Source organism: Pseudotabrizicola algicola (assembly GCF_010915705.1).
In the GTDB taxonomy this organism is placed as follows: Bacteria; Pseudomonadota; Alphaproteobacteria; order Rhodobacterales; family Rhodobacteraceae; genus Pseudotabrizicola; species Pseudotabrizicola algicola.
In genome coordinates, this window is sequence record NZ_JAAIKE010000001.1 from 507061 (window position 1) to 621849 (window position 114789).

Genomic DNA, 114789 nt, shown 5'->3' on the forward strand with positions numbered 1-114789 from the left:
GTGGATCTCGCCATGTCACCCCCTGTCTGGCCCATCCCGAAGATGGTCTGCTGCCGCTGTTCCGCGACTTTGATCAAAACTTAGTCACATGCGCCCGAGACTGGCAAGGCCCGATCTGGCCCGTCACAAACCCCGCCACGAAAAAAGCCGGGCACCCGGCCCGGCTTCGCCCAAAATCGCGGCAGGCCTTGCTCAGCCCGCCACGCGTTCAATCGCGATGGCGCGCTTTTTCAACTCGTCATACAGCGATGGCACCACCCGCACCGACCCGACCGCCGCCCGCAAGGCATCGGAAAGCCGCGCCTCGGTCGCCGAGCCGGAGACGCGCCACACCATGCGCCGCGCCACGCCATCATCATAAACAATCTCTGTCGCTCCGGCACGTCTGCGGTAGCCCAGAAAATCAGCCCCGCCATGCGGAGCATGGAAAGTGGTCTGTTGTCCCATCGGAATGGTCCTGTCTTATTCTTTGCATGTCGTTGCATGCACTGCTCTTTATACCCCGAAACTGGGGCAGGCCCTGCCACCCGTCAAGCATCCCGCGCGCGCGGGCGGCAGAGCGTGCCGATTTTTCCGGCAAGGCGGGCGATTGTGCAACAGCCGCCCCGCCCGCGCCTTGTGCGCACCACAATGCCGCCACAATCCTGCCACGATTGATCTTGTATCGATGTGCGGGCGTCGCCGTCAGACCATCAACTCGGCGGGCGGCTCTGCAAGCAGCCGCGCCAGCCGCCTGATTCCGTCCTGAAAGCGCTCCATCGAGACATTGCCCGACAGCGCCACGCGCACCGCATTGGGCGCGCGCCCGTGAATCAGCGCATATTCGTCGGCCGACCGCACCATCACCCCCGCCGCCTCGGCATGGCTGCAAAAACTGCTGGCGCGCCAACCCGACGGCAGGCGCAGAAAGATGAACTGCAACCCCGCCTGCCAGCTCAAATCGAACGCGCCCAAGGCGTTGACGGCAAATTGCAGCCGCTTGTCCAACTCCTCCTGCACCAGCCCGCGCAGGCGCACCGCTTCGCCCGATTGCAACAAATGCAATACAATCGCCTCGATCGGGCGTGACAGCGCGAAAAACTGGTGCTGCGCGGTCAGCCGCCCCGTCTGGCCCATCCCCGTGGGGGCCACCAGATAGCCAAAGCGCAGGCCCGCCGAGATGGTTTTCGACAGGCTGCCCACATGCCAGACCCGCTCCGGCGCAAGCGCGCGCATCGACGGCAGGGTCGTGGTGGCGACAGAGTAACAATCATCATCAATGATCTGAAGGTCATAGCGGCGCGCAATCGCTACAATTGCCTGCCGCCGCTCCAGCCCCATACGCCCCGTGGTCGGGTTCTGCGCCTCGGTGGTCAGGCACAGAACCTGCGCCCCGTGGCGGCGGCAGGCTTGTTCCAATGCCTCCGGCACAATCCCTTCTGCGTCAATCTCGACCGCAACCACCTCGGCACGGCTCAACCGTGCGGCATGGCGAAAACCGGGGTAGGCCAGTTCCTCGGTCAGCACCACCGGACGGTCCCCGCGCAAACAGCACATGAAAACCAGATTGATCGCGTTCTGCCCGCCATGCGCCAGAACAATGTCATCTGCCGAAATCGGCCCCAGCACGCGCTCTGAAACCCAGTCACAGACCGCCGCACGCAAGGGCAGTTCGGCCTGCTGGCTGGGATAGTCGATCCAGTCCGTCTCGCCATCCTCGCCCAAGGCGCGCAAAGCCGCTGCAATTGCAATGCCTTGCCCGACGTCGGGCAAGATCGGCGCGCGCAGGTCGACCTTGCCGCTGACGCGCGCAGGCTCGCGGTCTACAAACAGCGCCTGTGTCGGGCCAAGGCGCGGCGCGTTCGCCGCAACAAAGGTGCCGCGCCCCACCGTCGCCGCCAGCATCCCCTCTTGCGTCGCCAGACTATAGGCCCGCGCCACGGTGCCGGGCGTCACCTTCAACTGCCACGCCAGTTCCCGCACCGTCGGCAACTGCGCCCCTGTCTCCAACTCGCCAGAGCGGATCGCCTCGCGCAGCGCCCGCGTCAGCGCCAGATATTTCGGGCCATCCTCATCCGACAGTTTGGGAAGCCATATTGTATCAGCCACAATGTTCCTCTGGCGATTCATTGATCGGTTTTGTATCTCTTGTATATGGCCAAGCAGGCCATTGTATCAACACAAATCATTCGTGAATAGGAACCCGACATGTCTCCCGCCGAAACGCTGGTTTTCCGCCCCGCCTCCCTGCCTCCGCTGTCGCGGCTGGTGCTGGCCGCCGCGGTCCGCGTCGTCACCTGGGAGGCACGTCAACGCACCCGAAAGGGCTTGCAGCGGCTTGATGCCCACCTGCTGCGCGACGTCGGGATCGACCCGATGACCGCCGAGGCAGAGGCCAACCGCCGCTTCTGGGAGGCATAAGCGCCCCCGCCTTCAGATATTTGCTCCCCTGACTGGGCCGGCTTGTTCCGGCCCTTTTTTTTGCGTGCCGCCGTGTCAGCCGCGCCCGCGCCGCAGATCGCGGAACAGCGAGATGCCCGCCCCCAGCACGAGGGCCGGCACAATCGACACCAGCCCGACCGAGGCCGCCCCCATCTCGCAGCCGCCCGAACTGCCCGCCCCGCAGCCCCCCGCCAGATGCGCAAGCCCCAGCAGCCCGAACATCAGCGCCGCGGGCAGCACAAGCGCCGCCACCAGCCCGAAGCCCAACGCCCGCAAGGCAAGGCGCGGCCATGATGGTCTGCTCCCGCTCATCGCGCATGTCCCCCCATTTGTGCGGTGCCGCGCCCATAAGGCCAGAAACCGCGGGCAACACCAAGCACCTTCTCGCCGGGCCTGCTGGCGCGGAGAAGGTGAATAGTTCGTTAAGGTGCGGGGGTTAACCGGTTGATTTCGATGGATATTGCCCCCTGTAACACAGGCGGGCGTGCAAAAGAAAAGGCCCGCCAGAGGGCGGGCCTTTCCAGAAAAAAGATCGAAAGATCAGCGCTTCGAGAACTGGAAGGACTTGCGGGCCTTGGCCTTGCCATACTTCTTCCGTTCCACCACGCGGCTGTCACGGGTCAGGAAGCCGGCAGCCTTCAGCGCGCCGCGCAGGCCGGGTTCATACAGCTGCAGGGCCTTGGAAATGCCGTGCTTCACAGCGCCCGCCTGCCCCGACAGACCGCCTCCCACCACGGTGGCCATCACGTCGAACTGGCCCTCCACGTTTGCCACGGTAAAGGGCTGCTTGAGGATCATCTGCAGAACCGGACGGGCGAAGTAGGCCGCCATTTCCTTGCCGTTCACCGTCACCTTGCCGGTGCCGGGCTTGACCCAGACGCGGGCCACGGCGTTCTTCCGCTTGCCGGTCGCATAGGACCGACCCAGCGCGTCGCGCACTGCCACACGCGGGGCCGCAGCAGGAGCTGCCACATCAGCCGAGGTGCCGGAAACGGCCGATTTCAGATCGTCGAGGGATTTGATGTCAGCCATGATCACGCGCTCCGGGTGTTCTTGGGGTTCAGCGCCGCGACGTCGAGAACGGTCGGCTGCTGAGCTTCATGCGGATGCGCCGCACCGGCATAGACGCGCAGGTTCGTCATCTGCTGACGGCCCAGACGGTTGCGGGTGATCATGCGCTCGACGGCCTTGATCACGACACGCTCGGGATGCGCGCCTTCCAGCACCTGACGTGCGGTGCGCTGCTTGATCCCGCCCGGATGGCCGGTGTGCCAGTAATAGACCTTGTCGGCACGCTTGTTGCCGGTCATCTGGATCTTGTCCGCGTTGATCACGATGACATTGTCACCCATGTCCATGTGCGGGGTGAAGGTCGGCTTGTTCTTGCCGCGCAGGATGTTGGCGACGATCGTGGCAAGGCGGCCCAGAACGATACCTTCGGCATCGATCAGGATCCACTTTTTCTCGATGTCCGCCGGAGTAGCGGTAAACGTTTTCATCGGTGGTGTCCCATAGAGGATAGGCAGGGGTTGCCCCCCGGTAACTCGGATGGCGGCTTATCGCGTATCATGGATGCACCGTCAAGCGGCTCTATGAATATAAAACTCAGTAAAATCAATGTCTTGAAAAAGTGGTATCTGGATACCCCACCGGCTAGGCCGCCAGCAGACGCAAGGCCCGTGCGCGCGCGGGGGGGATTGCGGCGATTTCAACCCCTGTCAGCACATGCAGTGTGTCCATCTCGCGGTCGATGACGGCATGGTCGCTCACCCAGCCGCCCATCGACAGATAGGTGCGCAGCAAGGGGGGTAAGGCCGCTTCCGAAGCTGCGGACTGCGCGGCAAGGTCGGCCAGCGTCACCCGTTCCGGTGCAAGCGGACCGGGGCGCCACAGATCGGGCGCCAACCGGGGCGCGAGTGCGGCAAGGGCCTTGGCGTGAAGACCGGTATCGGCACCGGCAAAGCTGGAGCAACCAAAGAGCAGCGCGATCCCACGCTCATCGACCATCCGCGTCAGCCCCGCCCAAGCCAGCCGCAAGATATCGGGGTCGTGCCGCGCCGGGTCCAGACAAAAGCGGCCCAGTTCCAGCATCGGACCGGGAAAGCAGGCCAATCTGGCCAGATCATAGAATTGCGCCGAATAGGAGCGCGCCACCGTCTCGCCACGAAACTCTTGCACCCGAAAGCAGGCAACAGGGTCGGCGCGGGCCTGATCGAAAACCAGCACATGGCTGGCCGTGTCGTCATAGGCATCGGCATCTTGACCGCTGGCGCGGGCCTTGCCGCGGGCCGCCAGAAAGGCGCTGTGGCGCAGGCGCTGCGCCGCGCCAATCTCTGCCGCAGTCTGGGCAAGACGTACCTCGTAACGCCCGCGCGACAATGGCTTCATGCGGCCCCCATGACCCTTGGCACCCGACCCCTCCCCCCCTAGATACTTCAATGACAGCGCGGCGCGCCGCGACCGTCAGCCGAACAGAACCACAGGAGATGCGTATGGACAAGGTCGTGAAATCAGAGTCCGAATGGCAGGCGATGCTGTCGGACCTCGCCTACAAGGTCACGCGCAAGCATGGCACCGAGCGGGCCTTTACACATGACAATTTTCCCAAGGTGCCGGGGACTTATCGCTGCGTCTGCTGCGATGCGCCGCTGTTCGACCAATCGACAAAGTTCGACTCCGGCACCGGCTGGCCCAGCTTTTATGCGCCGATCAGTGAAGAGACGGTGGGCGAATCCGAGGATCGGAGTTGGTTCATGCGGCGCACGGAAGTGCATTGCAACCGGTGTGATGCGCATCTTGGCCATGTGTTCAACGACGGCCCTGCCCCGACGGGCCTGCGCTATTGCATGAACGGTGTGGCGCTGAAATTCGAAGCGGCAGATGAGTGATCGCGCGGCGGTCTTCCGGACTATTCGCCCAGAACCTGCCCCGCGCTCAGACGGCCGAAACTTGCGAAAAGCTGGGCCAAGACGCTTTGGCCTTTAACGCTGCTTTCGGTGACACGGCGCGACAAGGGCACGATCTGGCCGCGCTCGATCCCGAAACGCTCGACATTCTGCAAGACCCCGGCTTGGCTAAAGGTCAGCGCGACAACCTGACGGTCCACCTCTTTGGGCGCCAGGGCGCCGCGCTGTTCCCAGCGGCTTTGCACGTAGAACCAGCCGGTATCGTTCAGCAGGCCCGAGGTCGACGGGCGCCCCACTTTGGGCGCGGCAGTGACCCGCGTATCCTGACCGACGACGAGCGTTGCCAGATCCTCTTCGGCCGGAACATAGCCGTGATTGCGGTAGATGGGCGCGCAGGCGGTCAGCGCTAAGGCAAGGCCAAGGGCGATGCAGGCGCGCCGGATGCGGCGGGGCGATAAAGCTGCCGGCTTTGGGTCGCGCTGCGCTCTCGTCGATGCCATCGATTGTCTTCCCTACCCAGCGTTGCCGCATGTCAGGGTCTTGCTTTCACCTCTGGACTTGCCAAGCGAAGTGTCGCCGCTTAGGTGCCACAGGACCAAGACCCGCCTCTTGATGCAAAGGCTTACAGAAGGATGCAGGCCGGTTCAAGAATGGAACGCGCGCAACCGTTACGCCCCTCGGCGCTCTGCGCGGCGGGCCGCCACCAGTGCCGGACTCGGCCATATGACACAAAGGTGATTGCCCGATGAAGAAATCCACCCCCGCACCCGAAGAGATCGTGCCGGAACGTCCACCCGCGCTCAGCCATCCCTTCCGCTCGGGCGCGCTGTCGATGCGCAAGCCGACACGGTTCGACCTGGAGCCCGACGCGGCAACCCGCGCCGCAATCGCCCAGGATCTCGGCCTGCTGTCGGTGGTCTCGTTTTCCTTCAAGGGCGAAATCCGCCCGGCGGCCAGCCGCGATTTCCTGCTCGAGGCGCAACTGGCTGCGGTGGTGGATCAGCCCTGCGTGCTGACGCTTGCGCCGGTGCGCAGCGAAATCCGTGAAACGGTTGTCCGGCGTTACCTGTCCGATTGGGTGGAGCCAACCGGGGACGAGGTGGAAATGCCCGAAGATGACAGCGCGGAAGCGATTCCGGAGGTGATCGATGTGGGCGGCGTGGCGCTGGAGGCGCTGGTGCTGTCCTTGCCGCTTTATCCCCGTGCGTCGGGGGCAGAACTGGGCGATGTGGCCGCAACCCCGCCGGGGGCCGAACCGCTGCGTGATAGCGATCTGAAACCCTTTGCCTCGCTCGCGGCGCTGAAAGACAAATTGAATGGCAGTTCCGAGGCTTGATCTGGACCATGATGCGGAAATGGGCAGAATGGGGGTTGCGCCGCGCCCAGATAAATGTATGTTCCGCGCCTCATTCGGGGTGTGGAAACGCGCCTCCGGCGGCGTTATCCGCTAGAAGAATCGTCAAGTAAAACAGGGGCATGTCCCCACTACCCAAAGGTTGCGACATGGCTGTCCCGCAGAACCGAGTCACCAAATCCCGCCGTAACATGCGCCGTGCACACGACGCCCTCGTTGCTGGCAACCCCGCAGATTGCCCGAACTGTGGCGAACTGAAGCGCCCGCACCACGTTTGCGGCGCATGCGGCCACTACGACGCCCGTGAAGTCGTGGCGACCAGCAAAGACGTCGATCTGGACGAGGACGCGGCGTAAGCCGCGGCCCGACGGCCCCCCTGCCCATGGCAAGCGGACTGCAACATCCGGCGACGGACGCGCAAGATGGCGGGGCAGTGACGGTTATTTCGGTTGACGCCATGGGCGGCGACCGGGGGCCGGCGGCTGTTGTCGCCGGTCTTGGCCTGTCTGCCGCCAAGCATGCCGATGTGCGCTTTATCCTGCACGGCGACCGGGCCATCCTGACCCCGCTTCTGGCGGCCCAGACCGGACTCGCCGATCGGGTCACGCTGGTCCATGCCGAGCGTGTGGTCACCATGAACGACAAGCCCAGTCAGGTGATGCGTCACGGGGATGGCACTTCGATGTGGTCCGCGATTGATGCGGTCAAAACCGGGGCAGCCCAGGCGGCTGTGTCTTGCGGCAATACCGGCGCGCTCATGGCAGTGTCGATGGTGCGCCTTCGCAAGATCCCGGGCGTGAACCGTCCTGCCATTGCCTGCCTCTGGCCCAGCCGGAACCCCGGCGGGTTCAATGTCATGCTCGATGTGGGCGCAGGCGTCGAGGCCGAGGCGGAAGACCTTCTGCAATTTGCCGCGATGGGTGCCTCTTATGCGCGCAATGGCCTTGCCTTGGCGCGGCCCCGCGTGGGCTTGCTGAACGTCGGCACCGAAGAACACAAGGGACGTGCCGAACTGAAGGTCGCGCATGAGCGGATGGAGGAGGCTGCCGAGGCCGGTGGCTTTGAATTCGTCGGCTTTGTCGAAGGCGGCGATATTCCGGGTAACCGCGTCGATGTGATCGTCACCGATGGCTTTACCGGCAATATCGCCCTGAAAACCGGCGAAGGCACCGCCAAGCTTATCTCGGATTTCCTGCGCGAGGTGTTTGGCAGCGGGCTGTTGTCCAAGCTTGCGGCCCTGCTCGCGCTGCGGTCGTTGAAGACATTGCAGCGCCGGATCGATCCGCGCCGGGTCAATGGCGGTGTGTTTCTGGGTCTGAATGGTACCGTGGTAAAATCGCATGGCTCTGCCGACGAAACCGGGGTGGCCGCGGCCATCGGCCTTGCGATCCAACTGGCGCGCAGCGGGTTTGTAGATCGTCTGGCGGCCCGTGTGGCCTCGACGGTGAAGAAGTCGGCAGATGATCCTGTCGGGGAAGTCGGGGCAAAATCATGACTATTCGCGCCGTTGTCGCGGGCGTGGGCCATTACTTGCCCGCACGTGTTGTGGAAAACGCGGATCTTGAAGCTCTGGTCGAAACCAGTGACGAGTGGATCAGGTCTCGTTCCGGGATCGAGCGGCGTCACTTTGCGGCCGAGGGCGAGATGACCTCGCATCTTGCGGCCCATGCCGCGCGTGCGGCGCTTGCCGATGCGGGCCTCGGTGCCGACGATATCGATGCCATCATTCTGGCCACCTCTACCCCCGATCTGACATTTCCGTCGGTTGCCACGATGGTGCAGTCCGAACTTAGGATGACGCGCGGCTTTGCTTTTGACGTGCAGGCTGTCTGCGCAGGCTTCGTCTTTGCGCTGACCACCGCGAATGCGCTGATCCTGTCGGGTCAGGCCAAGAGGGTGCTGGTGATCGGGGCGGAAACCTTCAGCCGCCTGATGGATTGGAACGATCGCACAACCTGTGTCCTGTTCGGTGACGGTGCGGGCGCTCTGGTGCTTGAGGCCCAAAGCGGCACCGGCGCAGGCAATGATCGCGGGATCTTGGCAAGCGATCTTCATTCCGACGGCAGGTTCAAGGACATCTTGTTCGTCGACGGCGGCACCAGCACCGGAACCACCGGCCATTTGCGGATGGCAGGCAAGGAAGTCTTTCGCCATGCCATTGAAAAGCTGGCAGAAACCGCCCACGCAAGCCTTGAAAAGGCGGGCCTGACCAGCGGCGATGTCGACTGGATCGTGCCGCATCAGGCAAATATCCGCATCATCGAAGGCACCGCCAAAAAGATGCAGCTTCCGATGGAGCAGGTGGTGGTGACCGTGCAGGACCATGGCAACACCTCGGCGGCATCGATCCCGCTTGCCCTGTCTGTTGGCAAAGAGCGTGGCCAGATCAAGCAGGGTGACCTGATCGTCACCGAAGCCATTGGCGGTGGCCTGGCATGGGGCTCGGTGGTTCTCCGCTGGTAGTCGCGTTTTAACAACGCCCTTCAAGTGTCTGATATTGACTCGCAAATCCTGTCAGCGCATCCTTTGCCCATAAGTCCGGGGGGATTTGCTTATGAGCGAGAAAACACTAACCCGAATGGACCTGTCGGAAGCCGTCTTCCGCGAGGTTGGATTAAGCAGGAATGAATCGGCCCAACTGGTCGAAGCGGTTCTGCAGCACATGTCCGATGCCCTCGCCTCGGGCGAGCAAGTGAAGATTTCGTCTTTCGGAACCTTCTCGGTGCGGGACAAATCGGCCCGCGTGGGCCGCAACCCCAAGACCGGGGATGAAGTGCCGATCAGCCCGCGCCGTGTGCTGACCTTTCGCCCGTCGCATCTGATGCGCGACCGCGTGGCCGCCGGCAAGAAGAAGTAACCGCATGATCGAAGGAGAGCGCGGCGCATGAACAAATCGCCCGACGCCTTCCGCACCATTTCGGAAGTCGCTGAATTTCTTGAAACGCCAGCCCATGTGCTGCGCTTTTGGGAGAGCCGGTTTCCGCAGATCCGCCCCGTCAAGCGCGCGGGCGGTCGTCGCTACTACCGCCCGTCCGATGTGGCTTTGCTGACCGGCATCAAGCGCTTGCTGCATGATGAGGGCATGACGATCCGTGGCGTGCAGAAAATCTTGCGTGAACAAGGGGTTCGCCATGTGTCCGGTGTCGCGGATGATGGTGATGATGACACAGATGCCGATGATCTGGCTGCCGCGCTTGCGCAGGCGACAGGCGGGACGGAGCCAGAGGCGATCCTGCCGCCCGCTGAGGCCGAAACGGCACAGGTGATCGCGCTGCAAGCCGCTTTGCGCAGCCCCGGGGCCGATGCTGCGCCGCGCGATGTCGCGGCAGAGCCGGAGCGAGCGCCGGAGGAGGGTGTGGTGGTGCCGTGGCAGGATGACCCTGCGCCCGAAGAAGGTTTGGACGAGACGCAGCCCGAAGACAGCGCCCCGGATGTCACGCCGCCGCCCGCACCCGTGGTTGCCTTGCGCCCTGCGCCCGTGGTCGCCGATCTTTTTTCGCAAGTGCCGCCCCTGCCCGCCCCTGCGCCGCCCGACCCTGTGGTCGAGGCACCGATGGCAGTCTGGGCCGAGGAGCCCGAACCTGATGCGCCGGCCAGCGCGGATGAGGGCGAGTCTGCACGTCCTTCGCCCCTGCTGAAGATAACCCGGATCGGTGGTGCGGCGACGCCGCCCCCTCTGCCGCCACGCGTTCCGCCAGCCCCGCCTGTGGCATCGCCCGAACCTGCGCTTGCGGGCCCCACCTTGGCGCAGCGTCTGCGCGCGGTTTCGCCCGATGCGCTGACGGAGCCGGAACGGCAGCAGCTTGCCGCCCTGCGCGATCGGGCCAATGCGCTGCGACGGCGGCTGGCAGGCCCGAACCGTTTTCCGGCATGACGCCTTCGCTTTGTGGTCAGATTGCGTGCTTTCCCGCTTGTGCCGCCCGCGAATATCAGTATGTATCCCGCCATGTTCGGGCCGTAGCGCAGCCTGGTTAGCGCGTCCGTCTGGGGGGCGGAAGGTCGAGAGTTCGAATCTCTCCGGCCCGACCATTCCAAAGCCGCCCGCTTGGCCTTGTGCCTTGCGGGCGGTTTTTATTTTGAACCCCATGAAGGGTGCGCCATGACAAAGACCGGGGTTCTTGCCGCCCAAAATCTGCGCGATCTGATTGCCCGAGGGGCCATCACCGCAGCCCCCGCGATTTTGCCCGAACAGGTGCAGCCCGCCAGTCTCGACCTGCGCCTTGGCCCCATAGCCTATCGGGTGCGCGCGTCATTTCTGGCCGGCAAAGGCCGCCCCGTGTCGGAGCGCTTGGCCGAGTTCGAGATGCACCGGATGGATCTGACCGAGGGGGCAGTGCTCGAAAAGGGCTGTGTCTATGTGATTCCCCTGATGGAGGGTCTGGCGCTGCCGCCGGGACTGGCGGCGGTGGCGAATGCGAAATCCTCTACCGGCCGGCTTGATCTGCTGACCCGCACCATCACCGATGGCGGCACCGAATTCGACCGGATTCCCGACGGTTACCACGGCCCGCTTTATGCCGAGGTCTGCCCGCGCTCCTTCTCCGTGCTGGTGCGCGCGGGACAACGGCTGAACCAGATTCGCTTCCGGCACGGTCAGGCGGTGCTGTCTGATGCCGAGCTCGCGGGCCTGCATCAGGCAGAGCCTTTGGTGGATGGCACCCCTGTGATCTCGGAAGGTCTGGGCTTTTCGGTCGATCTGCGCCCCGGATCGGGCGATCTTGTGGGCTACCGCGCCAAGCCGCATACGGGTGTTGTCGATCTGGATCGCATCGGCCATTATCCGGCGGCGGAGTTCTGGGAAGAAATCCGCACCACCGAGGGCCGCATCATTCTTGACCCCGGCGCCTTCTATATTCTGGTCAGCCGCGAGGCGGTGACGATTCCCCCCGATTATGCCGCCGAAATGGCCCCCTACCTTGCGATGGTGGGGGAATTCCGCGTGCATTATGCCGGCTTCTTTGATCCCGGTTTTGGCCATGCGCTTGCAGGCGGCGCGGGGTCTCGCGGGGTGCTGGAAGTGCGCTGCCACGAAGCGCCCTTTGTGCTGGAACATGGGCAGGTCGTGGGCCGTCTGGTCTACGAGCGCATGGCCGAGCGGCCCGATGCGCTTTACGGAACCAAGATCGCCAGCAATTATCAGGGTCAGGGCCTGAAGTTGGCCAAGCAGTTCCGCTAATACCAGGCATCCGGCACGCCTTCCTTGGCGCGCGCGATGTAGTCGCGCAGCCCGTCGCGGATGCCTGCATCCAGCGGCGGGGCCTCATACTCTGCCAGCCGCTTTTTCCACGCCCGGTTTGCCCGTGTCGCGGCATCAAGCCCGCCTGCCGCTTCCCATTTCTCGAATGGCTCGTTGTCGGCCAGACCGGAATCCCAAAACGCCGTCTGGTAATTGGCCATCGTGTGACTGCATCCGAAAAAGTGGTTGCCCGGCCCCACTTCGGCAAAGGCATCAACCGCAAGCTGGTTGTCGTCGATCTGCACGCCGTCCAGATAGCTGTGCAAGGCGCCGCACAGATCGTCGTCTAGCATGAATTTCTCGTAGCTCATGCTCAAAAGCCCATCGAGGAACCCGGCTGCGTGCAGAATGAAATTCGCCCCGCAGTGAATTGCGGCCAGCATGCTCATGGTGCCTTCCGTCATGGCTTGCGCATCGGGCAGCTTCGAAGTGGTGAAGTTGCCCGAACAGCGCAAGGGCAGCCCCAGCCGCCGCGCAAGCTGGCCGATCACCATGCTGCCAATCGCGGGCTCTGGCGTGCCAAAGGTCGGACTGCCCGAGCGCAGCGACATCGACGACAGGAAGTTGCCGAAAATCACCGGCGCACCTGGCCGCTCTAGCTGGGTCAGAGCACAGCCCGCCATCGTTTCGGCAAGGCTTTGCGCGATGGCGCCGGCATTGGTGACAGGCCCCATCGCACCGCCAAGGATGAAAGGCACCACCACCGCCGCCTGATTTGCCCGCGCATAGGCGCGCAGGCTGCGGGTCATCGTGCCATCCCAGACCAGCGGCGAGTTGACGTTGACATTGCCAAGGATCACGCAGTTGCGGTCGGTAAACTCTGCCCCGAACAGGATGCGCGCCATCTCGATACTGTCTTCCGACCGCTCTTCTGCGGTGACCGAACCCATGAAGGGGCGGTCGGACAGCTCGATATGCGCCATGACCATATCCAGATGCCGCTTGTTCACCGGAATGTCGGTCGGCTCGCAAATGGTGCCGCCCGAATGGTGAAAGTTCGGGCTGGCCTGAGCAAGCTTGATGAAGGCGCGAAAATCTTCCAGCGTGCCAAAGCGCCGCCCCCTGTCTAGGTCCATAACGAAAGGGCTGCCATAGGCGGGTGAAAACACCACATTGCGCCCGCCGATGCGCACCGAATTGGCTGGATTGCGGGAGTGCTGGGTGAATTCGGCGGGGGCGCTTCGCAGCACCTCGCGCAAGAGCCCCGGCGGAAACCTGACGCGCACGCCCTCTACCTCGGCCCCCGCGCGCCGCCAATGGTCCAGCGCTGCCGGATCATCCCGAAACTCTATCCCCGTTTCGGCTAGAATGCGGTCAGCCGCCGCCTCGATGCGGAGGAGGTTTTCCTCGGACAGAATGTCATAGGTCGGAATATTGCGGTGGATATAGGGGCGGCCGATCGCCACCGGCCTGCCCACCCGCTCCGCCTGCCGCGCCTGTCGTCCGGACCGTATCCGTTGCTGTGTCATCCCTCGCCCCCTTGCAGACTTCGGGACCATGACACGCCCCGCGCCCGCCAAAGTCCAAGACAGTGACGACGCTGGCAGGTCGGATTTCACCCTCATGCCGGTGCGCAGGCGGAAAGATGAGGTTCCGGCGGGAGTATTCCAGACAGGTGCAAATGCAGCAAAAGAGCTTTGCTCTTTCGCCTGCACCTTTGCTGATGCCCCCGCGCGGAGCGCGTCGCGTTCCGGGTCAGGTCACCACATCCGGCGCGGTGCGCCCCGTAAAGGCCTCCAGTTGCGCAAGGCTGTGGGCGGCGCGGATCACCGGCGCAAGCGCCTCTTGCGGGTCATGGTCTAGCCCGTCGGGGCCGGGGCTGTAGCGTTCAAGATAGACGCGCAACGTGGCGCCTTCTGTGCCGGTGCCGGATAGGCGCATGACGATGCGGCTGCCATCTTCGAACAGGATGCGGACACCTTGCTTGGCGCTGACCGAGCCATCCACCGGATCGGTATAGGCGAAATCATCGGCGGCGGCGATGGTCATGCCTTCGACCGCTTGTCCAGCAAGGCCGGGCAGACTGGCCCGCAGGGCGGTCATCATGGCATCGGCCTTGTCAGTGGCGATGGCCTCGAAATCATGACGGCTGTAATAGTTGCGGCCATAGCGCGCCCAATGCTCGGCAAGAATCTCTGCCACAGATTGTTTGCGCACCGCGAGAATGTTGAGCCACAGCAGAATGGCCCAAAGGCCGTCCTTTTCGCGCACATGGTCAGAGCCGGTGCCAAAGGATTCCTCACCGCAGAGCGTCGCCTTGCCGGCATCGAGCAGGTTGCCGAAGAACTTCCAGCCGGTGGGCGTCTCAAACTTGGCGATCCCGAGCGCATCGGCCACCCGGTCTGCCGCCGCCGAGGTCGGCATGGAGCGCGCCACACCTGCTAGACCCTGCGCATAGCCCGGGGCCAGATGCGCATTGGCCGCCAGCACGGCCAGACTGTCAGAGGGGGACACATAGATGCCCCGCCCCACAACCATGTTGCGGTCCCCGTCCCCGTCGCTGGCCGCGCCGAAGTCGGGCGCATCTTCGCCCATCATCTCGGCCATCAACTCATGCGCCCAAGTCGGGTTCGGATCCGGGTGCATGCCGCCGAAATCGGGCAACGGCGTGGCATGGGTAACGGTTCCGGGGGCGGCACCAAGCCGGTTTTCAAGGATCTCCACCGCATAGGGGCCGGTGACAGCGCACATCGAATCCATTCGCATCCGGAAGCCGCCGGCAAAGAGTGTGCGCAGGGCGGGGAAGTCGAACAGCGTTTCCATCAGATCGGCATAGTCGGCGACAGGGTCCACCACATCGACGACCATCCCGCCAAGGTCAGACCGCCCGATGGTGCCAAGATCCACATCCTGCGCTTCCAGAATGCGGTATTCGGTGATCTCGGTCGTGCGCTGATACATCGCTTCGGTCACGCCTTCGGGGGCGGGGCCGCTATTGGGCATGTTGAACTTGACGCCAAAGTCTTCTTCCGGCCCGCCGGGGTTGTGGCTGGCCGACATGATGATGCCGCCGTCGGTCTTGTTCAGCCGGATCAGATGGCTGGCCGCCGGAGTCGATAGCACGGCGCCCTGCCCCACGATCACCCGCGCCGCGCCGTTGGCGGCGGCCATGCGCAAGATCACCTGTGCGGCGCGATCGTTGAAATAGCGTCCGTCACCGCCCAGCACAAAGGTCTTTCCCTCGGCCCCGACCACATCGAAAATCGCCTGGACGAAATTCTCTAGATAATGCCGCCCCATGAACACCGGGGTTTTCTTGCGAAGTCCCGAGGTTCCGGGCTTTTGTCCGGCGATCGGCTGGGTGGCAATGGTGCGTATCATCGGCTTTCTCCTTGTGCCTGACCCGCAAACGGGACCGAGGCAAACATCAGAACGGATTGTGCGGGCAGGCTGGCGGGCACCGGCGCGCTGGACAGATCGGGGCGCGTGGTATCAAGCTGCAGTTCCCAACGGGTAGAGGCGGGCAAGACCAGATCGACCGCGCCGCCACAGTTGAAATACGCCAGCACCGCATCGCAACGCGAATCCTGTCCCTCGGCGGCCATCCGCAACTCGACCCCGAGCGCACGAAAGGCGGGATCATGCCAGTCTTGCGGCGTGGGCGTGCAGCCATCGGGTTTGCGCCAGACCACATCGAGTTGGCTATCCCAAGCCCTTTTGCGCGCGTGCAAGAAGCGGCGCTGGCGCAAGACGGGGTGCGCGCGGCGCAGACCCGCCAGTTTGGCGATGAATTCGGTCAGAGACTCGTCAGGGTTGGCCCAGTCGAGCCATGTCACCGCATTGTCCTGCGCATAGGCATTGTTGTTGCCGCCCTGGCTATGCCCAAGCTCGTCCCCCGCCAGCAGCATCGGAACGCCTTGGCTCAGGAACAGCGTTGCCAGCAGGTTGCGCTTGCGCAGTGCACGGGCGCTTTGCACCGCCGGATCCTCCGTCGGCCCCTCCACACCCATGTTATCGGAGTGGTTGTCGGAATGACCGTCGCGGTTGTCCTCGCCATTGGCCCAGTTGCGCTTGACGGTGAAGCTGACAAGATCTTCCAGCGTGAAACCGTCATGCGCGGTCAGGAAATTCACCGAACTGGTGGCCGAGCGACCGGAGTGGTCAAACCGTTCGGCGCTGCCCAAAAGCCGCTTGGCCAGATCGGGCGTCATCCCCGCATCGCCGCGCCAGAACCGCCGCACCCCGTCGCGGAACTGGTCGTTCCATTCGTGGAACGGGTGCGGATACTGGCCCAGTTGATAGCCCCCCGGCCCGATGTCCCATGGTTCGGCAATCAGCTTGACGCGGCTTAGCACCGGGTCTTGCCGGATGGCATCGAAAAAGCCGCCGTTGGGGTCAAAGCCGTGCGGCTCGCGCCCAAGCACCGTTGCCAGATCGAAGCGGAAACCGTCGACATGGCAGACCTCCACCCAATAGCGCAGGCTGTCCATCACCATCCGCAGCACCATCGGATGCGTCAGGTTCAGCGTATTGCCCGTGCCGGTGTCATTGACGTAGTGCCGCCCGCCATCGGCCAGACGGTAATAGCTGGCATTGTCGAGACCGCGGTAGCACAGGGTCGGCCCCCATTGATCGCCCTCGGCGGTGTGGTTGTAGACCACGTCAAGGATCACCTCGATCCCCGCCGAATGCAGGCGGCGCACCATGGTCTGGAATTCCCACAACGCACCTTTGGCCATGTAGCGCGGCTCCGGCGCAAAAAAGGCCAGCGTGTTATAGCCCCAGTGGTTGCGCAAACCCTTGGCGACCAGAAAGCGGTCATCCACGAAAGCCTGCACCGGCAGAAGTTCGATCGCTGTCACACCCAGCCGTTGCAGATGCGCAATCACCGGATCGCTGGCAAGCGCCAGATAGCTGCCGCGCAATCCCTTGTCGATGTCGGGGTGCAACTGCGTCAGCGCCTTGACATGGGCTTCGTAAATTACCGTCTCACAGCGCGGGGTGCGCGGCGGCCTGTCATTGCCCCAGGTGAAACTGGTGTCTGTCACCACCGCCTTTGGCACCGCAAAGGCGGAATCGCGCGTATCATAAGACAGATCGCCCCGGTTTGACCCGATCTTGTAGCCCATCACCGCATCCGACCAGCGCAAGCGCCCTTCCAGCGCGCGGGCATAAGGGTCGAGCAGCAATTTGTGCGGATTGAAGCGATGCCCCTGTTCCGGCACATAAGGCCCATGCGCGCGAAAGCCATAGACCGCACCGGGCGTCAGGCCACCGACATGCATGTGCCAGATGTCACCGTCGCGCTCGCGGAACGGCAAGCGCACCAGTTCCTTGCGGCCATCAGGCGAGAACAGGCACAGCTCGATCAACTCGGCATGGGCAGAGAACACCGCAAAATTCACGCCGTCGCCATCGAGGCTCGCGCCCATCGGCCAAGGACGGCCCGCGCTGACGGAATGGCCCTGCAGGCGGGCCGGCAAGGGCGTCAGCCCCGGTGTCATGCCAACAGCCGCTCGTAAAGCGCGGCATAGGCCGCTGCAGAGGTCTCCCACCCCACCGGATGCGCCATCGCATTTGCCTGCATCCGCGCCCATTCCTCGGGCTTGTGATAGACGTCGATCAGCTTGCCCAAGGCTTGTCCGAAAGCCAGTGCATCGGTCGGATGAAAGACCACGCCCGTTGCAACCCCTGCCGCCAGCGTCGCCGGAGACACGCCGATCACCGTATCGGCCAAACCGCCTGTCGCGGCAACCACCGGCACCGTGCCATAACGAAGGCCATACATCTGCGTCAGGCCGCAAGGTTCGAACCGCGACGGCACCAAGACGGCATCCGCGCCCGAGAAGAGCCGGTGGCTCAACCCCTCGTCATAGCCGATCCGGACCGCGACCCGCCCCGGATGGGCCTGTGCAAGGCCGCGCATTGCCCCTTCAAGCGCCGGATCACCCGAACCGAGCACGATCAACCCGCCGCCCGCCGCCACGAAATCCGGCACGACCTGCGGGAGAAGATCGATCCCCTTCTGATCGGTCAACCGGCTCACCACGATGGCCAGTGGCCCCGGCACGTCGAGGCCAAACTCGGCACAAAGGGCCCGCCGCGCTTCGGCCTTGTTGCCCAGATCGGTGGCGCTGTAAGACAACGGCTCTGCCTCGGGCGACCAGAGCGCGGTATCCACACCGTTCAGAATTCCGCATACCCGCGCCGCCCGCGCCGCGATGACCCCCTGCAGCCCCATGCCGAATTCCGGCCGCATCAGTTCCTCGGCATAGGTCGGGGACACAGTGGTGATCCAGTCGGCGGTGACCAGTCCGGCCTTCAGGCTCGACAAGCCGCCATAATATTCCAGCCCGTCCGGATAATACTGCTCGCCGGGCAGACGCAAATCGCCCAGCAGGTTGACGGGCGCCCAGCCTTGGAAGGCGATGTTATGGATGGTGATGACCGATTTCACATCCCGCGCGCCCGAATAGGCGAGATAGGCAGGAGCAAACCCTCCCTGCCAGTCATGCGCGTGCAGAACATCCGGCCGCCAGCCTGCCACACCTTCACGGGCAATGCGCGCCGCAACCCAGGACAGGGCGGCAAAGCGCTGCGGATTGTCCCACCAATCACCCCCCGGCCCGCCGTAGGGTCCGCCATCACGGTCAAAGAGATGCGGCGCATCGAGAAGGAGAAGTTCGATCCCTTCCACCTTGCCCATGAAAACGGTGCCATGGCCGCCGAACAGCCCCGGCTCCTCCCAAACCGCCCGCATCTGGCCAGTCAGGGGCCGAAGGGACCGATAGGCCGGGATCAGCACCCGCATTTCCCAGCCTGCGGCGGCCAGTGCCCCCGGCAAGGCCCCCACCACATCCGCAAGCCCCCCGGTCTTGACGAAAGGAACGCATTCCGAGGCGACAGACAGAACCCGACCTCTCATCAAACCCTCATTCATCTGTTCTCAATATTTTCGGGAGGTCCGGAGGGCAGACAGCCCTCCGGTGCATCCGCAGGCACGCCCTATCCCAGCTTGCGCGCCCGCATATCCAGCATATCCTGCGTGATCAACACGATACCCGCATCTGTGCGCCGGAACCACTTTGCATCTTCCTCCGGGTCCTGTCCAACAACAAGCCCTTCGGGGATCACCACCCCGCGGTCGATGACGCAGTTCTTCAACTCGGCCTTGCGCCCCACCATCACCTGCGGCAGCGCCACCACATATTCGAGGCTGGAATAGCTGTGCGTCCGGCATCCGGTGAACAACAGCGAGTTGCGCACCTCGGAGCCCGAGACGATGCAATCGCCCGAGACAAGCGAAGAAATCGCCATGCCGCGCCGCCCGTCGGTGTCATGGATGAACTTTGCCGGCGGCACGATCTCGGCATAGGTCCAGATCGGCCAGGAATTGTCGTAAAGGTCGAGCTTCGGCACAAAATCGGTCAGGTCGATATTGGCTTGCCAGAACGCGTCGATGGTTCCCACATCGCGCCAGTAAGGCTCGTCCTCAAGACCGCTGGTCACGCAACTGTCGGCGAACCTGTGGGCCACCGCTTTGCCGTTCTTCACGATTTGTGGAATGATGTCATTGCCGAAATCATGGCTTGAGTTCGGATCTACGGCATCGCGAATCAAGAGGTCGCGCAGCAGGTCCCAGTTGAAGACGTAAATCCCCATGCTGGCGAGCGCTTGGTCAGGGTCGCCCGGAATGGCGGGCGGGTCTTTGGGCTTTTCCAGAAACTGGGTGATGCGCATGTCGGCATCGACATGCATCACGCCAAAGGCCGTCGCCTCCATCCGCGGCACGGTCAGGCAGCCGATGGTCACATCCGCGCCCGAGTTCACATGCTGTTGCAGCATGATCTCGTAGTCCATCTTGTAGATATGGTCGCCCGCAAGGATGATGACGTATTTCACCTTGTAATCGTCAACGATATCAATGTTCTGCGTCACAGCATCGGCCGTGCCCAGATACCATTTGTTCTCGTCCACACGCTGCGAGGCAGGCAGAATATCAAGGTATTCGTTCCGTTCCGCCCGGAAAAAGCCCCAGCCGCGCTGCATGTGACGGATCAGGCTGTGCGCCTTGTATTGCGTGGCAATCGCCATCTTGCGGATGCCCGAGTTCAATGCGTTCGACAGCGCAAAGTCGATGATGCGGGTCTTGCCCCCGAAATAAACCGCCGGTTTCGCCCGCCGGTCGGTCAACTCTTTCAGGCGACTGCCCCGGCCCCCCGCCAGAACGAATGCCATCGCCTGAGACGACAGCCGTGTGTTTGGTTTCGCCTTCATGATCCCTCCCTTATCTTGCGTTACGCAAGAGCCCCCTGCTTGAGATAGACTGCCGACAAAGGCGGCAGCGTGACAAGTGCTGACCACGGCCTGCCGTGATGCGGCACCTCCTCTGCCGTGACACCGCCCAGATTGCCCCGATTGCCACCGCCATAGGCCGCCGCATCGGTGTTCAAAAGCTCTGCCCATGTGCCGCCCGCAGGCAGACCCACCCGATAGCTGCGTTCCACCGGTGTCATGTTGACAATCGCGGCCACCATCGCGTCGGCTGGCCCGCCCTTGCGCAGCCATGCATAGACGCTGGCCTCGGCATCGTTGCTTTCGATCCACTCGAACCCCTCGGGCCGCGTGTCGTTCACATGCAGCGCGGGGGTGTCGCGGTAGACACGGTTCAGGTCGCGCACCAGCGCCTGCACTCCGGAATGTGCCGATATTTCAAGCTGATGCCAGTCGAGGCTCTGATTATGGTTCCACTCTGCCCCTTGCGCAAACTCCTGTCCCATGAACAGCAGTTTCTTGCCCGGATGCGCCCACATGAACCCGTAATAGGCGCGCAGATGGGCGAATTTCTCGTCGCCCTGTCCCGGCATCTTGCCCAGCATGCTGCCCTTGCCATGCACCACCTCGTCATGGCTGATCGGCAGGATGTAATTCTCTGACCAGGCATAATGCAGGCCAAAGGTCATCTGGTGGTGGTGAAACTTGCGGTGGATCGGGTCCTTTTGCATGTAGGACAGGGTGTCATTCATCCAGCCCATGTTCCACTTGAACCCGAAGCCCAAGCCGCCGTGGTTCACCGGACGGCTGACCCCCGGAAAGGCGGTGCTTTCCTCGGCCACCGTCATCACCCCCGGCACCGTGCCATAGGCGGTGATGTTCATGCGCCGCAGCATCTCGATCGCCTCGTAATTCTCGCGCCCGCCATCGCGGTTTGGCACCCACTCCCCCGCCTTGCGGCTGTAATCGCGATAGAGCATCGAGGCGACTGCATCGACGCGCAGCCCGTCAATGTGGAATTCTTCCAGCCAATACAACGCGTTGGAAACCAGAAAGTTCTGAACCTCGGTGCGCCCGTAGTTGTAGATCAAGGTGTTCCAATCCTGATGGAACCCTTCGCGCGGGTCGGCATGTTCGTAAAGCGGCGTGCCGTCAAACTGGCCCAGACCATGCGCATCGGTCGGGAAATGCCCCGGCACCCAATCCAGAAGGACGCCAAGGCCCTTGCGATGGGCTGCATCGACAAAGGCGCGGAACTCAGGCGGGGTTCCGTGGCGGATCGTCGGCGCAAAAAGCCCGACCGGCTGATAGCCCCATGACCCGTCAAAGGGAAACTCGCTCACGGGAAGAAGCTCGATATGGGTGAAACCCATGTCAGCCGCGTAATCAACGAGTTGCTCTGCAAGTTCCAGATAGGACAGCATCCGGTCGCCCGGCGCGCGTCGCCATGATCCCAGATGCACCTCGTAGACGGAAATCGGTGCATCGATGGTCTGGCGCGCCGCTCGGCTTTCCATCCAGTCGGAATCTGTGAAGCTGCCCGCGATTTTCCTTACAACAGAAGCATTTGCGGGAGGATGTTCAGAGCCGAAGCCAACGGGGTCCGCCTTGAGCGGCAGCAAACGCCCGCCCGGCCCGCGGATTTCATACTTGTAAGTCGCGCCTTCGCCCAGTTGTGGCACAAAGGTTTCCCACACTCCGGTTGCGCCCCGGCGGCGCATCGGGTGGCGGCGGCCGTCCCAGATGTTGAAATCCCCCACCACCGAGACGCGCTCGGCATTCGGCGCCCAGACGGCGAAATGCGTGCCTTCGACACCCTCGTGCGTGATCACATGCGCGCCCAGCACCTGCCACAAACGCTGATGCGTGCCTTCGCCCAGAAGATACTCGTCAAGCTCGCCCAGAACCGGACCAAAACGGAACGGATCTTCGAACTCCCATGTCGTGCCATGCCCCGTCGCGCGGAGCCGATAGGCAGACTTGCGCGGCAGGGTGGCAAAGAAAAGCCCTTGGCCCCAATGGGTTGCCTCGGTTTCCTGACCCGCTTTTCCGGTCAGGACAACCAGACGTTCCGCCCCCGGCACAAAGGCTGTGACGACCCATTTGCCGCCCAGTTTATGCGGACCCAGCACCGAGAACGGATCGCCGTGGCGTCCTTCGCAGATCGCCCAAGCCACACCTTCGTCAATCGAAATATCGGCCATGTTGTCTCCTCCCAACGTCAGCCTCGCGCAACGATCCGGCGCTAGAGCGCCGGCGTTACGTTCCAGACGTCCTGCATGTAGCTGCGGATGGTGCGGTCAGAGGAGAAGAACCCCGACCGCGCGGTGTTCAAGGCCGCCATCTTCACCCAGTTGTCACGGTCGGCATAGGCCGCATCGACGCGCGCCTGTGCTTCATCATAGGCGTCAAAGTCACTGGCAACCAAGAAGTAATCGTGATGCCAGACCCGGTGAACCAGATCGTGATACCGGCCCTTGTCATCCGGGCTGAACCGGCCCTCGGCGATCATCTGCAACACGTCTTGCAGGGTCTGGCTCGCCTCGATCGCCTTGCGGGCATGGTCGGGGTCTTGCCGGCGTGCCATCGCCTGTTCGGTCGTCATGCCGAAGAGGAAGAAGTTCTCGGCACCAACCTCCTGCAAAATCTCGACATTCGCGCCGTCCAGCGTGCCGATCGTCGGAGCGCCGTTGATCATGAACTTCATGTTCCCGGTGCCAGAGGCTTCCTTGCCAGCGGTCGAAATCTGTTCGGACAGGTCCGCCGCCGGGATCAGACGCTCTGCCATAGAGACGTTGTAATTGGCCGGATAGACGATCTTGAGCAAGTCACCGCTCACAGGGTCATTGTTAACAACCTGCGCCACATCATTGATAAGGCGGATGATTTCCTTGGCCACTGCATAGCCGGGCGCGGCCTTGCCGCCAAAGATCTTGACGCGCGGCACCCAGTTGGCGTTCGGGTTCTGCTTGATCGCTTCCCAATGGCCAATGGTCTGCAGGATGTTGAGCAGTTGGCGCTTATATTCGTGAATGCGCTTGATCTGCACATCGAACAGCGCATCGGGGTTCACGCTGATCCTTTCGTGGCTGGACAGCCAGTTCGACAGAGCCACCTTGTTCTTGCGCTTGGCCGCATCAAAATCCTTGCGGAAGGTCTTGGTATTGATGGGTTTTTCCAGACCTTTGAGAAGATCGAGGTCTGCCTCCCACCCGCTGCCGATGGTATCCGTGATCAGATCTGACAGCGGCTTGTTGCACATCTTCAGCCAGCGGCGGGGCGTGACACCATTGGTCTGGTTCACGATCCGGTCAGGGTGCAGCGCGTGCAATTCCGGGAACAGGTTCTTCTTGACGAGGTCCGAATGCAGCGCCGACACGCCATTGACCTTGTGGGCCATGATGAAGGCCAGCTCGCCCATCCGCACCTCGTGGTGCTTGACGATGCCTACGTAGTGCGGCCGGCTGTGGTTTTCGGTCTTGTGCCAGTGGTCGATCTGCTCGACAATCTGCATGTGGCGCGGCAACACGTTGCCGAAGGTAAAGGTGGCCCAGCGTTCCAGCGCCTCGGGCAGAAGCGTGTGGTTGGTATAGCCAAGGCAGGCGCGTGCGACGGGCAGCGCCTCGTCAAACGGCATGCCGTGATCGTCGACCAGAAGCCGGATCAGCTCCGGTCCGGCGATTGCCGGATGGGTGTCGTTCATCTGGATCGCGACATGGTCGGGCAGCTTGCGCAGGTCGGACTGCGACGCAAGGAAACGGCGCAAGATGTCTTGCAGCGCAGCCGAGGTCAGGAAAAACTCCTGCTTCAGGCGCAGTTCCTTGCCCTGATATGTGGTGTCATCGGGGTACAGCACGCGGCTCAGCGTGCGGGCAAGCGCCTCCGGCTCGGCAGCGGCGGCGTAATCGCCCCGGTTGAAGCGATCAAGGTCGAACATGGTGGTGGGCAGCGCGCCCCAGAGCCGCAGCGTATTGGCCCATCTGCCCTGCCAGCCCACCACGGGGGTGTCATGCGCCGAAGCCACCACGGTTTCACCGGGAACCCAGTGATTGCGCCCGTCCCTTTGTTCGACATGGCCCTTGAAAGGAATGACATAGGCAGCCTCGGGGCGGGCAAACTCCCACGGATGCGCTTGCTTGAGCCAGTCTTCCGGCGTTTCCACCTGCCGCCCGCTTTCAAACCGCTGGCGGAACAGACCATGTTCATAGCGGATGCCATAGCCGTAGGCGGGACAGCCAAGCGTGGCCATCGATTCCATGAAGCAGGCCGCCAACCGGCCCAGCCCCCCGTTGCCGAGCGCCGCATCCGGCTCGTCTTCGACAATCGCACGGAAATCGAGCCCGAACCCGGCCATTGCCTCTTCGGCCTGATCGCGCAGACCAAGGTTGACCGTCGCATCTTCAAGGATGCGCCCGATCAGAAACTCCATCGACAGGTAGTACACCCGCTTGTGATCGGCAGCCCATGTCTTGCGGGTAGACGCAAACCACGGCTCCATGATCTGGTCACGGATGGCAAAAGACAGCGCCATGCGCCAGTCATACATGCTGGCATGGTCGGCATCCTTGCCCAGAGTAAAGGCCAGATGCCGCAGGATGTTTGCTTTCAACGCAGTCGGATTGGGGCTGAGATCGTTCACAACGGGTTCCACAATTAGAGGCGGCTGCACAACAGCCTGAGGCTAGGCTCATGGTTGACAGGGTCAAGCACCCGCAAACCATCCGCCACATCCCCAGCCCGCCTCACCGCAAGCCTAGTCTAACAGTTACCGCAAACATTCCCCAAAAGCACGGAATTTAACATATTGAAAATCAATGGCTTACATCTTTCAAAGCGCTTTGAAAGCCTTTTGGCCCATCTCTTTGCCCGAAGGCGCCCAAAGTGCGCCACAAGGCAAGCCATCGCCCGACTTGCCCATTAAGCGGGCATCACCGCTGTTTGCGCAGCAAAGATTGCGTCGTGTAGACAAGGATCGCAAGCCCCACAGCCCCGACCGCCCCCACCGCCAGCAGGACCAGGACATCGATCGGCCCGCCGATATCGCGCAGCCTCGATGAGGTGATGCGTTGCACGAACATCACCGAAGCGATTGCGCCGAAGGGCATGGAAAGCTGTGCCAGAAGAAATCTGCGCATCGAAAGGCTGCGGTCGCGCAGCAGGACGAACACATAGGCCAGCGTGACCAGAAATGCCAGAACCGCCAAGGCCCAGAAAAGGCTCTGCCCGAACATCTCCTCCCAGACCGCAATCAGCATCGGCAAGGTCAGTTCTTTCATGATGCCCCCTCTCAGGCTTTGCCGCGCAGCATGGCGTTGTAGGTGGGTTTGAGTGCGGTTTCCTTCATCAGCCAGCTGATCCAGAGCTCCTCCAAGGGCGCGATGACCCCGGGGAACGACGGCACCAGATTATCCTGGTAGTCGAATTCGATGAGCATGGCGCGCCCGATGCGGGTGATCAGCGGGCAAGAGGTATAGCCGTTGAACACCGCCGTGCCCTCTTTGTCCTGCAAGGCCGCAACCAGATGATCCTCGACCACCGGAATATGCCATTTGACCGATGCGGCGGTCTTGCCCTTTGGAACACCATTGATGTCGCCGATTCCGAAGACATTGGGAAAACGCAGGTGGCGCAGGGTTGATGGGTCAACCTCGATCCAGCCTTGGTCCACCCATTTATCCTCCCATGACAGGCCCGATTGCCGCACGACGCGCGGGGCGGTCATCGGAGGAATCACGTTGATGAAGTCATAGTCGATGGTCTGCCTGACTGCCGGGGTCTCGACGATGACGCCATTCTTGATCGACTGCGAGGCAGGTATCTCATAGGTGGCGGTCTTGGCTCCCGGATCGATGCACTTGAGTTCATGATCCCAACGCACGTCCACGCCGCGCTCGCGGAACAGCAGCTTGACCTTTTCGTTCACAATCGGAACGCCGAACAACGTCTTGTTATGCGCCGCATAAATGATCTGGCTCCTGTCCCGTGTGCCTTTGCGGCGCAGATAGTCATCGGTGAGGAAGGCGTATTTGAGCGGCGCTCCGGCACATTTCATCTCGGTTGCGGGGCGCCCGAACAGGGCGGTGCCGCCCTTGTCGGTGAAGGCATCCATCGCACGCCATGTGGCCTCGGCGTAGTCTGGTCCGGCATAGACCGCGCCGATACCATCCTTGCCAACCCGTTCCAGTTCGAACCCCTCGACCCCCGCCCAGTTGAGCGTCAGGCCCGTGGCGACGATCAGGTAATCATAGGGCACGTTGATGCCACCCATCGTGCCCACACATTGCGCGACCGGATCAATCTTGATGGCATAGTCCCCTATCCAGTTGACCGACTTCGGCAACCAGCTTGCCGTGGTCGATACCGCATAGCCGGCGGGTTTCAGACCGGCGGCAATCAGGGTAAAGCCCGGTTGATACCAATGCTCTTTGCGCCCGTCGACGATCGTGATCGATGCGCCATCCAGACGGCTTGCCAGCCGGTTGGCAATCCCCGTGCCGCCCGCCCCGGCCCCGACAATCACAATACGCGCCTTGGTGCGCAGCGGCGCCGGTGCGGCTGGCGCTGCGCTGCCAAGGCCGGCAAGTGCGATCCCTCCGGCAGCCGCAGCGAGGAAGCCGCGACGCGTTGCCAACGTTCCGTGCAGGTCCCGTGATCCGGTCATTGATGCCTCCCATACCTTCTATTCGTATAATTGAATGCAAGGCGTGTCGTGCGTCATGATCCAGATCAATCTTTTGGCGTTTCGCCCATGCTTTGGTCATCTGCACTCAGACTTTTTTCGACCTGTCCGGGGGCAATCTGATCTGGATCAACCCGGCAAGGGCTTTGCTTGCGCATTCTGCGCCAACCCCTTGCGCGGAGATGTGCCATGCGCCTGACGACCCGAACCAATCTTGCCATGCGGACGCTGATGTTCTGCGCGGCCAATCCGGACCGTATCGTGCGCAAGCGCGAGGTGGCCGACGTGTGCAATGCCAGCGAGAACCATCTGGCGCAGGTCATCCATCTGCTGGCACAAAAGGGCTATCTGCGCACGGTCCGGGGCAGAGCGGGCGGTCTGATGCTGGGCAAAAGCCCGGACAGGATCAGCGTCGGCGCGGTGTTCCGCCAATTCGAGGCAACGCTGCCCTTCGCCGAATGTTTCGCGGGCGAGGAATGCAACTGCCCCCTGGTCGGGGCCTGCCGCCTGAAGCGGGCGCTCGCGCAGGCGCTCGATGCGTTCTATGCGGAACTCGACGGCGTCACCGTCGCGGATCTGATGCGCAACAACACCGACCTTACGAGCCTTCTCAAGGTGGCCTGACCGGCGCTAATGCCGTGGCTGGCCCGACCCGACCAAAGCCAAAAGCGGCGAGATCACCCGTGTTGCGACCGGAATCAGCAGAAGCCCCAGAACCAGCCCGAAGATGCCATCCATCACGGCCTTGGCCAGCCATTCCACCGCCCCGGCGACAGGCGCTGCGGCCTGCCCCAGAAGTGCGGCGACGTCATGGATATGATGGCCCAGCCAACCCAGCCCCAGCTCCTCCAGCCCGTGGATCACGATAGAGCCGCCCACCCACAGCATCGCAAGTGTGCCGACAAAGGACAGAACCGCCAGCAGACGGGGCATGAAGGCCACCAGGGCGCGTCCGATGCTGCGCCCTGCCCCGCTGCGCCCCGTGCTGGCCATGTGAAGCCCGACGTCATCCATTTTGACGATCAGCGCCACCACGCCGTAAACCGCCACCGTGATCACGATACCCACCACGACCAGCGTGACAGCCTCCATCCAGAGCGTGCCTTGCGGGATGGCGGCCAGCGCAATGGTCATGATCTCGGCCGACAGGATGAAATCTGTCTTGATGGCACCGGCAATCTTTTCTTCCTCCAGATGCGCGGGATCGCCGGGTGAAAGATCTGCCACCACCACCCCATCCCCGTGGGGGAACAGCGCGTGAAATACCTTTTCCGCGCCTTCAAAGCACAGATAGGCCCCGCCCAGCATCAAAAGCGGCGTGATCGCCTGAGGCAGGAAGGCCTGCAACACCAAAAGACCGGGCAGCAGGATCAGCAGTTTGTTGCGGATGGACCCGAGCGCGATGCGCCAGATGATTGGCAATTCGCGGTCCGCTGAAAATCCGGTGACATATTTCGGCGTGACCGCGGCATCGTCGATCACCACACCGGCCGCCTTGGCACCCGCCTTGGCCGCTGCCGCCGCGATATCATCGACCGACGCGGCCGCCACCTTGGCAATCGCGGCCACATCATCAAGCAAAGCCAGCAAGCCGCTCATCTTTTCACCCCGAGGTTACGGGTTATTTCTAGCCGATGCTGCAAGCGAAGGCAAAGCCCGCCTGCGTTAGCGCAAACAGCCAAAGTTTGCGCTAACATCATGATTTTATGTCGTTTTTAATCTATGCATCTGCCCGCCCGCCTTGTAACGGACGGGGTATGTTCACGCAGGAGAGAAGCATGACCATCACCGTCGGGATCAATGGCTTTGGCCGCATCGGGCGTTGCACTCTGGCCCATATCGCCGAGTCCAACCGAAATGACGTGCAGGTGGTGGCGATCAACGCCACCGGGCCGATCGAGACGAATGCGCATCTGCTCAAATACGACTCGGTGCATGGCCGCTTTCCCGGAATGATCAAGGTCAGCGGCAATACGCTTGATCTGGGGCGCGGCCCGATCCGGGTGCAAAGCACCTATGAACCGGCCGAGCTGGACTGGGGCGGCGTCGATGTGGTGCTGGAATGCACCGGAAAGTTCAACGACCGTGACCGCGCTTCGGTGCACCTGACGCGCGGGGCCAAGCGTGTGCTGGTCAGCGCACCGGCCAAACGCGCCGACATGACAGTCGTTTACGGCGTGAACCATCGCCAGCTGACCGCCGAGCATCAGGTCGTTTCAAACGGGTCTTGCACCACCAATTGCCTTGCACCCTTGGCCAAGGTGCTGAACGACGCCATCGGGATTGAATCGGGCATCATGACCACGATTCACAGCTACACGGGCGATCAGCCCACGCTCGACCGACGTCACAAGGATCTTTACCGCGCGCGCGCCGCCGCAATGGCAATGATCCCCACCACCACCGGCGCGGCCAAGGCGCTGGGCGAGGTTCTGCCCGAACTGGCGGGCAAGCTCGATGGCACCTCGCTGCGCGTCCCCACCCCGAATGTCAGCGCGGTGGATCTGACCTTCATCGCGGCCAAAACCGTGACAGTGGATGATGTGAACCAGATCGTGCGCGAGGCCTGCGCCGGATACATGGGCATGGTCATGGCCTATGATCCCGAACCCAAAGTCTCTATCGACTTCAATCACACGCCCCACTCGTCTATCTTTGCCCCCGATCAGACACGTGTCGTGGGCCGTTCCGTTCGCGTCTTGGCATGGTATGACAACGAATGGGGCTTCTCCTGCCGCATGGCCGATGTGGCTGGCGTGATGGGGCGGCTGTTGCACTAGGGGGGCGTGGCCCCGTCAGGGGGAACGCGTGAGCGACCGCATGGCGCTGATCTTCGGAGGCGTGATCGTGGCGGCCATCGCCGGTGACCTGCTGTTGAACGACGGCGCCGCGATGCTGTTTCTTCTAGTGAAATTTGCCGATATGATCGAATGGCTGGCATTCTGGCGCTGACAGCGCCAGTCTGCCGTTGCTTTTTGCTGTCGACTCGTGATGTTAGCGCTAAACGTGACGGTCGAGTCGCTTTTCAAAGGAGATTGCCATGACGGTAAAGGTTGCCATCAACGGATTTGGGCGCATCGGGCGCAACGTGCTGCGCGCGATCATCGAATCGGGCCGCACCGATATTGAGGTGATCGCGATCAACGATCTCGGCCCGGTCGAAACCAACGCGCACCTGCTGCGCTTTGATTCGGTGCATGGTCGCTTTCCCGGCACTGTCACCACCGGCGATGACTGGATCGACGCGGGTCGCGGCAAAATCCGTGTGACAGCCCTGCGGAACCCCGCCGATCTGCCTTGGGGCGATGTCGATGTGGTGATGGAATGCACCGGCATTTTCACCAGCAAGGAAAAGTGCCAGGCCCATCTGGAAAACGGGGCCAAGCGGGTGCTGATTTCGGCTCCGGGCGACGGGGCTGACAAGACCATCGTCTACGGCGTGAACCACGGCACGCTGACCAAGGACGATCTGGTGGTGTCGAACGCGTCTTGCACCACGAACTGCCTGTCGCCTGTCGCTTATGTGCTGAACGAGGTGATCGGCATCGAGAAAGGCATGATGACCACGATCCACAGCTATACGGGCGATCAGCCCACGCTGGACACCATGCACAAGGATCTCTACCGGGGCCGCGCCGCTGCGCTCTCGATGATCCCGACCAGCACCGGCGCGGCCAAGGCCGTTGGTCTGGTTCTGCCCGAACTCAAGGGCAAGCTCGATGGTTTTGCCATTCGCGTCCCCACCCCCAATGTCAGCGTGGTGGACCTGAAGTTCGTCGCCAAGCGCGAAACCTCGGTGGCTGAAATCAACGCGGCGATCAAATCGGCCGCCGATGGCAAGCTCAAGGGCATTCTGGGCTATACCGAATTCAAGAACGTCTCGTCCGATTTCAACCACGACCCGCATTCCTCGGTGTTCCATATGGACCAGACCAAGGTGATGGATGGCACTTTCTGCTCGATCCTCACCTGGTATGACAACGAATGGGGCTTCTCGAACCGGATGGCCGACACGGCGGTGGCGATGGGCAAGCTGATCTGACGATCACATTCTCCGCGCGCATGTTTCGGGCCGGTCACCATTCGTGACCGGCCCATTCTTTTTCTCCTCAGGGCGAAGGGCTATCGTCTCGGCATGGATTTGATTGTTTTTCTTGCCATTCTTTCTGGCCTGTTTCTGGCCATAGCCCTGTCCGAGCCGCTTGCGGCCCGGTTGCGCCTGCCTGTTACCGTGATTCTGGCCGCAGTCGGCATCGGGATCGGGGCGGCGGCGTCGTGGTTCTTCCGCACCGACATGACCGATGCGTTGAACCCCGTGGCGCTTGCAATCTTGAACCTGCCGATTTCTTCTGACCTTTTCATCTACATTTTCCTGCCGGTTCTGATCTTTCAGGTTTCGCTGACGCTGAACCTGCGGCGCTTGCTTGATGACTGGGTGCCGGTTCTGGTGATGGCCGTGGTCGCGGTTGTGGTGGCGACCTTCGTCATAGGCATGGCGCTCAAGCCGTTTACCACGCTGCCGCTGATCGCGTGCCTGTTGATCGGGGCCATCGTCTCGACCACCGATCCATCGGCGGTGGTCAGCATTTTCCGCGCCACGCCCGCTCCGCAGCGGCTGGCCCGCATCGTGGAAGGGGAAAGCCTGCTGAATGACGCGGCGGCCATCGCGCTGACTTCGGTGTTTCTGGTGGCAGTCGCCGCCCGCGATGCCGAACCCAATATCGGGCTGGCGCTGCTGCAACTCCCGTGGCTGATCGCGGCGGGGGCTGCAGTCGGTTGGCTTGTCGGGCGCTTTGCCGTCCAGATGATGGGCTGGATGAACCCGTGGCCCTTGGCGCAAGTCTCGGTCAGCTTTGCCACGCCCTTTGTCACCTTCCTGCTGACCGATCAGGTGATCGGAGCTTCGGGCGTGGTGGCGGTGGTTGCGGCAGGCATGACGGTCAATTTCTCTGCTCCAGGCCGCATTTCGCCGCCCGCGCTGTCTCAGCTTCGCGACGCATGGGGGCTGATTGCCTACTGGGCGGGGGGGCTGATCTTCGTGCTGGCGGCCCTTCTGGTGCCGCGCATTCTCGCCAATCTTCGGCCCAGCGATATCGGCCTGATCCTCGTGACCGTGGTGGCCGCCTTTGTCGCGCGGGCCATCGTGCTTTACGGCATCCTCCCCCTGCTGACCGCCGCCCGCCTTTCACCGCGGGTCGACTCGCCCTATCGGCTTGCGATCCTCTGGGGGGGACTGCGCGGCGCGGTTACCCTGGCGCTTGCGCTTGCCGTCACCGAAAACCCCGCGATCTTTGTCGAGACAAAGCGGCAGGTCGGCATCATCGCGACCGGATTTGTGCTGTTCACGCTTCTGGTGCAGGGAACCACGCTGCGCCGGGTGATCTCGCTGCTGGGGCTGGATCGCCTCTCGCCGCTGGATCGAGCGCTGTCCGATCAGGTGGTGGCGGTATCGCTGCAACAGGTGCGCGAGACGGTATCGGAAACCACACGCGGGATGGACCTGACCCCTGCCATCGTGCGGGAAGAGGCGGTCCGCTTTGGCGAAAGGCTGAACCTTGCCGTCGAACGCGCGGATGAGGCGCGCGACATCCTTGAAAAGGACCGGGTGACGCTGGGCCTTCTGGCATTGGCGGGGCATGAGCGGGATCTGATCCTTGATGCGTTTCGGGAAAACCTGATGTCGGCCCGTCTTGCCGACCGCATGCTTGCCGATGCCGACCGTCTGATCGAGGCCACGCTGACCGAAGGACGCTCCGGCTATCGGGCGCAGGCCCGCCGCGCCCTTGCCGCCGGGCGCAGCCTGCGCGCCGCCGAATGGCTGCACAACCGTTTTCGCATCAAGCTGCCGCTGGCCCATCTGACAGAAGACCGGTTCGAGGCGCTGGTGGCGCATCGCCAGATGCTGCGTTCGCTGACCGGCTTTATCGAAACCCGGATCATGCGTATCCATTCACGCCGCGTCGCGGGTCTGCTGCATGACCTGATCAAACGCCGGATCGAGGATGCCAATCGCGAGATGGAAGGGTTGCGCACCCAGTTCCCCGGCTATGCCGAAGAGCTGGAGCGTCGGTTGATCAGGCGCCTCGTGATGCAGCGCGAAGAGGCCGAATACGACCAGATGACCGCAGATGGTCTGATCGGTCCGGAACTCCGGCTTGCCCTGCGCGCCCAGACCGAGGCGGAAGGCACCCTGCTTGCTTCGCGTCCCCGTCTCGACCTGCGCCTGCAACGCCGCGATATCGTGCGCAGCTTCCCGCTTTTTTCCGACCTTGACCCGGACTCGCTGGCGCAACTGGCGCGGCATATGAAAACCGTCTACGCCAAGCCGGGAGATACCCTCATGCGCAAGGATGACAAACCCGACCGCGTCTGGTTCATCGCGTCAGGGGCGGTAGAGGCAGAGCAGGCGGGCAGCCGCTTCCTGCTCGGGCGCGGCGAGATGTTCGGCCAACTCTCGCTCCTGCTGCGCCGCTCGCGCCGGGCGCGGGTGACGGCGATCAGCCATACCACCTTGCTCACCCTGGAAGAGGGGCGCTTTATCGACCTGCTGAAGAAAGCCCCCCAGCTTTGCAAGGCGGTGCAGGCCAGTGCGGAAAAGCGCGGGGTCGCCCTTGATGCGAGCCAGTTGCCGCTGCCCGCCGACCCGACGCCGCCGCGCTTCGGCTTTTTGGCCAAGGTCGCGCGGGCGGCGCGCTAGCGGGGCCTAAAGCCGCGTGCCGAACCTGCGGCGCAAGGCGGCATCCACCGGCGGTGTCACAAATTTGGAAACATCGCCCCCCAGACGGGCGATTTCCTTGACGAGCTTGGAGGCAATCGCCTGCCGCCGCGCATCGGCCATCATGAACACCGTCTCGATGCTGGCATCCAGCGCGCGGTTCATGCCAACCATCTGGAATTCATATTCAAAATCGGCCACCGCGCGCAGGCCCCGCACAATCACGCTGGCCCCTACATCACGGGCGCAATCGATCAGCAGGTTCTCGAACGGATGCACCACAATCTCGCCGCCCGTCCGCGCGGTGATGGCGGCACATTCCGCCTCGACCATCGCAACACGCTCTTCCAGCGAGAACATCGGCCCCTTGTCGCGGTTGATGGCAACGCCGATCACCAGCCGATCTACCAGCGCCATTGCCCGCTGGATGATATCGACATGCCCCAGCGTAATAGGATCGAAGGTGCCGGGATAAAGGCCGATGCGCATGGGTTCCCCCGTTTCAGATTGCGCGCACGCAACATTATTATGTGCCGGAATACAAGCAGGAAAGTGCCAGACCCGCTGCCCGCGCCTCGCGCCTTTTCGCTATCCTGAACACCGGTCAGGGCGGCAGAGGGCCGCCCCTTTGGGCGCGGTCAGAACCCCTTGATCATGCCTTCCAGCGCGTCTTTTTCAGCCGCCAGTTCCATCAGCCGCGCCTTGACCACGTCACCGATGGAAATCAGCCCCACCATCTGTCCGCCTTCCACCACCGGCATATGGCGGAAGCGGCCTGCCGTCATCCGTTCCAAGACCGAATCCGCGCTTTCGCCGCAGGCGCAGCTTTGCACCGACTTGGTCATGATCGCCTCCACCGGCGAGGAAAGGCAGCGCTCACCCTGCCGCGCCACTTGCGACACGATATCGCGCTCCGAAACGATGCCCAGAATGGTCTTGCCGTCGTTGGAAACGACGACCGTGCCAATCTTGTGCGCGGCCAGTATCTCGGCCACCTGCCGCACGTCGGTGCTAGTCGGCACCGTGGTAACCTCGTCGCTGGCCTTGAGTTTCAAAATCTGCTGAACAATCATGCCCATCCTCCCGTGACGCGATAGCCCAAGGGTCAGCGCGCGGCCCCCTCTCTGTCAAGCGTCCTGTGCGCCTTGTGGCACCTTCGTCATAGCCTCGAGCCGCTGCACCTCCCGCCGTATGCCCTGCGCAAGCCTGTCAGCAAAGCGCGACAGCCGCGCCGAATGGGCGTCGCCTTCATGCCGGATCAGCCAGAACGCCCGCGTCAGGCTCAGGGCCTCGGGCAAGACCTTGACCAGTTCGGGCGCGAAGGGCAGCGCGAAATCATGCGCAACCCCGACCCCTGCCCCCGCGCGCAACAGGTTAAGCTGCACTGACACCGAATTGGACGCGGCGCGCGGTGTGCTCGCCCCGAGCGCCCCCAGATAATCCAGTTCCTTGTCAAAGATCATGTCCGCGATGTAGCCCACCACCCGATGCGCCCCCAGATCGGCCAGCGTGCGCAAAGGCGGTGCGCCCGCCAGATAGTCGGGATGCGCGGCCAGATGCAGGTGGTAGTCTGTCAACTTCTGAACCGTCAGCCGTCCCGCCTGCGGCCTGCTGACGCCGATGGCCAGATCGGCCTCGCGCCGAGAAAGATTGAAAACACGCGGCAGAGCCACGATCTGCACCTCGAGCGCCGGATTCTCGTCGCAAATGGCGCGGATCACCTGCGGCAGGATGTAATTGGCGCAGCCATCGGGCGCTCCCAGCCGGATTTGTCCCGACAGCCCCACGCCGCCGCCGCCCCCGAGCGAATCCTGCGCCGCGATCAGCGCCGCCTCGGCCGCTTCGGCATGCGGCACCAGCTTGGCCCCTTCCTCGGTCAGCGCATAGCCTTGGGGTGACTTCAGGAACAGCCGCGCACCGGCGCCTTCCTCCAGCCTTGCCACACGTCGCCCCACAGTGGCCGGATCAAGCAAAAGCCGCTTGCCCGCCCCTGAAAGCGACTCGGCCCGCGCCACCGCCAGAAAAACCCGCAGATCGTCCCAGTCCATGCCTTTGCAATCCTGCAAAACCCCTTTGGGATAATGTCGCTTTATCCGACTTTTCCGCAAGACTATACTGCGCGAAATGCAAAGGGAGACTTCCATGAAAGAGATTGGTCACTGGATCAACGGCAAGCATGTGTCCGGCACCTCGGGCCGCTTTGCCGATGTGTTCAACCCCGCCATCGGTGAAGTGCAGGCGCGTGTGGCGCTGGCCAGCAAGGCCGAACTTGATGCCGCCACCGCCGATGCTGCACGCGCACAGGTGAAATGGGGCGCGACCAACCCGCAGCGCCGCGCCCGCGTCATCATGAAATTCGTCGACCTCCTGAACCGCGACATGGACAAACTGGCCGAGGCGCTGTCCTCGGAACATGGCAAGACCATTCCCGACGCCAAGGGCGACATCCAGCGCGGGCTGGAGGTGATGGAGTTCTGCATCGGCGCGCCCCACCTGCTCAAGGGCGAGTTCACCGACAGCGCAGGCCCCGGAATTGACATGTATTCCATGCGGCAACCCATTGGCGTCGCTGCCGGAATCACGCCCTTCAACTTTCCGGCGATGATCCCGATGTGGAAGATGGGCCCCGCGATTGCTTGCGGAAATGCGTTCGTGCTCAAACCTTCGGAACGTGCGCCGACAGTGCCGCTGATGCTTGCCGAGTTGATGCAAGAGGCAGGTCTGCCCGATGGCGTGTTGCAAGTGGTCAACGGCGACAAGGAAGCCGTCGATGCCATCCTCGACAATCCCGAGATTGCCGGCGTCGGTTTTGTCGGCTCTACCCCGATTGCCGAGTACATCTACGGGCGCGGTTGTTCCAACGGCAAACGGGTGCAGTGCTTTGGCGGCGCCAAGAACCACATGATCATCATGCCCGATGCCGATCTGGATCAAGCCGCTGACGCGCTCATCGGCGCAGGTTATGGCGCGGCGGGCGAACGCTGCATGGCGATTTCGGTCGCGGTGCCGGTGGGTGAGGAAACCGCAGACCGGCTGATCGAAAAGCTGGTCCCGCGGATCGAGAAGTTGAAGGTCGGTCCCTATACCGCTGGAAACGATGTGGATTATGGCCCCGTCGTCACCGCTGCGGCCAAGGCGAACATCCTGAAGCTGGTGGAATCGGGCGTGGCGCAAGGTGCCAAACTGGTGGTCGATGGCCGCGACTTCAAACTTCAGGGCTATGAGAACGGCTTCTTCGTCGGCCCGCACCTGTTTGACCATGTGACCACCGACATGGACATCTACCGGAAAGAGATTTTCGGTCCGGTCCTCTCGACCGTGCGCGCCAAATCCTATGAAGAGGCGCTCGGCTATGCGATGGACCATGAATACGGCAACGGCATCGCGATCTTCACCCGCGATGGTGATACCGCCCGCGATTTCGCCGCCCGCATCAACGTAGGGATGATCGGCATCAACGTGCCGATTCCGGTGCCGCTGGCCTATCACACCTTCGGCGGCTGGAAGAAATCCTCCTTCGGCGATCTGAACCAGCACGGGCCGGATGCCTTCCGCTTTTACACGCGCACCAAGACAATCACCGCGCGCTGGCCAAGCGGGATCAAGGAAGGCGCAAGCCTGAACTTCAAGCAGATGGACTAAGGCACAGCTTTTTCCGCATGGCGGCGCCCCTTTTGCGGGCGCCGCTTTCGTTTGAGCAAATGATGCTGGACCGGCAAGAAAAAACGCATTAACATTCTTGAATGTGTTTTCGCCGTGACTCAGGGGACTGGCCCCTGCGCAAGGCGTTTGAGGGAGTGCATCATGCTGAAGACCAACGTTGGGGGCATTGACCGGATCTTGCGCATCGTGGTCGGCCTTGCCCTGATCGCCGGCTTTTTCCTGAACACCGATGGCGCCTATCGCTGGCTCTACCTTCTGGGCGTGATCCCGCTTGCAACTGGATTGTTGCAGACCTGCCCGCTCTATACCCTGCTCGGCATCAGCACCTGCCCGCTGAAAAAGGGCTGAGGCGCTAGGGCGCAGACACCCAGTTCTGTCGCAGACTTTCAGAATAGGCGGGGCCAGAGACGGCCTCCGGCCCCGATTTCGGCAGGACGGACCGCTGGAGGATATCCGGCAATGGCATGTCTGGCGGCAGCACGCCCAGTTCATGCAGATACGCAGGCAAATAGCCCGAGGCCAGCACGCGCCAATCCAGCGCGACACTGGGTGCAATCGTCTTGACCAGACGAAACGGCACCGTGGTGCAATTCGCCCAGATCGTGTGATACCACTCCGGTTCCGCCGCCAACTCATTGGCACGGTTCACGAAATTCATGAAAAGCTGCTTGCGCACCTCTGGCTCCAGAGACACCGGAAACAGGGAAACCCGCTCCCCCCGCGCATCGGTGCGCAGATGGACGATATCGCGCTCATCCGCGGCGATCATCACCAGTTCATAGCGCCGGAAGAACCCGCCTAGGGCCGAGTAAACCTCACCTTTCTCACGCCGGATCTCGCCCGAAAACACAATCCGCTGCCCGTCATCGAACCCGAAGCTGACCAGCACATGCGCGATCAACGGGCTGTCCCAGACCGAGGTGAACATGTCGAGCGAGGTGATCCGAGCGGCATCAACCACACGAACTTCCCAGTTTTCCTCTGCCGTATCAGCATCTTGCCAGCGAAAGTTGCGGACGTTTCTCAGCGTGACGCGGCTGCCGTCTATTTCGCCAGTCACCCCATGACGCACATCGGCGGCCCATGTCCTGTCATCCCGCGGGATCTGCATGACCCACCACAGCACAAAGCCCGCCAGCACTGCGCCCATCCCCGCCCAGATCAGCCCCCAGCGCCGCTTCAACGCCGCCCAAACCGCACTCAGGCCCAGCAGCCCGATCACAGCATGCAAGGCAAGTCCCAAGGCTCCCCCGGCGTGAAATTGCACCGCCAGCCACACCCAAACCAGCACGAAAGCCGCCGCCAGAAGCTGCGCGCCACGGCCCAAGACTTGCAGCCCCCGGCGCATCAGACCGCTCTACTCCGCCGCATGCCGACGCGGTTTAAGCATGTCCTTCAGATAGCGTCCCGTATGGCTCGCCTCGACCTTTGCCACCTCTTCCGGAGTTCCCTCTGCCACCACCTGCCCGCCGCCATCGCCCCCCTCGGGACCGATGTCGATGATCCAGTCGGCGGTCTTGATCACATCCAGATTGTGCTCGATCACCACAACCGTATTGCCCTGCTCGACCAGTTCATGCAGCACTTCCAAGAGCTTGCGCACGTCTTCGAAATGCAGCCCCGTTGTCGGCTCGTCGAGAATGTACAGCGTGCGCCCCGTCGCGCGCCGCGACAGTTCCTTTGAAAGTTTGACCCGCTGCGCCTCGCCGCCCGAAAGTGTGGTCGCCTGCTGACCCACCTTGATGTAGCCGAGCCCCACCTGACACAGCGCATCCATCTTGTCGCGGATCGCGGGAACCGCCTGGAAGAAGCCTTGGGCTTCTTCACATGTCATATCAAGAACATCCGATATGCTCTTGTCCTTGAACTTGATTTCCAAAGTCTCGCGGTTATAGCGCTTGCCCTTGCAGGTCTCGCAGGTGACGTAGACATCGGGCAGGAAGTTCATCTCGATCTTCAAGACACCATCGCCCTGACAGGCCTCGCACCGCCCGCCCTTGACGTTGAACGAGAAACGCCCGGGCTGATAGCCGCGTGCCTTGGACTCCGGCAATCCGGCGAACCAGTCCCGGATCGGCCCGAAGGCCCCGGTATAGGTCGCGGGGTTGCTGCGCGGCGTGCGGCCAATTGCGCGCTGGTCAATGTCGATCACCTTGTCCAGATGCTCGAAACCGGTGATCGTCTCGCAGGGGGCGGGCGTCTCGCGCGCGCCGTTCAACTTGCCTGCGGCGGTCTTGAACAAGGTCTCGATGGTCAAGGTCGATTTCCCGCCGCCCGAAACGCCGGTCACGCAAACGAACTTGCCCAAGGGAAAGTTCACCGTGATGTTGCGAAGATTGTTGCCCGAAGCGCCGACAACTGTCAGTTTCTTGCCGCTGCCCTTGCGCCGCGCCTGCGGCACCGCAATTCCCCGCGCGCCCGACAGATACTGCCCCGTCAGACTGGCCGGATCGGCCGCAACCTGTGCGGGGGTTCCATGCGCAATCACCCGCCCGCCATGCACACCCGCCCCCGGCCCGATGTCGAAGACGTAATCCGCCTCGCGGATCGCATCCTCGTCGTGCTCCACCACCAGAACGGTGTTGCCCTGATCACGCAGGTTCTTCAGCGTGGTCAGCAAACGGTCATTGTCGCGCTGGTGCAGCCCGATGCTCGGCTCGTCCAGCACATAGAGCACCCCCGTCAGCCCCGATCCGATCTGGCTTGCCAGCCGGATACGCTGCGATTCCCCGCCCGAAAGCGTTCCGGCGTTGCGCGACAGCGTCAGATAGTTGAGCCCCACATTCACGAGAAACCCCAGCCGCTCGCGGATTTCCTTGAGGATCGCGCGGGCGATTTCGTTCTTCTGGCGGGTCAGCGCCTCCGGCACCGTTTGAATCCACTCGTGCGCCTCGCTGATCGACATGCGGACAACCTGCCCGACATGCAAACCGCCGATCTTCACCGCCAAGGCCTCTGGCCGCAGGCGATGGCCGCCGCAGGCCCCGCAGTCGCGGTTGTTCTGGAACCGCTCCATATCCTCGCGTGACCAAGCGCTGTCGGTTTCCTTATACCGGCGCTCCATATTGGGGATCACCCCTTCGAAGACGCGCCGCACTTTGTAAACGCGCCCGCCCTCATCGTAAGAGAAATCGATTTCTTCGCCATGAGAGCCATAAAGGAACAGCTGCTGCACATGGGCGGGCAGGTCCTTCCATTTCTTTTTCTTGTCAAACTCGTAATGCTTGGCAAGCGCATCAATGGTCTGGGTGAAATAGGGCGATTTCGACTTCGACCACGGCGCAATCGCCCCCTGCATCAGGGTCAGCCCCTGATCGGGCACCACCAGACGTTCGTCGAAAAAGAGCTCCACGCCCAGACCGTCACACACCGGGCATGCCCCGAAGGGCGCATTGAACGAGAACAGACGCGGTTCGATTTCGGCAATGGTGAAACCCGAAACCGGACAGGCGAATTTTTCCGAAAACGTGGTGCGCACCGGCTCGCCTTTGCCCTCTGCCGGGGCCGTCTCGATCACCGCAATACCATCGGCAAGGTTCAGCGCCGTGCGGAAACTGTCGGCCAGCCGCGTCTCCAGCCCTTCGCGCACCACGATGCGGTCCACCACCACATCGATGTTGTGGCGGAACTTCTTGTCCAGCACCGGCGGCTCTTCCAACTCGTAGAAGACGCCATTCACCTTCACCCGCTGGAACCCCTGTTTGCGCAGGTCCAGAAACTCTTTCTTGTACTCGCCCTTGCGGTCGCGGATGATCGGGGCCAGCACATAGGCGCGGCTGCCCTCCGGCATCTCCATCACCGCATCCACCATATCCTGCACCTGCATCGCCGTGATCGGCAGGCCGGTCGCGGGGCTATAGGGCGTGCCCACGCGCGCGAACAACAGACGCAAGTAGTCATAGATCTCGGTCACCGTGCCAACGGTCGAGCGCGGGTTCTTGCTGGTGGTCTTCTGCTCGATCGAAATCGCCGGCGACAGGCCCGAGATATGATCCACGTCGGGCTTGCCCATCATGTCCAGAAACTGCCGCGCATAGGCCGACAGGCTTTCCACATAGCGCCGCTGCCCTTCGGCATAGATCGTATCAAAGGCAAGGCTGGACTTGCCCGACCCCGACAAGCCGGTGATCACCACCAGCTGGTCGCGCGGAATATCCACATCAATGCTCTTGAGGTTGTGCTCGCGCGCGCCGCGCACCTCGATGAACTTCTGTTCCGCCATGACCATCCCCGCAATACCGCACCACAAATAGGGTCTTTCCGGCGAGTCTCCAAGGTCATTTTAAGAACAGATTAAGAACACCGCAAAAAGCGCTCAGATCCTGCGCCGCCGCTGTGCCTGAAGCGCATGCAGACCAATGCCCAAGCCGCAGGCCAGCACCGCCACCACCGCCAGCCCCCAGGGCCCTGCCCCAAGCAAAAGCGCCGCAAGAACCGGCGTGCCGGTGGTTGTGCCAAGATTGCCAAGCTGGGCAATCGCGCCCGAGGCTTGTGCCCGGCTCGCCGAGGTCGCGTTCAACTCCGGAATCGATGCGAAGCTGGCACCCTGCACCACGCCCAAGGCCGCAGCCACCCAAAGACCCCCGACGACCATTCCAAGCCCCTGCCCCCAGAATAGCGCCAATCCAAGAAAGCCCGGAACCGCCATCAGATAGCCCCATTGCACGAGCCGCACCGCCGACATCCGCCCCAGCAGCCATACCCCGAGGGTCAGGGACAGCGCGATCGAGATCAGGGGCATCCCTGCCGCCGCCAGCGCCCGCTGTCCCGCCGGAACCTCGGGCGGCACCAGCGTCAGCACCGCCACATAGAGGAAGGTATAGCAAAAGAACCCCAGTGCCGGTGCCGACAGACGCGGCGAGGCATAAATCGCCAGATGCTGCGCCACCAGCCCACCCGCTTGCGCCGGTGTGGCGGGCGGGTCTTTCGGCAACAAGAGCCGCAGCACTGCGGCCAACACCGCCATCCAAAGCGCATGCGCCACAAACACCCCGGACATGCCATAGGCCGCAACAAGCGGCGGCGCCAGCAGCGCCAAGGCGGCATAGGTCACTCCAAAAAAGCTCGACCAAAGCGTCATCGCAAGGCCCCGATACCGCTCCGCTGCCAGACCGGCGATCACCGTCGGCCCCACGACCACAATCGCCAGATGCGAGACGCCCTCCACCACGCGCGAAGCAATCATCGCTGCATAGGACAGCCCCAGCGACTGCAAGCCACTCATCGCAGCCCCCATCAGCAGCGCCGCCACAATCGCCCGCCGCGGCCCGATCCGCGCAACGAACAACCCCGCCGTTGTGCCGAACACCAGCCCCACCATTCCGACGATGGAAACGATCAGCCCCAAAGCCACCGCCGAGGCACCGGCATATTGCGCGCCCAGACTGTCAAACAGCACAGAAATCTTGCCAAATTGCGCCGCAGCCCCCAGACCTGCGCCCCAAATCGCCAGCACCGTGATCACTGCCCGCATGCCCGGCCCTTCATCTGTTTGCAAATATCCTCGGGGGGTGGCGCAAAGCGCCAAAAAGGGGGGCCGAGGCCCCCCTTTGATTCTTCGCAGAAAAGTCCTGCTCACATATGCAGGGCGCGGCCATAGGCGTCCAGAACCGCCTCATGCATCATCTCCGACAGGGTCGGGTGCGGGAAGACCGTGTTCATCAGATCCTCCTCGGTGGTCTCCAGCGAGCGGCCCACCACATAGCCCTGAATCAACTCGGTCACTTCCGCCCCGATCATATGCGCGCCCAGCAATTCGCCGGTCTTGGCATCGAACACCGTCTTGATCATGCCCTCGGGTTCCCCCAGCGCAATCGCCTTGCCATTGCCAATGAACGGGAAGCGGCCGACCTTGATGTCATGCCCCGCCTCCTTTGCCTTGGCCTCGGTCATTCCCACACTCGCCACCTGCGGGTGGCAATAGGTGCAGCCCGCAATGCTGCCCGGCTTGATCGGATGCGGATGGCCGCCCGCGATCAATTCGGCCACCATCACACCCTCGTGGCTGGCCTTGTGCGCCAGCCACGGCGCGCCCGCGATATCGCCGATCGCAAACAGACCCGGCACCCCGGTGCGGCAATACTCGTCCGTCACCACATGGGTGCGGTCGATCTTCACGCCAAGCGCTTCAAGGCCAAGGTTCTCGACATTGCCGACAATCCCCACGGCGGAAATCACCGTGTCAAACTCGTGGGTCTCGACCTTGCCATTCACTTCGATATGCGCCGTGACGCCCACCCCCGGCTTGCGGTCCAGCTTTTTGACGGCTGCCTTTTCCATGATCTTCATCCCCTGCTTCACAAAGGATTTCTTGGCAAAGGCGGAAATCTCGGCATCTTCCACCGGCAGGATGCGGTCCATCACCTCGACCACCGTGGTGTCAGACCCCAGTGTGTTGAAGAAGGACGCAAACTCGATTCCGATTGCACCCGAGCCGATCACGAGCAACTTCTTGGGCATCCGGCTCGCCACCAGCGCATGCTTGTAAGACCAGACCAGATCACCGTCCGCCTCCAGCCCCGGCAATTCGCGCGCACGCGCGCCGGTGGCAAGGATGATATTCTTGGCCGTCAATTCCTCGGTGCCCTTGTCGGTCTTGACCGAAACGACGCCCGCCTTGGGCAAGGTCGCGGCCCCCATGAACACGGTCACCTTGTTCTTCTTCATCAGGTGACCGATGCCGCCCGAAAGCTGCTTGGCCACCGCACGGCTGCGCGCGACCACGGCGGGCAGGTCATAGCCGATGCCATCCGCCTTCAGCCCGAATTCCTTGGCGCGCTCCATTAGGTGGAACACCTCGGCGCTGCGCAGCATGGCCTTGGTCGGGATGCAGCCCCAGTTCAGGCAGATGCCGCCCAGATGCTCGCGTTCGACGATCGCCACCTTCTGGCCCAACTGGCTGGCGCGGATCGCCGCCACATAGCCGCCGGGGCCTGCGCCCACCACGATCACATCAAAGCTCTGAGCTGCCATTCGTCCCTCCCTGGAAAAAGTGGTTTACCCTTAAACTATTTCCGAAAACCAAGCAACGAAGCTGACGCCTATGGCCTATGCATCTGGCGCATGGCTGGCGCGCAGCGCATTGACCACCGCCATATAGGCCCCGTTTGCCAGAAATTCGGCCTCTTCCGGCGTGCTCTCCCGCCCGAGGGCGGCATTGCGAAACGGAAACCGGCCATACCGCGCGATGATCTCGCGATGCGCGCGCGCATGCAGCAATATCTCGGCATCGCCCTCCATCTGCGTCGCCATCAAAGAGGTCGCGAGATCCTGGTCGGCCATGTCCTCGGAATGTTCAAAGGGCATGTAAAAGAATTGCCGCTCCGGCACGGGGGCCTGCATGTCCCAGCCTTCATCCAGCGCCCGCCGCGCCGCCGCCCGTGCCCGCCCGTCATTGACAAAGGCGCGTGCCGTGCCGCGATAGACATTGCGCGAAAACTGGTCCGCCACCACCAGATAGGCCAGCGTGCCGACCACGCCGTCGACCCAATGCTCCAGCCCGTCGTTTTCCATCGCCTCCAGCAAGGCGCCGAAGCGCACGGCGCAGGCGTCGTCGATTTCCTCGCTCCCCGCATACCAGCCCTCGGGGCCGATCTCGCCCAGCCAGAAATCCAGAACCTCGATCGGATCAGACATGTCCGCCTCCTGCTTTTCGGGCAGCCTGACAGGCCATCGCCCGAAAGGCAAATCAGTTCCGCCCCTTGCCCTGCCGGGCGTCCTCCGCCTCGACCAGCGCCGCCGTCTCGACCGCGACTACCGAAGCGGTCGGCGACAGCGGCGTAAAGCCCGAGGTCACCATCGGCGTCTCGCGCCGCTGCGTCATCCGCCACGCCGCATAAACGCCCAAGGTTCCGAACAGGATCCCCATGAACAGGAAGAAGCCGGACGAGCCGATCTCTTCCATCATCCATCCGGTGATGACCGGGCCGGAGATTGCCCCCAGTCCATTAATGAAGAGCAGACCTGCCGAGGCGGCGGCCATGTCTGTCTTGTCCAGATAATCGTTCACATAGGCCAGCAGCAGGGAATAAAGCGGGTTCGACACCCCGCCACAAATCGCGCCAATCCCGACAAGCACCACAAAGGGCGGATCAAAGACCACCGGAATCATCAGCGCGACCGCGCCGAAGAAGGACAGCCACATGACGACGATCCGGCGGTCGATCCGGTCGGACAGCCAGCCGATCGGATATTGCAGCACCAGCCCGCCGACATAGATCGCCGACACAAAGATCGTCAGATCGGCAATCGACAGCCCCGCCTGTGTCCCCCAGACAGAAGCCATGCCGAACTGCGCCGAAAACACGCCGCCCAGCAAGAACATGCCGACGCAGCCAAGGGGCGAGGCCTGGTAAAGCCGCCGGAACGACAACGGCTTGGTCGATTCGAAAGCCGGAGCCTGACTGACCGACAACAAGATTGGCGTAAAGGCCAGCGACACCAGCACCGAAGGGATGACGAACAGGATATAGCCCGACGGGTCCCCCACGTTCAGCAAAAGCTGTGCCGCGATGATCCCGATCATCTGCACGATCAGATAGAGCGACAGCGCCTGTCCCCGGTTTTCATTGGTGGAGGCATTGTTCAGCCAGCTTTCGGTTGCGATGTAGACGCCCGAGAAGGAAAAGCCGATCACCACCCGCAGCGCCGCCCAGACCATCCAGTCGGGCGCGGCGGCGTAAAGGATCAGCACCGCCGAGATCATCGAACCCAGCGCCGCAAACACCCGCACATGACCGACGCGGCGGATCATCTCGGGCGCAAGGCGGCTGCCGAACAGAAAGCCCACGAAATAGGCCGACATCACCAGAGACATCTGGAACGTGCTGAAATTCTCGATCCCGCCCCGGATGCCCAGCAAGGTGCCTTGCATCCCGTTGCCCAGCATCAGCAGACCAAGACCAAGCAACAGCGCCCAGGTGTTGCGCAAAACGATGAGCATGGTGGAAACGTCCTTCGATAAGTGCGGCCAGTCTATCCGCGCCTTGCGCATAAGTCATGTCGATTGCAGGCACAGTCGCGCCCCTGCCTTGCCCGCCCCCGCGCAAAGCGCGCCCGTCAGGGCATCAGCAAAGACGCATCGCCATAGCTGAAGAACCGGTAGCGCTCGGCGATGGCATGGGCATAGATCCGGTCCATGCGGTCTTTGCCCATCAGCGCCGAGACCAGCATCAGCAGCGTCGATTTGGGCAGATGGAAGTTGGTCATCAGCGCATCGGTCGCATGGAAGGTGAAACCGGGATAGATGAAGATATCCGTTGGCCCCTCCCAAGGCTCCACCCGGCCCGAGCGGGCGGCGGTCTCGATCAGCCGCAGCGCCGTTGTGCCAACCGGAATGACCCGCCCGCCCGCCGCCTTGGTGGCGTTGATCTGCTCGGCGGCGGCAGGGGTCACCTGCCCCCATTCGGCATGCATCTTGTGCGTCGCCACATCCTCGACCTTCACGGGCAGGAAAGTGCCCGCCCCCACATGCAGCGTCACTTCTGTGAACAGCACGCCCTTGGCACGCAGCGCCTCCAGCAGCGGCCCGTCGAAATGCAGGCTGGCGGTCGGCGCCGCCACCGCGCCCTTATGGCGGGCAAAGACCGTCTGGTAATCATCCTCGTCCTGCGCATCGGGCGCGCGCTTGGCGGCGATGTAGGGAGGCAAGGGCATTGCCCCCGCCTGCGCCAGAGCCGCGTCAAAGTCGTCGCCCGTCAGGTTGAACTCCAGCCGCAGGTCGGTGCCGGTCTTTTCCGCCACGATGCCGGACAGATCGGACGAGAACACAATTTCCTCGCCCACCTCGACCTTGCGCAGCGGCTTGGCCATCGCCCGCCAGCCCGACACCGCCGGCTCCATCAGCGTGATCTCGATCCGCGCCACCGCGTCGCCCCGCGTGCGCCGCCCGCTCAGCCGCGCCGGGATCACGCGGGTGTTGTTCAACACCAGACGGTCACCCGGGCGCAGCACATCGACCAGATCGCGCACATGCAGATCCCGCATCGCATCCCCCTCGGCCAACAGCAGTCGCGCGGACGGGCGCGGGCGCGCGGGGCGGGTGGCGATCAGCGCTTCGGGCAGATCAAAATCAAAATCGGACAGTTTCATCAAAAGCCTTCATGTCAGTTTTCGCGCCGCAGCACGGGGGCCGGACGGCGGAAGATTTCGCGGAACATGCCCGGCGTCAGGATCGACAGCGGATTGACCTGCACCTGCGGCGCATCCGACGTGCCGCGCAGCGCGTAGTTGAAGCCGAAAACTCCCTCGCCGCGCCGCGTCAGCAAGGCGCCGATGCCATTCACCAGATAGATCGGCGACACAACCCCCTGCAAGGCAAGCCGCTTGTTTTTGATGCCGTAAAGCCCTGCCATCGACACGCCCAGACTGGCCCCCATCGCCGATCCACGCGTCACCTCGATCGCATCGGGGGTGATGATGAAATCGGCCTCGGCCTCACCGAAATAGATGCCCTCGCCGTTCAATTGTTCCAGCAACCCAACGACCGAGATCGCGGAAAGAAGCTCGGCAAGCACACTCGCGCCCCGCACCCGCAACCGTGTGATATCGGCCCTTCCGTCATAGACACCCTTTTGCGCGCGCGGCGTCAGCCGCAGATCGAGCGTGCCCCCGCGCGCCGAAGCAAAGATGCCAGCCGCGCGTAATGCCGCCCCCGCGTCATTCGATTGTATCCGCACGGCGGTTCCGTGGCGCGATGGCACCGCGGTTCCCTGCACCGGCGCCGCGCCGTTGACACTGCCGCGAAAGCTGCCGTTCAGGCCGCCGCGCTGCGAAAAACTGCCGCGAAATCCGGTAAGGACGATGCCTTCGCTCACCACCAGACGGTCGAGGTTCAGCGTCAACGCACCTTGCGCCTGCGCACTGGAAGCACTCGCGCCCGACGGCGGATCAAAGCGGCGCAGATCCACCGTGCCACCCGTCACCGTGATGTCGGGCGCACGCCCTGCGCCCCGTCCGGTCAGCGTCACCCCTCCGGTCAGCCAGTTGTTGAGACGCACCGAGGAAAAGCGCGCCTCTTGCAGCCCGCCGCCTGCTGCCAGCGTGATCGCGCCTTGCGCCTCCAGCCCGCCGCCGCGCACGGCAAGACGGGTGATCTGCGGCACCTTGCCCAACGCCGCCTCCACTTCCAGCCGCCCCGAGGCGCCTGCACCCTTGCTCCAACCCACGGGTGGCAGGCGCAGGCCGATTCCGTTCAGGTCAGAGACAAGCTGCAACCGTCCCGGTGCATCGCGCTCCAGATCGATCGTCACCTCGGCGCGGCCAGACCCGCTGACCATGCCATCGGGCAGGCCAAGGCCGAATTCCGACACCGCCTCCTGTGACAGGGCCACCGTGCCTGTCACGCGGCTCTTGCCTTGCTGGTCGGGGCCGAAGCCTTGGGTAAAGGCCACGTCAAACGGCACCTTCCCGATGCGCCCCGGCCCTTCGATCCGCAACCCCGACGGATCGGCGCTCAACGTCAGCCCCTCGGCGGTGATGGTCTTGCCCGGCACCAGCACATCGCTCGACAAGCCCAAAATCTGTCCGCGCACGGCATAGTCGACATCCTTCAACTCCACCCGCCGGACCAAGGGCAGCGACAGCTTGGTATCGACCACCGCACGCCCCTGCCCCAGATCGGGCGGGCGTCCGGCCTTGGTCATGAAGCCAAAGGGGGGCAGGTCCAGCAAGGACAGCGCAGCCGTCAGCGCGCTTTCGGTGCGCAGCCGGATTTCGGCACGCGGCGGCCGCATCAGTACATCGGGCACCGAAAACACCGATCCGGCCACATCGATCTCGCCGCCCTGCGGAGCCTCGACCGTCCCGCCATCCAGCACCAGCGTATAGGCGCTGCCCTCGATGCTGGACCTTCCACGCCCGTTGCGGATCGGCGGCAGGGTGCGCAGGAACCGCACCTCCGCCCCGTCGAATTCATAGCCGAGCGCGAGCTTGGGGTCCTCCCCCGGCGTGACCCGCAAGGCCGCCTTGACATTGCTCAGCAGCCCCTTGGCCACGTTCTGCCCCACCCAGTCGCGCGTGCCGGGCACCGCACTTTTGGGCCATATCTGCAAAAGGCGGTCATGCGCGATGGCATCCAGCGTCACATCCAGCGCCACCTGCCAGCCTGCGGTCAGCGCATCGACCGCACCCGTCAGCGTCAGCCGCCGTCCCGCCTCTTCGATCAGGCTGACCTGCCCGATTTCAAGCCGGAACGGGTCCAGCGTCAGCCGCGCATCCATCGCCCCGCCGGTAAAGCGCAGCGGCGCGTCGAACAATCCCTCGGGGTCAAGCTGCACCTCGGAAATCTGCACCTGCCCCAGAAAGCCGCCCGGCAAGCGGCTGCCCAAGGCCCCTGTCAGGATCTCGCCCGCATCGCCCAAAAGATAGGAATGGCCCGCCGCCTTCAGCCGCAGCGTCGGCCCCTCGACCGCAAGATCGTTGATCAGCACCCTGCCGAGGGCGGGATCATAACCCAATGACAGCGTCGCCCCGTCAAAGCCGATCGGCGCGGTCGCCGGATCGGGCTGCAAGGCTCCCGCCCCCAGTGACATCTGGGTGCTCAGCGCGCTCAACCCGTCATTGTTCACCTCGGCCGAAATCCGGCCCGAGATCGGCGCATCCAGCACGCCAAGCCATGCCAGAACCGGGGTCTGCGCCGCAATGTCCGCCGCCGCCACCCGGTCGACCGCTGCGGTCACCCGCACCAGCGCCTGACCCTTGGGCCGGACCAGCGTCACAAGGGCCTGGGCAGGCTCCCCCGCCCCCGAGAGCAGTGAGAGGCCAACCTCGGCGGCCAGCGCATCCTCGCGGTTTTCAAGCGTGATACGGCCATCGCCCACCGTCCATGTGCGGCGCAGGCGGGCATCTGTCAGCGTCAGGCTCGCCCCTTCCACCTCGATCAGATCGAGATGGGTCAGCAGCGGCAAGTCCAGCGCATCGTCAATCTGCGCCAGCAGCGCGTTCAACCCCGTGATCGGCGGCGCAGCGCCCCCCGTGCCAATCTGCAGATCCAGACTGCCATCAGCGCGCCGATTGAGCGTGACCGCGCCGCCGACAATCCGCAAGGAGGCTGGGCGCAGCGCCCGCTCGGCAAGAAAAGCGCGGGCATCAAAGCTCATCAGCAAGTCAGGCAGTTCCAGAAGCGTGCTGCCGCTGCCCTGCAACAGCCGCACATCTTCCAGCCGCAGGCGCGGCGTCCAGTCGGTATCGAGCAACACCTCGATCCCGCCCACCGAAACCGCCGCCCCCGGCAAAACATCCTCCAGCGCGGCATTGGCACGCGTTTCGGCCTCGGCCACGGTCCAGACCGGCAGGCGAATGGCCTTGCCGGTCAGCGCCAGCACCCCCAGAACCGACACTGCCGACAGAACGACCAGCACCAGAAGCACCACAAGACCCGCCCGGCCCGCGCGGCGCAGGCCAGCCGAACGGGGCCGCAAAAGCGGTGCCTGATCGCGCTTGGCGCTGTCCGATTCGTCCCGCGCGGACATGTCCGTCATCGCGCCCTTGCCCTTCCGCCCAACCTTGCCCGCCCCTCCGCGGGCCTTGACGCCCGTTTGTCGCCCGGACTTGCCTTTATCTTCGCGGATCGGCAACTAAAACGCAAAGGGTCGTGACCCCAAAGGCAAGGAGCCGCTGAAATGACCACCCAGATCCCCGAAGCAGGAACCGCTGCACCTGATTTCACCCTGCCGCGCGATGGCGGCGCAAGCGTCACCTTGTCCAGCTTCCGCCCCGGCAAGGTGGTCCTGTATTTCTATCCCAAGGACGACACCCCCGGCTGCACGCTCGAGGCGCAAGATTTCACCGCCCGTGCGGCAGAATTTGCCGCAGCAGGAACCACGGTCATCGGCGTCAGCAAGGACAGCGTGAAGGCGCATGACAAGTTCTGCAAGAAGCACGGCCTTTCGGTCATTCTGGCCAGCGATGAAAATGGCCAGACCTGCGAGGACTACGGCGTCTGGGCCGAGAAGAGCATGTATGGCAAAACCTACATGGGCGTGACCCGGGCCACGTTCCTGATTGACGGCAACGGAACGATTGCCCGCGTCTGGCCAAAGGTCAGCGTCAAGGGCCATGCCGATGAAGTGCTGGCTGCGGCACAGGCACTGTGATGCTCAGCCTTGCCGAACGCGCGGTGCAGGTCCTGACCACCGCCGACGGGCGCGCGAAATGCGCCCTGTCGCGCGCCCATGCCGCCGATTGGAGGGCGGCGCGGGCCGCAGGCACTCCGCTGCCGGTCGGCAAGGCCACCCCGCCCGACGCGCCCGCGCGCCCCGAACGGCCCGAATTGCTCGACCCGCGCGATGTCCCGCGCCGCCGCCCCGGATCGCCCGCAGGGCGGCTCGCGCTGCTGCATGCCGTCGCGCATATCGAACTCAACGCCGTTGATCTGCACTGGGACATCATCGCGCGCTTTACAGATCATCCGATGCCGCTCGGCTTTTATGATGACTGGGTGAAGGCGGCGGATGAGGAATCCAAGCACTTCAACCTCATGGCCGATTGCCTCGAGGCGCTGGGCAGCCATTACGGGGCAATGCCCGCCCATGCCGGCATGTGGCGTGCCGCCTCCGACACCGCGGGCGATCTGCATGGCCGCCTTGCGGTGGTGCCGATGGTGCTGGAAGCGCGCGGGCTCGATGTAACTCCGGGCATGATCGACATTTTCCGCAAGGCAGGCGAGGCAGGGCCCGTCGCCGCGCTCGAGGTGATCTATGCCGAAGAAGTGGCGCATGTCGCCTATGGCTCCAAATGGTTCAACTGGCTCTGCGGCCGTGATGGCACAGACCCGAAAGAGGTGTTCCACAGCTTGGTGCGCCGCTATTTCCACGGCAGCCTCAAGCCGCCGTTCAACGAGGAAAAGCGCGCCGACGCGGGCCTGCCGCCCGATTTTTACTGGCCGCTGACCGAAGGCGCAGACACGGGCGCCTGACCGCAAAAAGAACAGGATCGGCGGGAACTCGCCGATTCCTCTGTTCAATGGGCGGGTTCCGGGCAAGCTACGGTCAAATTTGTTGCGATAGTGTAAAGTCGCCTCTAATCAAAAGGGGCTTGATGCCCCCGCTTGGGGCGGCCTTGCATTCGCCCTTCCCGAAGGTCACGAACGGAACACCAACAGTGCTCACGCGACTAACCTATCGCATCAATCTTGGACTTGAGCGGTATTTCCCCGAACAACGTCTCTTTCTGAAATCCGACAGCGAAACCCGCTTCATCCGGCTGCGCCCGGCCACACAGGCCGTTGCGATTGCAGGCGGCACTGTGGTGCTCGGATGGACCATTCTGGCCACCGCCATCATCTTGATGGAATCGATCAGCGCCGGATCGGGCCGCGATCAGGCCATGCGCCAGCAGGTGCTCTACGAACAGCGCCTCAACGCCCTCAGCCAGGACCGCGACGCACGCGCGGACGAGGCGGCAGGCGCGCAGGAACGCTTCAACCTTGCGCTCGCGCAGGTGGCCGAGATGCAAAACCGCCTGCTTGCCTCGGAAGACCGCCGCCGCGAGCTGGAAACCGGGATCGACGTGATCCAGAACACGCTGCGCCGCACCATCAAGGAACGGGACGAGGCGCGCGCACAGGCCGAAGCCGCAGGCGTGATGGTGGTGGCCGAAAACGGCGTCAAGAAAACCGATGCCGGACGCGCCAAGGATGCAATGGCCACCGTCGACATTCTGGCCGATGCCCTGTCCGCCACCGCGCAAGAGCGTGACCTGATGCAGGGGGCCGCCGCCAAATCCGCCGAAAGGGTCGAGGCCGTGCTGGCCGAGAAGAAGGCGCTGCAAACCCGCAACAACGAAATCTTTGCCAAGCTGGAAGAAGCGGTCAGCGTCTCGATGGAGCCGCTCGACAAGATGTTCCGCGCCGCCGGAATGTCACCGGACGAGCTGCTCTCGCAAGTGCGGCGCGGCTATTCCGGCCAGGGTGGCCCGCTCACCCCGCTGACGCTCTCGACCAAGGGGTCGGTGTCCAACCCGGATGAACAGCGCGCCAACGCGATCCTGCAAGGGCTGGACCGGATGAACCTGTATCGTCTGGCCGCGTTCAAGGCACCGTTTGCCATGCCGGTCAAAGGCAACTTCCGCTGGACCAGCGGCTTTGGCACCCGCAATGACCCCAAGGGCATGGGCCGCCGGATGCACGAAGGCACCGATATGGCTGGCGCCTATGGCCTGCCGATCCTCTCCACCGCCGATGGCGTCGTGACCCATGCGGGCTGGTCCTCGGGCTATGGCCGTCTGGTCAAGATCCGCCACGAGTTCGGCATCGAGACGCGCTATGCTCACTTGTCTGCGATCCGCGTAAAGGTTGGCGATAGGGTATCGCGCGGCGAACAGATCGGTGATATGGGCAATTCGGGCAGGTCCACCGGGACCCACCTCCATTACGAAATCCGCATCGGCGGCAGAGCCGTGAATCCGATGACCTTCATAAAGGCAGCGAACCATGTTTTCTAAGAGCCGAATCAATGAACCCGGGCCAAAGGCAGACGACAAGTCGAAGGCCCCCGAAACTCAGGTCTCAAAACCGAACATGGACTTCACGCCGTCTGCCCCCAAGGGCAAAGTTTCTGCATCTGTCCTGTCTTCCGACCTGACGATCGTGGGCAATCTGCGCACCACCGGCGACATCCAGGTTGAAGGCACAGTCGAGGGCGACATCCGCGCCCATCTTCTGACCGTTGGCGAAAGCGCCACCATCCGCGGCGAGATTGTCGCCGACGACATCGTGGTCAATGGCCGCGTGATCGGCCGCGTCCGTGGCCTCAAGGTCCGTCTGACCGCCACCGCGCGTGTCGAGGGCGACATCATCCACAAAACCATCGCCATCGAGTCCGGCGCCCATTTCGAGGGCTCGGTGCAGCGTCAGGAAGACCCGCTGGCACAGGGCCGCATCTCTGCCCCTGCCCCGCAGGCGCAACTGGCCCCGCCGCTCGGCGCCAGCAGCACTCCGGCGCAAAAGCCCGGCGACGGCGTCTGATACCAAAAGGCCCCTGGCCCAAACCACAAAGCGCGCCCGACCGGGCGCGCTTTTGCGTTTGCAGGTCTCAGCCCGCCTCGAAGGCCAGCGCGCGGCGGTAGAGATGCCATGTCGCATGGCCCAGCACCGGCAACACCACGAAAAGCCCCAGAAAGCCCAAGGCCATCCCCGCAAACAGCATCCCCGCAATCAGCAGGCCCCAGACCAGCATCGTTGCGGGATTGGTCGTCACCACGGAAAAACTGGTGATCATCGCCGTGATGAAATCCACCTCGCGGTCCAGCAGATAGGGCAGGCTCACCACGGTCAGGGCAAACAGCGTGCCGGCAAAGGCCGCCCCCACCGCCGTGCCGACCAGCAGCATCATCACGCCTTCCGGCGTCTGGAACACCGCAAAACTGCTGGTGATATTGGTCATCGTGGCATTGCCCAGAAAGACCGCAAAGATCATGTGGCCCAGAAAATTCCAGAACAGGAAGAACACCACCACGACTGCCGCCATGGACGGAATCTGGCGGTCTTTCTGGCGGAAGATCACCCCCGCCACGCCCGCAAAATCCAGCCGCTCCCCCGCCTCCAGCCGCCGCGATACCTCATAGAACCCGCAGGCGATGAACGGCCCCAGAATGGGAAATCCCGCCCCCGCGATGATGGTCCACCAGACCTGCCCCTTGGCCAGCAGCGCATAGGTGATAAGCCAGCCCGCCACCACATAGACTGCCGAAAACACCAACCCGTAAAGCGGGGCCGCCCGAAAATCGCGCCAGCCTGCCGCGAGTGCCGCCCGCAGGTCCGAAAGGTCCAGTTCCATGATGTCGGAGGCCGGATTGGCCCCCGGCTTTGTCGCAACCGCGTCGCTGTTCATAAGCCCTCCCGTGCTTTGCCCCAAAGGCTAAGCGGAAAGGCCGCGCGGCTCAAACATGTATTTCAGGTGCAGCTTTCGGCAAAGCTCAGTCGGCGTTCGCCTCGGCGCGGCTCTTTCCGGCGACATCCATCGCCAGCGTGGCCGCCATGAACTGGTCCAGATCGCCATCGAGAACGCCGCCGGTGTCGCTGGTTTCCACCCCGGTGCGCAGATCCTTCACCATCTGATAGGGCTGCAACACATAGGAGCGGATCTGGTTGCCCCAGCCCGCCTCGCCCTTGTTGTCATAGGCGGCGTTGATCGCGGCGTTCCGCTTGTCCAACTCCATCTGATACAGCCGCGATTTCAGCGCATTCATCGCAATCTCGCGGTTCTGGTGCTGCGACTTCATCGAACTCGTCACAACGATTCCCGTGGGCAAGTGCGTGATCCGCACCGCCGAGTCGGTGGTGTTGACGTGCTGCCCGCCTGCACCCGAAGACCGATAGGTGTCGATGCGGATTTCATTGTCCGGCACCACGATCTCGATATTGTCGTCGATCACAGGGTAGACCCAGACCGAAGAAAACGACGTGTGCCGCCGCGCCGCCGAGTCATAGGGGGAAATCCGCACCAGACGATGCACGCCCGATTCCGACTTCAGCCAGCCATAGGCGTTGTGCCCGGTGATCTTGTAGGACACCGACCGGATGCCCGCCTCTTCCCCGGCGGTTTCCGACTGCATCTCGACCTTGTAGCCCTTTTTCTCGGCCCAACGCACATACATGCGCGCCAGCATGCTGGCCCAGTCGCAAGATTCCGTCCCACCCGCGCCCGCATTCACCTCGAGGAAGGTGTCGTTGCCATCGGCCTCGCCGTCCAGCAGCGCCTCAAGCTCCTTGTCGGCCGCAAGCTTGGTCAGATCGCGCAGCGCGCCCTCGGCCTCGGTCACGATCTCGGCGTCGCCTTCGGCCTCGCCCATCTCGATCAGTTCGACATTGTCGCGCAGGCCCCGCTCGATCAGTTCATAGGTGGAAATTGCCTCCATGAGCGCCTGACGTTCTTTCATCAGCTTCTGCGCCTTGGCAGGGTCGTTCCACAGATTGGGGTCCTCGATCATCGCGTTGAATTCTTCCAGCCGATGCGAGGCGGTTTCCCGGTCCATCCGCTGGCCAAGCAGCTTCAGCGATTTTTCGATAGCGGCGACATTGTTCTGCGTCTCGGCGCGCATGGCTCTTCATCCTTCAGGCTGATGCCCGGCACATAGCGAAAAGGCTGCGGCCCGGCAAGGGCAGGCCCCCGCCCCGCCGCAGCCTTTGGCAAGGGTTAATACAATCCGCCCGAACTGAGCGTCCCGAAATCGGCCTTGGACGGCACCGACACCCGTTCGCCCGTGGCCGTGGTCACAGTGGCCGAGCTGCCGCGGTCGGTCTCGCCATAGGCGAACAAGGGCAGGTTGCCCCCCATCTGGAAGCCGCCATCCACCATCGCGCCAAGGCCAAAGATCGGCTCCTCGCCCTCGCGGAAGTATTCGGCCACTACATTGTCGCCCGTCGCGCCATCGCCAAGCCGCGCGCCGCTGAAGCGGTCGATGTTGATGAAATAGCCCCCCGGCGGCACCTTGAACTTGGCCCCGCCGTATTTCTTGATCGCCGTGCGCATGAACTGTTCAAACACCGGCCCGCAGAACCCGCCGCCCGACGCGCCATTCATCGTGCGCGGCTGGTCATAGCCGATATAGCACCCCGCCACGATGTTCGACGTATAGCCGACGAACCACACGTCCTTGTTGTCATTGGTGGTGCCGGTCTTGCCCGCCACCGGCACCGGCAGGTTGATCCCGCGCGCCGTGCCGCGCTGCACCACACCCTCCATCATCGAGGTCAGCTGATAGGCGGTGATCGCATCCATCACCCGCTCGCGCTTCGATGTCACCCGCAGCGCCGCACCGGGGTTCAGGCTGGCAAGCTGGCAATCCTCGCAGGTCCGCTGGTCATGGCGATAGACCGTGCGGCCAAAGCGGTCCTGCACGCGGTCCACCAGCGTCGGCTCCACCCGCTCGCCGCCATTGGCAAACATCGCATAGGCCGCCACCATCTTGAACAGCGTGGTTTCCTGCGCGCCGAGCGAGTTTGCCAGAAACGCCGGCATCCGGTCATAGACGCCAAAACGCTCGGCATAGGCCGCCACCGTATCCATGCCGATTTCCTCGGCAATCCGCACCGTCATCAGGTTGCGCGACTGTTCGATCCCGGTGCGCAGCGTCGTCGGCCCGTAAAAGCGGTTCGACGCGTTCTTGGGCCGCCACAGACCCTGCGGCGTGTTCACCTCGATCGGAGCATCAACGACGATCGTCGCCGGGGTAAAGCCCGAATCCAGAGCCGCTGCGTAAACAAAAGGCTTGAAGCTCGACCCCGGCTGCCGCGCCGCCTGCGTCGCGCGGTTGAATACCGAATCCTGATAGCTGAACCCGCCCTGCATTGCCAGAACGCGGCCCGTGAATACGTCCATTGCCATGAACCCGCCCTGCACCTCCGGCACCTGCCGCAGGGACCAGCGCACGAAGCTGCCGTCCTCGTCCTTGGTGATCGCGCGCACCAGCACCACATCGCCCACCGAGACCAGATCGCTCGCGCGCTGTGCCTGCGGTCCCAGCCGCCCGTTCTCTTGCCGCTTGCGCGCCCAGGTCACATCCTCGGCCGGAATGAAATGCCCGTCCTCGTCCTCGGGCTGGCCCTCGATCCCGATGCGGGCCGACCGCTCGCCCGTCTCCAGCACCACGGCGGGGAACCAGCCTTCCACATCGCGCGGCACCTCGACCTCGGCCAAGGCGGCGCGCCACGCCTCTTCCGAGGTCAGCTGATCCGCCGGAAGGGTCTTGCCGGTCCCGCGCCAGACGCCCTGCCCGCGGTCATAACGCTCCAGCCCCCGGCGCAGCGCCCGTGCGGCATCCTCCTGCAAATCTGGGTCCACCGTGGCGCGGATCGAGAGGCCACCGCCAAAGAACTCCTCCTCGCCGAAGGTGCCGGAAAGCTGGCGGCGGATTTCATCGGTGAAGTAGTCGCGCGGCGGCAGCGCCTCGCGGAAGGCCGGAAAATCGCCGTTCTGCACAGACCGCAGCGGCATCTGGCGCTCGGCCTCATAGGTCGCCTCGCTGATATAGCCGTTCTGCCACATCTCGCGCAGCACATAGTTGCGCCGCTGCGTGACGCGCTCCTTGGCGCGCACGGGGTGGTACTGGCTCGGTGCCTGCGGCATTGCCGCCAGCATCGCCGCCTCATGCGGGGCCAGATCGGTCAACGGCTTGTTGAAATAGGTCTGCGCCGCCGCCGCCACGCCATAGCTGTTCTGGCCAAGGAAAATCTCGTTCATGTAAAGCTCAAGAATTTTGTCCTTGCTCAGCGTCTCTTCCAGACGGCTGGCAAGGATCAGTTCCTTGATCTTGCGCTCTCCGGTCTTGTCGCTTGACAGCAGAAAGTTCTTCATCACCTGCTGCGTGATCGTTGACGCCCCGCGCAGGTTTTCCCCCCGGCTGACAACCGCATCCCGCAGCGCCGAGGCCATGCCGGTCACGTCATAACCGCTGTGGGTATAGAAGTTCTTGTCCTCGGCGCTGATGAAGGCCTGCTTCACCAGATCGGGAATCTCCTCGATCGGCACGAACAGCCGCCGCTCCTTGGCGAATTCGTCGATGATCCGCCCCTCGCTGGAATAGATCCGGCTGATCGTGGGCGGCGTGTATTGCGCCAGACGCTCATGGCTCGGCAAGTCGCGGGAATACATATAGAAAATAGCCCCGACAGACAGCGCCGCAAACAGCACCCCCATCGTGACCATGGTGAATATCCCACCGAAGAACGAGCCTATGAAACGGACCAACCGAAAACTCCTGTAGCTTGCCCGCGCCTTATACATGCCAAGGCCGCCCCGGTCAAAACGAACGCCCCGGCACGGGCGCCGCCTCGCGCAAACGTCACCTTGGCCGGGCCTAGCGTTGCAGCGCCGACAGCGCGGCATCCTCCTCGGCCCAGGCCTTCAGCCCGTCGCGCAAGGCAAGCGCCATCTTCGCCCGCCACTCGCGGTCGACCAGCCGCGCCAGATCGCGCTCGGATGACATGAAGCCGAGTTCCACCAGCACCGAGGGAATGTCCGGCGATTTCAGCACCGAAAATCCGGCGGTCTGGCGCGGGTGGCGGTGCATCCGCAGCCCCGCGCCCTTGATCGCGCTCTCCAGTGCCAGCGCCAGCCGCTCGATGCGCGGCCCCGTCTCGGTGCGCGCCATATCCATCAGGATCGTCGCCACCAGATCATCCTGAGCGGTCAGGTCCACCCCCGAGAGTAGATCCGCCCGGTCATGCCGCTCGGCCAGCGCCTGCGAGGCCGCATCCGATGCCTCTTCCGAAAGCGTGTAAATCGTGGCCCCCACCGCCTCGCCTTCCGCAATCGCATCAGCGTGCAGCGAGACAAATACATGCGCCCCCGCCGCCCGCGCGATGGAAATGCGGGCCTCCAACGGCACGAACACATCCTCGTCCCGCGTCAGGATCACAAGGAAACCGCCATCGCGCACCAGAACGTCCTTCAACTCGCGCGCAAAGGTCAGCATCAGCCCCGCCTCGCTGAACCCGTCGCGCTCCGCGCCCGGGTCGATGCCGCCATGCCCCGGGTCCAGCACCACCACCACCGGCCCGGTGCCGCGCGGCACGGGCCTCGGCAGATCGGCCACCGCAGGGAGCGCCCAGCCCTCGGGCTCCGGCACCGCCGCCGCCGCCGCAAAATCCTCGTCGCTGGCCGTCTCCAGCCGCAGCCGCACCTTGGCGCCCTGATCGCCGGTCAGCATCTCGGCCCGCGCCACAACGGCAGGCCCGTCCAGTTCCAACACCAGCCGCGACCAGCCCTGCCGCACCACACCGGCGCGCAGTCCCAGCACCGCGTCGCTGCGCTCCTCAAGGCCGGTCAGCCCCGTCCAGTCCACCTCGCGCGTGTCCAGCACCAGACGCGGCGGCGCGTCCAGCACCCTGACCCGCCACGGCACCGGCTGGCTCAGCGCCAGTTCCACCTCCAGCCCGCCGCGCCGGTCCTCCACCCATGACCGCTCCGGCACCAGCCGCGCCAGCGCCGACAACTCCTGCGCCAGCGCCGCAACAGGCCCCCAGAGCAGCACCAGCACCAGCACCCACAGCTTCATCACACGCCCCTGCCCATTTTCTGTCTGAAAATATCCCCGCCGGAGGCGCACGTCAGCCCCGCGCGATCCCGCCCCGAGGTTCTTCGCGACGAGAGGCCATGAAGGCCTGCAACCGCGCAAGCCCCTCGACAATATCCGCCGTCCCCCGCGCATAGGAAAACCGCAAGGTTTGCCGCCCGCGCACCGGGTCAAAGTCCAGCCCCGGCGTCACCGCCACCCCCGCCTCGTGCAGGATCTCCCGCGCGAAACCCAGCGAATCCGTCGTCAGGTCCGACACATCGGCATAGACGTAGAAGGCGCCATCGGGCGGCGCGATCCTGGCAAACCCCGCGCGCGGCAGGCCCTCCAGCATCAGGGCGCGGTTGGCCGCATAGGTTGCGCGGTTCGCCTCCAGTTCATCCACGCAGTCCAGCGCCGCCAAAGCGACGATCTGGCTGGCATGGGGCGGGCAGATGAACATGTTCTGCGCCAGACGCTCCACCTTGCGCACATGCGCCTCGGGTACCACCATCCAGCCGACGCGCCAGCCGGTCATGCTGAAATACTTGGAAAACGAGTTGATGACATAGGCCTCATCAGTGATTTCCAGCGCCGAGACCGCCCGCCCATCGTAATGCAGCCCGTGGTAGATCTCGTCCGAGACAAAGGATATCCCCCGCCCCGCGCAATGCCCGATCAGACCTTCCAGCGCCGCATGGTCCAGCATGGTGCCGGTCGGGTTGCCGGGCGAGGCCACGATCAGCCCCGCCATCTCCACGCCAGCCAGATCCTCCGGCACCGGCTGCAGCCGGTTTTCCGCCCGTGTCGGAATCCCCACCGGCTGCAACGACAGCGCCCGCAGGATCTGGCGGTAGCTCGGATACCCCGGCTCGCCCAGACCTACCCTGTCCCCCGCCTCGAACAGCGCCGTGAAGGCCAGCAGGAAGGCCGCCGACGACCCCGAGGTCACCACCACCCGCGCCGGATCAAGCTCTACCCCGTACCAGCGCCGGTAGAGGTCCGCGATCCCCGCCCGCAACTCAGGCAGGCCCAAGGCAACCGTATAGCCCAGAGATCCCGCTGCCATGCTGCGCGCCAGTGCCGCCCGCGCTGCCTCCGGCGCCGGGGTGCCGGGCTGTCCCACCTCCATATGGATGATATGCCGCCCCGCCGCCTCCAGCCGCCGCGCGTCCTCCATCACATCCATCACAATAAAGGGATCGACATCACCCCGTCTTGAACTCTTCATGCCCGCCCCTCTATGCTTCGCGCCGAAGTGTCCCGGTTCGCGGGGCAAGGTCAAGCCCGACCCCATCAAACGCCTGCGATCACATGCTTTCGCAGCTTACCAGAGACGATCCATGATCCTCAGAACCCTGATCGGCATCACCGCCATGATGATGACCTCCACCGTCGCCCTCGCCGAGATGACCGATGCCGAGCGCGAGGCATTCCGGGCCGAGGTGCGGGCCTTCCTGCTGGAAGAGCCCGAGGTGCTGGTCGAGGCGATGGAAGTCCTGCAGATGCAGCAGGAACAGGATGCCGTTCAGCGCGATCTGGCCATGCTGCGCGACAATGCCGACCTGATCTACCGCGATCCGAACTCCTGGGCGGGCGGCAATCTCGATGCCGACCTGACCATCGTGGAATTCGTCGACTATCGCTGCGGCTATTGCCGCAAGGCCCATGACGAAGTGGCCGAACTGGTGGAATCAGACGGCAACATCCGGCTGGTGCTGAAAGAGTTTCCCATCCTTGGCGAACAGTCGCTGATGGCGTCACAATTCGCCATCGCCGTGCGCCAGCTTCACGGCGATGACGCCTACAAGGCGGCGCATGATGCGCTGATCACCATGCGCGGCGATGTGCTGCCCGATACGCTGGCGCGCCTGGCACGCGATCTCGGCCATGACCCCGCGCCGATTGCCGAGCGGATGAAAGCGCCCGAGGTGCAGGCCGTCATCGACACCAACCACGCGCTTGGCAACCTGATGCAGATCAACGGGACGCCCACCTTCGTGATCGACGAAACGATGGTGCGGGGTTATGTGCCGCTGCAGGGCATGCGCCAGATCGTCGCTGGACAGCGCGAAGGCTGACGCAAGCCGCAGGGCAAGGCCACGTCAGGCCCTTGCCCGCCGCGCCAGAAAGCCCAGCACCGATTGCGCCGCGCGCAGGCCCGGTGCGGGGCCTCCCCGCCCCAGCCGCTCCATCGTCAGCCGCATCGCATCGCGCTGCGCGCCCGCGCCCTGTTCCAGCAACCGCAGGACGGCAGGGGCAATCAGATCGGCGCGGCAGTCGGGGCCGATGAACTCCGGCACCACCCGCGTGTCAGACACCAGATTGACCAGCGTCACCGTGTCGATCAGCGCCGCGCGCCGCATCAGCCACAGTGTCAGCGGGTTCATGTCATAGGCAATCACCATCGGGCAATCGTTCGCCGCCAGTTCCAGACTGACCGTGCCCGAGGCGGCGATCGCCACATCGGCGGCGGCAAAGGCCGCGCGCTTGGTGGGGGCATCCTGAATGATGCGAGGGGGAATCGCCCAATCGGCGGTCAGGTCCTGCACCAAGCCCGCCACCCCGCGCACCGTGGGCAGCGCCACCCGCGCGCTCGGATGCACCGCCTTGATCCGCGCCACCACCTGCCCCAGCACGGGGGCAAGCCGCGTCACCTCGCCCTTGCGCGATCCGGGCAGCGCCAGCACCAGCGGGCCATTGCCCGCCATAAGCTCGGTCTCGGCCTTGCTGGCCAAAGGCTCGGCCACCACCGGATGCCCGACGAAATCGCAGCTCATCCCCGCAGCCGTCATATAGGGCGGCTCGAAGGGCAAGAGCGCCAGCACATGATCCACCACACGCGCCATCTTGGCCGCCCGCCCCGGACGCCACGCCCAGACCGAGGGCGCAACATAATGGATCACCGGAACATCCGGCCGCGCCGCCTTGACGATGCCCGCCACCCGCAGGCAGAAGTCCGGGCTGTCGATGGTGATCAGCGCCTGCGCGCCCGAGGCCAGCATCGCCTCTGCCGCCTCTGCGATCCGGCGTTTGAGCGCGAAATACTTCGGCAGGACCTCGACCAGCCCCATCACCGACAGCTCTTCCATCGGAAACAGGCTCTCCAGCCCTTCGGCCTGCATCAGCGGCCCGCCGATCCCCTGAAACGTCACCTCCGGCGACAAGGCCTTCAGCCCCGCCATCAGCGCAGCGCCCAGCCGGTCGCCCGAAGGCTCGCCCGCGATCAGGAACAGCGTCAGCGCGCCCACAGGAACAGGCCCGCGTCGCTGGCCGCAGCGATCATCCCTGCACGGTCAAGGCAGATCACCCCGCCCGCTTCCCAGACAATGCCGCCCAAGCCGGCCTCTGCCACCCGCGCCACGGTGTCGGGGCCCAGCGTGGGCAAATCCACCCGCAGGTCCTGACCCGGCTTCGGAGCCTTGTAAAACAAGCCCCGCCCGCGCGCGGGGTCCGGCCGCAGCCGCGCATCCAGCGTGGCCAGCCCGGCCAGCATCGCGTCGGTTCCCGGCAAAGCCTCCACCGCAAGGCACAAGCCCTGCGCCACGACACAGCCCTGCCCCACATCCACCGCGCCAAGCGCCTGCACGATCGCCGCCGCGCGCGTGGCATCCGCCTCGTCCCGATCTGAAATCGTGCCGCAGAGCACGCCCGCCCCCGGCACCAGCGCGGGCGCGATGCGCGCGGTGCCCTCCACGGCAAACCCCGCCTCCTCAAACAACCCGATCACCGCGCGCAAGGTGGCGTCATCGCCCTGCGCCATCGCCCCCATCAGGCGCGGCACCAGTTGCGCCGTTCCGGCATCGAAAAGCGCCGGGTCCAGCCTTGGCCGCTGCACCGCGCCAGCAAAGGTCACCGTCGTGACACCTGCATCCTCCAGCGCGTGAAAGAACGGCACCAGACGCTCCACCCGGAACACCATATCCACGGCAAGCCCTTCAGGGCTGAACCCGTCCAGCGCGCAAACCAAAGGCGCGTCCAGCGCCCCCGCCACGGCAGCAGGCAGGCGGCCCGATCCGGCGATGACCGCGGTCCGGCTCATTTCGGGGTCAGAAAGCTGCGGTCGCTGGCCGAGAGGATGAAATCGGTCATCTCGCGCACATGGGCGCTGTCCGTCTCATCCGCAAGCCGCCGCGCGCGGTCAAGGAAAGACCCCTCGCCCTGCGCCAGCATCTGATAGCCCGCCCGCAGCGCGGTGATCTCGGCCCGCTCCACCCCGCGCCGCTTCAGCCCCACAAGGTTCAGCCCGTCCAGCACGCCGCGCGGCCCCTGCACCAACCCGTGCGGCAGAACGTCATTCGTCACCATCGTCACCGCCCCGATGATCGCCCCGCGCCCGACCCGCACCCATTGGTGCACGCCCGACAATCCGCCCACGATCACATCATCGCCAATCTGGCAATGCCCCGCAATCGCCGCCTGATTGGCCAGCACCACACGGTTGCCGACAATCGCGTCATGTCCCACATGCGCGCCCGTCATCAGGAGGCAGTCATCGCCAACCCGTGTGACCCCGCCGCCGCCCTCGGTGCCGGTGTTCAGCGTGGCGCCTTCGCGGATCTTGCAGCGCGCGCCGACGAAAAGCCGCGTCCGCTCGCCCTTGAACTTCAGGTCCTGCGGCACCTCGCCCACACAGGCAAAGGGGTAAATCACCGTCCCTTCGCCGACCTCGGTCCAGCCGGTGACCACGGCATGGGATTTCACCACCACGCCCGGCCCGAGCCGCACCTCGGCCCCGATCACCGCAAACGGCCCCACCTCGGCCCCGGCGCCAATGACGGCGCCGGGCTCGACCACGGCCATCGGATGAATGCGGGCGCTGGGGTCAATGCTCATGCGTCAGACCTTTTTCGGCACGTCGAACATGGCGGTGAACTCGGCCTCGCAGGCCAGCTCGTCGCCGACCATCCCGCGCCCCTCGAACTTCCAGACGCGACCGCCGCCGCGCAGCGCCTTGACATGCAACTCCAGCACATCGCCCGGCACCACCTTGCGGCGGAACTTGACGCCATCAACGCCCATGAAGAAGACGTTGGCATTCTTGTCGACCAGATCCATCGACAGACCCACCAGAATCCCGCTGGTCTGCGCCATCGCCTCGATGATCATCACCCCCGGAAAGATCGGCGTGCCGGGGAAATGGCCGGTAAACTGCGGTTCGTTCATCGTCACGCATTTGATGCCGACACAGCTTTTGTTGATGTGGATGTCCACCACCTTGTCCACCAGCAGGAACGGATAGCGATGCGGCAAAATCCGCTGGATCAGCGCGATATCGGCGGTCTGGCCAGCCCCGGAGGCGCTCGCATCAACTGGTGTCTCGGTCATTCACTATCCCCGTTTGGTCTTGTGCCGGTGCCGGATCGCGGCAGGTCTGGCCTTGCTAACAACTCAAACGCGCCAGAGCAAGGCACCCGCGGCGCAGCTCAGGGTTGTGGCAGCGCGGGCAGCGGCTCCGCCCCGTCCCCTGCCCCATCCTCGCTGTCCTGCGGCACCGGCGGCAGATTGGACCCGTCGCCGAGTTCGCTGTCCAGCCGCGCAATGGCCTGCGCCGTGATGTCGATGCGGTCAAAGCTGAGTATCACGGCCGAACGGTCGATGATCGCCACCGCGCCCAGATCCTGCATCAGTTCGGCCAGAACCGGCACCGCCGCCTCATAGAACCGCTGCTGCTCGGAATCGCGCATCCGCGTCAGGGCACGGCTCTTGACCTCTTGCGCCACCCGCAATTCTTCGACCTTGGTGTCAAAATCGCGGGCAAGCTCGCGGAAGGCATCATTGGGCAGGATCGCGCGGCGGGCGGTCAGATCGCGTTCTTCCGCCTCCAGCGCCGCTTCAAGCCGACGGTTTTCCGCAACAAGATCGTTCGACGCGGCTTCGATCCGCGCCAAGATCGCCTCGCCCATCAGGGAGTCTTCGAACAACCGGACCCTGTCCAGCGTGACCACCGACGAAAACAACCCAAGCTCTGGCGTCGGGCGCGGGCCGGTGGCCTCTTGCGCCCAAAGCGGAGCGGCGGCGGCAAGCCCGAACAGCACAAGCGCCGTGCGAAGCACCGCCCCGAGCATCAGAACTGCGTCGAGATCGTCAGATCGAACCGCTGCTCGCGGTCGTAAGTCTCTTTCTTGAGCGCGCGCGAGAAGTTGAACCGCAACGGCCCGATCGGCGCATCCCACAGCACGGAAACCCCCACCGCCGCGCGCGGGTTGAATCCGGTGTCGATCGGCGCGCCAGCGGCATCCACCACATTGCCCTTCAGACCCCAGACAGAGCCCACGTCCATGAAAACGCCGCCGCTCAGCCCGTATTCCTCGGGCAGGCCAATCGGGAAATCGGCCTCGAAGCGTGCCACGGCATAGAAGTTGCCGCCAAGGGCGTCGCCCGTCACCTGATCGCGCGGGCCGATGCCGTTGCCCTCAAAGCCGCGGATCTTGCCATTGCCGAAGAAGCGCTCGGTCACCCGTGTGTTATAGCCCCCCAGCGGCGAAATCGCGCCCGCCTCGAAGATCGCCCGCAAGGTCACTTCTTCATTCAGCACAGAACGCTCGCCAAGCGCCTGAAGCGCGCTCGAGATATACTTGGCATCGCCGCCAAGCCCTGCGTAATCCTGGCTGAAGCGCAAGACCACGCCCCGGTCCGGGCTTAGCCCGCCGATGCGCGTGTCATAGCTGAAGGTATAGCCGATCGCCGAGGTAATCTCGCCCTCGCGCGCGGCCTCTGCCACCAGCGTCGGGTTGCGCTCGGTCACGGGGTCGATGGTGCCATCCCCGTTCACATCGCGGCCGCGATAGTTTTTCAGCGTGTTCTTCGACAGGCCATAGCGGATTTCCAGCCGGCTCAGCTCGCCCACGGGGAAAGACAGCGCGGTGCGCAGGCCCACATTGGCGGTGTCATAGATCGCGTTCTTCTGCTTCGTCAGGTCATAGAACGCCCCCAGCGACAGCGACAGATCACGCCCCAGAAACGCCGGTTCGGTGATCGAGATCGACGAGCTGGTATCATCCGCACCCGAGGAGATGGCGACCGAAAACGCCTGCCCGCGGCCAAGGAAGTTCGATTCCGAGAAACCGATGTTCAGGCCGACCCCGGCATCCACGCCATAGCTTGCGCCCAGCGAGAGCGAGCCCGTCGGCTGCTCTTCCACGTTCACGTCCACCACGACCTGATCCGAGGCCGAGCCGGGCCGCGCATCGACCTGCGCATCCGAGAAGAAGCCGAGCGCGCGGATACGTTCCGCCGACTGGCGCACTTCGCGCGGGTTGAAGGGGTCGCCTTCAGCGCTGCGGAACTGGCGGCGGATCACCTGATCCAGCGTCGTCGTATTGCCTTCGATGTCGATCCGCTCGACAAACACACGCTCGCCGCGCACCAGCGCGAATTCCAGATCCAGCGTGCCATCACGGTCATTACGGGTTATGCGCGGATCGACCCGCACAAAGTTGAGCCCCTTGCGCAGCGCAAGGTTCTCCATCCGCGCGATGGTGTTCTCCACCACGACCGGCGAATAGGGCACGCCCGAGCGCACGCGCGACAGCGCCCCGAACTCGCCCGCATCGACCCCCGCGACTTCCGAAACGGTGGTGATATTGCCAAAACGGTATTGCCGCCCCTCGCGGATCGAGAAGCTGACGAAAACCGCATCCCGCTCGCGCGCAACCTCGCCCGAGGCATCGGACACCTGAATATCGATATAGCCGCGCGCCAGATAGAAATCGCGCAGCAACTGCTTGTCCAGTTCCAGCCGCTCGGGAACAAAGGTATCGCGCTGGATCACGTTGCGCAGCAGACCGGCCTGTTTGGTCTCCAGCACCTGCCGCAAGCGCCGGTCGCTGAAGGCGCGGTTGCCCACGAAAGACAGCCGTTCGATCTCGATCACGCGGCCTTCGGTGATCTCGAACGCCAGATCGACCCGCCCGCCGCTGCGGCGGATCAGCTTGGGCGTCACCGTGGCGGCAATCCGCCCGCGCGCCTGATAGGCTTCGGCGATCGCTGCCGCATCCGCCTCGGCCATGCTGGGCGAATAGACCCGCCGCGCCTGCGAGCGCACGACCTTCGCCAGATCCTCGTCTTTCAGGCGCCGGTTGCCTTCAAAGTTGATGACGTTGACAATCGGGTATTCCTTGACGCGGATCACCAGTTGCCCGCCCTGCGGCACAATCTCGACCGTTTCGAACAGGCCCGAGCGCACCAGCCCCTGATAGGCGTCGTTCAGACCGGCCTGCGTCAGCGCCTCGCCGCGTCTGATTCCTGCAAAGCCCAGAATGGTCGCATTGTCGACAAGCTGGTTGCCTTCGATCACCACCTGATTGAACGCGTATTGCTGCCCGAAGGCAGGCGCAAGGAACGTCGAAGAAGCCGTTGCGGTGGAAAGGAAAACCGCCGTCAGCAGACGCTTGCGAATACGCGCCCCATCGCGCGAGGCTTTCGCCGCGGCACCCGCTGTATCGTGCATGACAACGCCCCATCTTCAACAAATTGTTGTATGTTCACTAGCCCGAAGTGCCGGAGTTGTCAAAGCGTTCAGGGGCAATTATCGCCGCAGGGCCGGTGCCTTGTGGCCGCGTTGCAAAGGCGGCGCGAAGGGGGGATACTGCCCGCCCTAGTAGCCGACGATGGCCGTGCCAAGGAACGCGCCCGCCAACAGACCCGCCACCACCGTGCCGAGCGTGAATATCCGGTCGGCGTTCAGCCAGACCAGAAACGACAGCCCGCGATAGCCTTGAATCACCAGTTGCATGGCGCATCCCCTTGTCTCATCCTTCGGGGATAGCCAGAAAATACGGCCTGATTATGGCATCTGCTCAGGGGCAGAACAGATCATTGGTCAGCGCAAAGACCATCAGCGACAGCAAAAGCGCCAGCCCCACCATCATCATCAGTTGCAGCGCCCTGTCCGACGGCGGCTTGCCCGTCACCGCCTCATAGGCGTGAAACACCAGATGCCCGCCGTCCAGCACAGGGATCGGGAACAGGTTCATCAACCCAACCGCCACCGACAGCATGGCGATGAACCAGATAAAGCTCTCCGCACCCTGACTGGCCGCCGCACCCGAGCTTTCGGCAATCCCGATGGGGCCCCGCAGGTTGCAACTGGAAATCGCGCCGGTGACCATGTGGTAAAGCCCCGAAAGCGAGGTGGTCGCGATCATCCATGTCTGGCTGCCCGCAATCCCCACCGCCTCCAGCGGGCCGGGGGTGCGCACCACGGGCTCAAACCCGATGCCGCCCGTCAGGCCGATCAGCCAGCGCGTTTCAAACCCGCCCGCCGCGCGCGGAATGTCCATGCGGCGCGGGGTCAGCGTGGCGTCAAACACCTCGCCGCCGCGCCACACCGTCAACCGCAAATCGCGCCCGTCCGAGTCGCCCACAATCGCGCGCAACTCGGAAAAGGCGTAGATCGGCGTGCCATCCACCGCCAGCACCACATCGCCCGCCTGCAAGCCCGCCGCAAAGGCCGCCGTCTGCGGTTGCACCCCGCCTGCCAGCGGCGGGAACGGGAACGGCCCGTCAAAGGCCACCTGCCGACCGTCGCGTTCGACCAGATAGGCCACAGTCTCGCTTGGGGGCAAAGTCTCGGCCACCGACACAAGCGTGCTCAGGTCCGGCGTCGGCTGGCCCGCCAGTTCCAGCACGCGGTCCCCCGCTTGCAGGGTCTGGCCCTCATAGGGCAAGGACGGCACCTGCCCCACCACCGCCTCCTGCGTCGCCACCCCGCGCACCAGAACCATGCCGGTAAAGATCGCCAGAGCCATCGCGAAATTGAACGCAGGCCCCGCCGCCACCGTCAGCGCCCGCGCCCACAAGGGCGCGCCATGCATGGTGCGCCGCCGCTCTGCCGCCGAAAGCCCGTCAATCGCCGCGCCATCCTTGCCGGAGGCCGCGTTGGAATCGCCCAGAAACTTCACATAACCGCCAAAGGGCAGCGCCGCGACCTGCCAGCGGGTGCCGTGCCGGTCGACCCGCGAAAACAGGATCGGCCCGAAGCCAAGGCTGAACACCTCGGCATGGATGCCCGTCCAGCGCCCCACGATGTAATGGCCGTATTCATGCACCGCCACGATGATCGACAGCGCAACCACAAAGGCGATCACCGTCCAGACCAGACCGCCAAAGCTCGGAACAAGACCAATCAGATCCAAGGGATATCCTTTGTGTCAAAGCCGCAGACGGCCAATTGTTTCAGGTTCGGTCCGGCTCAGCGTCGCGCGGCGAGCGCTGCCGCCGCCTCGCTGGCACGCACCCGCGCAAGATGGTCTGCGCCAAGGATGTCCTCAAGGGTCATCGCGTCAGTTTCAAGGCACATCTCCGGCATCATGCGGGCAAGCGTGTCTTCGACCACGCCCGCCATGTCCATAAAGCCGATGCGCCCTTCCAGAAAACGGTCCAGCGCGATTTCCTTGGCCGCGTTGAACGCCGCCCCCGCCAGCCCCCGCGCTTCCATCACCTCGCGGCACAGACGCAGCGCCGGATAGCGCTCAAGATCGGGGGCTCGAAAGCTCAGCGTCGCGATCTGCGCCAGATCGAGCCGCGCCACCGGCAGCGGCGCCCGCGCGGGCCAGTTCAGCGCATAGCCGATGGAATGGCGCATATCGGGCGCACCCATATGGGCCATGATCGCCCCGTCCTGAAAGCCGACCAGCGAATGGATCAGGCTCTCGGGGTGGATGATCACCTCGATCTGCTCGGGGCGCACACCGAAAAACTCGCGCGTTTCGATGACTTCCAGCGCCTTGTTGAACATCGAGGCGGAATCGATGGTAATGCGCTGCCCCATCGCCCAGTTCGGATGCGCCAAAGCCTCCTTCACCGTGGCCTGCGCCAGCGCCTCCAGCGGCCAGTCCCGCAAGGCCCCCCCCGATGCGGTCAGGATGATCCGCTCGACCGCCGCAATATCCTCGCCCACCAAGGCCTGATAAATCGCGGAATGCTCGGAATCCACCGGCAAGATCTGCGCGTCATGTCGCGCCGCCGTCGCCATCAGCAAAGGTCCGGCGGTCACCAGACTTTCCTTGTTGGCCAGCGCCAGCGCCCGCCCGTGGCGCAGCGCCCGCAGCCCCGGCACCAGACCCGCCGCACCGACGATCGCGCTCATGACCCAATCGGCGGGGCGGTCTGCCGCCTCGGCAATCGCGGCATCGCCTGCGGCAACCTCGACACCCGTTCCGGCGAGCGCGTCCCGCAGCGCGGGCAGGCAGGAGTCGTCCGCGCAAACCGCGACCTCGGGGCGCAAGACCCGCGCCATCTCCGCAAGGCGCGCCACATTGCGACCGCCCGTCAGCGCCACGGTGCGGAAGGTCTGCGCCCCGCCCGCGCGGCAGATCAGGTCATAGGTGCTTTCCCCGACAGACCCCGTGGCCCCGAAGATCGAAATGCTGCGCATGGCCTTACCCCCCCAACGGCGCGGGCATCGGCAAGGACGTGAACAGCCCCAGCAGCATGATCAGCACCACGGCCCCGATCATCGCGTCGAAACGGTCCAGAAACCCGCCATGACCGGGGATCAGCGCCGAGGAATCCTTGACCCCGGACCGCCGCTTGATCCAGCTTTCGGCAATGTCGCCCATCTGCCCCGCAAGCGCGACAAAAGGCGCCAGCGCCACCGCGAGCCAGGGCGCATGGCCCGTCGCCACGAAAACCAGCGATACCGCGATTGCCCCCACCCAGCCCGCAACCGTGCCGGACCATGTCTTTTTCGGGCTGATCGCGGGCCAGAACTTCGGCCCGCCCACCAGTCGGCCGACGAAATATCCCATCACATCCGAAACGATCACAATGGCCACGATCCACAGGATCGCGGGCACCCCGGGGCTGCGCAACTCGATCAGCCCGTAGCCCGCCACCATGATCGCAATGCCGTAGACCGTGGCGATCCGGCGGTCCCTGCGCGGCGTCAGCGCCAGCGCCAGCCCCGGCAGGATCAGCAGCGTCGTCGCCAGATCATCGCGAAACAGTTCGGCCCCCGCCAGACAGGCCGCCGCGACCAGCCCCATCGCCACGGGCGTGCGCCTGCGACCGGGCGCGGTCATGTTGGCAAGCTCCCAATACATGACGCCGGTCAGCGCGATCACCATGAGCGAGAACGGCAAGCCGCCGAGCCACAATTCGCCCGCACCGATCGCCAGCATGAACAGCGCCGAAATCGCGCGCTTCTTCAGGTCTCCCCAGCGGGCAATCGCCTCTGTCATGCGCTGATAACCCCGCCAAAGCGCCGCTCGCGGTTGCCAAAACGGGACACGATCTGCGCCAGCTCGGCGGGCGTGAAATCGGGCCACAGCGTCGGCGTGAACTCATACTCGGCATAGGCCGTCTGCCAGAGCAGATAATTCGAGGTGCGCGTCTCGCCACTGGTGCGGATCACCAGATCGGGGTCGGGCAGATCGGCCGTATCCAGCCGCCCGCCGATCAGCGCGTCGTTCACCTGTTCGGGCGCAAGCCGCCCTGCCGCCACATCGGCGGCGATACTGCGCATCGCGCGCGTCAACTCGTCCCGACCGCCGTAATTGATGGCCACGGTCAGGTTCAGCCGCGTGAAGGAAGCCGTGCGCGCCTCGATACCATCCATCAGCCGCCGGAGTTTGGGATTGAGCGGGGTCCGGTCGCCGATGAAGCGCATCCTCACCCCCTCGGCGGCCAGCCGGTCGGCCTCGCGCTCGATATAGCGGGCAAAGATCGACATCAGCCCGACCACCTCTTCGGTGGACCGTTTCCAGTTCTCGGTCGAAAACGCATAGACCGTCAGCCAGCGGATGCCCAGATCGGGGGCGCAGCGCACGATCTCCTTGACGCGCTCTGCCCCCTTGCGATGCCCCACCAGCCGGGGCCAGCCGCGCGAGGTGGCCCAGCGGCCATTGCCGTCCATGATGATGGCCACATGTTCCGCCGGGCGGGCCTGCTTTTGGTGTGCCGTATCGCTCGAAGCCAAGCCCTGTCCCTTTTTGCAAAATTCTCCGGGACCATTGCCCGGAGCCAAAACAAGATATGCGCGCGCCGGATCAGCCCGCCGTCAGACCTGCATGATCTCGGCTTGCTTGCCTTCAAGAGTCTGGTCCACCATCTTGATGAACTTGTCGGTCATCTCCTGAACTTCGGATTCCCAGAACTTGACGTCGTCTTCCGACAGGCCGTCCGCCTTGGCCTTCTTGATCTGGTCCATCCCGTCACGGCGCAGGTTGCGCACCGCCACCCGCGCATGTTCGGCATAGGAGGCCGCCACCTTGGTCAGCTCCTTGCGGCGCTGCTCGTTCAGCTCGGGGATCGGCAGCATGATGATGGTGCCGTTGGTCTGCGGGTTGATGCCGAGGCCCGACTCGCGGATCGCCTTTTCCACCTTGTTGACCATGCCCTTGTCCCAGACGTTGATCGTCACCATCCGCGGCTCCGGCACGTTGACGGTGCCAAGCTGGTTGATCGGCGTCATCTGGCCATAGGCATCCACCTGGATCGGCTCCAGCATCGAGCCCGACGCACGCCCCGTGCGCAAACTGGCAAATTCGGTGCGCAGCGCGTTGATCGCGCCTTCCATGCGGCGGGAAAGATCGTCGGTATCCAGTTCGAAATCGTCAGCCATCGTCTCGTTCCTTCGTCAGCGCCGCGCGGGCCTTGGCCCCGTCCGGCGTTTTTCCTGTCTATATGCGATGCGGGGCCAAGGGTATAGCCCCTGCCCGCCGCTTCGGTCCGCGCGCGGACATGCGCCCTGCCGCGCCGTCAGTCATGCACGATGGTATAGGTGCCGCGCCCCGCCATGATCCCCTTGAACCCGCCGGGCTCGGACAGGGCAAAGACCACCAGCGGCATCCGGTTGTCGCGGCAGAGCGCGATGGCGCTGGCGTCCATCACCTTGAGATTGCGCTGCAGCACATCATCATAGGAAATGTCGCCATAGCGCTTGGCATCGGGGTTGGTCTTGGGATCGCTGTCATAGATGCCATCGACATTCTTGCCCATAAAGATCGCCTCGCAGGCCATTTCCGAGGCGCGCAGCGCGGCAGCGGTGTCGGTGGTGAAATAGGGGTTTCCGGTGCCGGCGGCAAAGATGCAGACCCGCTTCTTCTCAAGGTGGCGCACGGCGCGGCGGCGGATATAGGGCTCGCAGACCTGATCCATCGGAATGGCGCTGATGACGCGGGTGAAGACCCCCAGCGATTCGAGCGCGGCCTGCATGGCCAGAGCGTTCATCACCGTGGCGAGCATGCCCATGTAATCGGCGGTCGTGCGCTCCATCCCCTGCGCCGAGCCTTGCAAGCCCCTGAAAATATTGCCGCCCCCGATCACCATGCAGATCTCGACCCCGAGATCGTGCACTGCCTTGATCTCGCGCGCGACCCGTTCCACCGTGGGGGGATGCAAGCCATAGGCCTGATCGCCCATCAGCGCTTCGCCCGAGATCTTCAGCATCACGCGATTGTATTTCACACCGCTTTCCTGGGCCGCTGTTGTCATGGGCTTTCCTTGTCTGACTGGTTTTGCGATTGGACTGCCGCGCAAAATGTCGCAAAACGGCAGCGGGTTCAACCTGTGACTGGCGGAGGAGCGGGGGGTTTCACACCCCCCGCACCCCCCGTGGGATATTTAAGGACAGAAAATATGCTGACTCAGATATCGCGCGATGCACCCGTCCTGATCGCGGGGCCGACCGCCAGCGGCAAATCGGCGCTGGCGATGGAACTTGCCGCGCGCGACGGGCGGGTGATCGTCAATGCCGATGCGCTGCAGGTCTATAGCTGCTGGCGGCTGCTCACCGCGCGTCCCTCGGCGGCGGAAGAGGCGGCGGCGCCCCATGCGCTGTATGGCCATGTCGGGCGCGATCAGCCCTATTCGGTGGGGCACTGGCTGCGCGAGGTTTCCGGCCTTCTGGACCGGCCCGTGGTGATCGTGGGGGGGACCGGACTTTATTTTCTGGCGCTGACCGAAGGGCTGGCCGAGGTGCCGCAGATTCCGCACGAAGTGCGGGCGGCGGGCGATGCGCTGCGCCTGTCCGATCCCGGCGCGATGGTGGCGGCGCTCGATGCGCCCACGGCGGCGCGGATCGATCTGGCCAACCCTGCGCGTGTGCAGCGCGCCTGGGAAGTGCTGACGGCGACCGGACGCGGGCTTGCCGAATGGCAGGCCGCGACCCCTGCCCCGCTGGTGCCACGCTGGGCGGCAGAGGCGCTGGTGCTGCGGCCCGAGGTGGACTGGCTCAACCGCCGCATCGACCGGCGGTTTGACCAGATGATGGCCGGGGGCGCGCTGGAGGAAGTGCGCGCCGAGGCCCCCTATTGGCAACCCGACCGCCCCTCGGCCCGCGCGATCGGCGCGCCGGAACTGATCGCGCATCTGCGCGGACAGCTTCCGCTGGCCGAGGCGGTGGCGGCGGCAAAACTGGCCAGCCGCCAATATGCCAAGCGCCAGCGCACCTGGTTTCGCAGCCGGATGCGCGACTGGACCGCGCTGTCGCTGCCCTGAGCCTCCGGGCGATGCAACTTATCCACAGGGGGCGCTTTGTTCTGTGGAGAAGGTCATAATTCTGCTTGGGTTGCGGGCGATGGGCTGCTTATCTGGCGGCATGGACAGCAAGCAGGATGCCATGAATACCCCTCGCGCCCTATCGCAACTGCGTGTCACCGCCATTCCGCGCCTTGCCTCGGGCGGACGCTGGCGGGTGGAGGCGATGCGCGCGATCTCCGAGCCGATGTTCCTGTGGTTCACCAAGGGACAGGGGCGGATCACCATAGCCGGTGTGACGCGGGGCTATACGGCCCATAATGCGGTGTTCATCCCCGCAGGCGTGATGCACGGCTTCGAGGTGGGGCCGCAAGTCTTTGGCACCGCCGTGTTTTTCGGGCGTGACACCGACGTGACCCTGCCCGAGACGCCGCAGCACCTGCGCATCCGCGAAGTGCATGCGCAGCAGGAAATCAACGTGATTCTCGATTCGCTCCAGCGCGAGATGGAGAGCGACATCCCCGCCCATGACCGCGCGACGCGCCATTACCTTGGCCTGCTCAGCGTCTGGCTGGAGCGGCAGGCGGTCAAGGCCGCGCCCGAAACCCCCAAGCCCGATGCCGCCCGCCGCCTTGTCGCACGCTACACCGCCCTGATGGAGCGTGAGTTCCGCAACGGCACCGGGGTGGGCGAATTCGCCGCCGCCCTCGGCGTGACACCCACCCATCTGACGCGCTGCTGCCGCATCGCCTGCGGCCGCTCTGCCATTGAAGTGTTGCAGGACCGCCGCATCTTCGAGGCGCGCCGCTTGCTGGCCGAGACCAAGCTGCCCGTGGCCCGCATCGGCGAGGCGCTCGGCTTCACCTCGGCCGCCTATTTCACCCGCTCGTTCCAGCACCTGACCGGACGCTCGCCCACCGCCTTCCGGCGCGAGATCTAGGCCGCGCATCCTGCCGCCCCGACCCCGCATCCCCTGCCGCGCATCGCATGCCGGCAGCGCCCCGCTCTGGGGCTTTTTGCCGTGGTTCTGGTAAAAAATCCCGAACGGCGGTCGACGCCATGTCGCATTTGCTGCACAATAGGACGACTTCGGGCGTTGACGCGAAGGCCAAAGTATTGCGCAATGGCGACAACGTCCCGGTGCATTTTCGCGGTCGGCTTTCGCACAGACCGGGCAAGAAAAGACTGGCCGTGCCGTCATTGGCATAGGCCGGCGCAATCGTGAAAAACGAAACAAGATGGCTTGACCATCAGGGAGACAAAAGATGACCGACAAGACGAAGACGCTGCACCCGGCTGCGACCATGCTGGCGAGCGAGGCCCGCGCGGGCAAGCTCAGCCGCCGCGAGTTTCTCTCGCGCGCCACAGCCCTCGGCGTGACCGCCCCCGCCGCCTACGCCCTGCTGGGGCTGGAGGCTCCGGCACAGGCGCAGGCCGCCAGCACCGGCGGCATCCTGCGCGTCGGCATGGAGGTGAAGGCCCAGAAAGACCCGCGCACCGCCGACTGGCCGCATATCGCCAACGTCTATCGCGGCTGGCTGGAATATCTGGTGCAATATAACCCCGACGGCAGTTTCGAAGGCCGCCTGCTCGAAAGCTGGGAAGCCAACGAGGACGCCACGCAGTATACGCTCAAGGTGCGCCCCGGCGTCACCTGGAACAATGGCGACGCCTTCACCGCCGATGATGTGGTGCGCATGTTCACCCGCTGGACCGATGGCTCGGTCGAGGGCAATGCGATGGCCTCGCGCTTCCTTGGCCTTGTCGATGAAAACACCAAATCGCTGCGCGATGGCGCGGTGGTCAAGGTCGATGACATGACGGTGCAACTGGTGATGTCGATGTCCGACGTCGCGGTCATCGCAAACCTTGCCGACTATCCGGCCGCTGTCACCCATGCCTCTTACGTCGACGGCTCCGATCCTTCGGCCAATCCGATCGGCACCGGCCCCTATCTGCCGCGCGAAGTCGCGGTCGGCCAGCGCGCCATTCTGGCCCGCAACGAAGGCCACACCTGGTGGGGCGGCACCGTGCCGCTGGATGAAATCCACTACATCGACTTCGGCACCGACCCCGCCGCGATGGTCGCGCTTGCCGGATCGGACGAGATCGACTGCAACTACGAATCCACCGGCGAGTTCATCGACGTGCTGGACGGTCTGGGCTGGAACAAGCTGGAGGCGGTTACCGCCTCGACCATCGTCATGCGCATGAACTCGGCCAATGGCGATCTTTACAAGGACAAGTCGGTGCGTCAGGCCATCCAGAAAGCCGTCGATCCGGCGGTCATTCTGGAACTGGGCTACAACGGCCTTGGCACCACGGCGGAAAACCACCACGCCTGCCCGGTCCACCCCGAATATGCCGAAATTCCGAAGCAGGTGATCGATCCCGCCGGTCTGAAACCCGCGCTGGAAGCCGCTGGCCTCGCCGATGCCGAATTCGAGCTGATCTCTCTCGATGACGGCTGGGAAGCGGCCTCGACCGATGCCGTCGCCGCGCAATTGCGCGACGCGGGCGCCAATATCAAGCGCACGGTGATGCCGGGCTCGACCTTCTGGAACGACTGGCAGAAATACCCGTTCTCCTCGACCACTTGGAACCACCGTCCGCTGGCCGTGCAGAATATGAGCCTTGCCTACACCTCCACCGGCTCGTGGAACGAAACCGGCATGGCCAACCCCGAGTTCGACGCCGCGATGACCAAGGCGCTCTCGCTCGCCGATGCCGATGCCCGGCGTGAGGTGATGGTGACCCTGCAAACCATCCTGCAAGACGAAGGCTACATCATCCAGCCCTTCTGGCGCTCGCTCTATCGCCATGCGCGGCCGGGCGTGAACATCGACATGCACCCGTCGTTCGAACACCACCACTACAAGTGGTCGCTGGCCTGATCCGGCCATCAGGGGGGCTGCGGCAGCGCCGCGGCCCCTGCCACCCGTCCACCCTGCCCCCCGCCGCTCCTGATGCACCCACCCTTTGCCCCCATCGCAAGGGAAGGAATTAGACATGCTCCCGTTTCTCCTGCGCCGGGTCGGCGTCATGGTCCTGACGGCGCTCACGCTCAGTTTTGTCGTGTTCTGCCTCACAAATCTGGCGCCGAACCTCGAAAAACTGGCCCGCACCGAAGGCTCGGTCCGCATGAGCGACGAGGCAGTGCTGTCCTGGATCGAAAACAACGGCCACGGCGGGCCGATGGTGATGCGCTATGGCCAATGGCTCGGGGTCGTGCCGGGCTGGACCCGCACCGATGCGCAGGGCGTCACCCGTGGCCGCTGCATCCAGGGCGGGCTCACCGCTGAAACCGCACCGCGCTATTGCGGCATCCTTCAGGGCGACTGGGGCACCTCGACCGTGTTCCGCGAACCGGTGATCAAGACCATCAAGGACAAGCTGGGCGCAACCGGCTGGCTGATGCTCTGGGTCATGCTGGTGATGGTGCCGGTCTCGCTCATCATCGGCGTGCTCTCGGGAATGCGCGAGGGAAGCCGCACCGACCGCGTGCTCTCGACCTTTGCCATCGCCACCACCGCCACGCCGGAATATGTCTCGGGCGTCATCCTCGTGGTGGTCTTTGCCTCGGCCACCACCGGCATATCGCCCATCCTCGCCGAATGGGGCTGGATCAGCGGGCGCACGCTGTTCCTCGGCACCGCCACCAGTGCCATCGACCAGATCACCTTCTGGAATTTCGCCCTGCCCGTGATGACCATCGCGCTCTACGGCATCGGCTACATCGCCCGCATGACCCGCGCCAGCATGACAGAGGTGATGACCCAGCAATACATCCGCACCGCGCGGCTCAAGGGCGTCGCCTTCCATCAGGTCATCCTCAAACATGCGCTGCGCAACGCACTGATCGCCCCCTTCACCGTCATCATGCTGCAGTTTCCCTGGCTGCTGAACGGCGTGGTCATCGTGGAAACCCTGTTCAACTACAAGGGCTTCGGCTGGACACTGGTGCAGGCCGCCGGCAACAACGACATCCAGCTCCTGCTGGCCTGTTCCGTGGTCGCGGTCTTCGTCGTGCTGCTGACGCAACTCATATCCGATATCGGCTATGTGTTCCTGAACCCCCGTATCCGGCTGAGCTAAGGACCCCAAGCATGGAACCTCTCTCCTGGCCGATGATCTTTGCCAAGATGGTCGTGCAGTTCTGGCCGGTCTGGGCGGCGCTGATCGTCACCGTCGCCCTGTCCCTCCACTTCCGCCGCCGCCTCGGCCTCTACGGCAAGCTCTTTGATTCCACGGTCGGACTCCTCGGCTTCGTCATTGTGATGTTCTGGGTGTTCACCGCGCTTTTCGCCGACCTCATCATCACCTTCGACCCGATCGCCCAGATCTCGCAGATGAAGAACGTCAGCCCCGGCACACCGGTCCCAGGCTCCGACCAGTGGTATCTGCTCGGCGGCGATCACCTCGCCCGCGATGTGTTCTCCCGCGTGGTGATGGGCGCACGCCGCGTGCTCACCATCGCGCCCGCCGCCACCGTCATCGCCTTCATGGTCGGCATCACCCTCGGCCTGCCCGCAGGCTATTTCGGCGGCAAGCTCGACACCGGCCTCAGCTTCATCGCCAACCTCGTGCTGGCCTTCCCGGTGATCCTGCTGTTCTACCTGCTCGTCACCCCCGAAATCCGCCAGACCGGCGTGCCGGTGGTGCTGGCCGCCGTGCTCTTCCTCTTCCCGGTGATCTTCGTCTCGGTGCTTCTGAACAGCCGCTATTTCACCAATCCGGCGCGCCGCAACCTCTATGTCGGCGCCGCCCTCGCCGTCGGCCTCTGGGCCTATTCCGGCCTTGCCTTCAACGCCGATCCCACCGGCATCTGGTCGATGGACCCGAACCTCCTGAACGTCTTCGTCTCGGTGGTCTTCGTCAACGCCCCCACCGTGTTCCGCATCGTGCGCGGCATCGTGATGGACCTCAAATCGCGTGATTACGTCGCCGCCGGCCAGACGCGCGGCGAAGGCCCGTGGTATATCATGCTCTGGGAAATCCTGCCCAACGCCCGCGGCCCGCTGATCGTCGACTTCTGCCTGCGCATCGGCTACACCACCATCCTCCTCGGCACGCTCGGTTTCTTCGGCCTCGGCGTCTCGCCTGAATCCCCCGACTGGGGCAGCACCATCGACGACGGCCGCAAGCTCCTGTCCATCTACCCCCACCCCGCCGTGGTCCCCGCCCTCGCCCTGATGAGCCTCGTCCTCGGCCTCAACCTCCTCGCCGACGGCCTGCGCGAAGAATCGATGCGTGACTGATCATTTTCCGTCCCCAAGTATCCCACGGGGGTCCGGGGGTGTGAAGCCCCCGGTCCCGCACTCTCCCGAAGGAACCGCCCGATGACCGACTGGGACCCGTCCAAACCGATCCTCGAAATCGAGAACCTCTCGATCTCCTTCTTCACGCGTCTGCGCGAAATTCCGGCGGTGATGGATTTTTCCTGCACCGTGATGCCGGGCGAGGCGATGGGGCTGGTCGGCGAGTCGGGATGCGGCAAATCCACCGTTGCCCTCGCGGTCATGCGCGATCTGGGCAAGACCGGCCGCATCACCGGCGGCGCGATCAAGTTCAAGGGCCGCGACCTCACCACCATGACCGAAGAAGAGCTGCGCCACATCCGCGGCTCGGAAATCGCGATGATCTATCAGGAACCGATGGCCAGCCTGAACCCCGCCATGCGCATCGGCGAGCAACTGGCCGAAGTGCCGATCATCCACCAGAACATGCCGCGCGCCGAGGCTCTGGCCCTTGCCCGCCAGATCATCGCCGATGTGCGCCTGCCCGACCCGGACCGCATCCTGCGCGCCTATCCGCACCAGCTCTCGGGCGGCCAGCAGCAGCGCATCGTGATCGCGATGGCGCTGATGGCCAAGCCCGCGCTCCTGATCCTCGACGAGCCGACCACCGCGCTCGACGTGACGGTCGAGGCGGGCATCGTCGATCTGGTCAAGGAACTCGGCGCGAAATACGGCACCTCGATGCTGTTCATCAGCCATAACCTCGGCCTCATCCTCGATGTCTGCGACCGTCTGTGCGTGATGTACTCCGGCGAGGCGGTGGAAACCGGCAATGTGCGCGAGGTCTTCGACAAGATGCGCCACCCCTATACGCAAGCGCTGTTTCGCTCGATCCCGCTGCCGGGGGCCGACAAGAATTCCAGCCCGCTGATTGCCATCCCGGGCAATTTCCCGCTGCCGCACGAACGGCCCAAGGGCTGCAACTTCGGCCCGCGCTGCGATTACTTCCGCGACGGGCTGTGCAACGCGCGCGACATCCCGATGGACGCGGTCACCGATCATGACCGCCACGCCACCCGCTGCCTGCGCTGGACCGAGATCGACTGGAACGCCCCCGCCAAGGTCGGCAAGATCACCGAAAAGCTGCCCCCCGGCCGGCTGGTCCTCAAGATGGAGGACCTCAAGAAATACTACGCCGTTTCTTCGGGTGCCTTCGGCGGCGGCGCAGCCAAGGTGGTCAAGGCCAATGAATCGCTGACCTTCGAAGCGCATGAGAACGAAACCCTCGCCATCGTGGGGGAATCGGGCTGCGGCAAATCCACCTTCGCCAAGGTGCTGATGGGGCTGGAAACCGCCACCAGCGGCTCGATCATGCTGTTCGACGAAAACGTGCAGGACACGCCGATCCAGGCCCGCAACACGGATACCGTATCCAAGCTGCAGATGGTGTTCCAGAACCCGTTCGACACGCTGAACCCCAGCATGACCGTGGGCCGCCAGATCATCCGCGCGCTGGAAATCTTCCAGAAAGGCAATTCCGACGCCGAGCGCGAAGCGATGATGCTCAACTTGCTCGACATGGTGAAACTGCCCCGCGCCTTTGCCGAGCGGATGCCGCGCCAGCTTTCTGGCGGGCAAAAGCAGCGCGTCGGCATCGCCCGCGCCTTCGCGGGCGGCGCCAAGGTGGTGGTGGCCGACGAACCCGTCTCTGCGCTTGACGTCTCGGTGCAGGCGGCGGTCACCGATCTTCTGATGGATATCCAGCGCGAGAACCACACGACGCTGTTGTTCATCAGCCACGACCTGTCGATCGTGCGCTACCTCAGTGACCGGGTGATGGTCATGTATCTGGGCCATGTGGTGGAACTGGGCAGCACCGATCAGGTCTTCGCTCCGCCCTACCACCCCTATACCGAGGCGCTGCTCTCGGCCGTGCCGATCGCCGACACGCGGGTGCAAAAGCGCCGCATCGTGCTCGAAGGCGACATCCCCTCCGCCATGAACCCGCCGCCGGGCTGCCCGTTCCAGACCCGCTGCCGCTGGAAGTCACAGGTGCCGGGCCAACTCTGCGAAACCGTGCTGCCCCCGGTGCAGGTGCTGGCGGGCGGGCACCAGATCAAATGCCACCTGTCGGCAGAGCAACTGGCGCGGATGGAGCCGGTCATCACCATCGCCGCCGAATAGGCAGGCGGCAGGCATCGGACGCCTCCGGCGGGAGGTTTCCAGAACGCTGCAAGCGGCAGGGGTCAGCCCTTGACCGCGGCCACCGGCAACAGGGCGGCAGCGATGCGGCGGCCCTCGGAAAGCAGCACATTATAGGTGCGGCAGGCGGCGGGAGAGTTCATCACCTCCACCCCGATGCCCGCCTCCTCCATGATCCGGCGGAAGGCGGCGGGCGGATGCGCGATTTCCGCGCCGGTGCCGACGAACAGCACGTCGATCCGCCCCCCGAGCGAAAGCGGCGTCTGGGTATCGTCAAACCCGCCCCAGAGGCCCGCATCCCAAGGGGTGATCAGGCAGGCCCCGCGCAGCACATGGCCGCCCACGCGGAAAAAGCCGGGGCCATAGCCTTCGATCGGTTGCGCGGTGCCATAGCTGATCTCGGTCAGGCGCATCGCGTCACGCGTCGATATTGGCGTATTCGTCGGGCGTGCCCTTCTTGGGCTTGTCGGTGCGGTCCAGCCCGATCATCAGCACCAGATTCTTGGCTATATAGACCGAGGAATAGGTGCCGATCACGATGCCGAAGGTGATCGCGAAGACAAAGCCGCGGATCACGTCGCCGCCAAAGATCAGCATGGCGATCAGCGCGATCAGCGTGGTGCCCGTGGTCATCAAGGTGCGGCTCAGCGTTTCATTCGCCGAAAGGTTCATCACGTCGCGCAGCGGCATTGTCTTGTATTTGATCAGGTTTTCCCGCAGGCGGTCGAAGATCACCACCGTGTCGTTGATCGAATAGCCAAGGATGGTCAGCAGCGCCGCCACGATGGCCAGATCGAACTTGATCTGGAACAGCGCGAACACCCCGATGGTGATGATGATGTCATGCACCAGCGCCGCCACCGCGCCCACCGCATATTGCCATTCGAAGCGCAGCCAGATGTAGATCAGGATCGCCCCCGATGCGCCAAGCACGGCAAGGATCGCGCTCCAGATCAGCTCGCCCGAGACCTTGGGGCCAACCGATTCCACCGAAGGAAAGGTGATCGACGGGTCGACCGCCTTGAGCGCGTCTTCCACTGCCTGAATGGTTTCCGGCGTCACCGCTTCCGAGCCGTCCTGCGCGGCGATCCGCACCTGCGCGACGAACTGGTCGGCGTCGAAGGTGGGGTCGAACACTTCGGTGATCGACACATCGCCAAGGTCAAGCCCGGTCAGCGCCTGACGATAGGCACCCACATCGACCGCCTGATTGCTCTCGGTGCGGATGGTGGTGCCGCCCTGGAAGTCGATGCCGAAGTTCAGCCCCATCACCGCCCAGAGCGCGACAGAGGCCGCCATCATCACGCATGAGGTGACAAGCATCGCCCATTGATAGGCGAAGAAGTTGATATTCGTGTTTTCGGGCGCAAGCCGCAGACGAAAGGCCATGATATCTTCCCTTACACGATGATTGTCTTGGGACGGCGCCAGCCGATCCACATCTCGACCAGAACCCGCGTCACGAACAGCGCCGTGAAGACCGAGGTCAGAATGCCGATGCCAAGGGTGATGGCAAAGCCGCGCACAGGGCCGGACCCAACCGCAAAGAGCACGGTTGCGGTGATGAAGGTGGTGATGTTGGCATCGACGATCGCCGACATCGCCTTCTCATAGCCAAGCTGGATGGCACGGCCCGGCAACTTGGCGTTGCGCAATTCTTCACGGATACGCTCGAACACCAGCACGTTGGCGTCCACCGCCATGCCGATGGTCAGCACGATCCCCGCGATCCCCGGCAGGGTCAGCGTGCCGCCGATGGTGGACAGCGCGCCAAAGATCAGCGCGACGTTGATGCCAAGCGCGATCGTCGCGAAGGTGCCGAACATTCCGTAACAGGCGATCATGAAGAACACCACCGCGCCCATCGCGATGATGGCAGCGGTCTTGCCCGCATCGATGCTGTCCTGCCCCAGTTCGGGGCCGATGGTGCGCTCTTCGAGGAAGGTCAGTTCCGCCGGCAAGGCCCCTGCCCGCAGCAGAACCGCCAGTTCCGTGCTCTGCTCCACAGTGAACGATCCGGTGATGATCCCCGATCCGCCCGGAATATGGCTCTGGATCACGGGGGCCGAGATCACCTCGTTGTCGAGGACGATGGCGAAAGGCGCGCCGATATTTGCGGCGGTGTAATCGCCGAACTTGCGCGCGCCCGACGGGTTGAAGCGGAAGTTCACGGCGGGCCGGTTGTTCTGGTCAAAGGCGGGCTGCGCATCGACCAGTTCCTCGCCGGTCACCACCGGCGTTTCCTCGACGATGTAATACACCCCCGCCTCATCCATCGACGGCAGCAGCAGGTTGCGCGGTCCGGGGCTGGCCCCCGCGTCCGAGGTGCGCCCGATCACCGGATTGAAGGTCAGTTTCGCCGTGGTCCCGATCAGCGCCTTGAGTTCGGCGGCCGAACCGATGCCGGGCACCTGGATCAGGATGCGGTCTGCGCCCTGACGCTGGATCGTCGGCTCGCGCGTGCCGACCTCGTCGACACGGCGACGCACGATCTCGAGGCTCTGCTGGATCGTGCGGTCATCGGTGGCGGCGCGTTCGGCCTGCGACAGCTGGATCACGATCTCCAGCCCCTCTGCGCTCACGTCGATGTCGTTCTGGCCGACGCCCGTCAGGCTGACGACCGGCGTCGCCAGCGCGCGCACCGCCTGAAGCGCGGTCGCCACGCCTCCGGCTTCGGAAATCGCCACCCGCAGCGTGCCTTCGGGGCTGGGCAGGCGGCGCACATTGCCCACCACATCGCGCTGGTCACGCAGCGCATCGCGCACCTCGGGCCAGAGCGAATCCATCCGCGCCTTGTAGACGTCTTCCACCTTGACCTCGGCCAGCAGATGCGCGCCGCCCCGCAGGTCAAGGCCAAGGTTCACAAGGTTCGAGGGCAGCCAGTTCGGCCACAGGTCCAGATCGGCCTGCTGCTCGGCCGTGGCAATGCCGCCCGCCGCCTCGACGGCGGCAAGCGCATCGTTATGCCGCTCGATATTGGTGTAGTTCAGGTTCGGAGCAGCCGCGACAACACCCCATGCGCAAATGGCAAGGATGATCACACGCTTCCACAGCGGCATGGCGTTCATCGCAGCGATCCTCTCAGGCAGCGGCAGGTTCGGTCTTGTTCATGACCGAAACAATCGTGGCCTTCACGACCTTGACCTTCACATTGTCGGCGATCTCGACAACGATGGTGCCATCCTCGTTCACATGGGTGACCTTGCCCACGATGCCGCCCTGCGTCAGCACCTGATCGCCGCGGCGCAGGGCCTCCACCATCGCCTTGTGCTCTTTCAGCTTCTTTTGCTGCGGGCGGATCAGCAGGAAATACATGATCCCGAAAATCAGGATCAGCGGCACAAAGCTGGTAAAGGCGGCAGCGCCGCCACCGGCGGCCTGGGCATAGGCGGGGGTTGCAAACATGGGCATCCTCATCACTGTCGGGCGGGGGAACCCCCCGGATTTCATCGCCGCGCACCCTAACGACAGGAGATTGCGGCTGCAAGACGGGCCCGTTTGCGGCCCTTGGCCAGCCATATATGCGGGGTGTGCCCGGAATAACAGGGCTTTTGCTGCGCTTTTCGCCCCCCCCTTTTTCCGCACGCGCATTTGGGGCATAAGCCGGGACGACAACCCGAAAGGCCGTATCATGCACGACATCAAAGCCATCCGCGAAAACCCTGCCGCATTCGACGCCGCGCTGGCGCGCCGGGGTCTGTCGGCCATGTCGTCGCAGATTCTGGCGCTCGATGCCGACCGCCGCGCCAAGATCGTGGCCGCCGAAACCGCGCAGGCCGAACAGAACCGCGCCTCGAAAGAGGTGGGGGCGGCCAAGGCGCGCGGCGACGAGGCCGAGTTTGAACGCCTGCGCGCCCTTGTCGCACAAACCAAGGCCGACATCGCCCGCCTGACCGCCGAGGCCGCCGAACAGGACAGCACCCTGCGCGATCTGCTCATGCGCATCGACAACCTGCCCCTGCCCGAAGTGCCCGATGGCGCGGACGAGTCGGGGAACGTGGAAATCCGCCGCTGGGGCACCCCGCGCGCGTTCGACTTCACCCCGCGCGAACATTTCGACATCCCCGGCGTCAAACCCGGCATGGATTTCGAAACCGCCGCCAAGCTCTCCGGCAGCCGTTTCGTGGTGCTCAAGGGCCCGGTGATCCGCGTCCACCGCGCACTCGCGCAGTTCATGCTCGACACCCATGTCGAGGAACATGGCCTGACCGAGATGTGGACGCCCGTTCTGGTCAAGGACGACGCGATGTATGGCACCAACCAGCTGCCGAAATTCGCCGAAGACAGCTATCAGACCACCAACGGCTGGTGGCTGATCCCCACGTCCGAAGTCACCCTGACCAACTCGGTCGCCGGCGACATTCTGGACGAGGCGACGCTGCCCGTCCGCATGACCGCCCACACCCAGTGCTTCCGCTCCGAAGCGGGGTCGGCGGGCAAGGACACCGCCGGCATGCTGCGCCAGCACCAGTTCGAGAAGGTGGAGATGGTCACCATCTGCACCCCCGAGACGCATCTGGACGAACAGGAACGGATGCGCCGCTGTGCCGAGGCGATCCTTGAAAAGCTGGGCATCCCCTATCGCACCGTGGTTCTGTGCACCGGCGACATGGGCTTCGGCGCGCAGCGCACCTATGATCTGGAGGCGTGGCTCCCCGGCCAGAACACCTACCGCGAGATTTCCTCGGTTTCCACCTGCGGCCAGTTTCAGGCCCGCCGCATGAACGCCCGCTACCGCCCCGCAAAGACAGAAAACGGCGGCGGCAAGCCCGAGTTTGTGGCCACGCTCAACGGTTCGGGCCTCGCCGTGGGGCGCTGCCTGATCGCGGTGCTGGAGAACGGGCAGCAGGCCGATGGCTCGGTCGACCTGCCTGCGGTGCTGCATCCCTATCTGGGCGGGCGCACCAAAATCAGCGCCGCAGGCCAACTGGTATGAAACCAAAACGCGCGGAAGGCGTTTGTCTTTTGACATCTATTCAAGGCATATCATGACCCTCCGCGCGATCCTTCTCATTCTGGCAACCCTCGCCTTTGTGCTGGCCCCGTTCTACACGCCCTCGTTCAGCGGCTTCGATCCCTCCCTCTTTCCGGTGCCGATCGAGAATCCGGCGGTGCAGCCTGCGGGTTATGCCTTCTCGATCTGGTCGGTCATCTATGTCTGGCTCTTGATCCACGCAGGCTACGGGTTCTGGAAACGCGCGCACAGCCCCGACTGGGATTCGGTTCGGGTGCCGCTGATCGTCTCGCTTGTGCTGGGCAGCCTCTGGCTTGCCATCGCCTCGAGCTATCCGGTCATCGCGACCGTGGTCATCCTCGCAATGGCCGCCGCCACGCTCACAGCCTACTTCCTGGCCGACGAATTCTATGATCGCTGGCTGCTCTCGGCACCGCTCGCGATCTATGCGGGCTGGCTCAGCGCCGCCAGTTCGGTTTCCGTCGGCATCCTGCTCGCAGGCTATGGCGTGCTGACAGATACCGAATCCGCTCTGGTGATGATTGCGGTCGTCCTCGGCATCGCAGGTCTGGTGCAATGGGCGCGCCCCTATATGCCCGTCTATGGCCTGACCGTCGTCTGGGCGCTGGTCGGCATCATCGTCACCAATGCGCAAACCAATGTGCTGGTTGCAGGCGTCGCCGCAGGGGCCGCTGCCCTCATGGCCGCCGTCACCTTCTTCGCTTGGAACAAGCGCCGCGTCACACTCTGATGCTTGACCTTGTGGCGTGGCTCAGGCAAGCCACGCCGCATGTTACGCATCGAAGACATCACCTATAACGTCGAAGGCCGCCCCCTGTTCGAAGGGGCCTCGGCCACTATTCCCACGGGCCACAAGGTCGGCCTTGTCGGGCGCAACGGTGCGGGCAAGACCACCCTCTTCCGCCTGATCCGCGGCGAGTTGGCACTGGAAGGCGGCACCATCTCGCTGCCCGCCCGCGCCCGCATCGGCGGCGTCGCGCAAGAGGTGCCATCCTCCTCCACCTCGCTGCTCGACACCGTGCTCGAGGCCGATACCGAGCGTAACGCCCTGCTGCGCGAGGCGGACACCGCCAAGGACCCCAACCGCATCGCCGAGATTCAGGCGCGCCTGTCCGACATCGACGCATGGTCCGCCGAAGGCCGCGCCAGCGCCATCCTCAAGGGCCTCGGTTTCGACGCCGAGGCGCAGAAACGCCCCTGCTCCGATTTCTCCGGCGGCTGGCGGATGCGGGTGGCCCTTGCAGGCGTGCTGTTCGCCCAGCCCGATTACCTGCTGCTGGACGAGCCGACCAACTACCTCGACCTCGAAGGCGCGCTCTGGCTGGAAAGCTACCTGACCAAATACCCGCACACCGTGCTCATCATCAGCCACGACCGCGGCCTTCTGAACCGCGCGGTCACGGGCATCCTGCATCTGGATCAGAAGAAACTCACCTACTGGTCCGGCCCCTATGACCAGTTCGCGCGTCAGGTCGCCGAACGCCGCGCCGTGCTGCAGGCCGAAGCGAAAAAGCAGGAAGCCCGCCGCGCCCACCTGCAAAGCTTTGTCGACCGCTTCAAGGCCAAGGCGTCAAAGGCCGTGCAGGCGCAGTCCCGCGTGAAGATGCTGGAAAAGATGGAAACCATCACGGCGCCCGAGGATGCGAAAAAGGTGGTCTTCACCTTCCCCGCGCCCGAGGAGCTCTCGCCCCCCATCATCAACATCGAAACGGCGGCGGTGGGCTATGGCGGCCCCGCGATCCTGAAAAACCTGTCCCTCCGCATCGACCAGGATGACCGCATCGCGCTTCTGGGCCGCAACGGCGAAGGCAAGTCGACCCTGTCGAAACTGCTGGCCGGCAAGCTCGAGACGATGGCGGGCAAGATCACCCGCTCGTCCAAACTGCGCATCGGCTATTTCGCCCAGCATCAGGTGGACGAACTTTACATTGACGAAACCCCGCTGCAGCACCTGCAACGCCTGCGCCCCGCCGAAGGCCAGCCGCGCCTGCGTGCGCGCCTCGCGGGCTTCGGCCTTGGTGCGGATCAGGCCGAAACCGTCGTGGGCCGCCTCTCCGGCGGGCAAAAGGCGCGGCTCTCGCTGCTCCTTGCCACCATCGACGCGCCGCATCTCCTGATCCTCGACGAACCCACCAACCACCTCGACATCGAAAGCCGCGAGGCGCTGGTCGAGGCGCTCACCGAATATTCCGGCGCGGTGATCCTCGTCAGCCACGACATGCACCTTCTCTCGCTCGTGGCCGACCGGCTCTGGCTGGTCAAGGGCGGCGCGGTGACGCCCTATACCGAAGACCTCGAGGCCTATCGCAAGATGCTTCTGGCGGGCGACGAGGTGGAAAAACCGGCCCCCAAACAGGTGGAAAAGCCGAAGAAAGCCAGCCGCGACGAGGTTCTTGCCCTCAGGGCCGAGGTCCGCAAATGCGAGGAGCGGCTGTCAAAACTCAACGACATGCGCGACAAGCTGGCGAAAAAGCTGGCCGACCCCGAGCTTTACGAGGCCGCCCGCATTGGCGAGCTGGAGACCTGGAACAAGAAATATGCCGAGGTGATGGAGGCGCTCGACCGCGCCGAGGCGATGTGGCTGACCGCGCAGGAAAAGCTCGAAAACGCCGCCTGACGCGGCCCCCGAGATACCCTGCCGCCTCCCGCGCCGCCCGTGACCGCCTGCAGGGAACGGACGCAGCGGTCGGGCGTTGTCCCTGCGTCGCCCCAAACAGTGCAGGTCAAGATGACGGGACAAAAGCCCACCCCGCCGCAAGGCCGCAGCGCCCGCTCGCCCGGCCAGTTCGGGGCCGCCGCGTGGATGGATGTGTTCTGGCGCGTGAAGGATGAGATCACCCGTGACCGCGTGATGATCGTGGCCGGTGGCGTGACCTTTTACGCCGTGCTCTCGCTTGTGCCCATGCTCACCGCCTTTGTCGCCGTCTTCGGCCTGTTTGCCGACACCTCCAACGTCGCCGCGCTGGTGGGCGGGCTCGAAGGCGCCGTCCCGCAAGAAGCGCTGACCCTGCTCTCGGGGCAACTCGACTCACTGGTCGCCATTGACCCGAGCACCCTGTCGATCGCCTCGATCGGCGCGCTCGCGGTGGCCTTCTGGACCGCGAACGGCGGCGTGAAGGGGCTGATCGAGGCGATGAACATCGCCTATGACGAAAGAGAGGCGCGCAGCTTCCTGATGCTCAATCTGTGGTCGATGGCACTGACGCTCGGCGCGATGCTGATGGTCGCCACGCTGATCGCGGCAGCGGCCATCCTGCCAGTGCTGACGCGTCTGCTGCCCGGTGACGGGCTGCTCGATATGATCCTCCTCTACGGACGCTGGCCCGTGATGGCGGTGGTGCTGGTCGTGGCCCTTTCGGTGCTCTACCGCTTCGGCCCCAGCCGACGCGAGGCGAAATGGCGCTGGATCACACCCGGAAGCATCTTCGGGGCCTTGGGCCTGATGCTCGCCTCTGTGGCCTTCGCCGTCTATACCGCCAATTTCGCGTCCTACAATGAAACCTATGGCTCTCTGGGCACGATTGTCGCGGTCATGGTCTGGCTGTGGATCGGCTCGATCGTGGTGATCATCGGGGCCGAGATCAATGCCGAACTGGAACACCAGACCGCGCAGGACACCACCATCGGCAAGGACCGCCCGATGGGCCGGCGCGGTGCCGCGATGGCCGACAAGGCAGCGCCACGCCGACCGTGAGGGCATGGCCTTCCGCGTCCACGCTCCACGAACCACGTGCGAAAATCCCGCTAGGCAGCCGCGCGGGGGCGCGATAGCTTGCGCCAATGGAAACCGCCTTTCTCATTACCGCCTTTGCCACGCTCTTCGTGGTGATCGACCCGCCGGGGCTGGTGCCGCTGTTCATCGCGCTCACCCGGGGGATGGCGGCCGAGCAGCGCCGCGCGATGGCCCGCCGCGCCTGTCTGATCGCGGCGGTGCTGCTCACGCTGTTCGGTCTGGCCGGAGAGGCGATCCTCGGCTTCATCGGCATTTCGATGTCGGCCTTCCGCATCGCGGGGGGCATCCTGCTGTTCCTGACCGCGCTGGACATGCTGTTCGAACGGCGCACCACGCGGCGCGAGGGGCAGACGCCGGAACCCGACCATGATCCTTCGGTGTTCCCGCTGGCGACGCCGCTGATCGCGGGGCCGGGGGCGATCGCCTCGATCATCCTGCTGATCGGCCAGGGCGGCGGCGACTGGACGGCAACCGTCGCGGTGCTCGGGCTGACCTGGGCGATGATCCTGGTCACCTTCCTGTTCCTGCTCGCCTCGCCGCCGCTGGAGCGCATGCTGGGCCGCACCGGCACCATCGTGATCACGCGGCTGCTGGGCATGTTGCTGGCGGCGCTCTCGGTGCAATTCGTGATCGACGGCGTGCGGCAAACCGGCCTGATCTGACGCCCGAAGGTTGCGGCGTCCCCTGCCGCACCCTAGCTTTCTGCGCAAAGGAAAGGATATCGCCGCGCATGGACAGCGAGATGATCGCACGCCTCGCCTATCTGGGCCTGCTGCTGGTGGCGGTCGGCGGCTACCTCGTGGTGGAATTTCGCGGCCGCATCGGCCATGCACTGCGCACCGCAGCCGCATGGGGCCTCATCGTGATCGGGCTGATGGCGGGTTACGGGCTGTGGCAGGACCTCAGCCGCGATGTCCTGCCGCGTCAGGCGGTGATCGAGGGCGGGGATATCCGCCTGCCCCGCAGCGCCGATGGCCATTACTATCTCACACTCGACATCGACGGCACGCCGATCCGCTTCATGGTCGATACCGGCGCCAGCCAGATGGTGCTCAGCCTCGCCGACGCCCGCCGCCTCGGCATCGACCCCGCCCGCCTCGCCTTCATCGGCGAGGCCCGCACCGCCAACGGCATCGTGCGCACCGCAAGGGTCACGCTGGACAATGTCACCCTGGGCCCCCACCGCGACGCGCGGCTCGCCGCCGTGGTCAATGAGGGCGATCTGGGAACCTCGCTGCTCGGCATGTCCTATCTGGGCCGCTACAGCATCGAGATCACCGGCGGCGAGATGATCCTGCGGCGCTGACCCCCCGCCCGCGTGCGGGTGTCACCTGCAGAATGCGCTCCGCGCGGGAGTATTTGGAAAGCAGCAATTCAAAACGCCGCACTTTGCATTGCTGCTTTCCAAATACTCCCCGCGGAGCGTCCGCCGCCAGACCGGGGCGCAGCGGGTCAGGCAGGGGCCTTTTCTGCCTTCTTCTCCCACCGCCCCGTCTCCTCCGACCAGTATTGCGCGGGCAATCCGGCTGCGGTGAGGTCTTTCCACTGCTTGCGGGCCCCGGCAAGCCGGTCGGGGTTGGCGGCTTCGAACAGGATCCAGACGCGTTCCATCGCCTGCGCTTCGGCGGGGTCGGTGCCGGCCCCGTCGATCAACAACAGGCCCTGCGCGCCATTGGTGGCCGGGCCGGTGCCAAGGAGCAAGGGCTGGCGGGCATCCCGCGCGCCCCCCGCCATCGCATGGGGCAGAAAGCTCTGCTCGGGATGGGTCCAAAGCCGCGCGTCCAGCCGCTTCAGTTCCGCCAGATCGGTGCCGCGCAGCATCAGGGGCCAGCCCTGCGCCATCGCGCGGGAGATGAGCACCCGCGCGGTCTGTTCCGCCGTGGACTGGGTCAGGTGGTAGAACATCACGATGCCCATCGGGCTTATTTCGCCTCGAACCTGTCGCGGATCAGCCGGTCCAGCGCCATCACCCCCCAGCCGGTCGCGCCCTTGGGGGCCAGCGTGCTGTCGGATTTCAGGAGCGCCGTCCCCGCGATGTCGAGATGGCACCACGGCACCTCGGGCTTGACAAAGCGGGCGAGGAATTGCGCCGCCGTGATCGCGCCGCCATCGCGCCCGCCGACGTTCATCATATCGGCGATGCGCGATTTCAGCTTGGCGTCATAGGCATCGCCCATCGGCATCCGCCATGCGCCCTCGCCTTCCGCCCTGGCCGCTTTCAGCAGGGCATCGCACAGCGCGTCGTCATTGGAAAAGACGCCGGTGTTCTCGTGCCCCAGCGCGATGATGATCGCTCCGGTCAGCGTGGCCAGATCGATCATGCCCTTGGGCTTGAACCGCTCCTGCGCATACCACATCACATCGGCCAGCACCAGACGGCCCTCGGCATCGGTGTTGATCACCTCGATGGTGTCACCCTTCATCGAGCGCACCACATCGCCGGGGCGCTGCGCGCGGCCGTCGGGCATGTTCTCGACCAGACCGACCAGACCCACCACATTGGCCTTGGCCCCGCGCAGGGCCAGCGTGCGCATCACCCCCGCCACCACCGCCGCGCCGCCCATGTCCATCGTCATGTCTTCCATGCCGGCGGCGGGCTTGATCGAGATGCCGCCGGTGTCGAACACAACGCCCTTGCCGACCAGCGCAAAGGGGGCCTCCTCCCTTGGCCCGCCCTTCCACTGCATCACCACCACCTTGGACGGGCTTTCCGAGCCCATGCCCACCCCCAGAAGCGCGCCCATGCCCAGCTTGCGCAGATCGTCCTCCTCGAGGATCTCGACCTCCAGCCCCAGTTCCTGCATCGCGGCGAGGCGCGCGGCGAAATCGTCGGTGGTCAGCACATTGGCCGGTTCGTTCACCAGATCGCGGGTGAAGAACACGCCCTCCACCACCGCCGCCCCGGCGCGCGCCGCCGATGCCACCTCTTCGGGCGCGTTCACCATAAGCGTGACTGCGCCCACCGGCTTGGCGGGGGCGGTCTTGTGCGGCGTGAAGTCATAGGCGCGCATCGCCAGACCGAAGGCGATCTCGGCCGCCAGAGGATGCGCCTCGGCCAGAACCAGCGTGCCCTGCCCCGACAAGGCCTTGCCCACGCTCGCGCCCGCCTTGCGCGCCTGTTCGGGCGTTGCCTTGCGCGGCAGGCGCAGGATCTGCACCGCATCCGCCGCCAGACCGGCCGGAAAGCCCAGATCCATCCCCTCGCCCGCTTTCAGCGCGCCAAAGGCCTCCGAGGCCACCGCGCGGCTGATGGCACCGCGCGTCAGCTTGTCCAGCCGCCGCGCCAGCGGCGCAAGCGTCACCCCCGGTTCGGCCAGAAGCGCGATGCGCCCCTGCGCGCTGGCTAGTGCCTCGGCATCGCTGTGCTGGAAAGAGATCGCAACGGGTTGGGTCATCATGGTCCTCGCGTCATGGGTCAGGCGCAGCGGGGCCGGCACAGGCCGGCGATTTTGCGCCGCATCCGGCAAAGGCTAGCCCGCGCCCCCGCCAATGACCAGATACCAGTTTCCATCGCCCCGCATTTGCCATAGCTTGCGCGCAAGACGTGCGAGGGAGCGAACAGGACCGTGCCGAGATTTGACAGATACCTGCTGTCGCATCTTCTTGCGCTGTTCGGGTTCTTTTCGCTGTTGCTGGTGTCGGTCTATTGGGTCAACCGCGCCGTGGGTCTGTTCGACCAGCTGATCGGCGATGGCCAGTCTGCGCTGGTCTTTGTCGAGTTCTCGCTGCTCACGCTGCCCAATGTCATCCGGCTCGTGCTGCCGATTTCCACCTTTGCCGCCGCAGTCTATGTCGCCAACCGGCTGATGAGCGATTCCGAACTCGTGGTCATGCAGGCGACCGGGTTTTCCTCCTTCCGCCTTGCGCGCCCGGTGGTGGTGTTCGGGCTGATCGTCACGCTGATGATGTCGATGCTCACCCATGTGCTGGTCCCCGCCAGCCGCGCCGCGTTGAGCGAGCGCAGCGCCGAGATTGCCGACAACGTCACCGCCCGCTTCCTGCGCGAAGGCCAGTTCATGCACCCTGCGACCGGCCTCACGCTCTATATCCGCGAGATCACCCCCAATGGCGAATTGCGCGATGTGTTCCTGTCCGATGACCGCAGCGCCGGTTCCGGCGCCACCTATACCGCGCGCCGCGCCCTGCTGGCGCGCGGCGATCAGGGGCCGAAACTGCTGATGTTCGACGGCATGACCCAGCAACTCGATCTGGCCAGCCGCCGCCTGTCCGTCACCCGTTTCGCCGATGTCACCTATGATCTGAGCGGGCTTCTGGGCGGGGCCGATGCCGGCGCGCGCACCGTGGACGAGGCATCCACGCTGGAACTCTTGCGCGCCGACGCCGCGCTGGTCGAGGAATTGCGCAGCCCCCGCGCCAATCTGCTGCAAGAAGGCCACAGCCGCATCGCGCAGCCCTTTCTGGCGGTCGCGGCGGCGCTGATCGGCTTTGGCGCGCTGCTGCTGGGCGCGTTCAGCCGCTTTGGCCTCTGGCGGCAGATCGGGGTGGCGGTGGTCCTGCTGATCGTGGTGCAGCTTATCAACACCCAGGGCACCGGCCTTGCGATCCGCTCGGAACTGGCATGGCCCGCGGTCTATGCCGCCCCGATTGCGGGGATAGCCATCGGCCTGACCCTCCTCTGGCTCTCGCAGCGCCCGCGCTGGCTCAGCCGGGAACAGCGCGCGGCGGCAGGGGGCGCAGCGGCATGATCCTGTCCACCTATATCGCGCGCCGCTTTCTCTGGGCCTATGCACAGGTGCTGGGGGTGTTCTGGGCCATCATGCTGCTGATCGACATGGTCGAGCAACTCCGCCGCTTTTCGGGGCGCGGCATCGGCACATGGGGCGCGCTGCATCTGGCGGCCATGAACACGCCCGCCAGCCTTTACCGCATCCTGCCGCTCATCGCCATTCTGGCCGCGATCACCCTGTTCCTGTCGCTCGCCCGCTCGTCGGAACTGGTGGTGATCCGCGCGGCGGGCCGCTCGGCCCTGCGCTTTCTGGTCGCGCCGGTGCTGATGGCGCTGATGATCGGCGCAGTCACCGTGGCGGTGTTCAACCCGCTCGTGGCCGCCACGCAAAAGGAATATGACAGGCTCTGGGCCGCCGCTGCCGACGGGGCCTCCAGCACGCTGTCGCTGGCCGATTCCGGCCTGTGGCTGCGGCAGGGCAGCGAGGACGGGCAAACCGTGATCCGCGCCTTGCGGGCCAATTCCGATGGCACCGAACTCTTTGGCGTCACCTTTATCCAGTTCGGCCCCGATGGTCTGGCCGCCGAACGGGTCGAGGCGGAAAGCGCGCGGCTGATCCCCGGCGCTTGGGCATTGACGGGGGCCAAACGTTGGGACATGGCAGGCATCAACCCCGAACGCGAGGCCCAGATGCTGCCCGACGATGCCACCCTGCCGTCAAACCTGACCGCCGCACGCATCCGCGACAGCTTTGGCGAGCCCTCCGCCGTGCCCTTCTGGGGCCTGCCGGCCTATATCGCGGGACTGGAACGGGCGGGCTTTTCGGCCCGCGCGCACCGCGTCTGGTATCAGATGGAACTGGCCCAGCCCTTGCTGCTGGCGGCAATGGTTCTGGTGGCCGCAGGCTTTACCATGCGCCATGCGCGCTTTGGCAAGACCGGGGTGCTGGTGCTGATGGCCATCTTGGGCGGCTTTTTCATATTCTTTCTGCGAAACTTCGCGCAGGTGCTTGGAAACAATGGGCAAATTCCCATCCTGCTTTCGGCATGGGCGGCCCCCGTCGCCGCTATCTTGCTGGCGCTTGCCCTGCTCTTGCATCTGGAGGACGGTTGATGCCCGCCCGCCCTCGCCGCTCCTTGCGCCGCCTTCTCGGCTCTCTGGCGCTTGCCGCCCTTCTCGCGCTCGGCCCCGCGCCGCGCCTTCAGGCGCAGGATATGGCGGCCCTTGTGGCCAACAGCGTGCGCATAGACGCCGGCGGCAGGCTGATCGCCGATGGCGGAGTCGAGGTGTTTTATCAGGGCCGCACCCTGCGCGCCGCGCGCATCACCTATGACCGCGCGGGCGACAGGCTGGCCATCGAAGGCCCCATCGTTCTGGTGGACGGGTCCGACACCATCCTGCTGGCCTCGCAGGCCGATCTTGCCGCCGACCTGACCCAAGGCGTGCTGACCAGCGCGCGCCTCGTGCTGAACCGCGAATTGCAGATGGCCGCCAACCAGATCCAGCGCATCGGCGGGCGCTATACCCAGCTTGACAATGCGGTCGCCTCCTCCTGCCGCATCTGCGACGGCGCGCCCCCCCTGTGGGAAATCCGCGCCCGCCGCGTGGTGCACGATCAGGAGGAACGGCAGATCTATTTCGACCACGCGCAATTCCGCGTCTCGGGCCTGCCCATCGTCTACTTCCCGCGCCTGCGCATGCCCGACCCGACGCTGGATCGAAGCTCGGGCTTCCTGATGCCGCGCGTGCGCACCACCTCGGGCCTCGGCACCGGGGTAAAGCTGCCCTATTTCCAGACCCTCGGGCCGCACCGAGACCTGACGATCACGCCTTACCTCTCGACCAAATCGGGCCGCACGCTGGAACTGCGCTACCGGCAGGCCTTCCGCACCGGCACGATCGAGCTGAACGGCGCGCTCTCGCGCGACGAGCTGCTGCCGGGCGAGACGCGGCATTACCTGACCGCAACCGGAGCCTTTACGCTGCCGCGCGCGTTCCAGCTGTCGTTCGATGGCATCATCGTCAGCGATCCGGCCTATCTGCTCGATTATGGCCTGCCCGCCGCCGACCGCCTGACCAGCCGGATCGAGGTCAGCCGCACCCGCCGCAACGAACACATCTCGGGCCGCATCATCGGCATCCGCTCGATCCGCGCGGGCGAGGTGAACTCCACCCTGCCCACGCTGATCACCGACATGACCTATCACCGCCGCTTTTCCGGCGGCCCGCTCGGCGGCGAGGCGGGGCTGCAATTCCAGACCCACGGGCATTACCGGTCGTCGACGCTGCCCTTCGACACCGCCCGCGATGCCGACACCATCGCCGATGGACGCGATGTCAGCCGCGCCTCGCTGCGGCTCGACTGGCGGCGCAACTGGGATCTGCCGCTGGGCATGATGGCCAGCACGCTCGGCGAGGTGACGGGCGACGCCTACCGCATCGGGCAGGATGCAACCTTCGGCGGCGACACCACCCGCGTCCATGCGGGCGCGGCGCTCGAACTGCGCTGGCCCTGGGCCAAGTCGGGGGCCAATGGCGTCGGCCATGTGATCGAGCCGGTGGTGCAATTCGTCTGGGCCCGCAAGGGCCGCGAACGCCTGCCCAACGAAGATTCCATCCTTGTCGAGTTTGACGAGGGCAATCTCTTTGCGATCAACCGCTATCCGGGCTCGGATGCCATCGAGCGCGGCGGGCGCGTCAACCTCGGCCTTACCTACACCCGCGTCGATCCGGCGGGCTGGACACTCTCCACCGCCGTGGGCCGCGTGCTGCGCCGCGAAGACCTTGGCCAGTTCTCCACCGCCTCGGGCCTCGATGGCCGCCGCTCCGACTGGCTGGCCGCCGCGCAACTGGCGCTTCCCATGGGCCTCGGCATCAGCCAGCGGGTGCTGGTGGACAGCGGCTTCAAGCTGACCAAATCCGAAACCCGGCTTGACCTCGCCGGCGCGCGCTATGGCCTGTCGGGGTCATACGTCTTTCTGGGGGCCGACCCGATGGAAGACCGCCCCGCCGACATCGCCGAACTTGCCTTCGACGGCAGCTACAAGCTGACCGAGGCATGGACCGCCCGCGCGCAGGCCCGCTATGACATCGAGGCGCGGCGCGCCAACCGCGCCGGCGTCGGGGTCCAGTTCCGCAACGAATGCGTCTCGCTCGATCTTTCTCTCTCGCGTCGGTTCACATCCTCGACTAGTGTGAAGCCGACAACGGATTTCGGCCTTTCGGTCGATCTGGTCGGCTTTGGCGCAGGCACCGCCGCAGGCCCGTCGCGCACCTGCAGACGCAGATGACAGGGCGCAGGCAGGCAAACGCAGGCAGGCAAGGGCAAGGCGGCAGCACAGGCAGATCAATCGGGCGCAAGACGGGAAAGGCGCAAGAGCAGTGACGGCAGAACGCATGACAAAAGCTTTGTCCAAATTCCTCGGGGCCACCGCCCTGATTGCAACGCTGGCTGCGGCCGCGGCCCTCGTGCCGCAGCCCGCCGCGGCGCAAGACGGCTCGCCCTTCGCCGCCGTGATGCAGATCAACGGTCAGGTCATCACCCGCTATGAGCTTGAACAGCGCAAACTGTTCCTCAAACTCCTGCGCGCGCCGGGCGACCCGGAAGAGCAGGCGATGAAGGGCCTTCTGCAAGACCGTCTGGCCGCCGACCAGGCCAAGCGCTTCGGCATCCGCCTGACGGCAGAGCAACTTGAACAAGGCATGGAAGAATTCGCCAGCCGCGCCAATCTCAGCGCCGCCGAATTCATCGCCGCGCTGGCCGAGGCGGGGGTTTCGATGGAAACCTACCGCGATTTCGTCGGCAACGGGCTGATCTGGCGCGATCTGGTGCGCGCGCGCTATGCGGGCAGCTTCACCGTCAGCGAAGCCGAAATCGACCGCGCCATCGCCAATGGCACGGTGAACACCGCGATGCAGCTTCTGCTGTCCGAAATCATCCTGCCCGCCGAAGGCGACCCCGAGCCGCAGCAGGAACTGGCCCGCCGCCTGCGCGCCGAGATCAGCAGCGAAGAGGCTTTTGCCGCCGCCGCACGGCGCTATTCGGCCTCGCCTTCGGCAGAACGTGGCGGGCGGCTGGACTGGACGCTGACCTCGGAACTGCCGCCGCAGATCGTGGAACTGGTGCTGGCGCTCGGCCCCGGCCAGGTCTCGCAGCCTATCACCCTGCCCAATGCGGTGGCGGTGTTCCAGTTGCGCGACGTGGCCGAAGACACCACCGCGCAAATGCCGCCCGTGGAACTGGGCTATGCCGAATTCCTGATGCCCAATACCCCCACGGTTCAGGCCGAAGCGGCAGCCCTGCATGCGCGTCTTGACTCCTGCCTTGATCTTCACGCCGAGGCGCGCAGCCTGCCCACCGACCGGCTGAAGGTGGAAACCCGTCTGGTCTCCGAGATCCCCGCCGATGTGGCGCTGCAACTGGCGCAGCTTGATCCGGGCGAATATTCCACCGCGATCACCCGTGGCGGCTGGCGCGTGTTCCTGATGCTGTGCAGCCGCGCCCCCCGTCTCGAAGAGGGGCCGATCAACCGCGAGGCGATCCGCGAGCAACTGACCTCCCGCCGCCTGACCCTGCTGGCCGATGCCTTTCTGGAAGAATTGCGCTCGGAAGCCATCATCAAGACCCCATGACGCCGCAGCCGCTGGTCATGACCTGTGGCGATCCGGCAGGCATCGGGCCGGAACTGGCCACGCGCGCCCGCGCGATCCTCGGGGCCGGCGTGCCCTTCGTCTGGCTGGGTGATCCGCGCCACCTGCCGCAGGGCACCGACTGGGTCGAGGTTGCCGGGCCTGCCGCCGCGCGCGCGGTGCCGCCCGACCGGCTTGCGGTGCTGCCCCACCGCTTCACCGCCCCCGCCACACCGGGCGCGCCCGAACCTGCCAATGCCAGCGGCGTCATCGAGGTGATCGCCCGCGCGGTCGCGCTTGTGCAATCGGGCGCGGCGGGCGGTATCGTCACCGCGCCGCTGAACAAGAAGGTGCTGAAGGACGGGGCGGGCTTTGCCTTTCCGGGGCATACCGAATACCTCGCCCATCTGGCGGGCGACGTGCCGGTGGTGATGATGCTGGCCTCGCCCCTGCTGCGCGTGGTGCCGGCCACCATCCACATTCCGCTGTCGCAGGTGCCCGCCGCGCTGACGCCCGCGCTGCTGGAACAGGTCATCCGCCTGACCCATGCCGGGCTGATCCGCGACTTCGGGCTGGCCGCCCCGCGCATCGCGGTGGCGGGCCTGAACCCCCATGCCGGCGAAGGCGGCGCGATGGGGCATGAAGATGCCGCCGTGATCGCGCCGGTGGTGGCACGGCTGGCTGCCGAAGGCATGGCCGTGACCGGCCCCCTGCCCGCCGACACCATGTTCCACCCCCGCGCCCGCGCGCGCTATGATGCCGCCGTCTGCGCCTATCACGATCAGGCGCTGATCCCGATCAAGACGCTGGACTTTGACGGCGGGGTGAATGTGACACTGGGGCTGCCTTTCGTGCGCACCTCGCCCGACCACGGCACCGCCTTTGACATCGCGGGCAAGGGCGTGGCGCTGCCCGACTCTCTGGTTGCGGCGGCGCGGATGGCGTGGGAGATGGCGACAGCGCGGATGCGCGCGGGGTAAGGGCAGACCGGGGCTCCGCCCCAGACCCCGGGATATTTGGGAACAGATGAAAGGGCTTGGCCTTGGGAACCATTGACGGCCTGCCGCCCTTGCGTGAGGTGATCCGGGCGCATGATCTGGTGGCGAAAAAGCAGCTCGGGCAGAACTTCCTGCTGGATCTGAACCTGACGGCCAAGATTGCGCGGATGGCGGGGGATCTGTCGGGCTGTGATGTGCTGGAGGTCGGCCCCGGCCCCGGCGGCCTGACACGCGGGCTTCTGGCGGAAGGCGCGCGGCGGGTGCTGGTGGTGGAGAAGGACCCGCGCTGCATTCCGGCGCTGGAGGAGATCGCCGCCACCTATCCGGGGCGGCTGGAGATCGTGCAGGGCGACGCGCTGGAGCTGGATGTGGCGGCGCGGCTGCAGGGCCCGATCCGCGTGGTGTCGAATCTGCCCTATAACGTGGGGACGGAACTCCTGATCCGCTGGCTGTCACCGGCGGTCTGGCCGCCGTTCTGGACCTCGCTGACGCTGATGTTCCAGAAGGAGGTGGCCGAGCGCATCGTCGCCAAGCCGCGAGGGGATCATTACGGGCGGCTGGCGATTCTGGCGCAGTGGCGGGCGGAGGCGAAGATCGTGATGCATCTGCCGCCCGAGGCCTTTACCCCCGCGCCCAAGGTGCATTCTGCTGTGGTGCATCTGACGCGGCTGGAGGCCCCGAGGTTTCACGCCGATGCGGCGGTGCTCGCCCGCGTGACGGCGATGGCCTTCAACCAGCGCCGCAAGATGCTGCGCTCGAGCCTCAAGGGCCTTGGCGGCGATGTGGAGGCCTTGCTGGAGGGCGTGGGCATCGTGCCGACACAGCGGGCCGAGGAGATCGGGCTGGAGGCGTTCTGCGCGCTGGCCCGCGCGGTGGCGGCGCGCTGAGACGCAAACGCCGCCCCGGTTCAGGGGGCGGCGCGGGCACCCGGGTGGCGGGCGCAGGATCTGGAACCGGCAGACGAGCCGCGGATTACTCCGCAGCTTCGCGCGGGCCCTTGTCGCCGGGCTTCTCGGCGCTGTCCTTGGGTTTGCGCGGGGCGCGGGGACGGCGGACCTTGGCCTCGGCCTCCGGCTTGGCCCCCGCCTCCTGCTTGACAGCGGCCTCCGGCTGCGCGCTCGCCTCGGCGGCGGGAGCTTGCGGGGCCTCGACGGGACGCTCTGCGGCGGCGCGGTCTGCCTGCGGGCGCTCGGCCCCGCGCGTCTCCGCCTCGGGGGCCTGTGCCCCGCCGTCCGCAGCGGCATTGGCGCGGTCATCGCCGCGCTCGGGGCCGCGCTCGTTCCGCGGCGGACGCGGACCGCGGTTGTTGCGGTTGTCCTCGCGGCTGCGGTTGCGATCCCCGTCGGAGCGGTCATTGCGGCGCGAGCGGTCTTCGCGGCGGCCCGCATCACCCGCAGGGCGTGCCTCGGGCGTTTCCACCAGACTGGTATCCTCGCCGCGCGGGTCCTCGATCACCCCGGCCTCGGGCTGCTCGCCATAGCCGGCCTCGGCCCCCCGGTCATCCCGCCACGGACGCTGATCCCGACCGTCGCGGCCGCCATTCTGCCCGCCGTTCTGGCCATTCTGGCCGAACTGCTGCTGGCGCGCCTCCTGCTCGGCCGCCATCTCGCGCTGCGCCTCGCTCAGCATGCGGGTGTAATGCTCGGCATGCTGCAGGAAATTCTCTGCCGCCACACGGTCATTCGACAACTGGGCATCGCGTGCGAGCAGCTGGTATTTCTCGATGATCTGCTGCGGCGTGCCGCGCACCTTGCCCTCCGGGCCAGAGCTTTCAAACACCCGGTTGATGATATTGCCGAGCGTGCGCGGGCGGTTCTGCTTGGAACGCGAACGGGACTTGGAAGAGCGCATCTTGTCCTTTGATCCGAATATCCGACTTGCCCGAATGAAAAGCACCAAGGTGGCGCGATCCCCGCAAAGGGGCAAAGAGGCAAGGTCGGGTTAAAGCGTGATCTGAACGGGGGCCGAAAAACCCGCCGCGCTGTGACAACGCCTGCTGACGAATAATCACGCAAAACACGGCGTGACAAGTCGATTCTGTGTCATATTACAAGGATCGGCGCTTCTGTGTTGTTTTTCGCGCGGCTCAGCAGGCCCGGGCCGCGACCACACGGTCACGCCCGTCCAGATCGGGCAGCACCCGTGCCTGCATCCCCGCCGCCGCCAAAAGCCCCGCCACCGCCGCACCCTGCGTCGGGCCGATTTCCAGCAGCACCCGCCCCCCCGGCGCCAGATGCGCCGCCACCCCCGCCGCGATCGCGCGATAGGCATCCAGCCCGTCGCCGCCGGGCGTCAGCGCCAGATGCGGCTCGTGCAGCCGCACCTCGGGCGACAGACCGGCCATCTCGTCGGCGGCAATATAGGGCGGGTTCGACACGATCAGATCGAACGTCCCCTCCACCGGCGCGAACCAGGACCCCGCGCGCAGATCGGCCCGCGCGGCCACCCCCAGCGCTGCGGCATTGCGCGCCGCCACCGCCAGCGCGGGCGCGGACAGGTCCACCCCCACCCCCTGCGCCTCCACCCGCTCGGCCAGCAGCGTCAGCAGGATCGCCCCCGATCCGGTGCCAAGGTCCAGCACGCGGGCAAACCCGCCGCGCAGCGCCTCGGCCACCAGCCCCTCGGTCTCGGGGCGCGGGTCCAGCACATCGGGCGTCACCGCAAACCAGCGGCCCCAGAACAGCCGCCCGCCCACCAGATGCGAGACAGGCTCGCGCGCCGCCCGCCGCCGGACGAGCGCTGCGAAGCGAGCGAGGACGCCCGCCTCCGCCTCCTCCGGCAGGTGCAGCATCAACCGCTCCGGCGCGATGCCCGCCGCATGGGCAAGCAGCCGCCGCGCATCGCCCGGCGCATCCGGCACCTCGGCCGCGCGCAGGCTCCGCACCGCGTCGACAAGCGCCTCTGCCAGCGTGGTCACAGCCCCGCCTCGGCCAGCTTCTGCGCCTGATCCTCCGATTGCAGCGCGTCGATGATCGTGTCCAGATCACCCGCCATGACCTGCGCCAGCGAATAGAGCGTCAGGTTGATCCGGTGATCGGTCATCCGCCCCTGCGGGAAATTATAGGTCCGTATCCGCTCGGACCTGTCACCCGACCCCACCTGCGCCTTGCGGTCGGCGGATCGTGCCGCATCGATCCGATCGCGCTCCAGCTCGAACAGCCGCGCGCGCAAGACCTGCATGGCAATCTCGCGGTTGCGGTGCTGCGACTTTTCCGAACTGGTCACGATGATGCCGGTCGGCAGATGGGTGATCCGCACCGCCGAATCCGTGGTGTTCACATGCTGCCCGCCCGCGCCCGAAGACCGCATCGTATCGATGCGGATGTCGCTGGCGGGAATCTCCAGATCCACTTCCTCGGCCTCGGGCAGCACCGCCACCGTGGCCGCGCTGGTGTGGATACGCCCCTGCGCCTCGGTTTCCGGCACCCGCTGCACGCGGTGGGTGCCGGCCTCGTATTTCAGGCGGGCAAACACGCCCTCGCCCTGCACATGCGCCGTCACCGATTTGATGCCGCCAAGGTCGGAAATCTGCTGCTCCAGCACCTCGAACCGCCAGCCCCGCGCTTCGGCATAGCGCTGGTACATCCGCAAGAGGTCACCGGCGAACAGCGCCGCCTCGTCGCCTCCGGTGCCGGGCCGGATTTCAAGGATGGCAGGCCGCGCATCCGCCGCATCCTTGGGCAGCAAGGCCAGCCGCAGCGCCTGTTCGATCTCGGGAATGCGCGCGCGCAGGCGGGGCAGTTCTTCCTCGGCCAGCGCCTTCATCTCGGGGTCTGCCAGCCAGCCCTCGGCCTCGGCCATGTCATCGAGCGCGCGGCGATAGGCGGCGATCTCGTCCACCACGGGTTTCAGCGCGGAATACTCGCGGCTCAGCGCCGCGATCTGCGCCGGAGACGCACCGGCATTCAGCTGCGCTTCGAGATACTCGAACCGCTGGGTGATCTGGGCAAGTCTGTCAAACGGAACCATGCGCGCGGTGTGGCGCGATTGCGCGGTCTGGTCAAGAGGCGCGCGTGCCCCTGCCCCCGTGCTCTCCCCGCACGCCGCCGCCCCGATGCCCGCGCATCCGCGAAAACGCCTGTAAAAATTGGCAGGCCGCGCGGGAACCGCTGCGGGCTGCCTTGCGTTTCATAGGCTGTCACCCGCCCATGCGCGCGCGGGTGTTTGGGGGAATACGCAACTCATGGCGCCGGTCAATTATCAAGCCCTGCACAAGTTCCCGTTTGACCGTGCAGAGCGCCCCCCGCGTCAGCCCCCCTCATGGCCGCTCGTCGGTCTGTTCATCCTTGCCACCGTCGCCGCCATCGCCCTCGCGCGCGATTTCTTGATGCCGATCACCTTCGCGGTGCTGCTGTTTTTCGTGTTCATTCCGGTGCGGCGGCGTCTGTCGCGGCTCGGCGTCCCCCCCGTGGTGACGGGCGCCGCCATCGTCTTCAGCCTCTTTTTCTCCATCATCGCCCTGTTCTGGACGGTGTCCGGTCCGGCGGGGCAACTGATCTCGGACATGCCCGAGATCCAGTCGGCGCTGACGGAAAAGCTGCAAAGCCTGCGCGGCACCTTCGAGACGATCGATACCGCGATGGCGCAGATGGAGGCCGACCCCGAAAGCGAGGAAGACTCCGTGACCCCCGGGCTCGATGTGGCCTCGGCCATCCTGAACGGGCTCTATACCACACCCGGCATCCTCGGGCAGGTGGCGCTGACGCTGTTCCTTCTGTTCTTCCTGATCGCCTCGGGCGACATGATGTATCTCAAGATCGTGCAAAGCTTCGACACCCTGCACGAAAAGCGCCGCGCCTATTCCGCCCTGCGCGAGATCGAGGAATCGCTCGGCAGCTATCTGGGGGCCATCGCGCTCATCAACGCCTGCCTCGGCGTCGCGATCGGGCTGGCGATGTGGGCGCTGGGGATGCCCTCGCCGCTGCTGTTCGGCCTTCTGGCCTTCTCGCTCAACTTCATCCCCTATCTCGGGGCGATCACGGGGGTCGGCATCGCCTTTCTGGTCGCCCTCGTCAGCTTTGACGATCTGGGCTGGCCGATCCTCGTGGCGTTCACCTACCTGACCATCACCACGCTCGAAGGGCAGGTCATCACCCCCTATTTCGTCGCCCGCCGCCTCCAGATGAACGCGGTCGTCGTCTTTCTCACCGTCGCGCTCTGGGCCTGGCTGTGGTCGGTGATCGGCATGATCATCGCAGTGCCGCTCCTCGTGGTGATCTCGGTCATTTCCGACCATGTGCCGGGGCTCGAGAAACTGGGCAATTTCCTCGCCGGAGACGATCCCGTCCCGCTGGCCGAGGATGACCCGCCAGAGCCTGCCGCGGCACCCTAGCGCCCCAGCGCCGCCAGCCAGCCCCGCAGCCGCCGCGCGTTCACGCCCATATCCTCGCGGCCAAAGCGCAGGCGCGAGAACACGTAAAGCCCGTCCCTGCGCACCTCGGCGGTGGTGATGTCGGGAAAGCCCCAGAAGGCCGAACGGCTGATCCATGTGATCCGCCCCGTCACATCCGACCCCGCCAGACGCATCGTGCGGGGCGTCGCCAGCGCCGCCGCGTCCAGCGCGATCAGCAGCCGCAGCGCCTCGTCCGGCTCTGCCGCCAGCCGCAGCGAGGCCCCGCCGGTCATCGGCACCACCTCGCCATAGGGCCCCCAGTCGGCGCGGGGCGCCACATGCCACTCCTCCGCCTCGATCGGGGTCAGCCGGATAAAGGCCATCAGCCCCAGCACCACAAGCACGCCCGCGCCAACCAGCCATTCCATCCTGCCCGAACCCCTTTTCACTTGCGGTATTTCGCCCAATGGTAGAGGCAAATCAGCTCATGCGCCACATGCGCGCCCGCAATCGCCGTGGCCCCCGTGCTGTCATAGGCGGGCGAGACTTCCACCACATCGCCCCCCACCATGTTGATCCCCGCCAGATCGCGCAGGCACGCCGCCGCCTGCCAGCTGTGCAGGCCGCCCCAGACCGGCGTTCCCGTCCCCGGTGCCACCGAAGGATCAAGGCAATCGATGTCGAAGGTCACATAACACGGCCGGTCGCCCACGATGGCCCGAGCCCGCGCCACCGCATGCGCCACGCCCCGCTCATGCACCGTGCGCGCGTCGATATACTCCACCCCCAGATAATCGTCGCAATGGGTGCGGATGCCGATCTGCACGCTCGCCTTCGGGTCGATCACCCCCGTCTTCACCCCCTTGTAGAAAAAGGTGCCGTGGTCGATCCGGTCCATGTCATCATCGGCCCACAGGTCCGAATGGGCGTCGAAATGGATCACCGCCATCGGCCCGAACTTCTCGGCATAGGCGCGCAGGATCGGCAGGGTGATGAAATGGTCGCCCCCCAGCGTCACCGTGCCCGCACCCGCCGCCAGAATCCCGCCGATATGCGCGGTCAGCAGCCCCGGAAAACTGGGCGTATGCGCATAGTCAAAGGCCAGATCGCCGTAATCGACGATCGCCATCTCCTCCAGCGGGCTGGTCGGCCAGCCATAGGGCGGATCAAAGGGCTGCAAGGCGCTCGCCTCGCGGATCGCACGCGGGCCAAAGCGCGCGCCGGTGCGATGCGTCACCGCCTGATCGAAGGGCACGCCGGTGATCGCCAGATCGACCCCGGCCAGATATTTGCTATAGGTCCGGCGCAGGAAACTCGTCGCGCCGGCAAAGGCGTTCTCGAACGCCAGCCCCGTCAACCCCTTGCGGGTAAAGGCGGTATCCACCTGCTTTTTCGCATCTTCCAAAGCCATGCCTGTCACTCCCGTCGGCAAAACGGTCGTCATTCTGTGCCTCGGAGACGCGCCAGATCCGGATGGGCCGAGATGGCCCGACCCGGTCGCGGCTGTCAACCCCGGCGCGGGGGGCGGCGCAGCCCCGAACGGCCGCGCCGACCGTCAGGCCTACCCCGGCGCGCCGCGCCGCGCCTCGGTGCCGCTGCGGCGGGGCGTCACCACCTCGCGGACATGATGCACACAGTCAAGCTTGCCCAGATCAGGCCCAAGCTCGAAATCGAAGGGAATGCCCTCCAGCACCGGATTGCTGCGCGCGATCAGGTCGAACACGCTGTAGCTCGCCTTGCGATAGGTCTCGTCAATCGCCATCGCATGGCCGATCTGCCGCCGCCCGTTGAAGGGCGACATGAAGAAATTCCCCGAACAGCCCGGAAAGCTGCACCCGATGGTCGAGCTGTAATAGATTTCCAGAAACATCAGATCGGTCGAATTGGCCTCTGCATAGGCCGGCAAGGCCCGCCGCCATGCCTCGTAGCGATCATGAAAGCGCTGGTGCACCGTTGCGTCGAACTCGTCGCGCGGCACGGGCAAAAGCCGTTTGATCTGCCAATGCGTGCGCCGCCGGGCCTTGCTGCCGATCTTGTCGGCCAGCACCGCGCGCAGAATATCGGTCTGATGGCCACGGAACACCACAACCCCGTCGGGCAGCAGGCGGTTCAGCCCGTTCGAAATCTCGCGCGGGGGGCGCATCGGAAAGCCGACCGCGCGCAGGAACGTGGCCTCGTCCTCCTGGGTGATCGCCTTGCTCACCTTATGCGCACGCCGGTCATGGGTTTCATGGGGAATCCCCACGCCTTCGGCCATGCGCTGCGCGATAGAGGCGTCGATCCGCCCCATGAAATTGCTGATATGGGTAAAGCTGCTTTCGATATAGCGCGCCGCAGGTCCGGCCATCGCCAGCAAAAGGCGGCTGTCCTGCCCGCCCGACAGCGCTATCCATGTGCGATGCGCCTTGGCCACCGCCGACATGACGGCCCGTGTCTGCGCCGTGATCGCATCATAGGTATGTTCCAGATCGCCGCCCACCAGCGCGATGCTGTCCGGCCTTGGCCAGAAACGGGTTTCGGTGAATGTCTCCAGCGACAGATAGCAGCTCGGGTTCAGCCGCCGCGCTGTCTTGTCGCGGGTGTCGAACAACGTATAGACCCCGCCGCGCTCGGCCACTGCCGAATGGTCATAATCGTCCCGATCCTCGACGGGGCGGTCAAGGCACAGCGCCAGCGATGCCGCAAGCCGCCGCGCCACAGGGTCATAAACCGCCCCGATCATCCCGCAGGGGTCGCAATAGAACCGCGTCTCGCGCCCGTCGGCCATCAGCACGCCAAACCGCCCGCTGATGCCTTCCACCCATTGCTCCACCGCATCCCAGCCCTTGGCGGGGTCGGGGGCGGTCTTTACCACGCCGGTCAGCAGCGCGCCGCGCTCTTCCACGGCGATGCCGAACAACAGGCCAAAAACCGATCCGTCCTTGCGCACCAGACGCGCCAGCGGCAAATCGCTGCCCAGTTCCAGCGTCCAGCCGCCCAGAAGCTGCCGCCGCGACGGCGGGGCAGTCGCGGGCTGCATCTTCTCGGACTGTCTGGAAATGCGGTATTGATAGCGGAACGCTTTGTCCTGCATGTCGGTTTTCCTGCCTGTTCATGTGTCATTTGACATCATTTTGCCCAAGACAAAGGTGCAGGCAGGTGCGGAGCCGGTCAAGAAAATTTGGGCCAAATGCGAGATACTGTGGCGAATTGGCCCGATTTCCGAAACAGTGCAAAGGTAAAGAAATTGTAAAGGCGGAACGCCAAGCCTTTGATACTGCTTGCGCTCCGCCCCTGTAACACAGTGGTGGCGCCTAGCCGGACGGCTGCGCCCTCTCCACCAGTCGGGCCAGAAAACTTGCCCCCACAGGGGCCGCCTCATCGTTGAAATCATAGGCCGGATGGTGCAGCCCCGCCCCCGGCCCGATCCCCATGAACAGATAGGCCCCCGGCCGGGCCTCCAGCATGTAGCTGAAATCCTCCGACCCCATCTCGCGGTTGGCCCGCGCATTCACCGCCGCCTCCCCCGAGATCTCTGCGGCGACGGCGGCGGCAAAATCGGCCTCCTCGGGGTGGTTCACCGTGGCCGGATAGCCCCAGTCATACTCCACCTCGGCCCGCACGTTGAAGGCCTGCGCGTGCCCCTCCACAATCTCCAGCACCCGCCGTTTCAACAGCGCCCGAACCTCCGGCTTGAAGGCCCGGATCGTCGCGCAAAACGTCGCCACCTCGGGGATGATGTTGGAGGCCGTCCCCGCATGGATCTGCGTGACCGAAATCACCGCCTCATCCATCGCATAGACGTTGCGCGGGATGATCGTCTGCACCGCCTGCACCATCGCCACCACCGCGACCACAGGGTCCACACATTCATGCGGCGTCGCCCCATGCCCGCCCTTGCCGGTCACCGTCACCCATGCCGTATCGACCGAGGCCATCAACGGCCCGGGCGTGGTCTGGAAATGCCCCAGGGGCACGTTGGGCGCGTTGTGGATGCCAAAGACGCGGGCGATGCCAAAGCGGTCCATCACCCCTTCCTCCACCATCACGCCGCCGCCGCCGCCCTCTTCCTCGGCCGGCTGGAACATTATCGCCACCCGCCCCGCAAAGTTCCGCGTCTCGGCCAGATACTTCGCCGCCCCGAGCGCCATCGTCACATGCCCGTCATGGCCGCAGGCATGCATCCGCCCCGGCACCACCGAGGCATGTTCGGCCCCAGTCATCTCTTCGATCGGCAGCGCATCCATGTCGGCGCGCAGGCCAATCGTCGGCCCCTCGCCCTGCCCGTTGATGATCGCCACCACGCCCGAGGTGGCAATCCCCTCGTGAATCTCGTCCACCCCCATCTCGCGCAAGCGCGCCACGATGAAGGCCGCCGTCTGGTGGCAGTCGAACTCAAGCTCCGGATTCGCATGCAGGTGCCGACGCCAGCCCTTCATTTCTTCGGCAAAAGCCGCGATACGGTTCAGGACGGGCATGGGTCTTCTCCTCTGGACTTCAGCCTTTGATCAAATCGGAAAACCAAGGTGCCTGCAATGCCCCCCATGCCCGATGACCGCGACCTCCTCCACGATCCGGACGGCGGGCTGCCCCGTCTGCGCGCCATCATGGCCCGCCTGCGCGATCCGTCCCTTGGCTGCCCGTGGGATCTGGAGCAGGATTTCGCCACCATCGCGCCCTATACCATCGAAGAGGCCTATGAGGTCGCCGACGCCATCGAGCGCAAGGCATGGGATGAGTTGCGCGGCGAGTTGGGGGATCTGCTGTTCCAGTCGGTGTTCCACGCGCAGATGGCCGAAGAAGCCGGCCATTTCGACCTCGATGATGTCATCCGCGCGATTTCCGACAAGATGATCGCGCGCCACCCGCATGTGTTCGGCACCGAGTCGCGCGAGAAATCCGCCGAACAGCAAAGCGCCGATTGGGAAGCGCTCAAAGCGCGTGAACGCGGTCCGGCCCGCGTGCTTGACGGGGTGGCGCTTGGCCTGCCTGCCCTGATGCGCGCGGTCAAACTGCAAAAGCGCGCCGCACGCGTGGGATTCGACTGGCCTTCGACCGATGAAGTCGTTGCCAAGATCACCGAAGAAGCGGCCGAACTCGTGGAAGCCCGCGACACAATGTCCAAGACCGAAGTCGAGGAAGAGTTTGGCGATTTGCTCTTTGTCATGGCCAATCTGGCGCGCCACCTTGATGTGGATCCCGAAGCAGCGCTGCGCGGGGCCAATGCCAAATTCACACGCCGTTTCAACAAGATAGAAAACTGGCTTGCAGAGACGGGACGCAATCCCGCCCAGTCCGACCTTGCGGAAATGGATGCGCTCTGGAACCGCGCCAAGGCCGAGGAAAAGGCCGCCAAATAGTTGCCAAGCATTTCACTCAACTATTGACCGAAGTAAAATTGTCAGGTTTAAGGGCGGCATAATTTCCGACCAAAGGACTCAACCATGTCGATCCGCCTGTCTCTCGCAGCCCTTGCCCTGACCTCGGTGGCCCTGCCCGCCATGGCACAAGAGATCAACATCTACTCGCACCGTCAGCCGGAACTGATCCAGCCGATCATTGACGCCTTCACGGCGGAAACCGGCATCGCAGTGAACATAGCCTTTGTCGACAAGGGCATGGCCGAGCGTCTGACGGCCGAGGGCGACCGCTCGCCCGCCGATCTGGTGCTGACCGTCGACATCGCCCGCCTGACCCAAGTGGTCGATGCAGGCGTGACGCAGCCGGTCGAGTCCGAGGTGCTGACCGCCAACATCCCCGCCGAGCTGCGCGACGAGGCGAACCAGTGGTTTGGCGTCACCACCCGCGCCCGCATCGTCTATGCCTCCAAGGACCGCGTGGCACCGGGCGAAGTCACCACCTACGAAGACCTTGCCGACCCCAAGTGGAAAGGCCGCATCTGCATCCGTTCCGGCACCAATGATTACAACGTCGCGCTGACCGCCGCCGTCATCGCCCACCACGGCGAGGAAGCTGCAAAACAGTGGCTGGAGGGCGTGAAAGCCAACCTCGCCCGCAAACCCGATGGCGGCGACCGCGATCAGGTCAAGGCGATTGCGGCAGGCGAATGCGACATCGCCGTCGGCAACACCTATTACATCGGCCAGATGCTGGCAGACCCCGAGCAGCGCGCAGCTGCCGAAGCCGTCAACATCGTTTTCCCGACCTTCACCGATGGCGGCACCCATGTGAACGTCTCGGGCGTGGCGCTGACCAAGGCGGCCCCGAACAAGGAAAACGCCATCAAGTTCATGGAATGGCTGACGGGCGATGCCGCCCAGAAGATCTATGCCGAAACCAACTACGAATTCCCGGTCAAGGCTGGCGTCGCCAAGTCGGAACTGGTGGCAAGCTGGGGTGAATTCACCGGCGACAGCAAGCCGCTGACCGAAGTCGCCAAGCTGCGCCCCGCCGCGCTGAAGTTGATCGAAGAAGTGAACTTCGACGGCTAAGACTTTGATCCAACTAACAAAAGGCCCCGGATTTTCTGGGGCCTTTTTGCTACGGCGTCACCACCTCGACGCAAAGAACGGTGGGCAGATGCCGCGCAATTTCGACCCAGCTGTCGCCTTCATCCCTGCTCGCAAAGACCGAGCCGGAATTGGTGCCGAAATACACCCCTGCGTCACGCGCATCCACCGCCATGCCCTGCCGCAAAACGGTGAAAAAGCAATGCTTTGCCGGCAGTCCTTCACCCGTTTTCTCCCAGCTTTCCCCGCCATCGCGTGACCGCCACACCGCCGCGCGCGCATCGGGCGGAAAGCGCCCCTCGCTGTCGCCGTTCAGCGGGAAGGTCCAGACGGTGCCCGCATCGCGCGGATGCGCGGCAATCGGGAAGCCGAAGGTCGAGGGAAGCCCCTCTGTCACCTCTTCCCAGGACAGCGCGCCATCGCGGCTGCGATAGACGCCCTGATGGTTCTGCATGTAGATCAACCCCGGCGCGGCCCCCCACATCATGTTGTGGACACAGTGAAAAATCTCGCCTTCGGCCCGGATTTCCTCGCCATCCCAATGGCGGGGCAGATCGCCTGCAGGGCCGGGGCGGTTGCTGCGGCGGTTGCGCGCCTCCCATGTCACCCCGCCATCGGGCGAATGGAACACGCCCGCCGCCGAGATACCCACCCAGATGCCGCCATGCCCGTCGGTCAGGATGGTGTGCAAGGTCAGCCCCGCCGCGCCCGGTTGCCACTGATCGGCCCCCGGCACCGCATTCAGGCCCGGCAATTTGGCCCATGTCGCGCCATTATCATGCGATTGATACAAGGCCGCAGGCTTGGTGCCGGCGAGCAGCCTGTCGCCATCGCGCGCCAGCGACCAGACCGATTGCACACCATCCTCGAACCCCGCGCTCGACAGGGTCCACTCGCCTGCTTCGCGCCGCCAGACGCCTGCCGGATACCAGCCGCCGCCCCCC

The 114789-nt window shown here is 64.7% G+C and carries 103 protein-coding genes and 1 tRNA gene (2 of these 104 cut by a window edge); 43 read left to right on the forward strand and 61 right to left on the reverse strand.

Going from position 1 to position 114789, the window contains the following annotated elements; all coding sequences use genetic code 11:
• From G3572_RS02420 to G3572_RS02430, 3 genes are all read right to left on the reverse strand, one after another.
• Positions 1-14, reverse strand: partial view of an ABC transporter permease gene (locus tag G3572_RS02420; protein WP_164609071.1) — the beginning only. It extends 868 nt beyond the left edge of the window; 14 of the gene's 882 nt are visible here — the first part of the coding sequence; its start codon is at positions 12-14; the stop codon falls past the left edge of the window.
• A 178-nt stretch (positions 15-192) separates the two neighbouring features.
• Positions 193-447 (reverse strand): hypothetical protein, encoded by a 255-nt coding sequence (locus G3572_RS02425; RefSeq protein ID WP_164609072.1) that lies wholly within the window; start codon positions 445-447, stop codon positions 193-195.
• Between the two features lie 237 nt (positions 448-684).
• A complete protein-coding gene (locus G3572_RS02430) occupies positions 685-2088 on the reverse strand; it encodes an aminotransferase-like domain-containing protein (protein WP_164609073.1) in 1404 nt (467 codons plus the stop codon).
• Positions 2089-2187: 99 nt separating this feature from the next.
• Between G3572_RS02430 and G3572_RS02435 the strand changes: the two genes are divergently transcribed.
• On the forward strand, positions 2188-2400 hold the full coding sequence (locus tag G3572_RS02435; protein ID WP_164609074.1) for a DUF1127 domain-containing protein: 213 nt from the start codon (positions 2188-2190) through the stop codon (positions 2398-2400).
• Between the two features lie 75 nt (positions 2401-2475).
• Here G3572_RS02435 and G3572_RS02440 read toward each other — a convergent pair whose 3' ends face one another.
• From G3572_RS02440 to G3572_RS02455, 4 genes are all read right to left on the reverse strand, one after another.
• The gene (locus G3572_RS02440; RefSeq protein WP_164609075.1) at positions 2476-2733 is read right to left on the reverse strand and encodes a hypothetical protein; all 258 of its coding nucleotides are present in this window, start codon (positions 2731-2733) and stop codon (positions 2476-2478) included.
• 228 nt (positions 2734-2961) lie between these two features.
• Positions 2962-3453: a 30S ribosomal protein S9 gene (gene rpsI, locus G3572_RS02445; RefSeq protein WP_100195500.1), complete on the reverse strand. Its 492-nt coding sequence runs from the start codon at positions 3451-3453 to the stop codon at positions 2962-2964.
• Positions 3454-3455: 2 nt separating this feature from the next.
• Entirely contained in the window at positions 3456-3920 is a 465-nt protein-coding gene (gene rplM / locus G3572_RS02450) for a 50S ribosomal protein L13 (protein WP_164609076.1), read from the reverse strand.
• A 154-nt stretch (positions 3921-4074) separates the two neighbouring features.
• Positions 4075-4809: a GNAT family N-acetyltransferase gene (locus tag G3572_RS02455; protein ID WP_164609077.1), complete on the reverse strand. Its 735-nt coding sequence runs from the start codon at positions 4807-4809 to the stop codon at positions 4075-4077.
• A gap of 104 nt (positions 4810-4913) precedes the next feature.
• Here G3572_RS02455 and msrB point away from each other — a divergent pair, with 104 nt between their 5' ends.
• Complete coding sequence (msrB, locus tag G3572_RS02460; protein ID WP_164609078.1) at positions 4914-5309, forward strand: peptide-methionine (R)-S-oxide reductase MsrB; 396 nt, start codon at positions 4914-4916, stop codon at positions 5307-5309.
• 20 nt (positions 5310-5329) lie between these two features.
• Here the strand turns inward: msrB and G3572_RS02465 are convergent, their stop codons facing one another.
• Positions 5330-5827 (reverse strand): outer membrane protein assembly factor BamE, encoded by a 498-nt coding sequence (locus G3572_RS02465; RefSeq protein ID WP_164609079.1) that lies wholly within the window; start codon positions 5825-5827, stop codon positions 5330-5332.
• A 245-nt stretch (positions 5828-6072) separates the two neighbouring features.
• Here G3572_RS02465 and G3572_RS02470 point away from each other — a divergent pair, with 245 nt between their 5' ends.
• The 8 genes from G3572_RS02470 (at position 6073) to G3572_RS02505 (ending at position 11857) form a co-directional block, all read left to right on the forward strand.
• Positions 6073-6663: a YceD family protein gene (locus tag G3572_RS02470; protein WP_164609080.1), complete on the forward strand. Its 591-nt coding sequence runs from the start codon at positions 6073-6075 to the stop codon at positions 6661-6663.
• Between the two features lie 167 nt (positions 6664-6830).
• Entirely contained in the window at positions 6831-7037 is a 207-nt protein-coding gene (rpmF, locus tag G3572_RS02475; protein ID WP_164609081.1) for a 50S ribosomal protein L32, read from the forward strand.
• A gap of 26 nt (positions 7038-7063) precedes the next feature.
• On the forward strand, positions 7064-8176 hold the full coding sequence (gene plsX / locus G3572_RS02480) for a phosphate acyltransferase PlsX (RefSeq protein ID WP_164609082.1): 1113 nt from the start codon (positions 7064-7066) through the stop codon (positions 8174-8176).
• Positions 8173-9144, forward strand: a complete 972-nt coding sequence (locus tag G3572_RS02485) for a beta-ketoacyl-ACP synthase III (protein ID WP_164609083.1) — start codon at positions 8173-8175, stop codon at positions 9142-9144. Before plsX ends, G3572_RS02485 begins: the two co-directional genes overlap by 4 nt.
• 91 nt (positions 9145-9235) lie before the next feature.
• Positions 9236-9538, forward strand: a complete 303-nt coding sequence (gene ihfA / locus G3572_RS02490) for an integration host factor subunit alpha (RefSeq protein ID WP_118154835.1) — start codon at positions 9236-9238, stop codon at positions 9536-9538.
• Positions 9539-9565: 27 nt separating this feature from the next.
• Entirely contained in the window at positions 9566-10555 is a 990-nt protein-coding gene (locus G3572_RS22015) for a MerR family transcriptional regulator (protein ID WP_240335377.1), read from the forward strand.
• Positions 10556-10632: 77 nt separating this feature from the next.
• Positions 10633-10710 (forward strand) — tRNA-Pro (locus tag G3572_RS02500).
• A 70-nt stretch (positions 10711-10780) separates the two neighbouring features.
• Positions 10781-11857 carry a 2'-deoxycytidine 5'-triphosphate deaminase gene (locus G3572_RS02505; RefSeq protein ID WP_164609084.1) on the forward strand — a complete coding sequence of 359 codons (1077 nt, stop codon included), beginning with the start codon at positions 10781-10783 and terminating at the stop codon, positions 11855-11857.
• Here G3572_RS02505 and G3572_RS02510 read toward each other — a convergent pair.
• The 9 genes from G3572_RS02510 to G3572_RS02550 all read right to left on the reverse strand — a co-directional run bounded on the left by G3572_RS02510 (position 11854) and on the right by G3572_RS02550 (position 26792).
• Positions 11854-13386, reverse strand: a complete 1533-nt coding sequence (locus tag G3572_RS02510) for a trimethylamine methyltransferase family protein (protein ID WP_164609085.1) — start codon at positions 13384-13386, stop codon at positions 11854-11856. The two genes, G3572_RS02505 and G3572_RS02510, sit on opposite strands and share 4 nt — an antisense overlap.
• 226 nt (positions 13387-13612) lie before the next feature.
• Positions 13613-15238, reverse strand: a complete 1626-nt coding sequence (locus G3572_RS02515) for an alpha-D-glucose phosphate-specific phosphoglucomutase (RefSeq protein ID WP_164609086.1) — start codon at positions 15236-15238, stop codon at positions 13613-13615.
• Positions 15235-17361 (reverse strand): glycogen debranching protein GlgX, encoded by a 2127-nt coding sequence (gene glgX / locus G3572_RS02520; RefSeq protein WP_164609087.1) that lies wholly within the window; start codon positions 17359-17361, stop codon positions 15235-15237. Before glgX ends, G3572_RS02515 begins: the two co-directional genes overlap by 4 nt.
• A complete protein-coding gene (glgA, locus tag G3572_RS02525) occupies positions 17358-18782 on the reverse strand; it encodes a glycogen synthase GlgA (protein ID WP_205518440.1) in 1425 nt (474 codons plus the stop codon). The genes glgX and glgA overlap by 4 nt, the downstream gene beginning before the upstream one ends.
• Before the next feature lie 80 nt (positions 18783-18862).
• Positions 18863-20134: a glucose-1-phosphate adenylyltransferase gene (gene glgC / locus G3572_RS02530; RefSeq protein WP_164609089.1), complete on the reverse strand. Its 1272-nt coding sequence runs from the start codon at positions 20132-20134 to the stop codon at positions 18863-18865.
• A 20-nt stretch (positions 20135-20154) separates the two neighbouring features.
• Positions 20155-22335: a 1,4-alpha-glucan branching protein GlgB gene (gene glgB / locus G3572_RS02535; protein ID WP_164609090.1), complete on the reverse strand. Its 2181-nt coding sequence runs from the start codon at positions 22333-22335 to the stop codon at positions 20155-20157.
• Positions 22336-22376: 41 nt separating this feature from the next.
• A complete protein-coding gene (locus tag G3572_RS02540; protein WP_164609091.1) occupies positions 22377-24770 on the reverse strand; it encodes a glycogen/starch/alpha-glucan phosphorylase in 2394 nt (797 codons plus the stop codon).
• A 289-nt stretch (positions 24771-25059) separates the two neighbouring features.
• Positions 25060-25407, reverse strand: a complete 348-nt coding sequence (locus G3572_RS02545) for a DUF5368 domain-containing protein (RefSeq protein WP_164609092.1) — start codon at positions 25405-25407, stop codon at positions 25060-25062.
• A gap of 11 nt (positions 25408-25418) precedes the next feature.
• A complete protein-coding gene (locus G3572_RS02550; RefSeq protein WP_164609093.1) occupies positions 25419-26792 on the reverse strand; it encodes an NAD(P)/FAD-dependent oxidoreductase in 1374 nt (457 codons plus the stop codon).
• A 207-nt stretch (positions 26793-26999) separates the two neighbouring features.
• Between G3572_RS02550 and G3572_RS02555 the strand changes: the two genes are divergently transcribed.
• Positions 27000-27434: an RrF2 family transcriptional regulator gene (locus tag G3572_RS02555; protein ID WP_164609094.1), complete on the forward strand. Its 435-nt coding sequence runs from the start codon at positions 27000-27002 to the stop codon at positions 27432-27434.
• A gap of 6 nt (positions 27435-27440) precedes the next feature.
• Here the strand turns inward: G3572_RS02555 and G3572_RS02560 are convergent, their stop codons facing one another.
• Positions 27441-28409: a DUF808 domain-containing protein gene (locus G3572_RS02560; RefSeq protein WP_164609095.1), complete on the reverse strand. Its 969-nt coding sequence runs from the start codon at positions 28407-28409 to the stop codon at positions 27441-27443.
• A gap of 179 nt (positions 28410-28588) precedes the next feature.
• Here G3572_RS02560 and gap (G3572_RS02565) point away from each other — a divergent pair, with 179 nt between their 5' ends.
• From gap (G3572_RS02565) to G3572_RS02575, 4 genes are all read left to right on the forward strand, one after another.
• A complete protein-coding gene (gene gap / locus G3572_RS02565) occupies positions 28589-29590 on the forward strand; it encodes a type I glyceraldehyde-3-phosphate dehydrogenase (RefSeq protein WP_164609096.1) in 1002 nt (333 codons plus the stop codon).
• A gap of 28 nt (positions 29591-29618) precedes the next feature.
• Positions 29619-29762 (forward strand): hypothetical protein, encoded by a 144-nt coding sequence (locus G3572_RS21845; RefSeq protein WP_205518631.1) that lies wholly within the window; start codon positions 29619-29621, stop codon positions 29760-29762.
• An 88-nt stretch (positions 29763-29850) separates the two neighbouring features.
• Positions 29851-30852, forward strand: coding sequence for a type I glyceraldehyde-3-phosphate dehydrogenase (gap, locus tag G3572_RS02570; RefSeq protein ID WP_164609097.1), 1002 nt, complete (start codon positions 29851-29853; stop codon positions 30850-30852).
• 93 nt (positions 30853-30945) lie between these two features.
• The gene (locus G3572_RS02575) at positions 30946-33507 is read left to right on the forward strand and encodes a cation:proton antiporter (RefSeq protein ID WP_164609098.1); all 2562 of its coding nucleotides are present in this window, start codon (positions 30946-30948) and stop codon (positions 33505-33507) included.
• Between the two features lie 6 nt (positions 33508-33513).
• On the opposite strand, the gene coaD is transcribed toward G3572_RS02575, so the two are convergent.
• From coaD to G3572_RS02590, 3 genes are all read right to left on the reverse strand, one after another.
• On the reverse strand, positions 33514-34014 hold the full coding sequence (gene coaD, locus G3572_RS02580; RefSeq protein ID WP_164609099.1) for a pantetheine-phosphate adenylyltransferase: 501 nt from the start codon (positions 34012-34014) through the stop codon (positions 33514-33516).
• A 149-nt stretch (positions 34015-34163) separates the two neighbouring features.
• Positions 34164-34598: a CBS domain-containing protein gene (locus G3572_RS02585; RefSeq protein WP_164609100.1), complete on the reverse strand. Its 435-nt coding sequence runs from the start codon at positions 34596-34598 to the stop codon at positions 34164-34166.
• 54 nt (positions 34599-34652) lie between these two features.
• On the reverse strand, positions 34653-35573 hold the full coding sequence (locus G3572_RS02590) for a LysR family transcriptional regulator (protein ID WP_164609101.1): 921 nt from the start codon (positions 35571-35573) through the stop codon (positions 34653-34655).
• Positions 35574-35667: 94 nt separating this feature from the next.
• On the opposite strand from G3572_RS02590, the gene G3572_RS02595 reads away from it, so the two are divergent.
• Entirely contained in the window at positions 35668-37167 is a 1500-nt protein-coding gene (locus G3572_RS02595; protein WP_164609102.1) for a CoA-acylating methylmalonate-semialdehyde dehydrogenase, read from the forward strand.
• Positions 37168-37329: 162 nt separating this feature from the next.
• On the forward strand, positions 37330-37536 hold the full coding sequence (locus G3572_RS02600; protein ID WP_164609103.1) for a YgaP family membrane protein: 207 nt from the start codon (positions 37330-37332) through the stop codon (positions 37534-37536).
• 4 nt (positions 37537-37540) lie between these two features.
• Here G3572_RS02600 and G3572_RS02605 read toward each other — a convergent pair whose 3' ends face one another.
• From G3572_RS02605 to G3572_RS02640, 8 genes are all read right to left on the reverse strand, one after another.
• Complete coding sequence (locus tag G3572_RS02605) at positions 37541-38536, reverse strand: Lnb N-terminal periplasmic domain-containing protein (protein ID WP_164609104.1); 996 nt, start codon at positions 38534-38536, stop codon at positions 37541-37543.
• 9 nt (positions 38537-38545) lie between these two features.
• Positions 38546-41410, reverse strand: coding sequence for an excinuclease ABC subunit UvrA (uvrA, locus tag G3572_RS02610; RefSeq protein WP_164609105.1), 2865 nt, complete (start codon positions 41408-41410; stop codon positions 38546-38548).
• Positions 41411-41503: 93 nt separating this feature from the next.
• Positions 41504-42661, reverse strand: a complete 1158-nt coding sequence (locus G3572_RS02615; protein WP_164609106.1) for an MFS transporter — start codon at positions 42659-42661, stop codon at positions 41504-41506.
• A 101-nt stretch (positions 42662-42762) separates the two neighbouring features.
• Positions 42763-44160: a dihydrolipoyl dehydrogenase gene (lpdA, locus tag G3572_RS02620; protein ID WP_164609107.1), complete on the reverse strand. Its 1398-nt coding sequence runs from the start codon at positions 44158-44160 to the stop codon at positions 42763-42765.
• A 75-nt stretch (positions 44161-44235) separates the two neighbouring features.
• Positions 44236-44823 (reverse strand): DUF924 family protein, encoded by a 588-nt coding sequence (locus G3572_RS02625; RefSeq protein WP_164609108.1) that lies wholly within the window; start codon positions 44821-44823, stop codon positions 44236-44238.
• A gap of 52 nt (positions 44824-44875) precedes the next feature.
• Complete coding sequence (locus G3572_RS02630; protein WP_164609109.1) at positions 44876-46129, reverse strand: MFS transporter; 1254 nt, start codon at positions 46127-46129, stop codon at positions 44876-44878.
• A 116-nt stretch (positions 46130-46245) separates the two neighbouring features.
• Positions 46246-47277, reverse strand: a complete 1032-nt coding sequence (queA, locus tag G3572_RS02635; RefSeq protein ID WP_164609110.1) for a tRNA preQ1(34) S-adenosylmethionine ribosyltransferase-isomerase QueA — start codon at positions 47275-47277, stop codon at positions 46246-46248.
• 14 nt (positions 47278-47291) lie between these two features.
• The gene (locus tag G3572_RS02640) at positions 47292-50666 is read right to left on the reverse strand and encodes an AsmA-like C-terminal region-containing protein (protein ID WP_240335378.1); all 3375 of its coding nucleotides are present in this window, start codon (positions 50664-50666) and stop codon (positions 47292-47294) included.
• Positions 50667-50807: 141 nt separating this feature from the next.
• On the opposite strand from G3572_RS02640, the gene bcp reads away from it, so the two are divergent.
• From bcp to G3572_RS02660, 4 genes are all read left to right on the forward strand, one after another.
• The gene (bcp, locus tag G3572_RS02645; RefSeq protein ID WP_205518442.1) at positions 50808-51281 is read left to right on the forward strand and encodes a thioredoxin-dependent thiol peroxidase; all 474 of its coding nucleotides are present in this window, start codon (positions 50808-50810) and stop codon (positions 51279-51281) included.
• Entirely contained in the window at positions 51281-52102 is an 822-nt protein-coding gene (locus G3572_RS02650) for a ferritin-like domain-containing protein (RefSeq protein WP_164609111.1), read from the forward strand. Before bcp ends, G3572_RS02650 begins: the two co-directional genes overlap by 1 nt.
• Positions 52103-52287: 185 nt before the next feature.
• Positions 52288-53628, forward strand: coding sequence for a DUF5930 domain-containing protein (locus G3572_RS02655; protein ID WP_164609112.1), 1341 nt, complete (start codon positions 52288-52290; stop codon positions 53626-53628).
• Positions 53618-54151 (forward strand): bactofilin family protein, encoded by a 534-nt coding sequence (locus tag G3572_RS02660; protein WP_164609113.1) that lies wholly within the window; start codon positions 53618-53620, stop codon positions 54149-54151. The genes G3572_RS02655 and G3572_RS02660 overlap by 11 nt, the downstream gene beginning before the upstream one ends.
• Positions 54152-54218: 67 nt before the next feature.
• Here the strand turns inward: G3572_RS02660 and G3572_RS02665 are convergent, their stop codons facing one another.
• The 5 genes from G3572_RS02665 to G3572_RS02685 form a co-directional block, all read right to left on the reverse strand.
• Positions 54219-55016: a DUF2189 domain-containing protein gene (locus G3572_RS02665; RefSeq protein ID WP_435530947.1), complete on the reverse strand. Its 798-nt coding sequence runs from the start codon at positions 55014-55016 to the stop codon at positions 54219-54221.
• Positions 55017-55101: 85 nt separating this feature from the next.
• A complete protein-coding gene (prfB, locus tag G3572_RS02670) occupies positions 55102-56226 on the reverse strand; it encodes a peptide chain release factor 2 (RefSeq protein WP_164609114.1) in 1125 nt (374 codons plus the stop codon).
• Between the two features lie 95 nt (positions 56227-56321).
• The gene (locus G3572_RS02675) at positions 56322-58874 is read right to left on the reverse strand and encodes a penicillin-binding protein 1A (RefSeq protein WP_164609115.1); all 2553 of its coding nucleotides are present in this window, start codon (positions 58872-58874) and stop codon (positions 56322-56324) included.
• 109 nt (positions 58875-58983) lie between these two features.
• The gene (locus tag G3572_RS02680; protein ID WP_164609116.1) at positions 58984-60183 is read right to left on the reverse strand and encodes an N-acetylmuramoyl-L-alanine amidase; all 1200 of its coding nucleotides are present in this window, start codon (positions 60181-60183) and stop codon (positions 58984-58986) included.
• A 52-nt stretch (positions 60184-60235) separates the two neighbouring features.
• The gene (locus tag G3572_RS02685; protein ID WP_164609117.1) at positions 60236-61411 is read right to left on the reverse strand and encodes a pyridoxal phosphate-dependent aminotransferase; all 1176 of its coding nucleotides are present in this window, start codon (positions 61409-61411) and stop codon (positions 60236-60238) included.
• Positions 61412-61523: 112 nt separating this feature from the next.
• On the opposite strand from G3572_RS02685, the gene G3572_RS02690 reads away from it, so the two are divergent.
• On the forward strand, positions 61524-62261 hold the full coding sequence (locus G3572_RS02690; protein ID WP_164609118.1) for a DsbA family protein: 738 nt from the start codon (positions 61524-61526) through the stop codon (positions 62259-62261).
• Positions 62262-62285: 24 nt separating this feature from the next.
• Here G3572_RS02690 and lpxB read toward each other — a convergent pair whose 3' ends face one another.
• The 13 genes from lpxB to pyrH all read right to left on the reverse strand — a co-directional run bounded on the left by lpxB (position 62286) and on the right by pyrH (position 74619).
• Entirely contained in the window at positions 62286-63422 is a 1137-nt protein-coding gene (gene lpxB / locus G3572_RS02695) for a lipid-A-disaccharide synthase (protein WP_164609922.1), read from the reverse strand.
• Complete coding sequence (locus G3572_RS02700; protein WP_164609119.1) at positions 63419-64222, reverse strand: LpxI family protein; 804 nt, start codon at positions 64220-64222, stop codon at positions 63419-63421. The genes lpxB and G3572_RS02700 overlap by 4 nt, the downstream gene beginning before the upstream one ends.
• Entirely contained in the window at positions 64219-65016 is a 798-nt protein-coding gene (lpxA, locus tag G3572_RS02705) for an acyl-ACP--UDP-N-acetylglucosamine O-acyltransferase (protein ID WP_164609120.1), read from the reverse strand. Before lpxA ends, G3572_RS02700 begins: the two co-directional genes overlap by 4 nt.
• Positions 65017-65019: 3 nt before the next feature.
• Positions 65020-65508 carry a 3-hydroxyacyl-ACP dehydratase FabZ gene (fabZ, locus tag G3572_RS02710; RefSeq protein WP_164609121.1) on the reverse strand — a complete coding sequence of 163 codons (489 nt, stop codon included), beginning with the start codon at positions 65506-65508 and terminating at the stop codon, positions 65020-65022.
• 98 nt (positions 65509-65606) lie between these two features.
• Entirely contained in the window at positions 65607-66248 is a 642-nt protein-coding gene (locus tag G3572_RS02715) for an OmpH/Skp family outer membrane protein (RefSeq protein ID WP_164609122.1), read from the reverse strand.
• Positions 66248-68632 (reverse strand): outer membrane protein assembly factor BamA, encoded by a 2385-nt coding sequence (gene bamA / locus G3572_RS02720; protein ID WP_164609123.1) that lies wholly within the window; start codon positions 68630-68632, stop codon positions 66248-66250. The genes G3572_RS02715 and bamA overlap by 1 nt, the downstream gene beginning before the upstream one ends.
• 147 nt (positions 68633-68779) lie before the next feature.
• Entirely contained in the window at positions 68780-68917 is a 138-nt protein-coding gene (locus G3572_RS21850) for a hypothetical protein (RefSeq protein ID WP_205518447.1), read from the reverse strand.
• A 64-nt stretch (positions 68918-68981) separates the two neighbouring features.
• Entirely contained in the window at positions 68982-70319 is a 1338-nt protein-coding gene (gene rseP, locus G3572_RS02725; protein WP_164609124.1) for an RIP metalloprotease RseP, read from the reverse strand.
• 56 nt (positions 70320-70375) lie between these two features.
• The gene (dxr, locus tag G3572_RS02730) at positions 70376-71560 is read right to left on the reverse strand and encodes a 1-deoxy-D-xylulose-5-phosphate reductoisomerase (RefSeq protein WP_164609125.1); all 1185 of its coding nucleotides are present in this window, start codon (positions 71558-71560) and stop codon (positions 70376-70378) included.
• A gap of 4 nt (positions 71561-71564) precedes the next feature.
• Positions 71565-72365 (reverse strand): phosphatidate cytidylyltransferase, encoded by an 801-nt coding sequence (locus G3572_RS02735; protein WP_164609126.1) that lies wholly within the window; start codon positions 72363-72365, stop codon positions 71565-71567.
• Positions 72362-73039 (reverse strand): polyprenyl diphosphate synthase, encoded by a 678-nt coding sequence (gene uppS / locus G3572_RS02740; RefSeq protein WP_164609924.1) that lies wholly within the window; start codon positions 73037-73039, stop codon positions 72362-72364. The genes G3572_RS02735 and uppS overlap by 4 nt, the downstream gene beginning before the upstream one ends.
• Before the next feature lie 144 nt (positions 73040-73183).
• Positions 73184-73747 (reverse strand): ribosome recycling factor, encoded by a 564-nt coding sequence (frr, locus tag G3572_RS02745; protein ID WP_164609127.1) that lies wholly within the window; start codon positions 73745-73747, stop codon positions 73184-73186.
• Positions 73748-73884: 137 nt separating this feature from the next.
• Positions 73885-74619 (reverse strand): UMP kinase, encoded by a 735-nt coding sequence (gene pyrH, locus G3572_RS02750; RefSeq protein WP_164609128.1) that lies wholly within the window; start codon positions 74617-74619, stop codon positions 73885-73887.
• Positions 74620-74763: 144 nt separating this feature from the next.
• Between pyrH and miaA the strand changes: the two genes are divergently transcribed.
• The 6 genes from miaA (at position 74764) to G3572_RS02780 (ending at position 83024) form a co-directional block, all read left to right on the forward strand.
• Positions 74764-75624 (forward strand): tRNA (adenosine(37)-N6)-dimethylallyltransferase MiaA, encoded by an 861-nt coding sequence (gene miaA, locus G3572_RS02755; protein WP_164609129.1) that lies wholly within the window; start codon positions 74764-74766, stop codon positions 75622-75624.
• A 121-nt stretch (positions 75625-75745) separates the two neighbouring features.
• Positions 75746-76543 carry a helix-turn-helix domain-containing protein gene (locus G3572_RS02760; RefSeq protein ID WP_164609130.1) on the forward strand — a complete coding sequence of 266 codons (798 nt, stop codon included), beginning with the start codon at positions 75746-75748 and terminating at the stop codon, positions 76541-76543.
• A gap of 325 nt (positions 76544-76868) precedes the next feature.
• Positions 76869-78497, forward strand: coding sequence for an ABC transporter substrate-binding protein (locus tag G3572_RS02765; protein WP_164609131.1), 1629 nt, complete (start codon positions 76869-76871; stop codon positions 78495-78497).
• 115 nt (positions 78498-78612) lie between these two features.
• Positions 78613-79698 (forward strand): ABC transporter permease, encoded by a 1086-nt coding sequence (locus G3572_RS02770; RefSeq protein ID WP_164609132.1) that lies wholly within the window; start codon positions 78613-78615, stop codon positions 79696-79698.
• An 11-nt stretch (positions 79699-79709) separates the two neighbouring features.
• Positions 79710-80861, forward strand: a complete 1152-nt coding sequence (locus G3572_RS02775) for an ABC transporter permease (protein ID WP_164609133.1) — start codon at positions 79710-79712, stop codon at positions 80859-80861.
• Between the two features lie 81 nt (positions 80862-80942).
• A complete protein-coding gene (locus G3572_RS02780) occupies positions 80943-83024 on the forward strand; it encodes a dipeptide ABC transporter ATP-binding protein (RefSeq protein WP_164609134.1) in 2082 nt (693 codons plus the stop codon).
• Between the two features lie 62 nt (positions 83025-83086).
• Here the strand turns inward: G3572_RS02780 and G3572_RS02785 are convergent, their stop codons facing one another.
• Genes G3572_RS02785 through yajC form a run of 4 tightly spaced genes read right to left on the reverse strand, consistent with a single transcriptional unit; the run spans position 83087 to position 86447 of the window.
• Positions 83087-83455, reverse strand: coding sequence for an Mth938-like domain-containing protein (locus G3572_RS02785; RefSeq protein WP_164609135.1), 369 nt, complete (start codon positions 83453-83455; stop codon positions 83087-83089).
• Between the two features lie 4 nt (positions 83456-83459).
• Positions 83460-84431 (reverse strand): protein translocase subunit SecF, encoded by a 972-nt coding sequence (gene secF, locus G3572_RS02790; RefSeq protein ID WP_164609136.1) that lies wholly within the window; start codon positions 84429-84431, stop codon positions 83460-83462.
• 11 nt (positions 84432-84442) lie between these two features.
• On the reverse strand, positions 84443-86110 hold the full coding sequence (secD, locus tag G3572_RS02795; RefSeq protein ID WP_164609137.1) for a protein translocase subunit SecD: 1668 nt from the start codon (positions 86108-86110) through the stop codon (positions 84443-84445).
• Positions 86111-86123: 13 nt separating this feature from the next.
• On the reverse strand, positions 86124-86447 hold the full coding sequence (gene yajC / locus G3572_RS02800; RefSeq protein WP_164609138.1) for a preprotein translocase subunit YajC: 324 nt from the start codon (positions 86445-86447) through the stop codon (positions 86124-86126).
• 226 nt (positions 86448-86673) lie between these two features.
• On the opposite strand from yajC, the gene serS reads away from it, so the two are divergent.
• The 6 genes from serS to G3572_RS02830 all read left to right on the forward strand — a co-directional run bounded on the left by serS (position 86674) and on the right by G3572_RS02830 (position 93056).
• Positions 86674-87978, forward strand: a complete 1305-nt coding sequence (gene serS / locus G3572_RS02805; RefSeq protein ID WP_164609139.1) for a serine--tRNA ligase — start codon at positions 86674-86676, stop codon at positions 87976-87978.
• Between the two features lie 52 nt (positions 87979-88030).
• Positions 88031-88747 carry a TspO-related membrane protein gene (locus G3572_RS02810; RefSeq protein WP_205518450.1) on the forward strand — a complete coding sequence of 239 codons (717 nt, stop codon included), beginning with the start codon at positions 88031-88033 and terminating at the stop codon, positions 88745-88747.
• A gap of 39 nt (positions 88748-88786) precedes the next feature.
• Positions 88787-90634 carry an ABC-F family ATP-binding cassette domain-containing protein gene (locus G3572_RS02815; protein WP_164609140.1) on the forward strand — a complete coding sequence of 616 codons (1848 nt, stop codon included), beginning with the start codon at positions 88787-88789 and terminating at the stop codon, positions 90632-90634.
• A gap of 111 nt (positions 90635-90745) precedes the next feature.
• On the forward strand, positions 90746-91711 hold the full coding sequence (locus G3572_RS02820) for a YihY/virulence factor BrkB family protein (protein WP_164609141.1): 966 nt from the start codon (positions 90746-90748) through the stop codon (positions 91709-91711).
• An 86-nt stretch (positions 91712-91797) separates the two neighbouring features.
• Complete coding sequence (locus tag G3572_RS02825; RefSeq protein WP_164609142.1) at positions 91798-92412, forward strand: MarC family protein; 615 nt, start codon at positions 91798-91800, stop codon at positions 92410-92412.
• Between the two features lie 68 nt (positions 92413-92480).
• The gene (locus tag G3572_RS02830) at positions 92481-93056 is read left to right on the forward strand and encodes a retropepsin-like aspartic protease family protein (protein ID WP_164609143.1); all 576 of its coding nucleotides are present in this window, start codon (positions 92481-92483) and stop codon (positions 93054-93056) included.
• A 146-nt stretch (positions 93057-93202) separates the two neighbouring features.
• Here G3572_RS02830 and G3572_RS02835 read toward each other — a convergent pair whose 3' ends face one another.
• Positions 93203-93667 carry a DNA polymerase III subunit chi gene (locus G3572_RS02835; RefSeq protein ID WP_164609144.1) on the reverse strand — a complete coding sequence of 155 codons (465 nt, stop codon included), beginning with the start codon at positions 93665-93667 and terminating at the stop codon, positions 93203-93205.
• Positions 93668-93672: 5 nt separating this feature from the next.
• Positions 93673-95145 (reverse strand): leucyl aminopeptidase, encoded by a 1473-nt coding sequence (locus G3572_RS02840; protein ID WP_164609145.1) that lies wholly within the window; start codon positions 95143-95145, stop codon positions 93673-93675.
• Positions 95146-95316: 171 nt separating this feature from the next.
• Between G3572_RS02840 and lptF the strand changes: the two genes are divergently transcribed.
• The 6 genes from lptF to rsmA all read left to right on the forward strand — a co-directional run bounded on the left by lptF (position 95317) and on the right by rsmA (position 102951).
• Positions 95317-96456, forward strand: coding sequence for an LPS export ABC transporter permease LptF (gene lptF / locus G3572_RS02845; RefSeq protein ID WP_164609146.1), 1140 nt, complete (start codon positions 95317-95319; stop codon positions 96454-96456).
• Positions 96453-97550 carry an LPS export ABC transporter permease LptG gene (gene lptG, locus G3572_RS02850; RefSeq protein WP_164609147.1) on the forward strand — a complete coding sequence of 366 codons (1098 nt, stop codon included), beginning with the start codon at positions 96453-96455 and terminating at the stop codon, positions 97548-97550. Before lptF ends, lptG begins: the two co-directional genes overlap by 4 nt.
• Entirely contained in the window at positions 97550-99727 is a 2178-nt protein-coding gene (locus tag G3572_RS02855) for an LPS-assembly protein LptD (protein ID WP_164609148.1), read from the forward strand. The genes lptG and G3572_RS02855 overlap by 1 nt, the downstream gene beginning before the upstream one ends.
• A gap of 106 nt (positions 99728-99833) precedes the next feature.
• Positions 99834-101069: a peptidylprolyl isomerase gene (locus G3572_RS02860; RefSeq protein ID WP_164609149.1), complete on the forward strand. Its 1236-nt coding sequence runs from the start codon at positions 99834-99836 to the stop codon at positions 101067-101069.
• Positions 101066-102046: a 4-hydroxythreonine-4-phosphate dehydrogenase PdxA gene (gene pdxA, locus G3572_RS02865; protein WP_164609150.1), complete on the forward strand. Its 981-nt coding sequence runs from the start codon at positions 101066-101068 to the stop codon at positions 102044-102046. Before G3572_RS02860 ends, pdxA begins: the two co-directional genes overlap by 4 nt.
• Before the next feature lie 62 nt (positions 102047-102108).
• Entirely contained in the window at positions 102109-102951 is an 843-nt protein-coding gene (gene rsmA / locus G3572_RS02870; RefSeq protein ID WP_164609151.1) for a 16S rRNA (adenine(1518)-N(6)/adenine(1519)-N(6))-dimethyltransferase RsmA, read from the forward strand.
• Between the two features lie 85 nt (positions 102952-103036).
• Here rsmA and G3572_RS02875 read toward each other — a convergent pair whose 3' ends face one another.
• The 3 genes from G3572_RS02875 to prfA all read right to left on the reverse strand — a co-directional run bounded on the left by G3572_RS02875 (position 103037) and on the right by prfA (position 106033).
• The gene (locus G3572_RS02875) at positions 103037-103915 is read right to left on the reverse strand and encodes a DUF4167 domain-containing protein (RefSeq protein ID WP_164609152.1); all 879 of its coding nucleotides are present in this window, start codon (positions 103913-103915) and stop codon (positions 103037-103039) included.
• 235 nt (positions 103916-104150) lie between these two features.
• Positions 104151-104981: a peptide chain release factor N(5)-glutamine methyltransferase gene (prmC, locus tag G3572_RS02880; protein ID WP_164609153.1), complete on the reverse strand. Its 831-nt coding sequence runs from the start codon at positions 104979-104981 to the stop codon at positions 104151-104153.
• Positions 104978-106033 (reverse strand): peptide chain release factor 1, encoded by a 1056-nt coding sequence (gene prfA, locus G3572_RS02885; RefSeq protein ID WP_164609154.1) that lies wholly within the window; start codon positions 106031-106033, stop codon positions 104978-104980. The genes prmC and prfA overlap by 4 nt, the downstream gene beginning before the upstream one ends.
• Positions 106034-106247: 214 nt before the next feature.
• On the opposite strand from prfA, the gene G3572_RS02890 reads away from it, so the two are divergent.
• On the forward strand, positions 106248-107396 hold the full coding sequence (locus G3572_RS02890; RefSeq protein WP_164609155.1) for an AI-2E family transporter: 1149 nt from the start codon (positions 106248-106250) through the stop codon (positions 107394-107396).
• Here G3572_RS02890 and G3572_RS02895 read toward each other — a convergent pair.
• From G3572_RS02895 to G3572_RS02910, 4 genes are all read right to left on the reverse strand, one after another.
• On the reverse strand, positions 107393-107824 hold the full coding sequence (locus G3572_RS02895; RefSeq protein WP_164609156.1) for a DUF1499 domain-containing protein: 432 nt from the start codon (positions 107822-107824) through the stop codon (positions 107393-107395). The genes G3572_RS02890 and G3572_RS02895 overlap by 4 nt on opposite strands.
• Before the next feature lie 17 nt (positions 107825-107841).
• Complete coding sequence (gene speB / locus G3572_RS02900; protein ID WP_164609928.1) at positions 107842-108807, reverse strand: agmatinase; 966 nt, start codon at positions 108805-108807, stop codon at positions 107842-107844.
• A 150-nt stretch (positions 108808-108957) separates the two neighbouring features.
• Positions 108958-110469 (reverse strand): adenine nucleotide alpha hydrolase family protein, encoded by a 1512-nt coding sequence (locus G3572_RS02905; protein ID WP_164609157.1) that lies wholly within the window; start codon positions 110467-110469, stop codon positions 108958-108960.
• Positions 110470-110689: 220 nt separating this feature from the next.
• Complete coding sequence (locus tag G3572_RS02910; protein ID WP_164609158.1) at positions 110690-111853, reverse strand: amidohydrolase; 1164 nt, start codon at positions 111851-111853, stop codon at positions 110690-110692.
• Between the two features lie 57 nt (positions 111854-111910).
• On the opposite strand from G3572_RS02910, the gene mazG reads away from it, so the two are divergent.
• Both mazG and G3572_RS02920 read left to right on the forward strand, forming a co-directional pair.
• A complete protein-coding gene (mazG, locus tag G3572_RS02915) occupies positions 111911-112735 on the forward strand; it encodes a nucleoside triphosphate pyrophosphohydrolase (RefSeq protein ID WP_435530948.1) in 825 nt (274 codons plus the stop codon).
• Positions 112736-112819: 84 nt separating this feature from the next.
• Positions 112820-113827, forward strand: coding sequence for a Fe(3+) ABC transporter substrate-binding protein (locus G3572_RS02920; RefSeq protein WP_164609159.1), 1008 nt, complete (start codon positions 112820-112822; stop codon positions 113825-113827).
• Between the two features lie 49 nt (positions 113828-113876).
• On the opposite strand, the gene G3572_RS02925 is transcribed toward G3572_RS02920, so the two are convergent.
• Positions 113877-114789 carry the 3' portion of a beta propeller repeat protein gene (locus G3572_RS02925; RefSeq protein ID WP_354003978.1) on the reverse strand. The gene runs 122 nt beyond the window's last position, so the window shows 913 of its 1035 coding nt (coding positions 123-1035); its start codon lies off the right edge, out of view — the gene reads right to left on this strand; its stop codon occupies positions 113877-113879.

Coding starts and splice junctions, on each gene's coding strand:
- G3572_RS02425 (WP_164609072.1), bottom strand. CDS start 447: ATGGGACAACAGACCACTTTCCATGCTCCGCATGGCGGGGCTGATTTT.
- G3572_RS02435 (WP_164609074.1), top strand. CDS start 2,188: ATGTCTCCCGCCGAAACGCTGGTTTTCCGCCCCGCCTCCCTGCCTCCG.
- G3572_RS02440 (WP_164609075.1), bottom strand. CDS start 2,733: ATGAGCGGGAGCAGACCATCATGGCCGCGCCTTGCCTTGCGGGCGTTG.
- rpsI (WP_100195500.1), bottom strand. CDS start 3,453: ATGGCTGACATCAAATCCCTCGACGATCTGAAATCGGCCGTTTCCGGC.
- rplM (WP_164609076.1), bottom strand. CDS start 3,920: ATGAAAACGTTTACCGCTACTCCGGCGGACATCGAGAAAAAGTGGATC.
- G3572_RS02455 (WP_164609077.1), bottom strand. CDS start 4,809: ATGAAGCCATTGTCGCGCGGGCGTTACGAGGTACGTCTTGCCCAGACT.
- msrB (WP_164609078.1), top strand. CDS start 4,914: ATGGACAAGGTCGTGAAATCAGAGTCCGAATGGCAGGCGATGCTGTCG.
- G3572_RS02465 (WP_164609079.1), bottom strand. CDS start 5,827: ATGGCATCGACGAGAGCGCAGCGCGACCCAAAGCCGGCAGCTTTATCG.
- G3572_RS02470 (WP_164609080.1), top strand. CDS start 6,073: ATGAAGAAATCCACCCCCGCACCCGAAGAGATCGTGCCGGAACGTCCA.
- rpmF (WP_164609081.1), top strand. CDS start 6,831: ATGGCTGTCCCGCAGAACCGAGTCACCAAATCCCGCCGTAACATGCGC.
- plsX (WP_164609082.1), top strand. CDS start 7,064: ATGGCAAGCGGACTGCAACATCCGGCGACGGACGCGCAAGATGGCGGG.
- G3572_RS02485 (WP_164609083.1), top strand. CDS start 8,173: ATGACTATTCGCGCCGTTGTCGCGGGCGTGGGCCATTACTTGCCCGCA.
- ihfA (WP_118154835.1), top strand. CDS start 9,236: ATGAGCGAGAAAACACTAACCCGAATGGACCTGTCGGAAGCCGTCTTC.
- G3572_RS22015 (WP_240335377.1), top strand. CDS start 9,566: ATGAACAAATCGCCCGACGCCTTCCGCACCATTTCGGAAGTCGCTGAA.
- G3572_RS02505 (WP_164609084.1), top strand. CDS start 10,781: ATGACAAAGACCGGGGTTCTTGCCGCCCAAAATCTGCGCGATCTGATT.
- G3572_RS02510 (WP_164609085.1), bottom strand. CDS start 13,386: ATGACACAGCAACGGATACGGTCCGGACGACAGGCGCGGCAGGCGGAG.
- G3572_RS02515 (WP_164609086.1), bottom strand. CDS start 15,238: ATGATACGCACCATTGCCACCCAGCCGATCGCCGGACAAAAGCCCGGA.
- glgX (WP_164609087.1), bottom strand. CDS start 17,361: ATGACACCGGGGCTGACGCCCTTGCCGGCCCGCCTGCAGGGCCATTCC.
- glgA (WP_205518440.1), bottom strand. CDS start 18,782: ATGAGAGGTCGGGTTCTGTCTGTCGCCTCGGAATGCGTTCCTTTCGTC.
- glgC (WP_164609089.1), bottom strand. CDS start 20,134: ATGAAGGCGAAACCAAACACACGGCTGTCGTCTCAGGCGATGGCATTC.
- glgB (WP_164609090.1), bottom strand. CDS start 22,335: ATGGCCGATATTTCGATTGACGAAGGTGTGGCTTGGGCGATCTGCGAA.
- G3572_RS02545 (WP_164609092.1), bottom strand. CDS start 25,407: ATGAAAGAACTGACCTTGCCGATGCTGATTGCGGTCTGGGAGGAGATG.
- G3572_RS02550 (WP_164609093.1), bottom strand. CDS start 26,792: ATGACCGGATCACGGGACCTGCACGGAACGTTGGCAACGCGTCGCGGC.
- G3572_RS02555 (WP_164609094.1), top strand. CDS start 27,000: ATGCGCCTGACGACCCGAACCAATCTTGCCATGCGGACGCTGATGTTC.
- G3572_RS02560 (WP_164609095.1), bottom strand. CDS start 28,409: ATGAGCGGCTTGCTGGCTTTGCTTGATGATGTGGCCGCGATTGCCAAG.
- gap (WP_164609096.1), top strand. CDS start 28,589: ATGACCATCACCGTCGGGATCAATGGCTTTGGCCGCATCGGGCGTTGC.
- gap (WP_164609097.1), top strand. CDS start 29,851: ATGACGGTAAAGGTTGCCATCAACGGATTTGGGCGCATCGGGCGCAAC.
- G3572_RS02575 (WP_164609098.1), top strand. CDS start 30,946: ATGGATTTGATTGTTTTTCTTGCCATTCTTTCTGGCCTGTTTCTGGCC.
- coaD (WP_164609099.1), bottom strand. CDS start 34,014: ATGCGCATCGGCCTTTATCCCGGCACCTTCGATCCTATTACGCTGGGG.
- G3572_RS02585 (WP_164609100.1), bottom strand. CDS start 34,598: ATGATTGTTCAGCAGATTTTGAAACTCAAGGCCAGCGACGAGGTTACC.
- G3572_RS02590 (WP_164609101.1), bottom strand. CDS start 35,573: ATGGACTGGGACGATCTGCGGGTTTTTCTGGCGGTGGCGCGGGCCGAG.
- G3572_RS02595 (WP_164609102.1), top strand. CDS start 35,668: ATGAAAGAGATTGGTCACTGGATCAACGGCAAGCATGTGTCCGGCACC.
- G3572_RS02600 (WP_164609103.1), top strand. CDS start 37,330: ATGCTGAAGACCAACGTTGGGGGCATTGACCGGATCTTGCGCATCGTG.
- G3572_RS02605 (WP_164609104.1), bottom strand. CDS start 38,536: ATGCGCCGGGGGCTGCAAGTCTTGGGCCGTGGCGCGCAGCTTCTGGCG.
- uvrA (WP_164609105.1), bottom strand. CDS start 41,410: ATGGCGGAACAGAAGTTCATCGAGGTGCGCGGCGCGCGCGAGCACAAC.
- G3572_RS02615 (WP_164609106.1), bottom strand. CDS start 42,661: ATGCGGGCAGTGATCACGGTGCTGGCGATTTGGGGCGCAGGTCTGGGG.
- lpdA (WP_164609107.1), bottom strand. CDS start 44,160: ATGGCAGCTCAGAGCTTTGATGTGATCGTGGTGGGCGCAGGCCCCGGC.
- G3572_RS02625 (WP_164609108.1), bottom strand. CDS start 44,823: ATGTCTGATCCGATCGAGGTTCTGGATTTCTGGCTGGGCGAGATCGGC.
- G3572_RS02630 (WP_164609109.1), bottom strand. CDS start 46,129: ATGCTCATCGTTTTGCGCAACACCTGGGCGCTGTTGCTTGGTCTTGGT.
- queA (WP_164609110.1), bottom strand. CDS start 47,277: ATGAAACTGTCCGATTTTGATTTTGATCTGCCCGAAGCGCTGATCGCC.
- G3572_RS02640 (WP_240335378.1), bottom strand. CDS start 50,666: ATGACGGACATGTCCGCGCGGGACGAATCGGACAGCGCCAAGCGCGAT.
- bcp (WP_205518442.1), top strand. CDS start 50,808: ATGACCACCCAGATCCCCGAAGCAGGAACCGCTGCACCTGATTTCACC.
- G3572_RS02650 (WP_164609111.1), top strand. CDS start 51,281: ATGCTCAGCCTTGCCGAACGCGCGGTGCAGGTCCTGACCACCGCCGAC.
- G3572_RS02660 (WP_164609113.1), top strand. CDS start 53,618: ATGTTTTCTAAGAGCCGAATCAATGAACCCGGGCCAAAGGCAGACGAC.
- G3572_RS02665 (WP_435530947.1), bottom strand. CDS start 55,016: ATGAACAGCGACGCGGTTGCGACAAAGCCGGGGGCCAATCCGGCCTCC.
- prfB (WP_164609114.1), bottom strand. CDS start 56,226: ATGCGCGCCGAGACGCAGAACAATGTCGCCGCTATCGAAAAATCGCTG.
- G3572_RS02680 (WP_164609116.1), bottom strand. CDS start 60,183: ATGAAGCTGTGGGTGCTGGTGCTGGTGCTGCTCTGGGGGCCTGTTGCG.
- G3572_RS02685 (WP_164609117.1), bottom strand. CDS start 61,411: ATGAAGAGTTCAAGACGGGGTGATGTCGATCCCTTTATTGTGATGGAT.
- G3572_RS02690 (WP_164609118.1), top strand. CDS start 61,524: ATGATCCTCAGAACCCTGATCGGCATCACCGCCATGATGATGACCTCC.
- G3572_RS02700 (WP_164609119.1), bottom strand. CDS start 64,222: ATGAGCCGGACCGCGGTCATCGCCGGATCGGGCCGCCTGCCTGCTGCC.
- lpxA (WP_164609120.1), bottom strand. CDS start 65,016: ATGAGCATTGACCCCAGCGCCCGCATTCATCCGATGGCCGTGGTCGAG.
- fabZ (WP_164609121.1), bottom strand. CDS start 65,508: ATGACCGAGACACCAGTTGATGCGAGCGCCTCCGGGGCTGGCCAGACC.
- G3572_RS02715 (WP_164609122.1), bottom strand. CDS start 66,248: ATGCTCGGGGCGGTGCTTCGCACGGCGCTTGTGCTGTTCGGGCTTGCC.
- bamA (WP_164609123.1), bottom strand. CDS start 68,632: ATGCACGATACAGCGGGTGCCGCGGCGAAAGCCTCGCGCGATGGGGCG.
- G3572_RS21850 (WP_205518447.1), bottom strand. CDS start 68,917: ATGCAACTGGTGATTCAAGGCTATCGCGGGCTGTCGTTTCTGGTCTGG.
- dxr (WP_164609125.1), bottom strand. CDS start 71,560: ATGCGCAGCATTTCGATCTTCGGGGCCACGGGGTCTGTCGGGGAAAGC.
- G3572_RS02735 (WP_164609126.1), bottom strand. CDS start 72,365: ATGACAGAGGCGATTGCCCGCTGGGGAGACCTGAAGAAGCGCGCGATT.
- uppS (WP_164609924.1), bottom strand. CDS start 73,039: ATGGACGGCAATGGCCGCTGGGCCACCTCGCGCGGCTGGCCCCGGCTG.
- frr (WP_164609127.1), bottom strand. CDS start 73,747: ATGGCTGACGATTTCGAACTGGATACCGACGATCTTTCCCGCCGCATG.
- pyrH (WP_164609128.1), bottom strand. CDS start 74,619: ATGACAACAGCGGCCCAGGAAAGCGGTGTGAAATACAATCGCGTGATG.
- miaA (WP_164609129.1), top strand. CDS start 74,764: ATGCTGACTCAGATATCGCGCGATGCACCCGTCCTGATCGCGGGGCCG.
- G3572_RS02760 (WP_164609130.1), top strand. CDS start 75,746: ATGAATACCCCTCGCGCCCTATCGCAACTGCGTGTCACCGCCATTCCG.
- G3572_RS02765 (WP_164609131.1), top strand. CDS start 76,869: ATGACCGACAAGACGAAGACGCTGCACCCGGCTGCGACCATGCTGGCG.
- G3572_RS02770 (WP_164609132.1), top strand. CDS start 78,613: ATGCTCCCGTTTCTCCTGCGCCGGGTCGGCGTCATGGTCCTGACGGCG.
- G3572_RS02775 (WP_164609133.1), top strand. CDS start 79,710: ATGGAACCTCTCTCCTGGCCGATGATCTTTGCCAAGATGGTCGTGCAG.
- G3572_RS02780 (WP_164609134.1), top strand. CDS start 80,943: ATGACCGACTGGGACCCGTCCAAACCGATCCTCGAAATCGAGAACCTC.
- G3572_RS02785 (WP_164609135.1), bottom strand. CDS start 83,455: ATGCGCCTGACCGAGATCAGCTATGGCACCGCGCAACCGATCGAAGGC.
- secF (WP_164609136.1), bottom strand. CDS start 84,431: ATGGCCTTTCGTCTGCGGCTTGCGCCCGAAAACACGAATATCAACTTC.
- secD (WP_164609137.1), bottom strand. CDS start 86,110: ATGAACGCCATGCCGCTGTGGAAGCGTGTGATCATCCTTGCCATTTGC.
- yajC (WP_164609138.1), bottom strand. CDS start 86,447: ATGTTTGCAACCCCCGCCTATGCCCAGGCCGCCGGTGGCGGCGCTGCC.
- serS (WP_164609139.1), top strand. CDS start 86,674: ATGCACGACATCAAAGCCATCCGCGAAAACCCTGCCGCATTCGACGCC.
- G3572_RS02810 (WP_205518450.1), top strand. CDS start 88,031: ATGACCCTCCGCGCGATCCTTCTCATTCTGGCAACCCTCGCCTTTGTG.
- G3572_RS02815 (WP_164609140.1), top strand. CDS start 88,787: ATGTTACGCATCGAAGACATCACCTATAACGTCGAAGGCCGCCCCCTG.
- G3572_RS02820 (WP_164609141.1), top strand. CDS start 90,746: ATGACGGGACAAAAGCCCACCCCGCCGCAAGGCCGCAGCGCCCGCTCG.
- G3572_RS02825 (WP_164609142.1), top strand. CDS start 91,798: ATGGAAACCGCCTTTCTCATTACCGCCTTTGCCACGCTCTTCGTGGTG.
- G3572_RS02830 (WP_164609143.1), top strand. CDS start 92,481: ATGGACAGCGAGATGATCGCACGCCTCGCCTATCTGGGCCTGCTGCTG.
- G3572_RS02835 (WP_164609144.1), bottom strand. CDS start 93,667: ATGGGCATCGTGATGTTCTACCACCTGACCCAGTCCACGGCGGAACAG.
- G3572_RS02840 (WP_164609145.1), bottom strand. CDS start 95,145: ATGACCCAACCCGTTGCGATCTCTTTCCAGCACAGCGATGCCGAGGCA.
- lptG (WP_164609147.1), top strand. CDS start 96,453: ATGATCCTGTCCACCTATATCGCGCGCCGCTTTCTCTGGGCCTATGCA.
- G3572_RS02855 (WP_164609148.1), top strand. CDS start 97,550: ATGCCCGCCCGCCCTCGCCGCTCCTTGCGCCGCCTTCTCGGCTCTCTG.
- G3572_RS02860 (WP_164609149.1), top strand. CDS start 99,834: ATGACAAAAGCTTTGTCCAAATTCCTCGGGGCCACCGCCCTGATTGCA.
- pdxA (WP_164609150.1), top strand. CDS start 101,066: ATGACGCCGCAGCCGCTGGTCATGACCTGTGGCGATCCGGCAGGCATC.
- G3572_RS02875 (WP_164609152.1), bottom strand. CDS start 103,915: ATGCGCTCTTCCAAGTCCCGTTCGCGTTCCAAGCAGAACCGCCCGCGC.
- prfA (WP_164609154.1), bottom strand. CDS start 106,033: ATGGTTCCGTTTGACAGACTTGCCCAGATCACCCAGCGGTTCGAGTAT.
- G3572_RS02890 (WP_164609155.1), top strand. CDS start 106,248: ATGGCGCCGGTCAATTATCAAGCCCTGCACAAGTTCCCGTTTGACCGT.
- G3572_RS02895 (WP_164609156.1), bottom strand. CDS start 107,824: ATGGAATGGCTGGTTGGCGCGGGCGTGCTTGTGGTGCTGGGGCTGATG.
- speB (WP_164609928.1), bottom strand. CDS start 108,807: ATGGCTTTGGAAGATGCGAAAAAGCAGGTGGATACCGCCTTTACCCGC.
- G3572_RS02905 (WP_164609157.1), bottom strand. CDS start 110,469: ATGCAGGACAAAGCGTTCCGCTATCAATACCGCATTTCCAGACAGTCC.
- G3572_RS02910 (WP_164609158.1), bottom strand. CDS start 111,853: ATGCCCGTCCTGAACCGTATCGCGGCTTTTGCCGAAGAAATGAAGGGC.
- mazG (WP_435530948.1), top strand. CDS start 111,911: ATGCCCCCCATGCCCGATGACCGCGACCTCCTCCACGATCCGGACGGC.
- G3572_RS02920 (WP_164609159.1), top strand. CDS start 112,820: ATGTCGATCCGCCTGTCTCTCGCAGCCCTTGCCCTGACCTCGGTGGCC.